The 115,343-nt window shown below is 43.1% G+C and carries 95 protein-coding genes, 2 pseudogenes and 2 riboswitches (1 of these 99 running past the window's edge); of the genes and pseudogenes, 54 read left to right on the top strand and 43 right to left on the bottom strand.

The genetic code is table 11. The annotated features are described in order from the left end of the window. A partial coding sequence (locus N7974_RS01130) for a transposase family protein (RefSeq protein WP_262963876.1) occupies nt 1-317 on the bottom strand: 317 nt, incomplete at its 3' end. A gap of 85 nt (nt 318-402) precedes the next feature. On the opposite strand from N7974_RS01130, the pseudogene N7974_RS01135 reads away from it, so the two are divergent. Further along, nucleotides 403-561 (top strand): annotated as a pseudogene (locus N7974_RS01135) (IS630 family transposase); the annotation flags it as partial. Nucleotides 562-1,530: 969 nt separating this feature from the next. Here N7974_RS01135 and N7974_RS01140 read toward each other — a convergent pair. Both N7974_RS01140 and N7974_RS01145 read right to left on the bottom strand, forming a co-directional pair. Continuing rightward, nucleotides 1,531-5,109, bottom strand: a complete 3,579-nt coding sequence (locus tag N7974_RS01140; protein ID WP_262963877.1) for a DUF4347 domain-containing protein — start codon at nt 5,107-5,109, stop codon at nt 1,531-1,533. Between the two features lie 560 nt (nt 5,110-5,669). After that, nucleotides 5,670-6,170 (bottom strand): hypothetical protein, encoded by a 501-nt coding sequence (locus N7974_RS01145; protein WP_262963878.1) that lies wholly within the window; start codon nt 6,168-6,170, stop codon nt 5,670-5,672. 502 nt (nt 6,171-6,672) lie between these two features. Further along, nucleotides 6,673-6,764: riboswitch (cyclic di-GMP riboswitch) on the top strand. 40 nt (nt 6,765-6,804) lie between these two features. On the opposite strand from N7974_RS01145, the gene N7974_RS01150 reads away from it, so the two are divergent. The 11 genes from N7974_RS01150 to N7974_RS01200 all read left to right on the top strand — a co-directional run bounded on the left by N7974_RS01150 (nt 6,805) and on the right by N7974_RS01200 (nt 30,808). Continuing rightward, entirely contained in the window at nt 6,805-7,596 is a 792-nt protein-coding gene (locus N7974_RS01150; protein ID WP_262963879.1) for a hypothetical protein, read from the top strand. Nucleotides 7,597-7,772: 176 nt separating this feature from the next. Next, on the top strand, nt 7,773-9,419 hold the full coding sequence (locus N7974_RS01155; protein ID WP_262963880.1) for a hypothetical protein: 1,647 nt from the start codon (nt 7,773-7,775) through the stop codon (nt 9,417-9,419). 305 nt (nt 9,420-9,724) lie between these two features. Then, nucleotides 9,725-11,401 carry a ShlB/FhaC/HecB family hemolysin secretion/activation protein gene (locus N7974_RS01160; RefSeq protein WP_262963881.1) on the top strand — a complete coding sequence of 559 codons (1,677 nt, stop codon included), beginning with the start codon at nt 9,725-9,727 and terminating at the stop codon, nt 11,399-11,401. A gap of 183 nt (nt 11,402-11,584) precedes the next feature. After that, a riboswitch (cyclic di-GMP riboswitch) is annotated at nt 11,585-11,663 on the top strand. Between the two features lie 40 nt (nt 11,664-11,703). Continuing rightward, nucleotides 11,704-21,702 (top strand): filamentous haemagglutinin family protein, encoded by a 9,999-nt coding sequence (locus N7974_RS01165; protein ID WP_262963882.1) that lies wholly within the window; start codon nt 11,704-11,706, stop codon nt 21,700-21,702. Nucleotides 21,703-21,941: 239 nt separating this feature from the next. Further along, entirely contained in the window at nt 21,942-23,747 is a 1,806-nt protein-coding gene (locus N7974_RS01170) for a DUF2341 domain-containing protein (protein WP_262963883.1), read from the top strand. A gap of 129 nt (nt 23,748-23,876) precedes the next feature. Beyond that, complete coding sequence (locus N7974_RS01175) at nt 23,877-24,281, top strand: ExbD/TolR family protein (RefSeq protein ID WP_243221366.1); 405 nt, start codon at nt 23,877-23,879, stop codon at nt 24,279-24,281. A 305-nt stretch (nt 24,282-24,586) separates the two neighbouring features. Then, complete coding sequence (locus N7974_RS01180) at nt 24,587-25,255, top strand: TonB C-terminal domain-containing protein (protein ID WP_262963884.1); 669 nt, start codon at nt 24,587-24,589, stop codon at nt 25,253-25,255. Between the two features lie 57 nt (nt 25,256-25,312). Beyond that, nucleotides 25,313-27,049 carry a putative porin gene (locus N7974_RS01185; RefSeq protein ID WP_262963885.1) on the top strand — a complete coding sequence of 579 codons (1,737 nt, stop codon included), beginning with the start codon at nt 25,313-25,315 and terminating at the stop codon, nt 27,047-27,049. Nucleotides 27,050-27,061: 12 nt separating this feature from the next. Continuing rightward, a complete protein-coding gene (locus N7974_RS01190) occupies nt 27,062-27,733 on the top strand; it encodes a hypothetical protein (RefSeq protein ID WP_262963886.1) in 672 nt (223 codons plus the stop codon). A 289-nt stretch (nt 27,734-28,022) separates the two neighbouring features. After that, nucleotides 28,023-30,434, top strand: a complete 2,412-nt coding sequence (locus N7974_RS01195) for a tetratricopeptide repeat protein (RefSeq protein WP_262963887.1) — start codon at nt 28,023-28,025, stop codon at nt 30,432-30,434. 194 nt (nt 30,435-30,628) lie between these two features. Further along, a complete protein-coding gene (locus N7974_RS01200) occupies nt 30,629-30,808 on the top strand; it encodes a hypothetical protein (RefSeq protein ID WP_262963888.1) in 180 nt (59 codons plus the stop codon). A gap of 63 nt (nt 30,809-30,871) precedes the next feature. Here the strand turns inward: N7974_RS01200 and N7974_RS01205 are convergent, their stop codons facing one another. The 5 genes from N7974_RS01205 to N7974_RS01225 are packed head-to-tail and all read right to left on the bottom strand — an operon-like array spanning nt 30,872 to nt 36,350. Further along, nucleotides 30,872-31,891, bottom strand: a complete 1,020-nt coding sequence (locus N7974_RS01205) for a M10 family metallopeptidase domain-containing protein (protein WP_262963889.1) — start codon at nt 31,889-31,891, stop codon at nt 30,872-30,874. 38 nt (nt 31,892-31,929) lie between these two features. After that, nucleotides 31,930-32,712 (bottom strand): CpsD/CapB family tyrosine-protein kinase, encoded by a 783-nt coding sequence (locus tag N7974_RS01210; protein ID WP_262963890.1) that lies wholly within the window; start codon nt 32,710-32,712, stop codon nt 31,930-31,932. A 21-nt stretch (nt 32,713-32,733) separates the two neighbouring features. Then, nucleotides 32,734-34,476: a lipopolysaccharide biosynthesis protein gene (locus tag N7974_RS01215; protein ID WP_262963891.1), complete on the bottom strand. Its 1,743-nt coding sequence runs from the start codon at nt 34,474-34,476 to the stop codon at nt 32,734-32,736. A gap of 1 nt (nt 34,477) precedes the next feature. After that, nucleotides 34,478-35,731 carry a porin family protein gene (locus N7974_RS01220; protein ID WP_262963892.1) on the bottom strand — a complete coding sequence of 418 codons (1,254 nt, stop codon included), beginning with the start codon at nt 35,729-35,731 and terminating at the stop codon, nt 34,478-34,480. Between the two features lie 31 nt (nt 35,732-35,762). Then, nucleotides 35,763-36,350 carry a polysaccharide biosynthesis/export family protein gene (locus tag N7974_RS01225; protein WP_262963893.1) on the bottom strand — a complete coding sequence of 196 codons (588 nt, stop codon included), beginning with the start codon at nt 36,348-36,350 and terminating at the stop codon, nt 35,763-35,765. A 537-nt stretch (nt 36,351-36,887) separates the two neighbouring features. Between N7974_RS01225 and xrtD the strand changes: the two genes are divergently transcribed. The 3 genes from xrtD (at nt 36,888) to fcl (ending at nt 40,711) form a co-directional block, all read left to right on the top strand. Further along, the gene (xrtD, locus tag N7974_RS01230) at nt 36,888-38,465 is read left to right on the top strand and encodes a VPLPA-CTERM-specific exosortase XrtD (protein ID WP_262963894.1); all 1,578 of its coding nucleotides are present in this window, start codon (nt 36,888-36,890) and stop codon (nt 38,463-38,465) included. A gap of 145 nt (nt 38,466-38,610) precedes the next feature. Next, a complete protein-coding gene (gene gmd / locus N7974_RS01235) occupies nt 38,611-39,732 on the top strand; it encodes a GDP-mannose 4,6-dehydratase (RefSeq protein ID WP_262963895.1) in 1,122 nt (373 codons plus the stop codon). A 4-nt stretch (nt 39,733-39,736) separates the two neighbouring features. Further along, the gene (gene fcl / locus N7974_RS01240; RefSeq protein ID WP_262963896.1) at nt 39,737-40,711 is read left to right on the top strand and encodes a GDP-L-fucose synthase; all 975 of its coding nucleotides are present in this window, start codon (nt 39,737-39,739) and stop codon (nt 40,709-40,711) included. Nucleotides 40,712-40,834: 123 nt separating this feature from the next. Here fcl and N7974_RS01245 read toward each other — a convergent pair whose 3' ends face one another. From N7974_RS01245 to N7974_RS01265, 5 genes and pseudogenes are all read right to left on the bottom strand, one after another. Further along, the gene (locus N7974_RS01245; RefSeq protein ID WP_262963897.1) at nt 40,835-41,116 is read right to left on the bottom strand and encodes a GIY-YIG nuclease family protein; all 282 of its coding nucleotides are present in this window, start codon (nt 41,114-41,116) and stop codon (nt 40,835-40,837) included. A gap of 39 nt (nt 41,117-41,155) precedes the next feature. After that, nucleotides 41,156-41,734 (bottom strand): peptide deformylase, encoded by a 579-nt coding sequence (def, locus tag N7974_RS01250; RefSeq protein ID WP_394813009.1) that lies wholly within the window; start codon nt 41,732-41,734, stop codon nt 41,156-41,158. Next, nucleotides 41,734-43,827, bottom strand: coding sequence for a polyphosphate kinase 1 (gene ppk1, locus N7974_RS01255; protein ID WP_262964045.1), 2,094 nt, complete (start codon nt 43,825-43,827; stop codon nt 41,734-41,736). The genes def and ppk1 overlap by 1 nt, the downstream gene beginning before the upstream one ends. An 81-nt stretch (nt 43,828-43,908) precedes the next feature. Further along, nucleotides 43,909-44,502: pseudogene (locus tag N7974_RS01260) on the bottom strand (class I SAM-dependent methyltransferase); the annotation flags it as partial. Continuing rightward, nucleotides 44,499-45,404, bottom strand: coding sequence for a 1-aminocyclopropane-1-carboxylate deaminase/D-cysteine desulfhydrase (locus tag N7974_RS01265; RefSeq protein ID WP_262963898.1), 906 nt, complete (start codon nt 45,402-45,404; stop codon nt 44,499-44,501). The gene N7974_RS01265 and the pseudogene N7974_RS01260, both read right to left, overlap by 4 nt. 2 nt (nt 45,405-45,406) lie before the next feature. Between N7974_RS01265 and N7974_RS01270 the strand changes: the two genes are divergently transcribed. Beyond that, nucleotides 45,407-46,072: an SOS response-associated peptidase gene (locus N7974_RS01270; RefSeq protein WP_262963899.1), complete on the top strand. Its 666-nt coding sequence runs from the start codon at nt 45,407-45,409 to the stop codon at nt 46,070-46,072. A 164-nt stretch (nt 46,073-46,236) separates the two neighbouring features. On the opposite strand, the gene N7974_RS01275 is transcribed toward N7974_RS01270, so the two are convergent. The 3 genes from N7974_RS01275 to folP form a co-directional block, all read right to left on the bottom strand. Continuing rightward, nucleotides 46,237-46,512 (bottom strand): type II toxin-antitoxin system RelE/ParE family toxin, encoded by a 276-nt coding sequence (locus N7974_RS01275; RefSeq protein WP_262963900.1) that lies wholly within the window; start codon nt 46,510-46,512, stop codon nt 46,237-46,239. Continuing rightward, nucleotides 46,512-46,766: a type II toxin-antitoxin system Phd/YefM family antitoxin gene (locus tag N7974_RS01280; RefSeq protein WP_262963901.1), complete on the bottom strand. Its 255-nt coding sequence runs from the start codon at nt 46,764-46,766 to the stop codon at nt 46,512-46,514. Before N7974_RS01280 ends, N7974_RS01275 begins: the two co-directional genes overlap by 1 nt. A gap of 151 nt (nt 46,767-46,917) precedes the next feature. Then, entirely contained in the window at nt 46,918-47,739 is an 822-nt protein-coding gene (folP, locus tag N7974_RS01285; protein ID WP_262963902.1) for a dihydropteroate synthase, read from the bottom strand. A gap of 73 nt (nt 47,740-47,812) precedes the next feature. Here folP and N7974_RS01290 point away from each other — a divergent pair, with 73 nt between their 5' ends. The 7 genes from N7974_RS01290 to N7974_RS01320 all read left to right on the top strand — a co-directional run bounded on the left by N7974_RS01290 (nt 47,813) and on the right by N7974_RS01320 (nt 56,374). Further along, entirely contained in the window at nt 47,813-48,367 is a 555-nt protein-coding gene (locus N7974_RS01290; RefSeq protein WP_262963903.1) for a flavoprotein, read from the top strand. Beyond that, nucleotides 48,367-49,755 (top strand): DUF6513 domain-containing protein, encoded by a 1,389-nt coding sequence (locus tag N7974_RS01295; RefSeq protein WP_262963904.1) that lies wholly within the window; start codon nt 48,367-48,369, stop codon nt 49,753-49,755. Before N7974_RS01290 ends, N7974_RS01295 begins: the two co-directional genes overlap by 1 nt. After that, entirely contained in the window at nt 49,755-50,318 is a 564-nt protein-coding gene (locus tag N7974_RS01300) for a DUF447 domain-containing protein (RefSeq protein WP_262963905.1), read from the top strand. The genes N7974_RS01295 and N7974_RS01300 overlap by 1 nt, the downstream gene beginning before the upstream one ends. Beyond that, a complete protein-coding gene (locus N7974_RS01305) occupies nt 50,315-51,004 on the top strand; it encodes a (5-formylfuran-3-yl)methyl phosphate synthase (RefSeq protein ID WP_262963906.1) in 690 nt (229 codons plus the stop codon). The genes N7974_RS01300 and N7974_RS01305 overlap by 4 nt, the downstream gene beginning before the upstream one ends. Nucleotides 51,005-51,116: 112 nt before the next feature. After that, nucleotides 51,117-52,334: a flavodoxin-dependent (E)-4-hydroxy-3-methylbut-2-enyl-diphosphate synthase gene (gene ispG / locus N7974_RS01310; RefSeq protein WP_243221396.1), complete on the top strand. Its 1,218-nt coding sequence runs from the start codon at nt 51,117-51,119 to the stop codon at nt 52,332-52,334. A gap of 920 nt (nt 52,335-53,254) precedes the next feature. Then, nucleotides 53,255-55,825 carry a chemotaxis protein CheW gene (locus tag N7974_RS01315; protein WP_262963907.1) on the top strand — a complete coding sequence of 857 codons (2,571 nt, stop codon included), beginning with the start codon at nt 53,255-53,257 and terminating at the stop codon, nt 55,823-55,825. A 216-nt stretch (nt 55,826-56,041) separates the two neighbouring features. Continuing rightward, nucleotides 56,042-56,374 (top strand): DUF2956 domain-containing protein, encoded by a 333-nt coding sequence (locus tag N7974_RS01320; protein WP_262963908.1) that lies wholly within the window; start codon nt 56,042-56,044, stop codon nt 56,372-56,374. A 284-nt stretch (nt 56,375-56,658) separates the two neighbouring features. Here the strand turns inward: N7974_RS01320 and N7974_RS01325 are convergent, their stop codons facing one another. After that, nucleotides 56,659-57,537 (bottom strand): phosphate/phosphite/phosphonate ABC transporter substrate-binding protein, encoded by an 879-nt coding sequence (locus N7974_RS01325; protein ID WP_262963909.1) that lies wholly within the window; start codon nt 57,535-57,537, stop codon nt 56,659-56,661. After that, nucleotides 57,528-59,816 (bottom strand): putative bifunctional diguanylate cyclase/phosphodiesterase, encoded by a 2,289-nt coding sequence (locus N7974_RS01330; RefSeq protein WP_262963910.1) that lies wholly within the window; start codon nt 59,814-59,816, stop codon nt 57,528-57,530. The genes N7974_RS01325 and N7974_RS01330 overlap by 10 nt, the downstream gene beginning before the upstream one ends. 864 nt (nt 59,817-60,680) lie before the next feature. Here N7974_RS01330 and scpA point away from each other — a divergent pair. From scpA to scpB, 3 genes are read left to right on the top strand one after another with little or no spacing between them, the layout of a single operon-like run. Continuing rightward, entirely contained in the window at nt 60,681-62,819 is a 2,139-nt protein-coding gene (gene scpA / locus N7974_RS01335) for a methylmalonyl-CoA mutase (protein WP_262963911.1), read from the top strand. Continuing rightward, nucleotides 62,816-63,823 carry a methylmalonyl Co-A mutase-associated GTPase MeaB gene (gene meaB, locus N7974_RS01340; RefSeq protein ID WP_262963912.1) on the top strand — a complete coding sequence of 336 codons (1,008 nt, stop codon included), beginning with the start codon at nt 62,816-62,818 and terminating at the stop codon, nt 63,821-63,823. The genes scpA and meaB overlap by 4 nt, the downstream gene beginning before the upstream one ends. Next, entirely contained in the window at nt 63,820-64,614 is a 795-nt protein-coding gene (gene scpB / locus N7974_RS01345) for a methylmalonyl-CoA decarboxylase (RefSeq protein WP_262963913.1), read from the top strand. Before meaB ends, scpB begins: the two co-directional genes overlap by 4 nt. Nucleotides 64,615-64,710: 96 nt before the next feature. Here scpB and N7974_RS01350 read toward each other — a convergent pair whose 3' ends face one another. After that, nucleotides 64,711-64,878 carry a hypothetical protein gene (locus tag N7974_RS01350; RefSeq protein ID WP_262963914.1) on the bottom strand — a complete coding sequence of 56 codons (168 nt, stop codon included), beginning with the start codon at nt 64,876-64,878 and terminating at the stop codon, nt 64,711-64,713. On the opposite strand from N7974_RS01350, the gene N7974_RS01355 reads away from it, so the two are divergent. Continuing rightward, the gene (locus N7974_RS01355) at nt 64,860-66,335 is read left to right on the top strand and encodes a succinate CoA transferase (protein ID WP_262963915.1); all 1,476 of its coding nucleotides are present in this window, start codon (nt 64,860-64,862) and stop codon (nt 66,333-66,335) included. The two genes, N7974_RS01350 and N7974_RS01355, sit on opposite strands and share 19 nt — an antisense overlap. 50 nt (nt 66,336-66,385) lie before the next feature. Here N7974_RS01355 and N7974_RS01360 read toward each other — a convergent pair whose 3' ends face one another. Then, nucleotides 66,386-67,561, bottom strand: a complete 1,176-nt coding sequence (locus N7974_RS01360; protein ID WP_262963916.1) for an NnrS family protein — start codon at nt 67,559-67,561, stop codon at nt 66,386-66,388. Then, nucleotides 67,558-68,361, bottom strand: a complete 804-nt coding sequence (locus N7974_RS01365; protein WP_262963917.1) for a ferritin-like domain-containing protein — start codon at nt 68,359-68,361, stop codon at nt 67,558-67,560. The genes N7974_RS01360 and N7974_RS01365 overlap by 4 nt, the downstream gene beginning before the upstream one ends. A gap of 20 nt (nt 68,362-68,381) precedes the next feature. Here N7974_RS01365 and N7974_RS01370 point away from each other — a divergent pair, with 20 nt between their 5' ends. The 3 genes from N7974_RS01370 to N7974_RS01380 are packed head-to-tail and all read left to right on the top strand — an operon-like array spanning nt 68,382 to nt 70,233. Continuing rightward, complete coding sequence (locus N7974_RS01370) at nt 68,382-68,768, top strand: VanZ family protein (RefSeq protein WP_262963918.1); 387 nt, start codon at nt 68,382-68,384, stop codon at nt 68,766-68,768. Between the two features lie 9 nt (nt 68,769-68,777). Then, nucleotides 68,778-69,377: a GNAT family N-acetyltransferase gene (locus N7974_RS01375; protein WP_262963919.1), complete on the top strand. Its 600-nt coding sequence runs from the start codon at nt 68,778-68,780 to the stop codon at nt 69,375-69,377. After that, nucleotides 69,367-70,233 (top strand): carbon-nitrogen hydrolase family protein, encoded by an 867-nt coding sequence (locus tag N7974_RS01380; protein ID WP_262963920.1) that lies wholly within the window; start codon nt 69,367-69,369, stop codon nt 70,231-70,233. Before N7974_RS01375 ends, N7974_RS01380 begins: the two co-directional genes overlap by 11 nt. Here the strand turns inward: N7974_RS01380 and rpoS are convergent. From rpoS to N7974_RS01395, 3 genes are all read right to left on the bottom strand, one after another. Beyond that, the gene (rpoS, locus tag N7974_RS01385; RefSeq protein WP_262963921.1) at nt 70,226-71,212 is read right to left on the bottom strand and encodes an RNA polymerase sigma factor RpoS; all 987 of its coding nucleotides are present in this window, start codon (nt 71,210-71,212) and stop codon (nt 70,226-70,228) included. The genes N7974_RS01380 and rpoS overlap by 8 nt on opposite strands. A gap of 277 nt (nt 71,213-71,489) precedes the next feature. Further along, nucleotides 71,490-72,194: a peptidoglycan DD-metalloendopeptidase family protein gene (locus tag N7974_RS01390; protein ID WP_262963922.1), complete on the bottom strand. Its 705-nt coding sequence runs from the start codon at nt 72,192-72,194 to the stop codon at nt 71,490-71,492. 99 nt (nt 72,195-72,293) lie between these two features. Further along, nucleotides 72,294-72,791, bottom strand: a complete 498-nt coding sequence (locus N7974_RS01395) for a DnaJ domain-containing protein (protein ID WP_262963923.1) — start codon at nt 72,789-72,791, stop codon at nt 72,294-72,296. A gap of 84 nt (nt 72,792-72,875) precedes the next feature. On the opposite strand from N7974_RS01395, the gene mobB reads away from it, so the two are divergent. The 5 genes from mobB to N7974_RS01420 all read left to right on the top strand — a co-directional run bounded on the left by mobB (nt 72,876) and on the right by N7974_RS01420 (nt 78,356). Beyond that, a complete protein-coding gene (gene mobB / locus N7974_RS01400) occupies nt 72,876-73,400 on the top strand; it encodes a molybdopterin-guanine dinucleotide biosynthesis protein B (RefSeq protein ID WP_262963924.1) in 525 nt (174 codons plus the stop codon). Continuing rightward, nucleotides 73,397-74,647 carry a molybdopterin molybdotransferase MoeA gene (gene moeA, locus N7974_RS01405; RefSeq protein WP_262963925.1) on the top strand — a complete coding sequence of 417 codons (1,251 nt, stop codon included), beginning with the start codon at nt 73,397-73,399 and terminating at the stop codon, nt 74,645-74,647. The genes mobB and moeA overlap by 4 nt, the downstream gene beginning before the upstream one ends. Before the next feature lie 349 nt (nt 74,648-74,996). Continuing rightward, entirely contained in the window at nt 74,997-76,007 is a 1,011-nt protein-coding gene (locus N7974_RS01410; protein WP_262963926.1) for an isocitrate/isopropylmalate dehydrogenase family protein, read from the top strand. 326 nt (nt 76,008-76,333) lie between these two features. Then, the gene (locus N7974_RS01415; protein WP_262963927.1) at nt 76,334-77,548 is read left to right on the top strand and encodes an argininosuccinate synthase; all 1,215 of its coding nucleotides are present in this window, start codon (nt 76,334-76,336) and stop codon (nt 77,546-77,548) included. Nucleotides 77,549-77,777: 229 nt separating this feature from the next. Beyond that, nucleotides 77,778-78,356, top strand: a complete 579-nt coding sequence (locus tag N7974_RS01420) for a hypothetical protein (protein ID WP_262963928.1) — start codon at nt 77,778-77,780, stop codon at nt 78,354-78,356. Nucleotides 78,357-78,458: 102 nt separating this feature from the next. Here N7974_RS01420 and N7974_RS01425 read toward each other — a convergent pair whose 3' ends face one another. The 7 genes from N7974_RS01425 to N7974_RS01455 form a co-directional block, all read right to left on the bottom strand. After that, nucleotides 78,459-78,797 (bottom strand): c-type cytochrome, encoded by a 339-nt coding sequence (locus N7974_RS01425; protein ID WP_262963929.1) that lies wholly within the window; start codon nt 78,795-78,797, stop codon nt 78,459-78,461. A gap of 285 nt (nt 78,798-79,082) precedes the next feature. After that, nucleotides 79,083-80,312, bottom strand: a complete 1,230-nt coding sequence (locus N7974_RS01430) for a beta-ketoacyl-ACP synthase (RefSeq protein WP_262963930.1) — start codon at nt 80,310-80,312, stop codon at nt 79,083-79,085. Next, nucleotides 80,306-81,031, bottom strand: coding sequence for a 3-oxoacyl-ACP reductase FabG (gene fabG / locus N7974_RS01435; RefSeq protein WP_262963931.1), 726 nt, complete (start codon nt 81,029-81,031; stop codon nt 80,306-80,308). The genes N7974_RS01430 and fabG overlap by 7 nt, the downstream gene beginning before the upstream one ends. Next, entirely contained in the window at nt 81,028-81,471 is a 444-nt protein-coding gene (locus N7974_RS01440) for a hotdog family protein (protein WP_262963932.1), read from the bottom strand. The genes fabG and N7974_RS01440 overlap by 4 nt, the downstream gene beginning before the upstream one ends. Before the next feature lie 197 nt (nt 81,472-81,668). Further along, nucleotides 81,669-82,841: a beta-ketoacyl-[acyl-carrier-protein] synthase family protein gene (locus N7974_RS01445; RefSeq protein WP_262963933.1), complete on the bottom strand. Its 1,173-nt coding sequence runs from the start codon at nt 82,839-82,841 to the stop codon at nt 81,669-81,671. Beyond that, complete coding sequence (locus tag N7974_RS01450; protein ID WP_262963934.1) at nt 82,822-83,547, bottom strand: DUF3261 domain-containing protein; 726 nt, start codon at nt 83,545-83,547, stop codon at nt 82,822-82,824. Before N7974_RS01450 ends, N7974_RS01445 begins: the two co-directional genes overlap by 20 nt. Further along, on the bottom strand, nt 83,532-84,749 hold the full coding sequence (locus N7974_RS01455) for an NAD(P)/FAD-dependent oxidoreductase (protein ID WP_262963935.1): 1,218 nt from the start codon (nt 84,747-84,749) through the stop codon (nt 83,532-83,534). Before N7974_RS01455 ends, N7974_RS01450 begins: the two co-directional genes overlap by 16 nt. A 336-nt stretch (nt 84,750-85,085) precedes the next feature. On the opposite strand from N7974_RS01455, the gene N7974_RS01460 reads away from it, so the two are divergent. The 14 genes from N7974_RS01460 (at nt 85,086) to N7974_RS01525 (ending at nt 97,328) form a co-directional block, all read left to right on the top strand. Continuing rightward, nucleotides 85,086-85,307 (top strand): hypothetical protein, encoded by a 222-nt coding sequence (locus tag N7974_RS01460; protein WP_262963936.1) that lies wholly within the window; start codon nt 85,086-85,088, stop codon nt 85,305-85,307. A gap of 135 nt (nt 85,308-85,442) precedes the next feature. Continuing rightward, a complete protein-coding gene (locus N7974_RS01465; RefSeq protein WP_262963937.1) occupies nt 85,443-86,147 on the top strand; it encodes a beta-ketoacyl synthase chain length factor in 705 nt (234 codons plus the stop codon). After that, the gene (locus tag N7974_RS01470; protein ID WP_262963938.1) at nt 86,132-86,926 is read left to right on the top strand and encodes a lysophospholipid acyltransferase family protein; all 795 of its coding nucleotides are present in this window, start codon (nt 86,132-86,134) and stop codon (nt 86,924-86,926) included. Before N7974_RS01465 ends, N7974_RS01470 begins: the two co-directional genes overlap by 16 nt. Further along, nucleotides 86,916-87,164, top strand: a complete 249-nt coding sequence (locus N7974_RS01475; RefSeq protein ID WP_371744883.1) for a phosphopantetheine-binding protein — start codon at nt 86,916-86,918, stop codon at nt 87,162-87,164. Before N7974_RS01470 ends, N7974_RS01475 begins: the two co-directional genes overlap by 11 nt. A gap of 7 nt (nt 87,165-87,171) precedes the next feature. Then, entirely contained in the window at nt 87,172-87,420 is a 249-nt protein-coding gene (locus tag N7974_RS01480; RefSeq protein ID WP_262963939.1) for an acyl carrier protein, read from the top strand. A gap of 86 nt (nt 87,421-87,506) precedes the next feature. Beyond that, nucleotides 87,507-88,019, top strand: coding sequence for a COG4648 family protein (locus tag N7974_RS01485; RefSeq protein WP_262963940.1), 513 nt, complete (start codon nt 87,507-87,509; stop codon nt 88,017-88,019). Continuing rightward, on the top strand, nt 88,009-89,751 hold the full coding sequence (locus tag N7974_RS01490) for an AMP-binding protein (RefSeq protein WP_262963941.1): 1,743 nt from the start codon (nt 88,009-88,011) through the stop codon (nt 89,749-89,751). The genes N7974_RS01485 and N7974_RS01490 overlap by 11 nt, the downstream gene beginning before the upstream one ends. Then, nucleotides 89,748-90,482, top strand: coding sequence for a glycosyltransferase family 2 protein (locus tag N7974_RS01495; protein ID WP_262963942.1), 735 nt, complete (start codon nt 89,748-89,750; stop codon nt 90,480-90,482). The genes N7974_RS01490 and N7974_RS01495 overlap by 4 nt, the downstream gene beginning before the upstream one ends. Further along, nucleotides 90,479-91,414, top strand: a complete 936-nt coding sequence (locus N7974_RS01500; RefSeq protein WP_243221453.1) for an LpxL/LpxP family acyltransferase — start codon at nt 90,479-90,481, stop codon at nt 91,412-91,414. The genes N7974_RS01495 and N7974_RS01500 overlap by 4 nt, the downstream gene beginning before the upstream one ends. Beyond that, nucleotides 91,404-92,939: an HAL/PAL/TAL family ammonia-lyase gene (locus N7974_RS01505; RefSeq protein WP_243221454.1), complete on the top strand. Its 1,536-nt coding sequence runs from the start codon at nt 91,404-91,406 to the stop codon at nt 92,937-92,939. Before N7974_RS01500 ends, N7974_RS01505 begins: the two co-directional genes overlap by 11 nt. Beyond that, nucleotides 92,932-93,354 (top strand): acyl-CoA thioesterase, encoded by a 423-nt coding sequence (locus N7974_RS01510; RefSeq protein ID WP_243221456.1) that lies wholly within the window; start codon nt 92,932-92,934, stop codon nt 93,352-93,354. The genes N7974_RS01505 and N7974_RS01510 overlap by 8 nt, the downstream gene beginning before the upstream one ends. A 228-nt stretch (nt 93,355-93,582) precedes the next feature. After that, complete coding sequence (locus tag N7974_RS01515; RefSeq protein WP_262963943.1) at nt 93,583-94,104, top strand: outer membrane lipoprotein carrier protein LolA; 522 nt, start codon at nt 93,583-93,585, stop codon at nt 94,102-94,104. Continuing rightward, nucleotides 94,085-96,466 (top strand): MMPL family transporter, encoded by a 2,382-nt coding sequence (locus N7974_RS01520; protein WP_262963944.1) that lies wholly within the window; start codon nt 94,085-94,087, stop codon nt 96,464-96,466. Before N7974_RS01515 ends, N7974_RS01520 begins: the two co-directional genes overlap by 20 nt. A 91-nt stretch (nt 96,467-96,557) precedes the next feature. Continuing rightward, the gene (locus tag N7974_RS01525) at nt 96,558-97,328 is read left to right on the top strand and encodes a polysaccharide deacetylase family protein (RefSeq protein WP_262963945.1); all 771 of its coding nucleotides are present in this window, start codon (nt 96,558-96,560) and stop codon (nt 97,326-97,328) included. Nucleotides 97,329-97,478: 150 nt separating this feature from the next. On the opposite strand, the gene cysG is transcribed toward N7974_RS01525, so the two are convergent. Then, nucleotides 97,479-98,873, bottom strand: coding sequence for a siroheme synthase CysG (cysG, locus tag N7974_RS01530; RefSeq protein ID WP_262964046.1), 1,395 nt, complete (start codon nt 98,871-98,873; stop codon nt 97,479-97,481). A 75-nt stretch (nt 98,874-98,948) separates the two neighbouring features. On the opposite strand from cysG, the gene N7974_RS01535 reads away from it, so the two are divergent. The 4 genes from N7974_RS01535 to N7974_RS01550 all read left to right on the top strand — a co-directional run bounded on the left by N7974_RS01535 (nt 98,949) and on the right by N7974_RS01550 (nt 101,975). After that, nucleotides 98,949-99,179 (top strand): sulfurtransferase TusA family protein, encoded by a 231-nt coding sequence (locus N7974_RS01535; protein WP_262963946.1) that lies wholly within the window; start codon nt 98,949-98,951, stop codon nt 99,177-99,179. A gap of 72 nt (nt 99,180-99,251) precedes the next feature. Then, nucleotides 99,252-100,910, top strand: coding sequence for a glutamine--tRNA ligase/YqeY domain fusion protein (locus N7974_RS01540; RefSeq protein WP_262963947.1), 1,659 nt, complete (start codon nt 99,252-99,254; stop codon nt 100,908-100,910). Between the two features lie 165 nt (nt 100,911-101,075). Beyond that, the gene (locus N7974_RS01545; protein WP_243221467.1) at nt 101,076-101,306 is read left to right on the top strand and encodes a hypothetical protein; all 231 of its coding nucleotides are present in this window, start codon (nt 101,076-101,078) and stop codon (nt 101,304-101,306) included. Between the two features lie 258 nt (nt 101,307-101,564). Next, entirely contained in the window at nt 101,565-101,975 is a 411-nt protein-coding gene (locus N7974_RS01550) for a ketosteroid isomerase-related protein (RefSeq protein WP_243221468.1), read from the top strand. A gap of 108 nt (nt 101,976-102,083) precedes the next feature. On the opposite strand, the gene msrA is transcribed toward N7974_RS01550, so the two are convergent. From msrA to N7974_RS01575, 4 genes are all read right to left on the bottom strand, one after another. Next, nucleotides 102,084-103,181 (bottom strand): peptide-methionine (S)-S-oxide reductase MsrA, encoded by a 1,098-nt coding sequence (gene msrA / locus N7974_RS20715; RefSeq protein ID WP_394813012.1) that lies wholly within the window; start codon nt 103,179-103,181, stop codon nt 102,084-102,086. Nucleotides 103,182-103,346: 165 nt separating this feature from the next. Next, a complete protein-coding gene (locus tag N7974_RS01565; RefSeq protein WP_262963948.1) occupies nt 103,347-104,048 on the bottom strand; it encodes a DUF2231 domain-containing protein in 702 nt (233 codons plus the stop codon). Nucleotides 104,049-104,194: 146 nt separating this feature from the next. Then, complete coding sequence (gene truA / locus N7974_RS01570) at nt 104,195-105,013, bottom strand: tRNA pseudouridine(38-40) synthase TruA (RefSeq protein WP_262963949.1); 819 nt, start codon at nt 105,011-105,013, stop codon at nt 104,195-104,197. Beyond that, nucleotides 105,006-105,512, bottom strand: coding sequence for a L,D-transpeptidase (locus tag N7974_RS01575; RefSeq protein WP_262963950.1), 507 nt, complete (start codon nt 105,510-105,512; stop codon nt 105,006-105,008). Before N7974_RS01575 ends, truA begins: the two co-directional genes overlap by 8 nt. Before the next feature lie 258 nt (nt 105,513-105,770). Here N7974_RS01575 and N7974_RS01580 point away from each other — a divergent pair, with 258 nt between their 5' ends. Beyond that, the gene (locus tag N7974_RS01580) at nt 105,771-105,983 is read left to right on the top strand and encodes a helix-turn-helix domain-containing transcriptional regulator (RefSeq protein ID WP_262963951.1); all 213 of its coding nucleotides are present in this window, start codon (nt 105,771-105,773) and stop codon (nt 105,981-105,983) included. Nucleotides 105,984-106,149: 166 nt separating this feature from the next. Here the strand turns inward: N7974_RS01580 and rlmD are convergent, their stop codons facing one another. The 7 genes from rlmD to N7974_RS01615 form a co-directional block, all read right to left on the bottom strand. After that, the gene (gene rlmD / locus N7974_RS01585) at nt 106,150-107,484 is read right to left on the bottom strand and encodes a 23S rRNA (uracil(1939)-C(5))-methyltransferase RlmD (protein WP_262963952.1); all 1,335 of its coding nucleotides are present in this window, start codon (nt 107,482-107,484) and stop codon (nt 106,150-106,152) included. A gap of 2 nt (nt 107,485-107,486) precedes the next feature. Beyond that, complete coding sequence (locus N7974_RS01590) at nt 107,487-108,074, bottom strand: YdbL family protein (protein ID WP_262963953.1); 588 nt, start codon at nt 108,072-108,074, stop codon at nt 107,487-107,489. Between the two features lie 13 nt (nt 108,075-108,087). Continuing rightward, nucleotides 108,088-110,127: a C4-dicarboxylate ABC transporter gene (locus N7974_RS01595; RefSeq protein WP_262963954.1), complete on the bottom strand. Its 2,040-nt coding sequence runs from the start codon at nt 110,125-110,127 to the stop codon at nt 108,088-108,090. 197 nt (nt 110,128-110,324) lie between these two features. Next, nucleotides 110,325-111,215 carry a cysteine synthase CysM gene (cysM, locus tag N7974_RS01600; protein ID WP_243221485.1) on the bottom strand — a complete coding sequence of 297 codons (891 nt, stop codon included), beginning with the start codon at nt 111,213-111,215 and terminating at the stop codon, nt 110,325-110,327. Between the two features lie 324 nt (nt 111,216-111,539). Further along, complete coding sequence (locus tag N7974_RS01605; protein WP_262963955.1) at nt 111,540-113,282, bottom strand: DUF2235 domain-containing protein; 1,743 nt, start codon at nt 113,280-113,282, stop codon at nt 111,540-111,542. Nucleotides 113,283-113,386: 104 nt separating this feature from the next. After that, complete coding sequence (locus N7974_RS01610; protein WP_262963956.1) at nt 113,387-114,187, bottom strand: lipase family protein; 801 nt, start codon at nt 114,185-114,187, stop codon at nt 113,387-113,389. 48 nt (nt 114,188-114,235) lie between these two features. Then, nucleotides 114,236-115,343, bottom strand: partial view of a patatin-like phospholipase family protein gene (locus N7974_RS01615; protein WP_262963957.1) — the 3' portion only. Its footprint extends 317 nt past the window's final position; the window shows 1,108 of its 1,425 coding nt (coding positions 318-1,425); the start codon falls outside the window, past its right edge; it ends in the stop codon at nt 114,236-114,238.

Genomic DNA, 115,343 nt, shown 5'->3' on the forward strand with positions numbered 1-115,343 from the left:
AGTTTTTCGATTTTGATCAATAGTCTTACAGTGCGAGTATAGATTTTATGGCAATACGATTCGCTGATGTCGAAGACCGCAGCCAGATTTATCAACGTCGGATAGTGACGAAGATAATAGAGTGTCAATAATAAGCGGTCTTCCAAAGCCATCTTGGAGTCTTTTCGTCCCCGTCTAGTCAGTGGATTAAGGACTTTTTGTTCGTCCAGGTAAGTCGCCAGCTTACCGTGAAGATGCAGAAAATCTTCTGGTGACAGGCCGACAGTCCTTAAAAATTCTTCAGGCTTGTGTCTTGGTAATTGAGCATAAGGAGTCATGGCTATCCGTGTTTTCAGAGGTAGATCACTATTTTAACCTTATAAAGGCCAAATTCTATGTCGATTATTTAGGAAAGATGTCTAATGTATGGATCGCCGCATTCCAGATCAAGAAATGTTAAAAACAGAAATTTTAGCGTGGCAAGAAAAAAGAAATACTATTGCTCGGCCTATGGAATGGCGGTTTACCACGGAGGATGCACGGATAAAACTGAAGAAACTTTATCCGACATTATCAGATTGACTGAGTACTAGGTTTGTATTCCGGCCTTTAGGCAACTCGCAATAATAGTCTCCACACGCTTCGTACACAGTGTTGCAGGAATCATTAAGTCGGTGGTGCTCCCAGAGTTAGGTAATGATTGGGTGGTATTTATTGCGAGTTACTTTACTAACGTTTCGGTCCGGGTTATAAACCCGGACCGGCAACGGCAGAGTCCACGAAAAATACGAAAGGCACGAAAAAAAGCAGATTTATTTGTTAACATCTTAATATACAAATATTGACGGGATTTATAACCCAGTTAAGTAACTCGCAATAAATAAGCCTCTCAATTTATAGTTTCCACATACTTAACTTAATGGCAGTGACCGTACCTGACACCATGATAATTTGGAGTACAAACCTAGGTTTGTATTCCGGCGTTTAGGCAACTCGTAATAATAGTCTCCACACGCTTCGTACGCAGTGTTGCAGGAATCATTAAGTCGGTGGTGCTTCCAGAGTCAGGCAATGATTGGGTGGTATTTATTACGAGTTACCTTACTAACGTTTTAAAAAATATTGAAGCCTTTAAATGTTTCGGTCAGGGTTGCAAGCCCAGACCGGTATAGGGGCTGATATCTGTACCTTTAAACAATGAAATCTACAAGTCTTGAAATTATTTATCCGGGAATCTATGGATACAGTGAGGTTATCGAAAAATATCTGCAATATTTGTTAGCAGGATGCTTTTGAGTATAGTCGGTGGGGAGATTTTAGTGGTTGGCCTGTCGAGCTACAGTTAATCTCGACGTTACGCTTGAAGATGATTATGGGGTTAAAAGCGTAACAGGGTTATAACCCCATTACGCTTTTATTACTGCTTGTTGTTAATTTACGACCTATAGTGTGACGGGGTTTGTAACCCGGTTACTCACGTTTTAAAGCTATTTAAACCTTTCGGTCAGGGTTACAAACCCAGACCGGCATCGAAGTTAATCAGTTAACTAATTAACTGATAGACAAAAACCCATGAACGCCCAGGTCATCAGTGGTTTGCCCAACAATAAAATGCGTATTGGTACCGTTGATAATTTGGGTATTTAAATCTGCCAAAGAAGAAGCACCAAATTGAGCCAAGGTATGTCCGGTCAGTGTCAAAGAGTTTAACGCGGAATTAGTCGCGCCACTGACAGAGCCATCTGGTAGCAAGTTCTGGATATGTAAAGTCAAGCCGGTATAATCGGTTGCGCCGCCAGTGTTAAAGTCGGTAAACCCGGCATTAATCGTGCTGACGCCTTTAACCCAACCCCAAATCGTGGCTTTATCCTGACCTTGAGTAAAATCAGTCAGCGTTGACCATGTCACTCCTGTTGCCCTGCCATCCATAAAGAAAGTATTGATACCATCGCCACCACTCAAAAAGCTGGAGCCGGTTGAACCATCAAGAACATCATTACCGGCACCACCATTGGCTGCTTTATTACCTGTGCCGGCCAGCTTGATAAAATCATTGCTGGTACTGCCGATAATGACCGCATCAGCTGACTTATCAATTATCTGATATTTCAAATCCAAATTTTGTCCGGAATTTTGTACATACGCCTCAGGTTTAATATATTCATTGGTGCCATTACCAAATGATTTGAACAAGTCTGCAACCGGTTCAGCGGTCAATTGAACGGGTGTAATATCCAACGTCGCTGTAGCTGCCACCGTACCTGCAGTCGGACTGACACTATCGGTAATGGTGTAGTTAAAACTCACCGATGTAGCATCATTTAATAACGGCGTATAGCTCCAGGTACCATTGGCATTGTCGACCAAAGTACCGTTACTGGACGCAAGGCTCAGGCCGGTAGCGGTAAGGGTATTAGCATCCAAATCAACGGCATTGCCTAACAACTCGGCTTGGGTAATTACGCGGGCTTGGCTGTGCTCGAGAATTGATGCCAACGTGACGACAGAAGTCGTCGGCGCATCATTAACATTAACGACGGCAGTGGTTGTAGTGCTGGTTACGCTTTCAGGTGTACCCAACAGGTCAGTATAGCTGGCTGTTACAGTGATGGTTTTATCGACTTGCGCTTGAGTTAACGTTAATGTTGAAGCTGTTGCACCGCTAATTGCCGTGCCGTTAGCCAACCATTGGTAACTGATAGTACCCAGACCATCAATATCCACCAAGGTACTGACCGCTGTCAGTATTTCGTTTTGCGAGGCCGTACCTGTAATGGTCACTGCGCCTGTAGGTGCAGTATTAATGTGGGCGACTGCAACGATGGCAATGGTTGGAGAGCTGGGTACGCTTTCAGCTTTACCCAATCCATCGGTATAACTGGCTGTTACGGTAATGACTTTACCTACTTGCGCTTGACCTAAAGTCAGCGTTGCTGCTGTTGCATCGGTAATGAGTGTCTGATCAGCGTACCATTGGTAAGCAATCGTACCCATTCCATCTAAATCCCCCAAGGTACTGATCGCTGTCAGTATTTCGTTTTGTGTAGCCGTACCGGAGATAGTCACTGTGCCGGTATGTGGATTATTAAATTGTCCTACGCTAGAAGTAGCAGAACTGGTCATACTTTCCGTAGTACCCAGCAGGTCAGTATAACTTGCCTTTACGGTAATGGCTTTACCCACTTCTGTTTGACCTAAAGTCAGTGTTGAACTTATTGCGCCGCTAATGGCTGTGCCATTGGCCAACCATTGATAGGTGATAGTTGTTGAATCCAAACCATCGATATCCACCAAGGTATTGACTGCGGTCAATATTTGGTTTTGCTCAGCCGTGCCGGAGATAGTGACAGTGCCGGTAGGTGCGTCATTGACATTGACTATGTTGCCGGTTGCAGAACTGGTTACGCTTTCAGCGGTATTTTTCTGATCGGTATAACCGGCTGTTACCGTGATGGTTTTACCGACTTCTGCTTGACCCAGCGTCAGCGTTGAAGCTGTTGCGCCGCTAATGGTCGTACCATTTGCCAACCATTGGTAACTGATAGTGCCCAGACCATCGACATCCGCCAGTGTATTGGTTGCCGTCAGTATTTCATTTTGCGTAGCCGTGCCGGTAATGGTTACTGAGCCGGTAGGTAGAGTATTAACATGTGCTACTGCAGTTATGGCAGTGGTTGCAGAACTGGTTACGCTTTCAGCGGTATTTTTCTGATCGATATAACTAGCTTTTACGGTAATGCCTTTGCCTACTTCTGCCTGACTTAGCGTCAGCGTGCCGGCTGTTGCGTTGGTAATGGCTGTGCCATCCGCAAACCATTGGTAAGTAATGGTACCCAAGCCATCGATATCCGCCACGTTATTGCCGGCCGTCAATATTTCGCCTTGAGTAGCCGTACCGGTAATGGTCACTGCGCCGGTAGGTAAATTATTCTCCGTCGTTACCGTTGCTTTACTGTATGTTAACAAACCAGTAGTCGCATCCAAACTCCATGTTTGGACTGCCTGGGTCACGATTTGAGTAGAACCACCGCTGTAATAGTAAAAGTTGCCTGCCGTACCATAGTTGATGCTGGCACCTGCGTCAGTTTTACCACCATTCAAACTAGCAAATGTATTTCTTAGGTCATGCTGTCCGGTATCAGGAGTATCCGAATCTAAAATGATGGCACTCAGATTTAAAGCTGTATTAACAACAGCATCGGGATTGTCAATTTGAGTTGCCGTATTAACAGAGGCTATATGGTTTGCTGAGGTAGTAACAGCAGCGGCAGCAACGGTTATAGTTGCAAATTTTTCCGGGCTTATCGCAGGGCCGGTTGCCAGTAATCTACCTCCGTTACCTGAAACAAGCACACCAAAAACGGTAGTCGCCGTATTTAAATTGGCAGCAAAAGTTGACCATTTTCCATCAGTAGAATTCGCTGTCAGATCAGTCAGGTTATAGCTCATTGAAAAAGCATCGTTGCTTAAATTAGCAACCAAATCACCCATGGTCAGACCCAAGTCCAATACAAAGGTTGATGCACTGGTGGTGTCATACACTGACAAATAAGCTTCTGATAATAAATTATCTTTTACTTTTATAGACAGAGTGTCCGCATAACTATTGACTGCCTCAGTATTTAATGCCAATCCTGATTCAATAGTTCCGGTAGAAGCTTCTAATTGCCAATCCCCGCCTAAAGCCGCTGAGCCGGTCAGGTCAGTTGAAGCGGCTACATCGGCGTTGGTTAATACCGCTAACTGGTTGATAAAATCCACGCCATTTTGATTAGCGGCAACATCACAACCGTACAGTAAAATATCACCGGTGTCGGTCAGGTTGCTACCCATACTGGCCAGTTGTTCGCTGTATAAGCTTAAATTGTCTTGCGAGATGGTGCTTGAACCCAGCAACAAAGTGCCTGCACTGCCGTGAGACATGATTTGAATGCTTTGTAGCGGCACAAAATCTGCTGTACTTGCCGCCAAAGTGGTCAGGTAATCGCTGATTTGTGTCAGACCATCAGAACCTGAATCCAGAATTAATACCGCGCTGCCTGCAGTGGCAGCACTGGCTAAACCTTGCCAATCACTAACCTGACTGTCGATGACTAAAAGGTTGGTGATTGGTGTGATTGTTTGGCTCATGATAGATGTCTCTTATTTTTGAGGGGAGGGAAGGAAAAAAATTAAGAACGGTTAATAGCGAGGGCATTAGTTATTATAGATATTGCGTTTGATAGCACTAAAAACATTTCTTGATAAGAGGGTACGTCATCAATATGACAGGTATGTTAAATAGAAGAGCTAATTGTTTTTTTGGAGAAACTTCGTTACTAGTCGCAGCAAACTATTCTCGCTTTTATGATGTTACATCAATGCGACTTACCGGAATGTGGAAGCCGGTCAAAAAATCATGACAGCTGCTGCGACTGTGGGTTGTAGGAACGAGGTTCTCGTTGCGATTAACGGCTAATGGTTCAAATCGCGACCAAGGCATCGCTCCTACGAAGCTCAAAGGTGAAACCATTCTGCTTTTACAAAAAGATTTAGGGCTGTTTTTTAAAGTCGCAGGGGGGGGGTATTAGTTCTTTGCAGACGAGAGTGTCTGATTGGTTGGTAGCTCTTTTATTTATACTGATTAAGTGGCTGGGCAGGTTAATAAGGTTTTTTTCGTGCTTTTCGTGGACTAAATTTTCTCGCTATAGCTACGCTTCAACTTCGGCCGTATCAAGATCTTCCTCGATAAATGTAGGCAGGCTATATTTCTCTATAAAATAACTTTTAAGCCAGATATTAATGTCTAGCTGTTTAAAAGCCAGTGCGGCATCTATTTGCAATAAACGTTGGCGTACCAAATGCTGTGGAAGCAGAATTAATTCTATGTCAGCCATGGACACAAATTTATCAGGATGCGCGTTGCCATTGTTGATGATCTTAAAAAGTTGTTGTTTTTTTAAGCCCAAGTTCTGGTTTAGCTCTTCCCTGAACTCAATAAATAAGGGGAGTAAATCACTGCCCGTGCAATCCATGTCATGTAACTGGTACATACGGTTTAAAAGATTACTAACAGCGAAGCGATAAAGTTCTGCTTCTCTTACAAAAAGACGAGACGCCATGGTTTGGATCGCATTCCGATCATGATTGTTTAAGCGCATTGAAACAATTTGTTTTTTATCGCCTTCTGTAAATCCTGGTGATGATGACATAGTTCAACTGCTGGTATTAAAGTTCAGAAATTCCATTAAAGTCTGATTATGCTTAAATATAGTTGATTAATGTGACAGCTTTATAACAAAGCATACATTTAATCAATAAGTCACCTTTTACCTTGCTAATTGTGTTGACATGGCCGGGTTTTTACGAAACCCAATTAGGCAATCGTAGCGCAAAGGTCATGTTTTATCATTTTCCAAATAAGTGTATTGCCAGATTAATATAGCGTAATGAAGCTGTCATACAAGTGTATTACATTGTCAGCAACTGTCACTGTTTTGTAATCCAAAAGACTAAGCCGATATGGGATACTAGCGCCACGTTGAGGGCATCTTGAGCAGATGCCGGTTAAGCAGGGAATGCACTGACCATACTGAACAGAAGCAGCAGTAGCGCTTCATTCTTGTTTCAGTAATCAACGGTAAAGAAATAGAATCATGGTAGCGGGAGCTTAACTGCTTGGCAATAAAGCAGTGAATATATTGGTAAAAAAGACAGTGTAAAAGCTAAACTCGTTGCGAAGCGGGGACGGAAAGCTACAGGTCTTGAAAGATTATGGTTATTTTCAAGATGGCTGGGCCGCCACATTATGCGAATTTTAATTTTAAACATAATTGGTATTAACAAATGAAAAAATTTAACAAAACTTTACTCGTTGCGGCGCTGATGGTTGCTGCCGGTTCTGCTAATGCAAGTATTAAAACAACTAGCAATACTTTATCAGAAGCTTATTTGTCAGTTTATGACACCACCAGTGCATCAACCTTTGTCTTGGACTTGGGTCTGACCATGGGTGATTTGGTAACTAATTTAAGCAATACTGCTTTTTTCAAGAGCTATGACCTTGCAGCTTTGACAGCAACTTCTACTGGCGGCAAATGGTCAACTTATGTGGCTGGTTTAAATACAGCGACTACTGTTTTTGGTGTGCTTACTTCAGGTAACGGAGGCAGATTACTGGCAACCGGTCCTGCGATCAGCCCCGCAAAATTTGCAACTATAACCGTTGCTGCAGCTGCTGTCACTACTACAAAAAATCATATAGAGACCGTTAATACGGCTACTCTTGCTGACAATGCTGGCGCAGTTGTTAATACGGCTTTAAATCTGAGTGCCATCATTTTAGATGCGGATACTGCCAATACCGGGCAGCATGATCAGAACAATTCATTTGCCAGTCTTACTGGTGGTAAATCTGACGCGGGTGCCAGCATTAACTATGGCACTGAAGGTAACTTCTATTATTACGCCGGTGCTGCCATTCCAGTTGAGGCAGTTCAAACCTGGAAGTTGGATGCAGCTAAAGGTACATTGACTTATGCTGTTGCCGCTGTGCCATTGCCTGCTGCAGTTTGGATGTTTGGCGCCGGTTTGCTGGGTATGATGCGTTTAAATCGTCGTAAATCAATGGCTGTATAAGTCATTTAGGTTGGGTTGCTAATAACGCAGACCAATAAACCAAAGTACAGATGTCGGGTTGAGGCTAACGCTTACCCCGACATCTTTATTTATTGTCAATTCTGTTGACTAAAAAAGTACCTGTTACTGTCAGTCGTCTCTAAAAGACGGCTTCTTTTTAATAAAGCGAGATAAACATGAAAAAATTAGTATTGAGCGCAGCTATACTGGCAGCGTTATCAGCAACCGCTGCCCAGGCAACGATTGTCATTGGTAGCAATGGCGTCCCCGTCATTAATCCCGCTGACACCAATATTTTGTATTTGTCAGGTGCCTCTGCGGCAGAAAAATTTATTGAAGGCGTTATGACTAATTCTGCAGTACCTGCTGCTGACAGAATTTGTGATACATCCAAAAAGGTTTATAAATTCCAGGATACTGCTACTACTTCGCAATATGCTTATTTGTGCGAAAGAGCAACTACCAATGCTTCTGTGCCTACCAATAAGGCCAATATTTTAATTTACAAACGCAGTGCCGGCGGTTCAGCCTTTGGTGTGAGTCCACTTATTGCCGAAGCTAACGGTGATGCAGCATCTGCCACTATCGCGTTCTTAAAAATTGACACGTCTTGTACTGTAGCTACTGCGGCTGTTGCTGGCACAACATTAGGTAAGATTAGCTGTGCATATAATGCAGCAGATGCTGCTACTTATACCACTCATATTCCTGATTTTGGTATCTCTGACGTCGATCCTGGCCAGTTTACTGGTAGTAATGCGCCGTTGAATCCGGCTACCGGTGCGCCTTATGTCAGTGTTACTTCAGCTGATGTCGCCAAATTAACAATAAAAAGTGCTTCTACATTGGTTTTTGGCGTACCCGTTACCAAAAATTTGTATTTTGCCTTGCAAGCCGCTCAAAAATCTCTGGGCACAGTACCTTCCAGTTGTGTGGTAGGTGATGAAACTGAAGCTTGTATGCCTAGCTTAAGTTCTGCACAAATCGCTACTATTCATGCGGGTACGATAGTTGACTGGAATCAACTGAAAGTAGGTACCGTTGGTTTGTTTGATTGGGCGACAACTAATGCATCCGCTTATTTACCGACTGCGTCTTATTTGCATACATGCCGTCGCGAGAATGGTTCAGGTACACAAGCGCAATCGAATATTAAATTTCTAGGCGATCCTTGTACTTCTGCCAGTCTTACAGCCGGATCTGACGCGGTTGCTCAGGGTTTTGGTGAAGGCGATGGCTTGGCCATGGTACACGAGAACAACAGTTCAGGTGTGGTTGATGAGTGTTTAAATGAATTGCAAGACGGTACCAATACAGTAGGTACTGCTTTTGATAATTCTTACGGTGTGCGTTGGGCAGTAGGAATCCAGTCAATGGAGAAAAAAACCGCTACTACTTCTAAATACCGCTTTGTTAAAGTTGATAGTGTGGCGCCTACCTTGGCCAATGTAGTTAACGGTAAATACCGTGATTGGGCAGAAAATACTTTTCAATATGGTACTGCCCATGTTTTTTCCAGCAACTCTGCTGAAAACACGGCTCTGAAAGCTTTGACTGATGCAATTATTAAATCTTCTGGCGCACCCGAAGTAATGGCTAAATTGAACACCGGTTTTGCTCATACCTTTATACCTGTAGCAGCCAATCAAGGTGCTTATATGGCAGTACCGAGCAACTATGCTATAGAAGCAAATGGTGCTTTCTTGAGCAGCAGACCGGTTAATCCTTACAGTCATGCAACACCTGCTTTATCGGTTAATAACTGCCGCGTACCTTCTGTTTACAGTAACGGTACAGCGCCTTCAGGTGATACTGGTTTGTAATAAACATTTAACCGGGGCAATCCCGGTTTGAGTCAAGGATGACTTACCCTTTAAAAAACCAGCCGTTTAAGGACGGCTGGTTTTTTTTTGCTTGTAAATTGGTCATGCATGTCATGAGTGCCGAATGCTAAGCTCATGCTTGATATTTCACTACTAGCAGTTCCGGCTTAGTCGCCTTAATTTCGGTTAATTCCCAAGTGCCTAATGTAGCTTTTAACTTACACTCAGCCATCCTGTCATAAAACCTTAACTTTACTTTTATATAATAAAAAATAGAGATGCTTTCATTGGGAAGGCGCAGATTAGTGTTAACCAATATACGCATGCAACAAAATCGTAATAAACGTAGCCGCGCTTTAGTCTGTTTGGCCTGGAGTGGTTTTGCCCTGGCTCAAGCTCAAGCCGGGCTTGATGCCTACGCACAAGAAGCGCCGCAAGTAACAGCAACTGACGTTGAGCAACAAAATGTTCCCAAGCCGCCTGCTGCCAGTTTTGATTTGCTGGAATTGCGAGTGAAGGGTAATACCCTGCTTGACAAGAAACAACTGGAACGCACGATCTATCCCTTTCTGGGCCTCAAAAAAAGCATAGACAACGTTGATTTGGCACGCTCTGCTTTAGAGGAGTTTTATAGAGCCAAAGGCTATCAAACTGTTATGGTGGATATTCCCGAGCAAGACGTAACAAACGGTATCGTTTATTTAAATGTCGTGGAAGGCAAGGTATCGCGCTTGCGGGTAACAGAGTCCCGCTATTTCTCGCTGGGCAAAATTAAGGCCGGAGTGCCGGAGCTGGCAGAAGGTAAGGTGCCTAACTTCCCCGTGATGCAGAAACAATTGACAGAGTTGGGAGGGGAAAGCGCCGACCGGAAAGTTCAGCCAATTTTGCGTGCCGGTGAAACCCCCGGAACACTGGAAGTTGATTTAAAAGTAAAAGATGAGTTGCCGTTACACGGCAGGGTCGAGCTTAATGGTCGAAATACTTACGGTACGTCGCGATTACGCCTGGTGTCGTCATTGCATTATGACAATCTCTGGCAGAAAATGCACAGTGCGTCGTTGATGTATCAGGTGTCACCCGAGATCAGTCAGGAAGTCAGCGTGTGGGCCGGTACCTATGCCATGCCGGTGTTTAATACCGATATGCGGTTGGCGCTATATGGTGTTAATTCTTCGTCAACTTCAAATGTTGCCAGTGTTGGGGGTACAACAATCATCGGTACCGGTAGTATTTATGGTGCAAGGTTGGTAAAGCCGTTACCGGCGCTGGACAATTATTTTCACAGCGCAACGCTGGGTGCCGATTACAAGGATTTTAAGGAAAATTTAACCTTAAACAGCCCCGGTGGTTATAAAACACCCATTAGTTATCTACCGTTTCTTGCTCAATATAGCGGTAGTTTTCGGAGTAAAGAATCGTTAACCAGTTTTGATTTAGGGATGCATTTTTCGGTGCGTGGTTTGGGTAACGATCAGGCCGAGTTTGAAAACAAGCGTTATCTGGCCAAAGCCAATTATATGTATGCAACCGGTGATGTTAAGTTTCTTTATAACTTGCCATTGGGTATGGAAGTAAGCAGTCATGTTTCTGGTCAGGTAGCCGATTCCCCCCTCATTAGTAATGAACAATTTTCGTTGGGCGGCGCGACGAGTGTACGTGGTTATTATGAAACAATGGCATTGGCTGATGACGGTGTATTTGGTTCGCTTGAGCTACATTCGCCACATTTAGGCTTGGAGAGTTGGGATTATCTCAATAAATTGAAATTGCTGGCGTTTGTTGATGTAGGACAAGGTTGGATACAGAACCCGTTGCCGGGTAATCTTAGTGGCAATACGCTGGCTGGTGCCGGTTTCGGTATGCATTTTCAGATGTGGAAATACTTGAACGGTATGTTGGATGTCGGCTTTCCGTTTATTTCGCTGGGACCGGTGAGCAAAGGTGATCCACGTTTGGATTTTAATATCGCCACCGAATTTTAAAATTACAGACGATATTTGCATTTTTCATAGAATTCCTGAAGTAGTTGACACTTTTTTACGACAAAAAATGCGAATAATCTTTGTAGGTTGGGTTAGGAACCAGCCTAACTCGACATAGATATTCCGTACCGCAGGCGTTTTACAGTACCAAGTGCCGGTATGATTATCCGGCAATAAGTTTTTTAGTGTCAAACCTAAACCCGTTGTGAAGCGGGGGCAGAAAGTTGCGGATCTTGCCTGGCAAGATGGCCGGGCTATCACTTACTAAAGTATGTTAATTATTTTTGTTAAAGGTTACAACCATGTCTCACAAAACGCAGCTGATCTCATCTAAACCGGTAGAAAATCTATTCAGATTAAAGCCGCTGGTTGCGTATATGCGGGTGGTGATTGCCGGTGGCTTGTTCGCCGGTGTGGTTGTGCCAACTCATGCCGAGTTACCGGTTCCTGTTGCGGCTGGCGGTTTTGTCAGTTCCGGTAGTGCCACCAATACGATTATCGGTGATACTCTGCGTATTGATCAGCAGAGCGATAAAGCCATTCTAAACTGGCAAAGTTTTAATGTTGGTAAAGAAAATACTGTTCAGTTTGTTCAGCCAGGTAGTTCATCAATTGCTTTAAATCGTATTAATCAAGCTGATCCCAGTCAAATTTTTGGTCAGATAATTGCCAACGGCCAGGTCTATCTATATAACCAAAATGGGTTTGTGTTCGGTAAGGATTCGGTAGTCAACACCAATAGTCTATTGGCCAGTACCTTAAATATTACTGATGAGGCATTTAATCAGGGTCTTACCCGCGTATTCGATGACAATAACGGTGCGGCTGCTTTGGCCATTGAGCCAATGAAATCGGGTGCCACAATGGACCCCAAAACCGCCAGGATTTTAATCGAAGCCGGAGCTAAAATCCATACCGATAAATCAGGCCGAATCATCATCGTTGCTCCAACGATTGAGAATAAAGGTTCGTTGTCAAGTGATAATCAAGGGCAAATTATTCTGGCGGCCAGTCAGGATAAGGTCTATTTGCAGGCTGCCAGCCCGACAAGTCCTTTTGCGGGATTGGTCGTTGAAGTGGATACCGGTGGCACAGTGACCAACGCCGGTGATATCCTGGCGAAACAGGGTAATATTACCATGGCCGGTTTTGCCGTTAACCAGCAAGGCCGGGTGAGCGCGACTACCTCGGTGAGTGTTAATGGCTCTATTCGGCTGCTGGCGCAGGAGCAGCACGGAAAATTGGGTGAACAATTGGTTGCGACCAGTACCACGCGAGCTACAGCGATGGATGACGGCCTTGGCACCAAGGCAAAAGTGACTTTTTCCCCAGGCAGTGTAACGCAGGTAATTGCTGATGCTGATGGAGGCACCGCTATTGACGAGCAGCTTCAGCCAGAGTCGTATATGCAGGTATCTGCAAACACAGTGCACTTAAAATCGGGATCATCAATTAAGGTTACTGGTGGAAAAGTAGATATAACTGCCACTGATAATTTGGCTAATGCTACGCTTGGGCAAAGCGGTCAAATCCATGTTGAAAACGGTGCCCGTATAGATGTTTCCGGAACAAAAGGCGTGGTAGCTCGGATGGAGCGTAATGTCGCTCAGATTTCGGTGCAAAGTTTTGAATTACGCGATGCACCGTTACAACGAACCGGTGTCTTAAAAGGTGAAACCATCAACGTTGATCTTCGCAAGCCCACAAGCATTGTCGATATTAGCGGAGCATTAGCCCGAATAACTCGTGGTATTGACGAACGATTGGGTGTCGGTGGTCAAATTAATTTTACTGCCAGCGGCGATGTTATCATTAATGACGGTGCTAATGTTGATATTTCCGGCGGTTCAGTCATCTATCAGGATGGCTACATTAATACCACCAAGTTAATGAACGATTTTGGTCGTATTGTTGATATTAGTGCCGCTGATCCGAATCAGCATTACCAAGCTATTTTTGGCGTAGTGACGGAAAACCACCTGAAATGGGGAGTCACTACTGTCTATAATATTCTTGACCAATTTGGGCCTGGTGTATTTCAGAATGGCTATGTAGAAGGTAAGGATGCCGGCAACTTTACTATAAAAGCACCACTGGTAGCTTGGAATGGTAATTTGGTTGCAGGTAGCGTTACCGATATTTATCAGCGTGATATTTCAACTGCGCCTTTTGGCGGGCAATTTTCTGTCGATACGGCCGTTTTTAATTCCTTACAGAATATTCGCTTTCAAACCGAAGGCAACAGTTTACAAATTGCACTTGATAGCGCTTTTCCTAAAGACGGTGATAAAAAGCCTGTTGATATGATTATAGCCGCAGACTTGTTTAGCCATTCCGGTGTTCAAGAGGTTTCCGTTAAAACCCTGGGTAATGTTACTCTTGCTGAGGGTGTCAATATTGCCATGCAACCGACGGGTAGTTTAAGTGTTGAAGCCGGTAATATTAATATAGATGGCAGTTTTAAAGCCGCTAGCGGCACTATTAATTTAAAGGCTGCTACTAATTCAGTATCAACAATTGCCGGTTTTTTAGAAATTGGTAAGCAGGCAGTACTTGATGTGTCCGGCTTGTGGGTTAATGATTTCCAAAAAGGCTTGTCCGCATCGCCTACTGATCTTCTGGCGATTGCTGGCGGTACGGTTAAACTTCAAGCTGATGAGCATTTGCTGGTTAACGCGGGTTCTGCGATACACGCCGATGGCGGTGCCTGGCAGCCGTTAAGCAGAAAACTGCAAGCAGGTAAGGGTGGTGATATCACGCTTGCTGCTGTCGGAACCAATGCGATACCTTCAACTTTGACGCTGGCAGGTAATTTGTCGGCTTATGGTTTAGAGCAGAATGGTAGTTTAACTCTCGCAAGTGGACGAATTATTGTCGGTAAACTTAATGCTGCTGAAGTAGAGGCTAATGCGATTGATCAGGCTTTAGTGCTTGGAGTATCAAATGACAATTTTGACTTTTCTCAACAATTGGCTTTTAGCAAGATAGATTTGTTGGCTAATTTTGCTGATTTGACGGTTAAATCCGGTGTGCATCTTGATTTAAAAGCAAAAAATCTTGAAATTGAACCCGGGTTTCTGGCAAAAATAACGGGTAGTTCGTTGCGTGATTTTACAAAAATTGTCGAGTTACCGGAGCATTTACGAAATCCTCTACAATTAACTTTGGACGGAAATACGGGAGTTACCGTTGAAGCAGGTAGTCATGTAATGCTCGATAAAGGCTCTGTAATGACGATACAGAGTTCAATCGGCAGCATTTTTGTTGATGGTCAGCTACAAGCCGATGCCGGCCAAATTAAATTGGCCATACTTCCTTTGGCAGGTCTGGAATATGATGCCAAGCAGACTATTTGGCTGGGTGAACATGCCAAGATTCTGGCGCAGGGTGCTACACGTATGAATATCCCTGATATTTTAGGTCGCCGTACAGGTGAAGTGCTAAACGGCGGCGAAATTAGTTTTGATGCGCAGCGTGGTGCTGTGGTTCTGACGGAAGGTTCACTGCTTGACGTATCGGGAACGAGTGGTCAGCTGGATATATTACAATCAACAAAGAATGTTGGCGTTAACTATGCTGAACAAATAATTGCTTCCGATGCCGGCAAGATACAGCTGACTGCTGCCGAAGGTATTGTACTGGATGGAACCCTGCGAGGTATTGGCGGTTCTTCAACGACACATGGTGGGGGACTTGAGATAACTCTGGATCGTTCAAAACGTAATCCTCCGGATGTTCCAAAAATCCCGTTCCCCGACGATGCATTAATCATTAACGTCAATCAGTTTAGAAATCGTTCATTAGGTAAAGACCTTGGCTTTGGTGATGATTTTTCAGGCGTTTTAAATGGACAGGCAACGCTGAGCGCAGATAAAGTTATGGCGGGTGGTTTTGCTGATCTGCGTTTGAGTACCAAGGATGAAGTTGTGTTTGTAGGGGATGTCAATTTAACCACCACTGAGCGGATAAATATTGATGCCAGAATTATTAGTGCGGCAGGTGTCGATGGTGCGGATGCAGGGAAAGTTGTTCTTAAAACGGATTTACTGACAATTGGCTCCTCTTTGAATCGGTCGATAGCTGATTCCGCAGCTGTTGGCAAAGGCCTGTTGACTGCCAGCGCACAATGGATTCAATTAAGTGGCGCTACCCAGTGGAATGGTTTTAGTCGTATTGCTTTAAACAGCGAGCATGATTTACGCACTATCGGTTTGCGTAACGATGATAACCAGCGAGATTTTGTTGGTGCGCTGGTAACAGCGGCTGATTTACATTTACAAGCCAGTCAAATATATCCTTCGACCCTGACTGACTTTACCTTCGTGGTAAAAAACAATCCAGACGGAAAAATCAGTATTACCGGACGTAATACTGATGTGTCGCCCTTATCGGCGGGTGGTAAATTGACTTTTGAAGCAGCCGTTATCAATCAGCAGGGGGTTTTAAAAGCGCCGTTGGGTACAATTACTCTTAAAGCCGATAAGAGTTTGACGCTCGACGAAGGCAGTTTGACTTCGGTATCTGCCAAGAATCAAATAATTCCATTTGGGGTAACTCAAGGCGGTCTGGATTGGCTTTATCCATTGGACAGTTTGCGTAATCTGGTATTTGATAGTGCTCCGGAAAAGCGCTTGGTATTGTCGGCACCAGCAATGACCCTTGCCAAGGGCAGTGTGGTCGATGTGACTGGTGGTGGTGATTTGTCTGCCTACGAATTTCTACCCGGAGCGGGTGGCTCATATGATTATTTACAATCGGGCAGCGCATCTAATCAAGGTGGCTTTGCCATTTTGCCGGCATTAGGTTCTCAGTTGGCACCCTATGATCATTATGAAAGTCAAGGCTTTTCTTACGCTCCCGGCAGTACCGTGTATCTGAGCGGCAGTTCTGTTTTGCCTGCCGGGGAATATGCGATTTTACCAGCTCATTATGCATTGATGCCGGGGGCATTTTTGATAACGCCGCAGGCTAATTCGCAAGATATAGCGATTAATCAATATACGATTGATGGACGTACTATTGTCCCTGGCTATCAAAAGCTGGCAGGATCAAGCGTTGTTGATGCACGCAGTAACGGCTATCGGATTGAAAGTGGTGCCGATGTCCGCATAAGGTCAAAATACGATGCCGTTACTGCCAATCAATTTTATCAGGATCGTGCAACGAAAAATTCGACCGATGTTCCTTTGTTACCAATCGATAGTGGTCAAATAACCTTGATAGCTCAAACCAGGCTGATCATGGATGGGCAATTTATGGTTGATGCCGTGTCGGGTGGTCGAGGCGCAAGAATGGACATCGCCGCCAATAAAATTAACGTGGTTAACCAGTTGAGTGCAGCACCAGTGGCTGGCACGCTTGAAATTCTGGCAGATAATTTGAGTGGGTTAAAAATCGATAGCCTGCTGTTGGGTGGGTCTCGTAGCCGTAATGCGAGTTCTAATGCAACTGATGTTAACGTAACAGCAGAGGAAGTAATTTTTTCTGCTAATAGTAAATTATTTGTTTCTGACTTAATTGTCGCTGCTGCCCATAAAATTGAAGTGCAGAATGGTGCGGAGTTAACGGCAAACGGCAAAATCAATAGTGGTGACAGCATACTGAATGTGAGTGGTGACGGTGCGTTGCTGCGGCTTTCTGGCGATAAGCAAGTCATATTAAACAGAACCAACACGCCTGGTGATAACGGTAAATTGATAGTTGCCGCAGGGTCGAAACTGACGGCTTCCGAGTCCATGCTGCTGGATGCCAGTCAATCGACTTCACTGGAAGGCGATGTTTTTATGAACGGTGGTTCTTTAAACCTAAGTGCTAACGCCATTAACATGGGTGAAGTAGCTGGCTTGACCCTTAATGCTTTAAATTTAACCGATCAGAAATTATTAAATCTATCTGTCGATGAATTAATTTTAAACAGTCGAGGCACTGTTGGCTTTTATGGTAATGTCGGGCAAGTTGATGCACCTATAAAATTCGATCGACTGGTTATTAATGCCGCCGGGTTTTCGGGTTTTGGTAGTAGTGATCAGGCGGTTAGGTTGGAAGCTAATGACCTGGTATTGGCAAATCCGTTAGGTGCCATTGCAACGACTACAGGTACCGGATTAGGCAGTCTTGATTTATTAGCCACTAATTTTACTCAGGGAGCAGGAACCTTTGCAGTTAAAGGCTTTAATGCCGTTAATATCAATGTAAATAACAAATTTATCGTCGATGGTAAAAGTGCTCTGAATGTTGCTGCAGATTTAAATTTAAACGCAGGTTACCTGACTGCAACCGGGGGTTCCAGTTTTAAACTGGATGCCAGTGGTCATGCTCTAAATATCAATGGCAATGAGGGTGCAATTAGTGCAGTGTCACCTGGCTTTGGCGGGGCAATGGAGTTTGTTGCTGATACTATTGCTTTTGATGCAAATACTCTGTTAGCTTCCGGCAGGCTAAATCTGCAAGCCTTAATTGGTGATGTCTTTGTCGGTTCGGCTGCAAATATTGATCTGGCAGGCCGGGCGGTAACTTTTGCCGATATAGCAGATTACACGCCAGGTGGTACTTTTACAGCAATTGCCGATAAGGGTGCAATAACGCTAGCTTCAGGGTCAAAATTGGACATCAGTACGGGCGGTGGTTCGGCGGCGGGTGGTAATCTGGTTCTTAAAGCTCCCAAGCAGGCCGTAACCTTGGCCGGGCAAATCAAGGCCACCGCCAGTAGCGCTGAAATTGATGTGTCTGCTTTTAGCGGTTCATCCAATTTTGATAGTTTGATGGCTGTTCTTAATAATGCCGGTATAGACAATACAATTTATTTCCGTAGCCGCGATGCCAATATAGTCCAGGCAGCAAATAACATAATTAACGCTAATAATGTCACGTTGGTTGCTGACAAAGGTGCTGTCAATATTTTCGGGCAGCTTCATGCTGACGGTGTTGATCAAGGTGGCAAGATTAATATTTATGCGGGTGATAAAGTTACTTTGGAAGCTGGGGGGCAATTAACAGCAATCGGTGCCAAGGGTGGTAAAGTCTTATTATCTTCGGTAGATGATGATAGTGATGGTATCAGTGGTATTGCATTAAAAGACGGTTCCATGATTGACGTCAGCGGTACTGAGGCGGGCGGGGATGTGACTTTACGCGCTTTGCGTACAGCTACCGGAATTAATGTTGAACCGGTTTCTGCAGGCGTGGTTAAGGGTGCCGCCAGATTTTATGCAGAGGGTGTTAAAAAATATACCAATGCTGATTTGGGTAATGATAGTCAGATTAACACGGCAGATATTACCAAGATAAAAACCCAAACTGCTAATTACATGACTTCAACGACTATGACTAATGTCGCTAATCTGGCACCAGGAATGCGCTTAACTGCCGGGGTTGAAGTTGATTACAACGGCAATTTAACCTTAAAAGATAATTGGGATTTGGTCACATGGCGTTATGGTGATATTGCTGACAGTAATGTTTGGAATGATTTGCCGGGCAGATTGGTTATTAAGACCAGTGGTGATTTTAAAGTCGATAAGTCACTAACTGATGGTTTTAAAACGGAGAGTTTTGGTGGTGTAAACATCATTGATAAGCTGCAGGGCGGTGAATCCTGGTCTTATAATCTGGTTGCAGGTGCGGATGTTAAAAGCGCTGATATTAATGCGGCGGCTCAAACAGGTAATTTAGTGATTGCTTCCAATACGGTTATTCGTACCGGTAGTGGCGACATGCAATTGACAGCGGGGGGTGATATTAATTTTACCGATGGTTCTTCTTCAGTTTATAACGCCGGACATCCTACCGAGACATCGCCTTATGGCAGTTTAAAAGATCGTTTCGTCGCGCTGACTTTTTATAGCGAATATCCGGTGGAAGGAGGCGACCTGGCAATAGTCGCCGGAGGCAATATTAATGGCGCAGCTACCACCACTAACGATTTTAATGATTGGTTATTTCGGATAGGTAGTTGGGCGGCGACTGACGATCACTCAGGACAAAGACCTACTGCATGGGGTATTGCACTGGGATATTCGCCTGCTTTTAGTTCGTTAAATCCTGCCAGATCAAGTCAACCTTTCTTTAAGCAAAATGTCGGCTCATTTGGCGGTGGTGCTGTCATGGTATCTGCCGGCGGTAATATCAGTAATCTTGATGTGATGATGCCAACTACGGGCAAGCAGACGGGTGAAGCAGATAACAGTACTACAAACAGTTTTGATTTTTTAACCAATCAAGTCGAAGTTAATGGCGGTGGTGCCATGCAAATTAGTGCCGGAGGTGATATTGCCGGAGGTACTTATTATTTAGGAAAAGGTAACGGCACGATGACAGCCGGTGGGCAAGTTACCGGCGGAAGCGTCTTTACCAAGGGTCCTGAGTTTTTGATTGGCGATACGAAGTTTTCTGTCAATGCGGGTAGTGGTGCCAGTATAACCGGGGTATCGGATCCAATGATTGAGCATAAAGCTGATGTCAATTTTTTCAGTTACAGTGCCGCTAGTGCAATTAATATAGGATCATTATCCGGTGACATTATATTAAGCTCTGATGGAAGTATTTTCCCCAGAAGCAACACCAACAGTAACCAACAAACATTGGCGCGAATTTATCCGGCATCGCTTCATTCCACTGCCTTTGGCGGTAGTATTGAATTAACAGATGAGATTATCCTGTTTCCAGGTGCAAACGCTGAGTTGAGTTTGCTTGCCGAACAAAACATTACCGCCGATTTAGGTATCAGGTTGGGGATGTCGGATGGAGATCGTACATTATTGCCTTATCCGGAATCACCATTGTCGCGTAATAATATGTCGGCAGTCATTGGCAGGATTGATCCTTTTGGCGGTGATTCCAAGCTGTTGCACGCGGCCGTGCCCATTCATAGCGGTGATAATCAGCCTGTGCGCTTGGTTACCAGGCAGGGTGATATAGAAAATATAGGCTTTAATCTCGCGAAAAAAGCTTTAATTAAATCTGGTCATGATATTGTCAATTTATCGCTCGCAATCCAACATGTAAATGAGGGTGATGTCACGTTATTGGAAGCTACACGCGATCTTCTTGATACCAGTGACCGTGATCCTGCGACAGGTGGCTTGTTAGGTAATTCTGCAAAGATCGAAGTCGGCGGTCCCGGCGAAGTGCTGGTTAAAACAGGGCGTAATATTGACTTGGGTGCCTCCGGTGGTATTTCTACCTTGGGTAATGTTGTAAACACCGTCTTGCCAGGTCAGGGTGCCAATTTAACTATCCTTGCCGGTGCTAACGGAGAGCTTGATTATTCTGGTTTCATTGCTACTTATTTACAGGGCAATGACAAATATACGCCTGCACTTACGCAGGTTACGTTACTGATAACCGATTTTATGCGTAGCAGGATGAATGATTCTGCACTCAGCGACTCTGATGCACTTGAGGCTTTTGCAGAGCTTAATAGCAGTGATTTTATGGCTATTCAAACACAAATCAACGCTATTATTTTGCCGGTATTTTTCAATGAAATTAAGGAGTCAGGTACTGCTTCGGCAGGTACCGGCTTATTGGGCAATAAACCTGGATTTGCTGTTATTGACAAGCTGTTTCCTGGCAGTGCATGGAAAGGCGACGTAAATATGTTTTTCAGCAAGATAAATACTATCGATAACGGTAATATCAATCTGGTAGTACCTGGCGGGATGGTGAATGCCGGTCTGGCAGTTTCATTTACGGGAGCAAAACCAGCATCTGAACTGGGTATAGTTGCACAACGAGAGGGTAATATTAATGCGATGGTACATAATGACTTTACGGTCAACACATCGCGGGTATTTGCTCTGGATGGTGGGGATATAATGATTTGGTCATCTGCCGGCAATATTGATGCTGGTCGGGGTGCCAAGTCAGCGATTGCAGCCCCGCCTCCGATAGTTAGTTTCGATCAAAATGGCAATATGAAAATTACATTCCCACCTATTGTCTCAGGTAGTGGTATTCGAACAGCTGCCAGTTCCATTGGCGTTGAGCCGGGTGATGTTTATTTATTTGCACCTACCGGTGTGGTCGATGCCGGTGAAGCCGGTATTGGTGGAAAGAATGTGTTTATTGCGGCAACTGCTGTTTTAGGAGCTAATAATATTCAGGTTAGCGGCGTCGGTACGGGTGTGCCAGTGGCTTCTACCGGTAGTATTGCTGCCGGGATGACTGGAACCAGTAATATGACAGCTAGTGTCAGCCAAGTAGCACAAGCGGTAACCGGAATGGATGACGGTGGCGCGGAAACCAACAAAAATGCAGCATTGGGCATGTTTAGTGTTGAGGTACTGGGTTTTGGTGACTAAGGTTTTAGCCAGGGAAATCAAAATGGGCAAATTAAAAACCATGCAGGTTTTCTGGTTACGTCGATAGTTATTAAGTAGTTGTCAATATTATATTCAACCCTCTCAATCCGGTTTTAACATGGTTAAAGCCGGATTTTTTTTGCCTCCGATATCAGCTCCGTCGCTTTGTAAGCCATCGTCATAATAATGTCATGAAGCTCTGCGATAATTACACTATTAATATACAACTGAGAAAGTAAATGAAACGGTGTGGTTTTTTATTGGTAATTCTTATGCTAATCCCGTCAATAGCATCAGCCTGGTGGAATGCAGATTGGGGATATAAGAAAAAAATAACGTTGGATGTACAAAAGTTGAAACAGGATGGCGTCACTCTGCCTGCTTCTGCGTTTGCTTTAGTCCGTTTACATACCGGAAATTTTTCTTTTTTTGCCGATCTTGCCGAGAAAGGTAAGGATATACGCATACTGGCAGCTGACGAAGAAACGCCCCTTAAGTTTTATATTGAAAAAATTGATCCCGTTAATGAAATGGCCTTGATTTGGGTGAAGTTGCCCGCTGATGCTGCTACTGCTGCCGAGCCGGTTATCTGGATTTATTATGGTAATCCTAAAGCCGTTGATGCGCAGGATGCTGCCGGCACTCACGATGTTAATCAAGTGCTTAGCTATCAATTTGGTGCAATGGGTGCAAAAGATTTAACAGCCTACGCCAATAATGCCAGCGAAATGACTTCAACCATTGGCGAAAATGGTCTGATTGCTGATGCTGCGGTATTTAACGGTAGCCAGATTATCCGTGTTCCGGCAACCCCATCGTTACAAATGTCACCCACTGCTGGTTGGACCGTTTCTAGCTGGGTAAAAATTGATCAGGCGCAAACCAACAGCGTTATTTTTCAACGATCCGGTGCGAGTGGCAATGTCACTTTATCGATTATGGGGGAAACAGTTTTTGTCGAAGTTGAGGAAGGTTCCAAACAGGAATTTAAAGCACCAACACCACTAACAGTCGGCGCATGGCATCATTTGGCATTAACCGCAACGACAGATACTTTGACGCTGTATGTTGATGGTTTGTCGGCAGGGTCTTTAGGCGTGGCGACTCGTGATTTAACCAGTAACATGACCATAGGAGCAGATTCTTTTAATGCTCGTGGGTTAACCGGTTTACTTGACCAGTTTGTGGTTTATAAAGTGGCGCTTGATGCCAATGCCGTTAAGTTTGATGCCGAAATGCAGGGGCCAACCGTTACCTTGCTGACTTACGGTGAAGACAGTACGCCGGATAGTGAAGAAGGTGGCGAGTCCCTTATTATGGGTTCGTTAAAAAATGTGACCATGGATGGTTGGATTATTATCGGTATTTTGGGCGTTATGTTTGTGGTCAGTTGGATAGTCATGATCGTTAAAGCCATTGTTTTTAGCCGTGTTCAAGGCGAAAACAAAAAATTCGAAAAAGCCTATAGCAAATTAGGCGAGCAAGATATTGCCAAGTTGAATAGTGAAGATGATGAAGACGATCTTGAGCTTGAAGAATCGCCATTGTTATTGTCGTTTACCAAGACCCATGGTGCTTTTACCGGATCGACCATTTATCGCATCTACCATGTTGGTGTTGAGGAAATGAATCATCGTCTTAAAAAAGCCGAAGGAGCAGGCAACGGACAGGTGCTATCACCACAAGCCATGAATGCGGTAAGAGCAACAATGGATGCCAAGCTAACCAGAGAGTTGCAAAAACTTAATTCACAAATGGTTTTGTTAACAATTGCTATTAGTGGTGGGCCATTTTTGGGATTGTTGGGTACTGTTATCGGGGTAATGATTACTTTTGCTGCGATTGCGGTTAGCGGTGAAGTCAACGTTAACGCTATTGCACCCGGTATTGCCGGAGCATTAACGGCAACCGTAGCGGGTTTGATCGTAGCGATTCCGTGTCTGTTTGGATATAACTATTTGGGTGGTCAAGTCAAGGAAATAACGGCTGATATGCACGTATTTGTTGATGAGTTTGTTGCAAAATTAAGTGAGCAGCATACCTGATTTAATTCATTTACTGGCTGTAGGGCGTGCCATGCGCGCCTTGTAGCAGAGCTCCCAAGGCGTGCATGGCACGCCCTACGAGAATGTACTTATCTATAATACAAACATTCTGCCAGAGAAATTTGAACTATGAAATTGCAAGAAGAAAATGCGGCGTATGACGAAATTAACGTTACACCGATGCTTGATTTGGCTTATGTACTGTTGATTGTATTTATTCTGATGACGACGGCAGCCGTTCAGGGCGTGCAGGTTAATTTACCTAAAGCCAGTAATACGCCCAGTTTATCCAAGCCACAAACCAAGGCGATTACCATCACTGCGGATGGCACCATCTTTCTTGATACTTTACCGGTAACCATGGAACAGTTAGAAACTACTTTACAGCAATATAAAGCGGTTAATCCTGCCTTGCCTGTTGTTGTTAAGGGTGATGCCACGGTTCAGTACCAAAATGTTATCAACATTCTTGCCATGTTGGGCAAACTGGAGATTACCCAGGTAGGATTAGTAACCCAAAATCTGGTTAAGTAGGCTTGCTCTTTATTGTAAAAAGCCAAAAATCTTTTATTCACCACGAAGAACAGAAGTAAAAACTTAATAAGTGATTATTCACCACGAAGGCACGAAGAGCACGAAGAAACACATTAAACGTGAATCAGGTGATGCAAGCCTTTGAAGCCTGAGTTCTTAACGTTCAATAGGTAAAATGTGGGTGATAATAAATTTCCCTCAATAGTATTTTATTTGCCATGAGAACACAAAAAACTTCGTGTTCTTCGTGTCTTCGTGGTGAAAAGTTATAACCATTTTGTGAATCAAATTATTTTTATTGTTTTATGAGTAAATACAAACGTTTCAGGACTTATGGGCCTAAAGTTATCGGTGGATTGATACTGCTTGTCGCAATCGTCTATGTGGTTAAAATTATTGGTGGTTTTCTTAGTGAAAAGCCGGTAAAGCATGAGAAAAAAATTCAGCCTATTACTTTATTTAAGCCGCCACCTCCACCGCCTCCACCGCCACCACCACCAAAAGTCGAACAGCCACCTGAACCCGAAATTCAGGAAAAAATTGATGAACCGGAGCCGGATCCTGAACCTTTACCAGATGTGCCTGATGAAAAACCGGCTGCTGATACCGGTTTGGATGCAGAAGGAACCGCAGGTTCTGATGCCTTTGGCATGGTTGGTCGTAAAGGTGGAAAAGGTTTGCTGGGTGGCGGCGGTGGGAGTCCTTTTGCCTGGTATGCCGGAACCATTAAAGACAGCTTGATTGATATTTTGTCAGACAATGACGATTTACGAAGAAAGAACTATTCAGCCGTTGTCAAAATTTGGCTGGGTCCCGATGGATCGGTTACCCGTTACGAATTGTCACGTGGCAGTAATGACCCTGACATAGATAAGTTGTTAAATAAATTGCTGGCAAAATTTAAGAAAGCGAAAGAAGCGCCGCCAGCAGGAATGGAACAGCCCGTTAAACTAAAAATTTCATCACGACTTTAGGTTTTAAACCTGACTTGAAATACCACAAATTTAATCTTACAAATTCAGGAAACACCTATGGACAAGAAGAAACCGCTACTGGCTTTAGCATTGCTATGTGCAGCCGGGTTGACACAAGCGGGTGAAAAGGAAGAATTGCTGAAGTTACGCAATACGACTACTAATCTTATTAAACAATTGGTCAAACAAGGCATATTAACCGATAAAACGGCTAATGAAATGATCAAGCAGGCAGAAGTTGATGCTGATCAGCAGGTTGCCGAGGCTAAATCAGCGGCGCCCAAGGAAGTTGCACCTAAGGAGCTCGTGCCATCTGATGAAGTTCGAGTATCGTATGTGCCTGACTTTGTAAAAGACGAAATTCGCCAGCAGGTGCGTACTGAGTTACGTGAAGAAGTGGTCAGTGATGTCATGCAAAAAGCGAAAAAAGAACAATGGGGCATGCCTAATGCCTTGCCGGAATGGATAAAACGTTTCAAGTTATCGGGTGATATACGGTTACGCTCCCAAAATGATTTCATGGCGAGTGATAATATACCGAACAGTTATTTTAATGCACAAGCTATTAATGAGGCTGGTGGCTTCACAGCAGCGGGTGTAAATGCTTTTGATAATACAACGGTTGATCGGCATCTTTTTCGTGAACGCGTGCGCTTGGGTATAGATGTAAAAGTTGCCGAAGGCTTAACCGCTGGTGTACGTCTGGCGACCGGAAATATGTTTGATCCGGTATCAACCAATCAAACCTTGGGTAATACCGGCAACCGTTATGAATTTGCTTTGGATCGCGCTTTTCTTAAATACGATGCGGTGGACAGTGAGCAGTTTAATTGGCTGACAGTTTCTGGAGGACGCATAAAAAATCCTTGGTATACTGGAGGCAGTGAATTTACAGGTGGTAGTGAATTAGTATGGGATACCGATCTGTCTTTTGAAGGTTTTGCAGGTACGATCAGGCATCAATTGGGAACATCAAATGCAATGGATCTGAGTACTGACAAAGGGCCTACGTTATTTGCGACAGCGGGTGCATTTCCTTTACAAGAATTCCAATTAAGTTCTGAGGACAAATGGCTATTCGGTGGTCAGATGGGCGTGGATTGGGGTTTTGCGAATCAGGACAGTGTTAAGTTTGGTGTTGCTTACTACGATTATGTCAATACACAGGCAATTCCGAATACAACAGCCACTGGCACCTGTGACACTAATAGTGTTAATAATGATGCGTCCGTACCTCAGTTTATGCAAGGCGGTAATAGCTTGGCAACCATTTGTCGGGAAGGTACATCACAAGCGCCTGGTGCCCAACCTGGTCAGATAGGATTGGCATCAGATTATAATATTCTCAATATTAATGGTTCATACGATTTAGCCGAATTTGCGCCATATCACATTAGAATCAGTGGTGATTATGCAAAAAATTTAGGCTTTAATTCAAATAGTATTCAAAGTCGATATGGTAATGCTTGGGGCTCAGTCGGAGGCGATAATTCCAACTCACAGACTAATGCCTGGCAGACGAGAGTTGATATTGGTTGGCCTAGAGTCGATAAAAGAGGTCATTGGAATGTCTTTTCATTTTATAAATATGTAGGGCGTGACGCAGTATTAGATGCATTTACCGATTCTGATTTTCATCTTGGTGGCACCAACGCTAAAGGTTGGGTTGTCGGGGGAAACTACGGTTTGATGAGTGGCGTGTGGCTGACTGGCAGATGGTTAAGCGCGGATATAATTACCGGTCCGTCATATGGTATCGATGTACTGCAACTTGATATTAATACACGTTTTTAATTGGATGTCGTCATGAGCAGAATTATCAAACCACTGATGGTGTCCATCTTTTTTGCTGGCAGTTTACTGTCGGCAACAATACAGGCGGCGCCTCGGGCAGTTGATGCCAATAATGGTGTTGTCCTTAAGTTGCAAGCATTGGTTAAAGATATAACCACTGAGCGTGATTTGCTTAAAACAGAAAAAGACAAGCTTGCCATCGATATAGAAAAGTTGAAGAAAGATAATGCGGCTTCTGTTTCAGAAAGTGATCGCTTAAGCAGTGAGGTTTCTGCTCAAAAAAGTAGTAACGACGCTGTTCGTGGCACACTGGAACAAACGCATGCTAAATTGCTGGAAGTGATTGAAAAATACAATGTATTAAATCAGGTTAAAAATGAGCTGAGTGCTACGCATGTTAATTTGCAAAACAGCCATAAGCAAACTGAAGCCGAACTGCAAAGCTGTGAAGGCAAAAACATAAAATTATTTGAAGCGGGAAAAGAAGTCTTAAATAGTTATGAAGACATAGGGGTGATTGACACTTTATTTAAGTCTGAACCTGTATTGCAATTCAAAAGTGTTGAAATGCAAACCATTGCTCAGGAATACGAAGACAAGCTGAGAAAGCAAAAATATCAACATAAAGAGCTAATGACGCCAAATGTTATAACACCAGTAACTAAAGAAACTAAACAGCCTTAAGTTTACTGTTATACTTCCTGCAGAAAAAATACAGGAAATTAATGGTGTTTGGGTTCGTGATAGCGAAACCCGGCATTATCCCCGAGAGTTGTTGGGTTTCGCTATTTCTTTGCATCTACTCTATACTTTGCTCTATCTCCTGCATAATCAATGTCTCTATCGATTATGCAGGGTTTGCAGGAGCAAATTCTGCCCATGCAGTCTTATGCAACCTATGATGCTTTTTTGTGTCTTTCGTGGACTGTACGTCATATCAGTCATCAAAATAAACTTAATCAGGATTTAATCAATGTTACCAATAGTACCCGGTTCGAAAAAATTGCTCATTGTGGCTATGGTTGGCCTGCTGGCAGCTTGTGGCGGTGCTGAGGAAAGAAAAGCCAAGTACATGGATGAAGGCAAGCAATTATTCACTGCAGGTGATTATCAAAAAGCCCAGCTTTCTTTTAAAAACGTATTGCAAATTGATCCTAAAGACGTTGAAGCCCGCTATCAAATGGCTGAAGCGCTGAGTAAGTTGGGCGAAATACAAAATGCAGTCGGCCAGTATATGGCGGTAATTGGCGAAGATCCAAAGCATCTAATGTCCCGATTAAGAATGGGACAGATTTTTCTGATGGTTAATAAGCCTGAAGATGCGGAAAAAATGGCTAAAGAAGTTCAGGTTATTGATCCGGAAAATATCGAAGGTAAAGTATTGATGGCGGGTGTTTATATCCTTAAAAATAATACTGATGCTGCAATGGTTGAGATTGATGCTGCACTAAAAAAACAACCGGATGATGTACAGGCAAATTTGTTATTGGCTTCACTTAATATTAGAACGGGAAAAATTGATCAGGCTATTGAGATTCTGAAAAAAAGTAGCGATAAAAACCCCACCAATCCAGCGCCGATGCTAATGCTGGCAAAGGTCTATACAGAAACAAAAGCTTTGGATAAGGCACAGCAAACGCTTGAGGCGATTATTAAAATACAGCCAAAGCAATTGGAGCATCGAAAACGTCTGGCTTTATTTTTATTGGCGGACAATCAATTGGATAAATCAGAAGCAATATTGCGAACTGCGGTTCAAGAATTACCTGATGATGTCGCTGCCAAGTCGATGTTGATCGAGTTTTTAGTTGCCAAACGAACACCGGAAATAGCTATTGCCGAATTACTGCCGATGATTGCACAAAATCCGGACAAATATGATTTGCGATTTATGTTGGCTGATTTGGAATTGGCGCAAAAGAATAATGATAAAGCCGAGCAAACGTTAAAAGAGATTGCCGATCTTGATAAGTTGGGGCCACAATCAATTAAAGCGCGAAACAAGTTAGCTGCTATTTATGTGGCAACCAAGCGAGTTGATGAAGCCAAGGCACTGGTTAAGCAAATTATTGAAGAAAATCCACGTGATTTGGAAGCACTATCGTTACGCGGCAAGTTTGCTTTGGCTGAGCGTAAAATACCTGAAGCGATTGGAGATTTTCGTGCTGTTTTGGTTGATCAACCACAAAACGTTGCAATACTAAAGTTATTAACTACTGCACATTTAATGAATAAAGATCTTGTGTTGGCACGTGAAAACATGGAGAAAATTATTGAAATTGCCCCTAAAGATGAAACTGCCAGGCTTGATTTGGCAAATTTATTACAACAGACAGGCGATACTGATAGAGCATTGCAACAAGTTAATGCACTATTAGAAGAAAATCCTAAAAGTAAAGTGGGTCTGGAAGCGGCATTTAAAATATATTTGACGCAAAAAAAGTGGGATAAGGCACAAGAAGCCGCAAGTCATGTTCAGGAAGCCTTTCCTGAAGAAGGCATGGGTTATTTTCTGTCAGGCTTGGCATTTCAGGCAGAAGGAAAAATTGATAAAAGTATACCTGCCTTTGAAAGTGCACTGGCTAAGCAGTCTGAAGCAATTGAACCATTGACGCAATTAATTAAAAGTTATCTTGCGCTTAAGCAGACAGATAAGGCTTTGGTTAAATTGACGTCAATTACCAAGCAACAACCCAAAAACTTTATTGCATATAATTTAATGGGTGGTGTTTATTTAAGCGATAAAAAGTATAGTGACGCCACAGATGCATTTAAAAAAGCATCCACCATTAAACCTGAATGGCCAATCCCGTATCGTATGATGGCGATGACTTATGGCATTCAGGGTAACAAAGCTGAAGCGATAAAAATCTATCAAGAAGGTATCGTCAACACCAAAAGCTCAATGGAGTTAGTGAACGATTTGGCTACAATTTATAATAAATCCGGAGAACACGATAAAGCGATCGCTGTGTTTGATGAGGCTTATAAACTACATCCAGAATCAACGGAAGCGCTTAATAATCTTGCCAGTTATCTGTCTGATTATGCCAAAGACAGTACAGAGCTGGAGCGTGCTGCCAAGTTGGCAGAACCGCTTGCTAAAGTTGATAACCCTAATACACTTGATACGGTTGCCTGGATTGCTTATAAGCAAGGTAACTATGCCAAGGCACAGGAACTATTGTTAAAAGTAATAGCGCTGGATGCAGGCTCTGCAATCAGTAATTATCATTTAGGTATGACTTATTACAAGCAAAATGATACTGCTAAAGCGCGTGAGTTTTTACAAAAATCTATCGAGAGTAAAGTTGAGTTTACCGGCTTGGATGTGGCAAAAGAGACTATCAAGCTGATTGACAGTGCAAGCCCAGTCACAAAATAAGTGTTAATTTGGTGTATTGTTTTGTAGTAGTTACCAATGCAGGAATAGCTTGACTATGCTTTACAAGCTATTGAAATCATAAAAATGCCGGTCGGAGTTGTAAACTCCGACCGGCATTTTTTTTTGCCAGATTAGCAATGAATTTTAACTGGGAAACTGTCCAAGAATAGGACGCGTAGCGAAGAGAAGCTATTGTGAGTAAGATTTTTTACACCCTCTTGCCGGATAAAGCAAACGGCGTACCCCAGTTGGAGTTTGGTAAGGAATTTAAAGTCACCGGGTTACCGCACATACTTGCGGCCTCGATTTTACAAGAGGTTATTCAAGTGGCTAATTTCTCTTTGATAATGGATGGCATCCTTGCCATACCTTGACGGGGTTATTCCATTAAAATTATCGGTGCTTGGTGCAACGATTGAAAGTATTAAAGAGCGCTATTAATGGGTATTTAACAATGAACGTCTTGCAAATCTGGTCCACGCAAGCAAACCACCGGCAAATAACCAGATAGCTGGAGGTAACGGTACTGCAGTTACTTCATAGCCTATTAAATCCATTGCCCGTAAATCATATTTGGATATGCCGGCAATTTGGCTATAAGCTATTGCAGGATCCATAATACCCCATAGGTTGCTGCCAGTTTCTTTCCAGTGACTGGCCTGATAGCTGTCGCCTGTGAAAGCTCCGGTAGAAAAGGGCGCCTGTGTACTCAGATCATCAAAATAACTCGCTACAGTAGGTCTCAAATCTCGCGACATGGTTGAAAAGTCGGCAGTGGTCGTCGGATTGGCACTAGTGCCAAAACGGAATAAATCCAATAAATAAGGCGTGACAGCGCCCGATTGGTTGTTTGCCAGCATGTAATCAATATCATCGACAACGGATATAAAACCTAAAATATGGCCGATTTCATGGGCGGCAACAGTTTCAAAATCCATGGTTCCAGAAGTTATGCCATTGCTGGCATCGTAATCAAAGGCAAAGCCGCTGTTAAAGTTAATGGTGCCATCGTTAATGCCGAACTGATTATCTAAGTCCATTTCGCCGAGTGCTTTAAAGTTCGCTTTGGTTGCAGCCAGATAACCGGTTTTAGTGATGCCTGTTGGCAAAAAAGCACTGAACTGACTAGCCGTCGGTAAATAACTTACGATTCCATTATCGGCTTCGTTGGCAGCATCGGACACCAGCAAATCTCTAAGAGGGGTATAACTAGTCCAAAGGTCAATTGAGCTTGCACCAGCAATCACTCTCGCATTGTTAAGGTTTGTCATGTTAACGGTAATATTGATCGTTACCGGATCAAATAACTTCGATGACCAACTGCTGGCGGCCAGATTTAGTGCGGTAGTTGCATCGCTACTCATTCCCGTGGTAATAAAATTAAAATTAAGGGCCTGAGCCGATGGCGCTACGGCCAAGCAACACAGTGAAATAGTTGCTGTTGTTATAAATTTCATTGTGTTCCTTTGTGATTTCAGCTTGCGATTAAACGAAACTAGTTGTCCTGGTATTTGATTTTGTTATTGCTGGCTTTGTTAAGTATCGTACCTAAAACATTAATGTCTTTAAGTAACGTTGCAGCACGTTTAAGTTCATCTGTTTTAGTCTGGCCTTCATCAACGATCAACAGCACACAATCTACATAAGGAGAAAAGCCAAGCGTATCGGCTTGTGACAATAGGGGTGGCAGGTCAAAAATAACAATCCTTGAGGGGTAACGGTTCTTTAGTTCACTCACTAAACGAATCATCTTTGGCGAACGAAGCATTTCTGTAGCATTAATCATTTCTTTGCCAGCCGGCAAAATTACCAGACGATCCATATCAGGATTAATCAATATTTCCTTAAGTGGCGTGTCCCGTAACAAATAATCACTAAGTCCTGCTTCCGGTTTAAGGCCAAACAGCTTGCAAATACTGGGATTATGTAAATTGGCATCAACCAATAACACACTTCGATCTAATTCCATGGAGATACTGATGGCCAAATTAGCTGCCGTCAGGCTATTGCCGGCATTATTACCAGAACTGGTGATGGCTAAAGTAGTCCAGTTATTGGCATCCATTGTTTGTAGGCAACGGGTTCGCAGCATTTTATAAGACTCAAGCCATGGGCCTGGTTTAAATCCACTTATAATACGGTTTTCTTGTAAATGTTTTTTTGTAGAGGCCTGAATCCTGGTTTGCGAGTATAAAAACTGCTCGCTATCTTCTGGCAATGCCTTGGATTTGTTTGCCGGCGGGTTGGTTTTTTCTATTATCGTTTCAATTGAATTCATAAATTATCTTCTGTTTGTAATTTAATTAGCACCGATAACACGTAATAGTTTGAACCAAAATACGTCTAACGGCATGACAATAAAATGGAAGGCTATCGTGGCCAACGTAATGGTAATTAAAGTACTGATCACCATGATGACGCGCCGTTTTGCAATGGTTTCGCTTTCTTCCCTGCTTTCAAGATAAGGAATACTTGCTAATGGCAGAACTCCTAAAATAGACGCAATGGTTTTTTCATTGTTGATAGTTGAACCCATCATCTCAACCAGGAAAACACAACCAAATCCGCTGGCAATCGCAAAAATAAAGCCCAGAAAAAGAATCGCCATCCGGTTAGGGCTTATTGGATCAAGTGCTTCTTGAGGTGGATCAATTAGCGTAAAGCGCTCGCCTTTGCGTTGTACTTCAAGCTGTTGGGATATTTGTGCTTCCATTTCTCTGGCGCTTACTTCACGATAACGAAGGTTGGTGTTGTCGAGTTCTTGAATAAGATCGGTATATTCTTTTTCGACCAGCGGTGCCTGACGTAAACTGGTACGCAGGTTTTCCATTTTCTGGTTAAGTTCTTTACGGGTAAAGGCCAGTGATCCCATATCAGCATTTATGGATTGCAGTTGTGCATTTAGCGTGATGTAAGCGGGATTATCGGGCATTATCGAAGTATCGGTCTCTGCGGTTTCGTGGGCAGTAACCATTGCTTTTTGTAAGGTAGTAATCTGTTTTTGCAGTTTTAAGACATCCGGGTGTTTGCCGGAATATTGTTTTAACAGTAACGCGAGCTCGGCTTTTTTGTTGGTCAGCTCGGCATTCAATTTGTTAATATTGGTATTGCCGCCGATCTCAATTTTTAATGAATCAATTTCGCGTTTGGTTTTAATGACATCAGGGTGGTTATCAGAATAACGCGCCAGTAAGGAGGGGTACTCTGCTTCCAAAACTTTAAGTCGGTCTCTCATATCAAATACACGGTTACCGGTAGCATTGGTCGCCAAGGCATGAGGATCAATTTGTGCCAGTTGTCCTTCAAGATAAAACTGGCGTTCATGCAATGAGCGCTCCTGACTATCAATATTTAACAACTGGCTGCCAAGCGATGTTAGTTCCTGTTGATTAAGCTGACTAATTTGCGGTAACTGGTTAAGATTTTTTTCTTTAAAAGTGGCAAATTGGCTTTGTATTTCCTGGATTTTATCTTTTAAACGATGTGACTCTTCATTTAAAAAAAGCGTTGCATTCTCGGCAGACTCAGTCCGCGATTTAATGTTTTCTTTTAGAAATAAAGACGTCAATTCATTGGCTACTTTTTGGGCAATCGCAGGATTATTGTCATCAAATGATAGTGTAAATGCGATAGTTGCTTTTGCGGCAGAGCCGCCACTGCCAATTACATCGGCACTGATGGTTTCAACCTTAAGGTTTTTTCGCATTGCCTCAAGAACTTTCTCCTCCGATGTTGATTGCAGATTTTTAGCATACATATCAAACTTCTTGATGATTTCTATCAGATTACTACGGGTCATTATGCGCTGACTGATAACCTGAATGCGCTGGTCGGCAAACGAAGTGACAGTAGAACGAACCAGATCGGAAGGGATTTCTTGCTCTTCAATCAAAATGGTAGCTATTGACCGGTATACTGAGGGCAGGGCAACTGCCAGAACAACACTTAATATAGAAACCACCACAAACGGAATCAATAAATACTTGCTGCGTCGTTTGACTATATTTAAATAATCTTTGATATCGATCGCTTGATTTTCCACGCTATTTCACCTGATTGTTGGTTTGGGGTTGGTAATTAAGTTGCAGTTGAACACTATTGTCCTGGCTGATTTGAGAGTTAGTTTTTAGTTCTTGTTGGCGATAGGTATACGATAATCCTACATTGACTTCGGGTGTCCATTTCCAGTTAATAGTCGGGCTAATAGTGGCAAAGATTCTCTCATTATTAAGTTGGCTGTTAAGTTGTGCTGGGGGTTTGTAGATTGAATAGCTGGCAGACAGCCCGGAAGACCAACGCTCGTAAATATTATAAGAAGTGTTGGCCGATAACTGGGATTGGGTTTGCATACCTTGAGAGGTCGGTGTTTGATTTTGTGAGCCTACCAGTGAAATAGAGCCTCTTTCAAAGGCTTTTTGAATGGACGCACGGTAGACTCCGCCGAAGCCGGTAGTGCTGGTGTTAGCCGTTCCGTAACGCTGGTTGTCAAAGAATTGACCAGTGAGAGGATCTTGGTAAACAGAAAATCCGAACATGTTTATTGGGATGAGTTGAGCAACAGGGAATTCTGACTCTGACAGTGAATAATTAATACCGACTGAAATATAAGTAGAGAGTGTTTCACTAAAGCTATGTTGCCAGCCTGTCTGGGCAATATTATTAAAAGTAGTTATCGCTCCCGTCGAAATTTTATAGCGAGAACTGGAAACAGTGGCATTCAGTTTGTCGTTTTCGGTGTAGTTATGGTTGAAAGTTCCTGACGCTTGTTGATAGTCATAACTGTTAAGAAAAATATTACGGGTTTGTTCGTAAGTCGATTTACTGTAAGAATAGTCAAGATCTACCGAGCTGAGTTCGGTTAAAGAATAAGAAGCCGTTGGCGCTATACTTAGGTTTTTTACCATGACTTGCGTTGGAGAAAAGCCCTGTACAGTAGTTTCACTGTTTAATGAAGACTGATTATTATAATGACCGTTAAGGCCCCACTGTAAACGCTCACCGGTGTGCTGGTAATCAGCGCTAAACAGTTGCTCACTGATGTTAAGTGCTGACTGATTCGTATAAAAAATTTGATTCCAGGTAAAATTTGATTTTAATGCATCGTTTTCACGGTTTATGCCAACGTTTATTCCCGGTGATAGCTTACTGATCCAGTTGCCCTGTTGAGGATTTGGTCGTAATAAGAGGTTGCTGGCATAGCGCTCACTGGTACTAAAGATCGGTTTGAAAAAATAATCGTTAGCTTGGCAATTGAACGGGATGCACAATATGGCTGGTACTAAAAAGCCTTTTTTCATCTTGATGGTCTCAAGCGATTAGCAGGCTAAATTAAGGTACAGTAACCGTGTCACCAGCTTCCAGGAGTATATTTTGTTCAAGATGTTCGCCATCAAGTACATCTTTATAATCAAAAGGAAATACTTTTACGTCATTGCCTACGCGGCGAAGCACATGAATGGAATTGTCGTCGGCAAAAACGGTTAAGCCACCCGCCAAACTTAAGGCTTGCATGACATCAATACGCCTGTTGGCAGGATATTGTCCTGGTTTGTTAACTTTACCGATTACAAAAATAGTATGGCCGTTATTTTGCAGCAGTTTAACAGTGACCACAGGATCAGCAATATAATCAGCCAGTTTGAGAGCAATGGCCTCTTCAAGAGCCGACATGGGCTTGCCGGCAGCCATAACAGTACCTGCGAGCGGAAAAGTAATGTTGCCGTCAGGAGCGACCAAAGTTTGCTCTTTTTGCATACTTTCTTCTTTCCACACCGAAATTTCAATAAAGTCGCCGGGGGATAGTAGATAATTGACAACACCGGCCGGCTTTTCAATGACTGGAGTCGTCGGTTTTGGGTCAGCGAAAGCAACAGTGAATACCAGAAAAAATGAAATAAATGTTAATAAGTGTTTCAAAGGGAGATCCATTTTATAAAATATTTTGTGCCAGCCAAGGATGCTGGAGCTGTCAATCAAGTTTAAATCATTGTAATCATGAAATATAACAGAAACAAGACAAGTTCGATAGATAAAGTAATAAATCATAAGTTGCACTATTATATAGTAGCTTATAATTTAACGAATTAGTTTAAGTGACTGTAATGATTTTAATTTTTCAATGAAATATTTTTTATGGTATTTAGTTTAAATGGGAATTTTACTTGTCATCAGGGCTTAATAATTTGCAGTTATAATCATGTAAACCTATGTTAATATTTTTATTAAACAGTGGGTGCGCTATACTCCCTAATAGTTTGTTTTTGGAAACGTGCTATTTATGTTGGCATATGTAGCTTATAAGTTTTATTAATCGTTAATATGCAGTAAGGCGATTTCTATTTCTTTCAAGTAGTGGTTAAAAAAACTATTTATCAATCACTATATATGAATTTTTTACTTTACTTAATTCTTGTTACATAAAAAATGCAATCTCATTCTCAGGACGATTTACTCATGCCGTTGAAAAAACCAACAACTATCTTGGCCATCTGGACTTTTTTACTGTTATTACTAGGGTTTACGTTTAAAAGCAGTCTGGAGATGATGGTTAGTACCTGGATAAACGTAGAGGAATATGGTCATGGTTTTTTTATACCTGCGATCAGTATTTATTTTTTATGGATTCGGCGACATGAGTTAAAGTTTGTTGAGCAATTTAAAGACGTATGGCCAGGATTTGTCATTGTTATCATTGGCTTGATACTGGGTTTTTTAGGGGGGCTGGCAACCTTAAAAACCGTTGAACAATATGCTTTTATTGTTACGTTAACCGGTCTGTTTACTATTGCATTTGGTTTGCAAGGCTTGCGTGTAGGTGCAATACCCTTGTTGTTTTTGCTGTTCATGGTGCCATTTCCGTCATTTATTCTCAATAACTTGTCAGCTAAATTACAATTGATTTCATCATGGTTAGGTGTTGAGTTTATTCGCGCCTGCGACATCATGGTGTATCTTGAAGGTAATGTTATTGATCTGGGTGTTTATAAATTACAGGTAGTAGAAGCTTGCAGTGGCCTCCGTTATTTATTTCCTCTGGCCAGTCTATCTTTCTTATGCGCCTACTTGTTTAAAGGCCCTTTTTGGCAAAAAGCCCTGATTTTTCTTTCTTCAGCACCGCTGACCATTTTTATGAACAGTTTCCGCATTGGTGTTATCGGTGTTATGGTCGATAACTGGGGAACAGAAATGGCAGAAGGCTTTTTACATGATTTTGAAGGCTGGGTTGTCTTTTTGTTGTGTATGGCGTTATTATTTGTTGAAATGTGGTTGTTTTCCAGACTTAGTGGGAAAAAAGTGGCCTTTAACGAACTGGTGTTAATTCCCAATGAATGGTCAGGCAATGCAAAACAACTCAATTTGGAAGTTAAATTTAATAAATCGATATTTCTGTTGTTAGCTTTGCTGATTGGTAGTGCCATTGGCTCCGGTTTTATACAGGAGCGGGAAGATATTATTCCTGCCCGTAAAGCCTTTCTTAACTTTCCATTGCAGATAGACAAATGGGAGGGACGTAATGACTACCTTAGCCAAAAGTATTTGGACGAGTTAAGATTGACTGATTACGCTATTATTAATTATGTGCAGCCGGAATCAGCCAGTACGATTAATTTTTACAGTGCCTATTACGAGGCGCAACGAAGAGGTGTTGCCGTTCATTCTCCCAAAGGTTGTATGCCTGGCGATGGTTGGCAAATTACCCAGTTTGGGCAGCTTAACTTTCCGGATATAATTATTGACGGTAATGAACTTGAGTTAAATCGTGCTGTTATTCAAAAAGGTGAAAGCAAACAGTTGGTTTACTATTGGTTTCAGCAACGGGGGCGGACGATAACTAATGAATACTTGGTAAAATGGTATTTGTTCTATGATGCCTTAACTATGAACCGTACTGACGGCGCTTTAATAAGACTGGTTACTAGTGTTGGACAAACCGAAGACTTGGAAAAAGCTGATCAACGCTTGCAAGCTTTTATTAAAGAATTGGCACCAAAATTACCGGCTTATATACCCGGAAAACTGGCAGTTAAATAAACCGATTTTTAATTCATCATGAAGACATGAAGAAAAATATTTAGTCTTCGTGGTGATAATGTTTTAAAGTTTTTTCGATTTACCTTTTATTATAGAAAAATTACGTTTTTATCCATCAATAAATTTAAGTTAACAAGGAACGATAGTGAGTAAAAAAGTTGCATTAATAACCGGTGTTACCGGACAAGATGGTTCATACCTCGCTGAACTTTTACTGGAAAAAGGTTATGAAGTCCATGGTATTAAACGGCGTTCATCGCTTTTTAATACGCAACGGGTTGATCATATATACCAAGATCCTCACATCACAGACCCCAAGTTTTATCTACATTACGGTGATTTAACAGATAGTTCTAACTTAACCCGTATTTTAAGTGAAACCCAGCCGGATGAAGTCTATAATCTGGGTGCCATGAGCCATGTTGCGGTATCCTTTGAATCACCTGAATATACTGCTGATGTCGATGGTATTGGCACGTTGCGTCTGCTTGAGGCTATCCGGTTTTTAAAGCTGGAAAAGAAAACCCGTTTTTATCAGGCGTCAACCTCAGAGCTTTACGGACTGGTACAGGAAACACCGCAAAAAGAAACTACCCCGTTTTACCCGCGCTCGCCTTATGCCGTTGCCAAGCTTTATGCTTACTGGATTACGGTCAATTACCGTGAAGCCTATAACATGTTTGCCTGTAACGGCATTTTGTTTAACCACGAATCTCCGCGTCGGGGTGAAACCTTTGTAACCCGTAAAATAACGCGTGGCCTTAGTAATATTGCCATGGGTCTGGAGCACTGTTTATTCATGGGTAACATGGATTCACTAAGGGATTGGGGGCATGCGAAGGATTTTGTACGCATGCAATGGATGATGATGCAACAAGAACAACCCGAAGATTTTGTTATCGCTACCGGCGTACAGTATTCCGTCAGGCAGTTTATTGAAATGTCCGCCGGCGAACTCGGAATCACCATTCGCTGGGAAGGCACTGGCGTTGATGAAAAAGGCTTTGTTGATACACTGGAAGGCAATAAAGCACCGGGTTTAAAAATAGGCCAAACCATTGTCGCCATTGATCCGCGTTATTTTAGACCGGCTGAAGTAGAAACCTTATTGGGTGACCCGACCAAAGCCAAAGAAAAGCTGGGCTGGGTACCGCAAATTACCTTACAGGAAATGATCAGTGAAATGGTGGCTTGTGATCTTGATGAAGCCAGAAAACATGCGCTGCTAAAAGAGCAAGGTTATAACATCGCCGTTAGCCGGGAATAAGCACATGACTGATAAACAACAAAAAATCTATGTGGCAGGACATCGTGGCATGGTAGGGTCTGCTATTGTCAAACAGTTAAACGACGCAGGCTTTAACAACATTGTTGTCCGTACTCATGCCCAACTGGATTTAACCGACCAAGCTGGCGTACGTGATTTTATGCAGCAAGAGCAACCCAAGCAAATTATTATGGCAGCGGCCAAAGTAGGGGGTATTCACGCCAATAATGCTTATCCGGCTGAATTTATTTACCAGAACCTGATGGTGGAAGCTAATGTCATCCATCAAGCTTGGGCGGCTGGTTGCCAGAAATTATTGTTTTTAGGTAGTTCCTGTATTTATCCAAAGCTTGCACCCCAACCCATGCAAGAAAGCGCTTTGTTGACCGGCGGGTTGGAAGCGACCAATGAGCCTTATGCTATCGCTAAAATTGCCGGCATCAAGCTTTGTGAGTCTTATAATCGTCAGTACGGAACCGATTATCGCTCAGTCATGCCGACTAATCTCTATGGAGAGAATGACAACTTTCATTTGGAAAACAGTCATGTTATTCCTGCCATGATCAGAAAGTTTCATGATGCCAAAACCAGCCAGTCTCCTACCGTTACCTTGTGGGGGACTGGCACTGCCAGGCGTGAATTTTTGCATGTCGATGATATGGCCGCCGCGTGTTTGCATGTGTTGGGTTTAAGTAAAGAACATTATCAAGCCCATACTGAACCAATGCTGTCACACTTTAATGTTGGTGCCGGTGAGGATGTTACCATCCGTGAATTGGCTGAAACCATTCAGCAGGTCGTAGGGTTTAACGGTGATATTATCTGGGATAGTAGTAAGCCTGACGGTACTCCCAGAAAGCTCATGGATATCAGTAAAATCAAGTCATTGGATTGGCAACCACAAATAACACTTAGCGACGGCCTGGCCAGCACTTATCGCTGGTTTGTGGAACACCACAGTGAGATTAAAGCACAATAAAAGCCGAGAATTAATCCTTCAACTAATTTAACGAGAGGGCTGATCTAAGGGCAAATGAGCTGATATAGCGGCAGGTTTTAGGTTTAATGCTACGTTAGCCTTCGCCTGCAAAGCTATTCTGCGCTAACAGCCTTTAGAGCAAACCTCTTTAATTTTATTGGCATCGGAGGTGATGATTTGTGATTTTTCTACCCTACTTAATTTTTTTAGGTCGATTTCACGTTTTGATGCGGAACTGCGATTATGCCCGGGTTCCAGGTAAACCAGCTGTTTGGGTTGACGGCCGCGAAAATACTTTGCTCCCTGTCCGCTTGCATGTTGGATGTAGCGTCTGGAAACATCGATAGTGATGCCGGTGTATAGGCTGTTGTCGCTACAGAGGATGATATAGACAGACCAGTTCATAAAAGGGCTACCAACTTAAGCCGGGACAGATAATAACTTTTAATCCCTTGAAGGGATGGTATCTGCAAGATCTTCCTGCTTTAAATTGGTAACACTGAAAAGTTTACAATATTCGCTTTCGGCAACAATGTCCCTGTTATCTTCAACCCTGTCCAGATAAACCTTGCCTTCCAGATGATCAAATTCATGCTGAAAGACTCGTGCAACAAAGCCTTCCAGTTCTGTTTCTACTAAATCGCCTTGTTCATTGGTATAAGTAATCAGTATATCTTTATATCTTGGCACTAAAGCACGGATGCCTGGAATACTTAAACAACCTTCCCAGTCTTTTTCCCGGATATCCGATAACGTTTTAAAAGCCGGATTAATCATTATCGTCGGTTCCATCAGTGGAGCGTTAGGGTAGCGTGACGAAGGTCGTGAGGCAATAATGATAATGCGTTTTGATATGCTAATCTGAGGCGCTGCAATACCGACACCTTGAGTTGTTGCCAGGGTGTCTTGCAGGGTTTTAATAAGTTGCCGTATTTCAGCGCCTTGACTATCGTTAACCGCTTGGGCTTGCAGGCGTAAAACCGGGGCACCTAATTGCGCAATTTCGCTGATAGTCATCGTCATTATGATGCCTGCAACTCGTTTAAAATCATTAATTGGGCTTGTACGGGTTCTTCATTGCTCACGTTTAATAATTGTAGATAACTGCCATCAGGCTGTAACAGCCAGGCTTGCGTATTATCTTGTAAATACAAATCCAGGTTATGTAATATACGTCTATAGAGACGTTTACTTTCAATCGGGAAGCATATTTCCACGCGCCGAAACATATTGCGGTTCATTAAATCTGCGCTGGAGGCGTAAACTTCCTGATTACCATCATTAGAAAATGCATAAATCCGCGCATGTTCCAAAAAGCGTCCAATAATGGCACGAACTTCTATATTGTCAGAGACGCCAGGAATCCCCGGTCTTAGGCAGCAAATACCCCGAACAATTAATTTAACTTCAACGCCAGCCTGGGATGCCCGGTAAAGTGCTTGAATGGATTGTTCTTCAACGATGGCATTAATTTGAATGATGATTTTTGCCGGTTTGCCGTTTTTGGCATGGGTAATTTCCCGCTCGATTTTTTCAAGTATCCCGGTATGCAAGGTAAAGGGCGATTGCAGTAATTTATTTAATTTGGTTACTTTGCCTAAGCTGGTCAGTTGTGCAAAGACTCGCCTGACATCTTCACCCAATTCCTTATTACAGGAAAACAAGCCATAGTCGGTGTAAATTTGTGCGGTTTTAGGGTGGTAGTTACCCGTGCCCAAATGCACATAATTTCTCAGTATTTTGCCTTCCCGTCGTAATACCAGGCACATTTTGGCATGCGTTTTATAACCCACAACCCCATAGACGACATGCACTGCCGCTTCCTGTAATTTGGAAGCTAAATCAATATTGGCTTTTTCATCAAATCTCGCCCTTAATTCAATAACAACAGTGACTTCCTTACCCGCTCGTGCGGCTCTTATTAACGCAGCAACAATCGGTGAGTCAGCGCCGGTACGGTAGAGCGTTTGTTTAATGGCCAGTACTTCTGGCGATGCGGCTGCCTGGCGTAAAAAATCAACGACAGGTGAGAAAGATTCAAACGGTTGATGCAATAAAATATCATGGCGTTTAATGGCGGCAAAAATATCTTTATTTCTGGCCAGTTGCTGCGGAACGCTGGGTTTAAAAGGCGTAAACTTAAGGTCTGGCCGATCAACGAGATTATTGATTTCCTGGATTCTATTCAAATTAACGGGGCCATCGACTAAAAATAACCGATCCCTGCTTAATTCAAAGCGCTCCAGTAAAAAATTCACGGTATCATCGGGGCATGCAGCATCTATTTCCAGACGCACTTCATCGCCATAATTACGCATGGCCAGCTCGCCTTCAACGGCCAGTAATAAATCGTCAATGGCATCGTCATCGACAAAAAAATCACTGTTTCGGGTGACCCTAAATTGATAACAACCTTTAACAACCATGCCGTTAAATAATTCACTAACAAAGGCATGAATAATTGATGATAAAAATACAAAATCAGCCGGACCGCTTTGCGTCTCTTCGATAGGCAATTGAATAACGCGTGGCAATGCTCTGGGAGCTTGTAAAATAGCTCTGCCGCTATTTCTGCCAAAGGCGTCTTTTCCGGTTAAGGAGATAATAAAATTTAAACTTTTGTTGAGTATGCGCGGGAAAGGGTGCGCAGAATCCAGACCAACCGGCGTTAATATAGGCAATAACTCATCGTTAAAATAATTGGCCAACCATTTATGTTGTGCTTCTGTCCAATCATTACGGCGAACAAAACGAATATTTTCAGCATTGAGTGAGGGGATTAAAATTTCATTAAGAACTTGATATTGCTCTTCTACCAATTTATGCGCATAAATAGAAATTTGTTCCAACTGTTCATTAGCGGTTAAACCATCCGGGCCAATAGCTTTTGGATCAATAGCGACCATTTCCATGACACTGGCAACTCGAACCTCAAAAAACTCATCCAGATTTGAGCAGGAAATACACAGGTAGTTAAGTCGCTCAAGCAACGGTACCGCTTCATTTTTTGCTTGCGCCAAAACCCGTTTGTTAAATTCCAGTAAGCTTAAGTCCCGATTGATATAAAGTTCCGGATTTTCAAGATTGATTGTTTCAATGATTTCGTTTGTATGCATTTTCTTCTGTGAATTTTCGGGTATGATGCCGGTAATAAAAACATGTCGGTCACTGATTTGCATGATATGTAAATTCAGATCTGCTTGTGCCAATTGTGCAGTAATTTCCTCTAAGCTAAAAGCCGCCAGCAAAGAATGATAAAAATCTCGTTGCAGAATTTCGGGTTCATTGGCAGCATAGTTAGCCATCATTATTTGCGCATCTTCAATACAGGCGGGGCGCAATAAATCCATAATAATGACACGAGTACCTGGTCTGGAATATTTTTTTATGGTCTCCCAAAGTACCTGTGGATCGGATAAATGGTGCAAGAGACTATTGCTGAAAATTATTTCATAATCAGATTGCGGTAATGTGACGTCAGGTAATAAACCTTCAATAAAGCTTATGCGTTCTGACAGATCAGTTGGTAATGCTGCTTTCGCATAATTTAGCATGGGCTTTGAACCGTCAACCGCATGTATCTTGCTGAAAGGAAATGCCTTGGCAAAGCGGCAACTGATATCGCCGGGGCCGCACCCCAGGTCTAATGCTGTACCGAAAAACTCAGGATCATTAATAAACTGTTTTAGTTGTTGTATAAAGTCATTATGCGGTATTTCAAAGTCAGCTTCGGCGTAAGCTTTTACTTGGCTTTCATCTTCCATTAACTCGGGTTCCAACAATCGATTCATACTGGGTATCCTCTTTTTCCTTGCAAGCCACCGGTATGAACAGCAATAAGTCGTTGACCCGGTTTAAAAAACTGCTTGGTGATTAAATCGTAAAGTGCATACATCATTTTTCCGGTATAAACAGGTTCAAGGGAAATATTGGTTTTACATTCGAAATCGGTAATAAATGTCATAAGTTCAGGTTTCGTTGTCGCAAAACCACCAAAGTGATAATCCAGGTTAATCTGCCAGTTAGTAAAAGCACATGGCAATAAATTCTTAACATCAGTCTGTAAAAATCCGGCATTTTTTAATGCCGCAAAACCCAAGACGGATACTGACTTAGGAGCTGCTTCAATAATACCCGCTAATGTAGTGCCTGTTCCACAGGGTACGCAAAGCGTGTCGTAAAGGATATCTATTTCGTTAACCAGTTCTTCGACACCTTTTAACGCTAAGGCTTGAGCCCCGCCTTCCGGCAGCCAGTATTGCCGGGGTTTTAAGCCAGGTAAATCATGGCAGCCTTTATATTGTCGCAAAAGCCTGTAATCGGAACGGGATACAAACGTGAGTTCCATACCCCAGTTTTGCAGATCTATTAAAGTTGGCGTTAATGTTGCCGGTTGCTCGCCCCGAATAAACCCCTGCGTTTTCAACCCCAGAAGTTTACCTGTATAAGCCAGTGCATGTAAATGATTGGAATAAGCACCGCCCATACTGATGAGTGTATCAGCACCTGAAGACAATGCCTGATCAAGGCTGTATTTAAGTTTACGCCATTTATTTCCGGAAATAACGGGATGCAATAAGTCGTCGCGTTTTATCCATAATTCAATGTGGTATCGATCCAGCAGAGGGTCATCAATTTTTGTTAAAATCGATGGCTTGAAGGTTTTTTCCAACTTACTCAGTTCAGGGTGCATTTATGTGTGGACGTTTTAACTTGATCGCAACAAAGCCGCAAATTATGGAACATTTTAGTTTACAGCGCTTACCTGATTATCAACCGGACTACAATATTCCACCAGGACAAAAAATAATTGCTGTGGTAAGGCTGGAAGATGGTAGCAACAAAGCCGTAAATTTGCACTGGGGTTTGATACCATCATGGAGCAAAGACCGTAAAATCTCCAGTCATTTGATCAATGCCAGAGTGGAAACATTAACTGAAAAGCCGTCATTTAGAAAGGCTTATCAACAGCGACGTTGCCTGATTCCTGCAACCGGATTTTTTGAATGGCAAATTACTGAGGCTGGTAAACAACCCTTCCATATTCATCAGCCGGAGTATGCTTTGTTGGCTTTTGCCGGGCTTTGGGAGCATTGGGAGTGCCAGCAGGAAACGGTTTATTCCTGCACTATTATTACCACGGCTGCCAACGCTAAAATAGCGCCTGTTCATGACCGTATGCCGGTTATTATCACGCCTGATTTTTATAATCGTTGGCTGGATAAAAAAACCACAACGATTAAAATGGCGGATTTTTTAACAGCCGATGCTTACCGCACCATACAAATTACGCCGATCAGTGCCCGGGTCAATAATCCGTTACATAATGATATTGAGTGTTTAGCCGAGGTTGGTCGGTAAAGCCTGATTGGTACAAAGCGATTTGTCCACGAAAAACACGAAAAAACTTATAGGGATTCTCGGCATTTTTTATGGAAGATACAAAAGTAGTTAACACTTTTTTTACAAAAAATGATGGGCTTAATTTTGATGTATTCAACGTTTATAAACAGTTCTTCTTGAAATTAGTAAACTGCGTCATGGTTGCCAACAGTCACAGGGATGATTTGCTCATCCTGAATCAGCAGTTCCAGGGTGATGCGATAGGACAAGTTTATGGAAACCGAATGTAATCCCTCCAACTTGCCGTGCAAAGAGTGCAAACGCAACGACCGGTGAGAAGGATTGGCTTCTAACAATTGTAGGGTTTTTAAATATTGTTGACGTAGTTCGGAATGTCTTTTAAGAAACTTTGATGCCTGTCGATTGTAACGCTCGGTGAAAACCAGCGTGTAAGCCATCAAAGTGTATCCAGTCGCGCCAGATGGTCTTGGGCTGATTCCTGCACAAATCTACCTGCGGCCAGATCAGCACGCGTTTCAGTTAATGCCGCCTCCAACTCACATTCACGCAAGTAATGGTAATGCGCAATATCCATCACGACAAACCGGTCTTTTCCACGCACCGAGACAATTGCTTCCAGGGACTCGCTCAGCGCGGCTTCTATTGCGGAGATGCCTTTGGTTTTTAAATCGTTAGCGCTAATATGTGACATAAGATACTCGTTAAAAATAACTACAATAAATGCGTTTAATAGTGCGCTTAATCGTACTGTTAATCAAGTGCCAATGGCCGATTTGGACCTTTAATTTAACCCACTGCAGGCGATTCAGGTCTTACTGCTGCAGGTAGTCCTGGTTTGCAAGCTATCGACTTTGCCTGATCGCCCAAGCGACATCAGCCGCTTGGCGGTTTTCTTTAACGTCGTGTACCCGAAATAGCTGCACGCCTGCCATAACGCCTAAAGCGGTAGTCACGGCGGTTGCGGTAACCAGTTCCGAAGGTTCTGTTACTGCGCAGATTGTGCCCATAAAGCGCTTGCGACTGGTACCTAACAGCACTGGAAAGCCTAATGCCACCAGTGTATCCAGATGCGCCAGTAAATCCAGGTTATCCTGTTTACGTTTACCAAAACCGATGCCCGGATCAATGGCTATCTTGGCTTTTTTAACGCCTGCTTTTAATGCGGCATCAACTCGTTGTTCCAGAGCCTCAATCACTTCCTGAACGACATTCTGATAATAAGGGCTGTCCTGCATGGTTTTGGGTGTACCTTGGCTGTGCATTAAAATAATGGGTACGCCGGTTTGTGCGGCCAATGCCAATATGGCCGGATCATTTTGGCCTGCGGAAACATCATTGATGATATTGACTCCGGCCCCCAGAGCCGCTTTGGCCACTATACTGGAGGTGGTATCAATACTGATTGAAATGGCGCTTTTTAGTTGTTGCCTGATGGCGGTTATAACCGGAATAACCCGGTGTATTTGTTCTTCCGGTGTTACTGAATCCGAGCCGGGGCGCGTTGATTCACCGCCTATATCAATAATATCGACGCCTTCAGTCAGCATGTGTTCGACCTGCTTTAGCGCGTCATTAAGCCCTGAGTATTTACCGCCATCAGAAAAGCTGTCTGGTGTAACATTTAAAATACCCATAATCAGCGGTTTATTGAGTTGACTGAACATGTCCGGGCTCCTGTGAGAAGTGAAGTGTAGAATCGGGTATAATGGCTCAAATCTTTCGACTCTTAATGGTGTCATGAATAAACCACGACTGGCTTGGGCCATTACCGGCTCCGGTCATTATATAGAAGAATGCCTCAATTTCCTGCTTACCCTTGATAATGTTGATTTATATCTTAGTCAGGCGGCGGAGGAGGTGATAAAAATGTACGGTTTTAATCTTAACGAAATCCGTGAAAAAATGCCTGTATACCGCGATAAAACAGCATCGTCACCGCCCGTTGGGCATTTTTACAAGGGTTATTACCATACCTTTGTGATGGCTCCGGCGACTTCAAATACGGTGGCCAAGTGTGTGCTGGGGATTGCCGATTCTCTGGTGACCAATTTATATTCCCAAGCGGGTAAATGCCGTGTACCGAGTATTGTGTATCCGTGCGATATTGCACCGGAAATGGAAACTACGGCGCCAGGGGGTAAAAAAGTAATGGTTTATCCACGTAAAATCGATTTGGAAGGTACCGATAAGTTAAGTACTTTTGAATATACCAGCATAGTTAAAAGTGTTGATGAATTGATCCTTACCGTTAAACAGCGCCTGGCTTTTATTGCCAAAGCGGGAGACGTTTAATGAGCGAACACATCCTTTTTCTTACTGGTAAACTGGCGGAAAAACAGCTGCGTAATATCTTGGAAAAAATGCAGCCGGAATTTACCTACACTGTGCATCAATTGGGGCTTAAAGTCGCGGCATTAATGACGGCAGATATGATCGGGCGCAGGTTGACAGACACTTTTGGCGCTGACCAGATTATTGTGCCCGGACGTTGCCGGGGTAACTTGGAAGCCTTGTCAACAACCTTGGGTTTACCGATAGAGCGTGGACCGGAAGAACTTAAAGACTTACCGCAATATTTTGGCAAAGCCGCACAAAAGCACGATTTAAGTCGTTACAGCGTCAAAATATTTGCTGAAATTGTCGATGCACCCAACGTGAGTGTTGACGAGGTAGTTAAACGCGCCCATTACTATAAAAAAAATGGCGCTGACGTTATTGATATTGGTTGTTTACCCAGTACTGACTTTCCGCATATGGAAGACATCATTCAGGCCTTGAAACAGGAAGGCTTTACCGTCAGTATCGATTCCTTGGAGGCCAGTGATTTACTCAGAGGTGCCAAAGCGGGAGCTGATTATATGCTCAGTTTGCATGAAAGCACGTTGTGGATTGCTGATGAAGTGGCGGCGACGCCAATTATCATTCCCGAAAAACATGAAGACCTAGCTTCACTGGATAGAGCCATTAAGGTAATGCAGGCAAAGAATCGGGCCTTTATCGTTGATCCGATTTTAGATCCGCTGCATTTTGGCTTCACGCAATCCATTGTGCGTTATCACGATGTCAGAAAAAAATATCCCGATATAGAAATAATGATGGGGGTGGGTAATATTACCGAATTGACCCACGCCGATACGACGGGTATGAATACTTTGTTGCTGGGTATTTGTTCTGAACTTGATATTAATAATATTTTGGCGACAGAAGTCAGCAAGCATGCTTGCCGGGCTATTAAAGAAGCGGATCTGGCGCGGCGTATATTGTTTGCGGCCAAAGAAAACGATGCCTTGCCCAAACATATTGACCCCGGCTTAATGGCTTTGCATGAAATTTCGCCTTTTCCTTATTCGATGGAAGAAATCAGGGAGCTTGCCGGACAAATTAGAGATCCCAGTTTTCGCATTCAAACCAGCGCTGAAGGTTTGCATATTTTTAATCGTGATGGTTTGCATAGTGCGACCGATCCGTTTGATTTATTTCCCAAGCTGCACGTTGACAGTGACGGCGGCCATGCTTTTTATTTAGGTGTTGAACTGGCTCGTGCTGAAATTGCCTGGCAATTGGGTAAACGGTTTACGCAGGATCAAGCGCTTAACTGGGGTTGTGCCACTGACCAAGCAGAACAAACTGTTGATTTGCACAGCTTTAAACCTGCCGGAACTACTTTACAAAAATCCTGATGATTCAAGAAACTATAGTTACCACCCTGAATAATTCAGGCTTGTCGCACATTGCACCGATGGGCATACATGTCAACGGCGATGAAATTATTGTCCTCCCTTTTCGCCCTTCTACAACTCTCGATAATCTGCTGGAAAGCAAAACTGCCGTGCTTAATTACTGCGATGATGTGCGTATTTTTGCCGGTTGTTTAACAGGGCGGAGGGACTGGCCATTGATGGCCGCAGAAAAAATTAATGGACGGGTACTGCAATGTGCCTTGGCGCATACCGAGATTGAACTGGTGCGCGTTGAAGATGATTCCGTTCGGCCAAAATTATTTTGTAAAGCCGTGCATATCGTTAATCATGCGCCTTTTATGGGTTTTAACCGTGCCCAGTATTCAGTATTGGAAGCGGCTATTTTAATCAGCCGGTTATCGTGGTTGCCGATAGAAAAAATAGACGCTGAAATAGACTATCTGCGTATCGGTTTTGAAAAAACAGCAGGAGACAGAGAAGTGGAAGCATGGGGGTGGTTGATGGATGTTATCGAAAAATTTAAAGCGGAGATTAAGCTATGACCGGTATGCTGGCCAGTGTAAATAGTCTGGCAGAAGCCTTGCTGGTGTTGAGTGCGGAGGTTGATATTATTGATCTTAAACAACCTGCTTTGGGCGCATTAGGTGCTTTGGACGTTACTGATGTTCAACTGATTGTTGCCGGAATTGCCGGTCGTTGCCCGGTGAGTGCAACCATTGGTGATTTGCCCATGCAGCCGGATTCCGTTTTTAATGCCGTAAAGGCGATGGCTGAAACGGGTGTCGATTATATAAAAATCGGCTTTTTTCCGGGCGATGACTGGACGGGAACCGTTAATAAATTGTCTGAATTAACCGGGCAAAACCATGCTTTGATTGCTGTGTTATTTGCCGACACACAACCTGATCTTGCCATTATCGGATTATTGAAAGAGGCAGGTTTTACCGGCGTTATGCTTGATACCATGGACAAAAAGAAAGGCTCATTAACTACGCTGATGACAAAAGCTGAGCTTGGGCAATTTGTTACGAAAGCCAAAACCTTGCAATTACTTTGTGGACTGGCCGGCTCACTGCGGCTGTCTGATATACCCGAGCTCATGCTTTATAACGCGGATTATCTCGGTTTTAGAGGTGCGTTATGTCAGGGACATGACCGGGTTGGCGAGTTAAATAAACCGGCTGTTTTTCAGGTAAAACAGTGCATAAAAACTACCGGTATTGAGTGAAGCTGTTACTTTAGAGGTGATTTGTTTAAGCGCCAGACAATTTAACTCTGCTCATTAACCGGTATGACGTATAATTTATTTATAACTATAACTTTTTTAAAAGATCTGGACTATGTCAATTAGCCTTAGAAAAATTACCCATCAAGTTTTAGTCGGCGACATTAAAGTCGGCGGCGGTGCGCCTATCGTTGTTCAATCAATGACTAATACCGACACGGTTAATGTGTCAGCAACCGTTAATCAAATTATAGAACTGTCTACCGCAGGTTCTGAAATGGTTCGTATCACGGTCAATTCAGAGGAAGCGGCAAAAGCCGTTGCCGAGATTCGCAACACCTTAACGCAAAAAGGTTACTCTGTTCCTATCGTTGGTGATTTCCATTTTAATGGTCATAAATTACTGGAAAAGTATCCTGATTGTGCAGAAGCTCTCGATAAATATCGCATCAATCCCGGTAATGTAGGTCGTGGCAAAAGTCGTGATCCACAATTTCAGCAAATGATTGAATTTGCTTGCCAATATAACAAACCCGTTCGTATTGGTGTTAATGGCGGTAGTTTGGATCAGTCGGTATTAACCCGATTACTCGATGATAACCGGCTCCAAAAACACCCTGAATCCTTACCCGCCATAATCCGTAAAGCAATCGTTTTATCGGCGCTTGAAAGTGCCGCCAAGGCAGAAGAAATCGGTTTGGGAAAAGATAAAATTATTCTTTCCTGCAAGATTAGTAACGTACAGGAACTGATTAATATTTATCAGGATTTATCCAGTCGTTGTGATTATGCCTTGCATCTGGGTCTTACCGAAGCGGGTATGGGCTCCAAGGGCATCGTATCGTCAGCGGCCGCCTTATCGGTATTAATGCAGCAGGGCATCGGTGATACCATTCGTATTTCGCTAACACCCGAGCCCGGCGCCTCCAGAACCCAGGAAGTGATTGTTGGCCAGGAAATTCTTCAGACCATGGGTTTTCGATCCTTCACGCCGATGGTTATTTCTTGCCCCGGTTGCGGTCGCACCACCAGTGATTATTTCCAAAAACTGGCGATGGATATTCAAACCTATTTGCGCGATCAAATGCCGATATGGCGCACGCAATATCCTGGTGTTGAAACGATGGAAGTTGCCGTTATGGGTTGTGTTGTTAATGGTCCGGGTGAAAGTAAAAGCGCCAATATCGGTATCAGTTTGCCGGGTACCGGCGAAACACCGGTAGCGCCTGTTTATGAAGATGGTGAAAAAACAGTCACGCTTAAAGGCGATAGAATTGCTGAAGAATTTCAGGAAATAGTTCAACGCTATATAGAATCGCATTACGCCGCATAATTTGGTAGTTTGCGCTGGGAAGCTGATAAATATCGGTTAGAGGCTGTGAAAGTATTCGTTTTTTGTACAAAATAAAAAAATTCACCACGAAGGACACGAAGTTTTTAACATTTACTTCGTGGCTTTGTGATAATAATGTTTTTAATCTGTTTTTTGATAATACTTTCACAGTCTCGTTAGCTTCTGCATACATGCAGTCTTAATGTAAACCATGGCGCTGTTCTCGTTTCCAGACTGCAGCTTTGAAACGAGTGTAACCAATGTCTCCCCGTCTTGGTTGACAGCTTTTTATCTTGTTCATAATTTCACGCAAGACACCCTCCAGCCAGATGCCACAAAGCGTTGTCCTTCCGGCAGTCAAGTTACTGTTTTATAAGTAAATAGTTTGATTTATTCTTATTTGGTGCAAAATAGGTATTGCACTGCACTTTATTAGGGCGAGGTATTAATTGGTATTAAAGCCAGTGGTTACTATTAATAGATACCACCCTGTAAAATCCCCGCAATAAATTGTATTTATTCATTTATTTTAAATATAAATACATATATAAAATTTTGGCATAACTTATGCTTTAATTCCATCATAGGGCTAAAGTTGAAGTTACCGTTCCTTGCTGAAAGTTGATAATCAGAAAAAAGTGTTAACCAACTCATTGTATTGTTACAGATATTCAAGGTTGATATGCTTTTTTGTACTGCTGGCTGTGCTGATTTTTCAATTATTGTCGATCTACCAAGCTCTTTAAGCCAAGTTTTACGTTACATTATTTCTTAAAACCCTTCTTCATTACTCCATTATAAAAATTTTCAAATTACTGCATGATAATTGCCATCACGGCTTGAAAATTATTTATCGAAACATCTACAGGATCTCGTCAATGCCTCATTTTATTTTTAACATTTTAACAAGGATTAATTAGATGCAATCTGAAAATGAGCGCTTTGAAACTTTCTCCCCTTATATACGCAGCATTGCGCAGTGCAAGGAAATTCTCCGGGACTTGAATGGTACTTGGGGGCTGATTTCATCGATTGCGGAAATTAGTTGCCCTAAAGAAGCTGCTTCCATACTGCCTGCGATGGAGGCAACAAAAAACGGCTTTCGTGATCTTGAAAGTAAATTAACCGGTCAACTGGTTTCGGAAGAGATTAAAAAAACCTGTCTTGAACTTGAGTCCAAAGCACAAGTATCGATAGATATTTTGGTTCGTAACCTTTATGAACGGACTGCGGATATTGGCTTTCTGGCGACTAATGCCGATATATGTAATTTTGTAAATACTACGGTACAAGGCGAAAGAGCAAACTTGTCGATGATTAATCAATTACTCGACGAATACGGCTCAAAATATACCGTATACGATGACATTATTATTCTGGACACCGACAGTCGTATACTCGCCAGACTTGATCGTAACACGGCAATAGTTAATCAAAATATTTCCGACCCGATTATTCGTGAGACCTTACACTCAATCGAAGATTATGTTGAATCCTTTGGCAAAACCGAACTCCGGCCTGATATAGACCGGGCTCTTATATATTCAAAAAGAATAGTCGATCCGGCTGATGATTCGGTGATTGGCGTTTTGTGTTTGTCATTCCGTTTTGATAACGAGATGGAAGGCATCTTTCGCAGCTTGCAAAAGAGAGGCGACAAAGCTGCCATGCTGCTTTTAAATGCCAATTCTGTCGTGATTGCGACGAGTGACCCTGACCATGTGCCGATTGGCCGAGTCATTGAAGCGGTTCCAGAAGGTGATGACTATGGCGTGACTCACTTTGCCGGGCGTGAATATTTATCGGTAACGCATAGAGGTCGACCCTATCAAGGTTATGCCGGCCAAGAATGGTATGGACATGCGATGATTCCATTACAGTCGGCATTTACTCCTTCTGCTGCTGACAAGGAAGTTAATGCCGAAATTATTCGCCATGGAGATTCCCTGTACCCCAAGCAGTCTGGCGTTATTGCTGGTGCTGCCAAAGATATTAATTTGTTTTTGCATCGGGTAATTTGGAACGGTCAAGTTATGGCGACTAACGAGCATGGTAATATCATCTCGCTCAAAGCCATTTTAAGACAAATACGCTCGATGGGCGCGCGTACGGCTCAAGCACTTGCCGATTCCAGTAGTAAGTTACATACCACGATGATTACCTCGGAACTTCGTAATGCCGAATCTATTGCACGGCTTATGATTGATATAATGGATCGCAATCTGTATGAGCGCAGCAATGATTGTCGCTGGTGGGCATTGACTTCAGAAATTCGGCGTATTATGTCGTCAGGCGATCTACGTTCTGATGATAAGGCAAAAATTACCGATATTCTTTCTTATATCAATAAGCTGTACACGGTCTACACGCGCCTTGTTATCTATGATATGAAAGGGACGGTCATTGCTGAATCCAATTTGCATAATGATCCGGTGGTTGCCGTCGGGCGACAGGTAGATGCAGGTTATGCGCAGGAGAGTTTTTCCTTGCGCTCACCGCAAGAATACAAGGTTTCCAGTTTTGAAGATTCCTGGCTGTATGAAGGGAATTCTACCTATATTTACAATGCCGCTATCCGACATATTGATGATATGGATAAAGTTGTTGGTGGTATCGGTCTTGTTTTTGATTCAACGCCCGAATTTAAACACATGCTTGATGATTGCTTGCCTGATGAACCCGGCGTTTTTGGGTTATTTGTGGAGCGCCCCAGCGGTCGTATTATTGCCTCAACCGGAGACCCCAGCTTTAATAATGGTCAAGTTTTTAGTGTCGATCCTGAGCTTTTAGAGCTGAAAGAAGGCAAAGGGAAATCCAAAATACTACTGTATAACAAAAAATATTATGCTGTTGGCTGTTACTCATCGGGTGGCTATCGTGAATTTAAAACAACCGGCGATTATCATAATGATGTCGTCGCTTTCGTGTTTATTCCTATCGGTGAACAGATCGAAGAGACAGAAGCCAATCAACGTGAAATCATCGTTTATCCGCCGGAGCCAGTTACCGGTAAAGTTATCGATTTGGCAACATTCTATATTGGTTCTGAAATCTATGCCTTTTTTGCCGCTGATGTCCTGGAAGCGATAGATGTTTCGCTGATCAAAACTCTGCCCGGTACAAAGTCTTATATTATCGGCAGCGTTATGTATTGCGATAATAGCTCCGAGGGGATCAACGAAAAAATGCCGCTGCTAGTCATTGACGGCAGAATTTTGACCAATATGCCCATTGAACAGGATCGGCAAGAAAAAACAACGGGTGCCGTTATCATAATTCGTACCCAAAATGGCCAAATTGGTTTATTGGTTGATGAGTTGGATGCCATTGCTACTTTTGAAGAAACAGCAATCCAGCCAGTTAACGGCCTGCTTGGTGAAGACGGTGGCTATATAAAATCATTAGCTAATATCCCGGACAGCAACGGCTCCAGCAAGATACTGATTATATTGGATCAGAACATGATTCTTGATGCTGCCCGTAAACGATAACTACATTTTTTTACCGGCCTGTTATTTACCAATAATGAGTCTGCTTATCTGCTTAAAAATGCATAATTCATGTGTTCTTTTATTAAGCAAAAAATGATAATGAGATTATGAAAACGGGGCTTATTAGTAACAGAATGCCGGCAGATCTGATTATCTACATCCGTGACCATGCCGGACGCAGTATAATTAAAAAAGCCTTCATTATTAAAAGCCGTCATGACTAAACATAATTATCAAAAACCATCGCAGCAAACTCAAGAGGAAGCGTTGAAAATAGCCAAGGGAATTCAACGCCCGGTTCAAACCAAAGAACAGACCAAGCTGGTTGCTCAAGGTGTTCAAAAAGGCATTGATCTCTACAAAAAACAGCAAAAAGAAAAAGCCAGAGACTTGAGCAGAAAACTCAATAAAATATCACGTCAAAAGGAATCATCAATTGAGTCGGATATTCATGAAATACAAGAAAACGTAGTTTATAAGCAGCATTGGCTACCTTGGTTGCTACTGTTTTTGACATGGCTGGGCATAGGTATTTACTTTCTCATTTGAATTCAAGATTGATGAACATTCGCTTATCGAAATTTGAAAAACAGGTCTGCACAATCAGTCAATATTGAAATGGCTGAAAGTGTCTCTATTCAGCCCGTAGTCTCGGTTACAACTGAAATATGCAGGAGGTACTTAACGATAGTGGAAGCTAGAATCTCGTCAGGAAAAGTGATGGCGAGTAATGCAGGAGCGATAGTGTAAGCTGATATCTGCCTGTTTGATGTGTTGGATTATGACTATCGCCTAACCAAACTTGGGGTCTATTGAGAAGGGGGGGGGGAGAATTAGCGGAGAGTCGACATATCCAAAATAATTTTGTAATCCTTATCATTAACCGGGACAAATCTTTCAGCTTTCAACTTACTCAGTAAAGGTGCGATTTCCTCCCCACTATTAAAATATACCGATCGAATTTGTTCTTTAAGTTTGCTACATAGCTTGTTGCGGTATACCGTTGGTTCATTAGGGATGGGTGCGGATTTCCATAGTACTCTAAAATCATTGCGGTTGAACATACCTTGAGTAATGCTTTCATCCAGAAGGGCGCTGGATACAAAAGCGGCTTGGGTATGTCCATTTAGAACACTTTGAGCAGATCGGTCATGTGATCCGGAATACACAATGCCGCCAAAAAAGTCTTCCAATGGCATGCCGGTATTCCTGGAAAAAAGCACTCGTGGAATTAAAGCGCCTGAAGCGCTAGCAGGATCAACAAGGCTAACCTTTTTTTTTGCCAACGAATTGATGTCTTTGTATGGGCTGTTGGCTTTGACGATAAGCAGTGAATGGTAATTTACGCCTTCTTCATTAAAGGTACCCTGAGGGCGGGCATAAGTGGCAAATACTTCAATTGATGAATCCCGATGCTTGGCCTGCGCGTAGGCTGCCGGACCCATTTCGGCAAAATCAATCTGTTCCGATAGCAGTCCTTCAATTGCTGTGTCGTATGAGGTGGGTAGTATGATTTCAATTTTCCGACCAATTTTTTTCTCCATAAAATTTAGTAAAGATCGATAATGTTGCGCTTGTTCGATTGTGTTTGTCTTGGTCATAAAAGAAAAATGCAATGGATTAGGGTTACTACATTTTTCCGCCTGCGCCACTGGTATATGAAAAACAAACACCAGAACCAGGGTAAGGATTAAAAAGTGCTTCACGGGCATAGTTTCTCCTTGATTAATAATTGCCTTATTGCATTGTCAGGGACAGGGCGACTGAAAAAATAACCCTGTACTTCGTCACAGCCCGATGCTCTCAAATAGACCAACTGTTCGCTGGTTTCGACACCCTCAGCAACGACCCGCATCCCCAAGTTATGAGCTAACGCAATGGTAGACGTCACAATCACCGCATCGTCGTGACTATTGCGAATGTTTGAGATAAAGCTTCGATCAATCTTGATAGTATGGATGGGCAAATTTTTTATATAGCCCAAACTGGAGAAACCGGTACCGAAATCATCAAGGGCGATATGTATTCCAGAATCTGCTATATGATTAAGGATGGTTTTAGCCGTCTCAATGTTTTCTACCAGGCTACTTTCCGTCAATTCTATCTGTAGATACTTTGATTCAAGACCATATTGGTCCAAGCATTGAGTAAGGTATTTAGCGAGTGTATCGCTTTTAAGCTGTTGCCCGGAAACATTGATTGCCACTGGTACGATTGGTATCCCTGCAGATTTCCATGCGGAAATTTGACGGCAACTGGCTTCTATCACCCAGTTTCCCAGTTCGATGATATGCCCGGTATTTTCTGCCAAAGGGATAAAAGTATTCGGAAATATTAGTCCGTGCTCAGGATGCTGCCAACGCACCAAGGCTTCAAGCCCAACAATTTGATATGAAGAAAGGTCAATTTTCGGCTGAAAATGTAATACAAATTCGCCATTTTTTATTGCCGTAGAAAAATGTTGATCTAAAGTGAACTCAAGAATATTTTCAGTATTAAGGCTGGCATCAAAGAATGTATAGGAGCGGTTTTTGGAGTGTTTGGATTGGTACATGGCCAAATCTGCATTTTTCATAAGAGCAATCATATCATTACCATCACGTGGAAAAATGGCGATGCCAACACTGGGATAAATTTGTAAATCATGACTCGCCAAGTCAATGCAGGGTTGGCTTACCGTTTCAACTATTTTTTTAGCTACACCAGTGATATCACTTTCATTTTGTAGTCCGGTTAGCAAGATTACAAACTCATCCCCGCCAAAGCGCGCAATCACATCAGTCTTGCGTAGCGTTAATTGAAGCCGGGTAGCAACGGTTTGCAAAAGTAAATCACCTACGTGATGGCCCAAGCTATCGTTGATTGCCTTGAACCGATCCAGATCAATAAATAATACGGCATAATGCAAGCGGTTACGTTTTGCATTAATTAGATATCTGCTGGCTAATTCTGTGAATTTGTTTCGGGTATAAAGGCCGGTCAAGTAATCAGTTTCTGCCAGATCGAAAGCTTTTTGCTTCTCATCATGGAGTTTCAAGATAAGTTCGTTTTTATCAATTTCTGATGCAACCAATGCCATGAAGGCTCGCTGTTTTCGCTGGATAGCAAACGCAATTAATATCATGGAGATGATAACCACCATCGTTAAAAAAAATACCAGCAGTAGCGCTTCTCTTTTTTTCTCTCTGAAACTCTTCAACATCTCATTGATTTCCTGACTTACAATAATAGAGAAGGGATGCCGGTCTGAATGCTGGTAAGTGATTATGCGAGAAACTTGATCTTGAAAAAGTGGCTTAAAATGAACGAAAGGGTTTGTCGAGTTGGCGGTGGTAATGTTTGATGTTATCAATGCACTCCCACCAAATTCAAGCCCGGCTATACTGGCACGGGCAATTTCCTGGCCATCATCTCTCACAATATTGATGATCTCAGTCATACTCATTGCCAAGTTTTGATTAAGGCGTAAAAGATAACCAAGGTCTAGGACCAAAAGAAGTACACCAGTATTTTCTTCGCGGCTATCCTTGACGAGATAAAGCAGGGGGATTTGCCACGCATCAGAAAGTGTTTTTGGTATGGGTCCAAAAACCATTCCAGACTTAACATTCTGTATGTCAATTGCCAGCCTTTGCTGAATGACATTATTTAATGTCGCATCAGGTAGTGACGGAGCGGAAGAGAAGATCTTTTGACCATGCCGATCATAAATTTCAATTCGGTTGAAGGCTTGATCAGTGCCAAGCATGGCAGTTATTCGGGTTTGGGTAAGGGTGTTTTGCTGATTTTCCAGTAATTGAGAGCTAAAGGCGCTGAAGAGTTTTCCTCGATCAAGCAACTGGTTGAGATTTTCAGAAACAGTTGCTGACAGGTTATGCTGGAAAGATTTTGTGTTTTCAATTACTAATCGTTCTTGGTTTTCAATGCTTTGTAATATGTATAACCAAATTGCCAGAAGCATTAGTAATGACAGGCTTGCCGCTCCGAGCATTAAACGCCTCCAACTATTGTGAGGGCCAAATAAAAATAGTTTGCCAAATACTCCTGAAATTGATCTGAACATTTGCAACCTTGTTTTTGCAAAGCTTTCATAATACAGCATGGATATTACAAAATTATGAATTTTAGCAATGACAGGCTCCAACATTCTGTAAAGTCTTTCAAGGGCTTGTGAAAAAGATTGACAGTTTGTCACGATTAGGTAGTGTTTAAGTCTGATGGTTACTGTGATGTGACTTTAAGTAATAGCTTTAGATACCAACCAGATATTCACTGGAAATTATGACTATATCTTCCTTGTAGACTGCTGCCGGTAACAAGGTCCAGTTTGGATTCACAATTCGTAGCCTGGCTTTATAGTAGCTTTATACTATGTTAATAGAATTATAGGTAGTTACATGGAACATTACAGAAACTTATAATCTTGATTACTAGTCACAAACAGACCTGTCTGCTATCCACATCATCAAGAGAATTATATTATAAATCAAATGATTGACTATATTGTCAAATCGACAATGACGGGTAATCATGAATAGTAAATAGCTGTTCGTAACATCGTTGAATACCAACAAAAATCCTGCGCTACTTGGGTATATTTATGCTTGGGTATCATCTAAAATTAAGGTTCACCATAATGCCCAGCTATCCACATTATTAGCTATAGTGGATAAAGAAACTTTTTCTTTATCCACTATATAAATATGGTATCTTTCTTCCTGAGTTAGAGGGTTGAGTGTTTTTTATTGGAAAGCGTTCTGGTTTTTTGTTTTGGTTGACGAAAATCATGGCTTCTAACCTTTTTAAGCGGTGGTGCATTTATTAGATAAATTGACGATACTTACGGAGTGATAAAATGGATGAGAAATTGGATCAGTGGAAAGAATTAGCTAACTCTGAAGTAAAAAGAATGGGTAAGACTGTCGATGATTTGGTTTCCAAGACCTTGGAAGGTATTGATATCAAGGCACTTTATACCTCTGAAGATATTAAAAATTTAGAAACCATTGATTCCCTGCCGGGTATTTCTCCCTTTGTCCGTGGCCCGAAAGCTACCATGTATACCGCCAGACCTTGGACAATCAGGCAGTATGCCGGTTTTTCCACTGCCAAAGAATCCAATGCTTTTTATCGCAAGAACTTGGCTGCAGGCCAAAAAGGTCTTTCTGTAGCGTTTGATTTGGCAACTCATCGTGGCTACGATTCCGATAATCCCCGTGTAGAAGGCGATGTTGGTAAGGCTGGCGTAGCAGTTGATAGCGTTGAAGATATGAAAGTGTTGTTTGATCAGATTCCTCTTGATCAGATGTCGGTTTCCATGACCATGAACGGGGCCGTTATCCCGGTTTTAGCCTTTTATATTGTTGCTGCAGAAGAACAAGGTGTGGCACAAGCATTATTAACCGGTACGATTCAGAACGATATCTTGAAGGAATATCTGTGCCGTAATACTTATATTTATCCGCCGACGCCCTCGATGCGGATTATTTCCGACATAATTGAATATTGTTCAAACAATATGCCCCGTTATAACACGATTAGTATCAGTGGCTACCACATGGGTGAAGCGGGTGCGAACTGTGTTCAGCAAGTGGCATTTACTATTGCCGATGGTATTGAATATATAAAGGCTGCCATCAAGGCCGGTCTGAAAATTGATGATTTTGCGCCGCGTCTCTCGTTCTTTTTTGGCATAGGCATGAATTTGTTTATGAACGTGGCCATGCTGCGTGCAGCCCGTTTCCTATGGAGTGATGCAGTCGAACAGTTTGGTGGCAATGAGCAATCCAAGGCCCTGCGTACTCACAGCCAAACCTCTGGTTGGAGTTTAACCGAGCAAGATCCCTATAACAATATTATCAGAACGACCATTGAAGCCTTATCGGCAACGCTGGGTGGAACGCAATCCTTGCATACCAATGCCTTTGATGAAGCGCTGGGTTTGCCAACCGAGTTCTCTGCCCGCATTGCCCGTAATACCCAGATTATTCTGCAAGAAGAGTCCGAGATTTGTAACACCGTTGACCCATTGGCCGGCTCTTACTATGTTGAAGCGCTGACGGATACCATCGTTCAGGAAGCCCGCAAGATTATGGCCCAAATCGATACTGCAGGCGGTATGGCCAGAGCCATTGAGCTGGGGATTCCCAAGCATATGATTGAAGAGGCGGCAGCAGAAACGCAATCGCTGATTGATCAAGGCAAACGTGTCATTGTGGGCGTCAATAAGTACAAGTTGCAAAAAGAAGAAGCCGTTAATGTTATGGAAATTGATAATCAAGCAGTTCGCGAAGAGCAAATTGCCAACTTGCAGCAGATTAAGCTCGCCCGTAACAGTGCCGATGTTAAAGAGACTTTGGCGAAAATTCGTGTTGTTGCCAAAGAGGGTGGTAATTTGCTGGCAGCAGCTATCGACGCGGCTCGTGTTCGCGCTACTCTGGGTGAAATTTCTGATGCGATGGAAACTGTTTTTGGTCGTTACTTGGTGCCTAGTGAGTGTGTAACGGGTGTCATTTCCAGAGAGTATCATAACAGTGAAAAAGGAGCCTGTGAGTTTGACGAGGTTAAGCAGTTGGTTGATGATTACGCTAACAACGAGGGTCGGCGTCCACGGATTTTGATTGCCAAGATGGGGCAAGATGGACATGATCGTGGTGCAAAAGTGATAGCCAGTGCGTACTCTGATTTTGGCTTTGATGTTGATTTGAGTCCGATGTTTTCGACACCGGAAGAAATTGCCAAACTGGCGGTAGAAAATGATGTGCATTTTGTGGGCGCGTCTTCTCTGGCTGCCGGACACAAGACGCTGGTACCTGAGTTGATTAAACAATTGCAGGCGTTTGGCCGTGGCGATATTAAAGTGATTGTCGGTGGGGTGATTCCGCCACAGGATTACGATTATTTGCTGGAGCGTGGTGTAGCCAAAATTTATGGTCCGGGAACGCAGATGATCAAGTGTGTCCGTGAAGCGATGGAGCTTTTGAACCAAGAATGATTAATGCGATGAGTGCCGATGAAATCGTCGCAGAAATTTTAAATGGCAATAGAGCCATTCTTGCCCGGGCCATGACCATCATTGAGAGTACGCACCCCAAGCACTATAAACTGGCGGGCGAGATTATCGATAAAGTAATGCCGTTGGTGGGCAAAGCCAGGCGAATCGGTATTACCGGTGTTCCGGGTGCCGGCAAAAGCACGCTGTTGGAAGTGTTGGGTATGTATTTGATTAATAGTGGTTTAAAAGTAGCTATTATTGCGATTGATCCCAGCAGCAGTATTAGTGGCGGTAGTATTCTTGCCGATAAAACCAGAATGACGACTTTGCTTAGAGAGTATAACGCCTTTATCCGTCCTGTTCCCTCCGGCGGGCATTTGGGCGGGACCAGCCGAAGAACCAGAGAGCTGACTTTTCTTTTGGATGCGGCGGGCTTTGATGTTGTATTTATTGAAACGGTGGGTGTGGGTCAGTCTGAAATTGAGGTGGCTAACGTGGTCGACTTTTTCTGTCTGGTGCAAATTGCCGGGGCAGGCGATGAGCTTCAAGGTATTAAAAAAGGGGTCATGGAAGTCGCGGATTTAATTATTGTCAACAAGTGCGATGGCGATAATAAAGCGATGGCTGAAATTGCCCGGAGTATGTTTAAAAATGCGTTGCAGATAGTAAAGCCTAAATATAGTCAATGGCAGGCACAGGCATTAACCTGTAGCGCAAGAGATAATGCGGGAATAAAAAATATTTGGGATGTCGTGGACAGATTTTATGCCACTATGGAGCCTAATGGAGTCGTAGCGTCAATACGGAAAAGCCAAAATATACGCTGGATGAAACAGCAAATTGAGGAAAATGTAATCAATATGATTTATAGCACTCAGGATATTAAAGAGCTATATAGTAAAGCTAAAGCCCGTGTGGAGAGTAATCAGCTTTCTCCACGAAACGCCGTAGAGACTGTTAGTCAATACATTGTCGAAAAATTAACTTATGACGTTTTGAAATGAATCACTATGAATTTGTAAAGGTTGAACTCAAAGACAGGGTCGCTATTATCGAGTTTAATTATATAAAGAAATTGAATGCGTTGAGCGAATGTTTTATTCAAGATATTTTAAAAGCATTGGCAGACTTAAATGTTCCGGAGGTTCGTTGTGTTATTCTGCGAGCGCCCAAGGGCAGCAAAGTATTCTCCTCTGGTCATGATATCAGTGAGTTGCCAAAAGCCAAGCGCGATCCATTGCCGCTAAGCTATCAAGATCCTTTGCGCATTCTCACACGCACCATTCAGCGCTATCCGAAACCGGTTATTTCCATGATTGAAGGCAGTGTCTGGGGCGGCGCTTTTGAATTGATCATGAGTACCGATATTGTTATTTCCAGCGATAAATCCACTTTTGCCATGACGCCGGTAAACTTGGGTGTTCCTTATAATGTTGTGGGTATTCATAATTTAATTCGCGATGCGGGTTTACATGTAATGAAAGAAGTTATTTTTACCGCGACTCCGATTACTGCTGAACAGGCGTTAAAGATTGGTATATTGAACCATAGTGTTCCGGATGATGAGTTGGAAGCTAAAACTCTTGCCATTGCCAGGTTGATCTGTGAAAAAGCACCGCTTGCCATCGAAGTAATCAAAGAAGAAATGCGTGTCCTGTGTGAGGCAAATGCCATTAATCCGGATGAGTTTGAGCGGATTCAAGGGCTTAGACGCTACGTTTATGACAGTCTTGATTATAGCGAAGGATTGACTGCTTTTTTTGAGAAGAGAAAACCCAATTTCATTGGAAAATAAGGTCTTAGGTAACTCGCCACAAATACCCCTGCAATAATTACCACCGATTATAAACAGATTTAATCGGTGAATTTGTGGGGAATCAATGTCACTAAGTTAAACCGTTCGCTCAGCCAACGGAGTTCGACCAATGGCGCTCAGTGGACGGAGCTCAACCAACGGTTTATCTTCCCAAGAGGCGCTTAACTTAACGACATTCGGTGGCGGACTATTTGTTGCGCTTTCCTTACCAGTAACAGGATCAAATGATGACCCAATATTCACTATTAACCCCGGAAGAAGCAGCCAGCATTATCAACAATAATGACATGGTTGCCTTTAGCGGGTTTACTGCCGCCGGATCTCCAAAAGTGTTGCCATTAGCCTTGGCTCAGCGAGCCAGATCTTTACATGAAAAAGGCGAAGACTTTGCCATACGTTTGATTACCGGGGCTTCTGTGAGTGCTCAAGCTGATGACGAATTGGCGGCTGCAAAATGCATTAAATGGCGTGCCCCTTATCAGTCGGCATCAGGTATGCGTAAAGCCATTAACAATAATGAAGTTGAATTTGTTGATATGCACCTTGGTGAGGTTGCGCAAATGTTACGTGCCGGATTTTTTGGTGAGATAGACGTGGCAGTGATTGAAGCGGTTGATGTCACCAGCGATGGCCGTGTTTTTCTGACGTCGGGCATTGGCAATTCGCCCACTTTTTTGGAGCATGCAAAAAAAATAATTATTGAAAGAAACAGTTATTTTTCCTCACGAATTACCGAGTTTGCCGATAACGTCACATTGCCCGGTCCGCCCAAACGTCCGGTTATTCCACTTTATGGCACGATGGATAAAATAGGCAAGCCCTATGTGCAGGTTGATGCCTCTAAAATAGTGGGTATTGTCGAAACCAATCAGCCAGATCAGATTGAAGCATTTACAAAAAATGATGAGACCTCTGTACAGATAGCGCACAATGTCGAAAAATTTTTACTCAATGAGCTTAACTTGCGGCGCATCCCCGAAGCCTTTTTGCCGATTCAAAGTGGGGTCGGTAATATCAATAACGCCGTGATGAATACCTTGGGTAAAAACCCCGATATTCCAAAATTCACCCTATTTTCCGAAGTCCTGCAAGACTCGGTTGTTGATTTGCTTTTGAGTGGCAAGGTTATTGGAGCCAGTGCGTCCAGTTTGACGATTACGCCCGATAAACTGCAAACTATTTTTGATAATATGGACTTTTTTAGCGATAAAATTGTTCTCAGGCCGCAGGAAATTTCAAATAACCCTGAGTTGATCAGGCGTCTTGGTGTAATCGCTTTGAATGTGGGTCTGGAATTTGATATTTATGGTCATGCCAATTCTTCGCACGCGTTAGGTTCTGATTTAATGAACGGTATCGGTGGTAGTGGAGATTTTGAGCGTAATGCTTATCTGTCCATTTTTATGGCCCCTTCGATAGCCAAGGGCGGCAGAATATCATCGATTGTGCCTATGTGTGCCCATGTTGATCATAGTGAGCATAGTGTCAAGGTGATTATTACCGAGCAAGGTATTGCTGATTTGAGAGGCCTGTCGCCCTGCCAGCGGGCTAAAGTCATTATCGAAAATTGTGCGCACCCGATGTATAAGGATGCGCTGTATCGGTATTTATCTACTTGTAAGCCTGGTCACATACCGCATGATTTACATCATGCGTTTGATATGCATATCAAGTTTCTGGAAACCGGCAGTATGTTGTAATGTCCGCTTCGGCTCCGCTCAGCGAACAGTTTAGGTCAATAGTATTGGGCTTAACCTTCTTGCCCATCACTTCGTGCGCTGGTTAAAATGGGTGCATAGACAAACATAAACAAAGAAAAAGCCGCCAGCCAGGATAGCGTTGAGCCATAAATAATCAGGTTGTACCAGTTGGGTAATGCGAGCGGTAACAACACCCTGAGCAAGGCGGCGACATTAATTAATACAAATCCGACAGCCATGGCATTTGATACTCTGAGAGCACGGCCGGTATGGCCTAACGATACTCTGGCCATCATTCCCAACGTTAATACACCGATGCCGCCAAGAGTAAACGCATGCAGGGCCAACGAGGGTAATACCCAGGAATAGGCAGACAGTGCGGTTAATATAAAGCCCAGTATAATCCAGGCATAACCGGTATAAAGTATCCATAACAATGGTACATACCAGATACGTTGGACATACCAGCCAGCGAGTCTTGCACTATTGACTGCCACAGCGAAAATGGCTGTTAGTGCTAAAAACATGCCTGAAACCGCTGATAGCTGCAAAGCAAAAACAGCGAGGGCAGAGCCAATGGATAAAGCATCCAGTAACGGATTTTTTATGATCAGCGTGCCATGTAAACCGCGTTCGGTAAAAAACGGAAATACCCTGCCGGCAATGACCAGAATCATGATGATGATAATGGCAACGACCAGTTGAATGCCGATCCATGCAGTGTTTTGGCATAATCCCAGCATTTGGGCATGTATCAAAGCATTACCCAAAGTTAATAGCAATAACAGGCCGATAAAAACCAGGCTTTTGAAATGTCTGGACTGAATAATGGGTTTGCTGATTTGATAAGCCAGAACGGGCAGAAAAGCAAAATCAATCAAGGCAATAAAAGCATCCGGCAATAAACCGGCATAAAAGGGCAATATCCGGCCATACAGCCATAGCAAAGCCAAGCCCGCTAATTTATCGCCCGTTAACGTGGGTTTGCCTGTCCAGTTTTTAACGGCGGTTAATAAAAATCCGGCAATAACGGCAACGGAATAACCCAGCAGCATTTCATGGGCATGCCAATAACTGCTGGAAAAATAATTTTCAGCGCTTAAGGTGCCTTTAAAAATAGCATTCCAAAGCACGATTAAAATAAGTGCCGATGATCCGGCCAAGGCAAAGAAAACTCTAAATCCCAAGCCTAGAAGAGGGGTGTCAAAAATTTTATGTGTATTCATAGGGTTGTATTTTCCAGCCAATCCAGCTCAGCATTTGAGAAGCCTGCAATTATACGCATTTCTCTGTTAAAAGGGCCTTTTGGCTTGCCGCCCTTATAATATTGTTTTATTAACTGACGATATTTAGCTTCAGGTTCAAGTCCTTGTTGCTCGCAAACCCATTTAAACCAGTATGATCCACGTTCTACATGACCTACCTCATCGGTTAAAATACGGTTTAATAGGGCGACGCTGGCATTATCACCCAAGTGCGTAAATTTGGTGATGACAGCAGGCGTGACATCCAGTCCACGCGCTTCCATACACCGTGGCACCATCGCTAATCTGGCCAGTAAATCATCAGCGGTATCCGTGGCATGATCCCACAAGCCGTTATGGGCGGGTAAATCGCCATAATTAATCTGCATGGCTTGCAAATGCTTGCTGAGTAATTCAAAATGCTGTGCTTCTTCATCAGCAACACGGAGCCAATCCTGATAAAATTGATCGGGCAGGCCGCGAAAACGATAAAGCATATCCCAGGCCAGATAAATTGCTATAAATTCAACATGAGTAATGGCGTGAAAGAAGGCTGCAATACCTTCGGTACTGCCGAACTTTCGTTTGGGCATATCGCGTGGCGGCAATAATATCGGTCGGTCAGGAAACGTTATCTGTTCAATCGGCAATGCCGGTTGTTCAGATAAAAGGCTTAATTGACCGTTTTCCAGAGTTTGCCAAGCCTGATGGGTCAATGCCAGTTTTTCGTCTATAGTGGTTTGAAGTAAACACGCTTCGGCAAATTTAAATATATTTTTCATTATTGATAGATTACGGATGCATGATTAAAATTCTGGATTTCGCGTTATTGTTATTTTATTGCCTGTTTATTTACTGGCTTTCTGATCAATCCTCTCTTAAAAGTCCTTTTGATTTTGGTTTTGACTATCAAGATAAGCTTTATCACGCGGGTGCCTATTTTATTATGGGATTGTTGGCATGGCGCAGTTTTAATCATTTGATTGATTCACCTATTATACGGGCTTTATTGAGTATTGCCTTTTGCAGTTTATATGGCTTATCAGATGAATGGCATCAATCATTTGTTGTTGGACGTGAGTCGGATAGCGCTGACTGGATTGCCGATACCAGTGGCGCAATATTGGCGACATTATTACTGTATAAGCTTACGAAAATGGCTAAAATATATTCTTTACCCCTACCTTGATAGAACCCCATGGCCAAAGATATTCGCATTGAAAGATACAGCGGCGCAGCGCTGCATCGTTATATTTCCGAACTTGCGCGCTTAAGAATTGAAGTGTTTCGTGATTTTCCTTACTTGTATGACGGGGATTATGATTATGAAAAAAAATATCTGCAACTCTATATTGATATACCTGAAAGCGTTGTTGTCTTGGCATTTGATGGCGATAAAGTGGTAGGTGCTTCGACCGCCATCCCCATGCAATATGAAACCGACCCGATTAAAAAGCCTTTTCTTGAGCAGGGTTACCCGCTTGATGAAGTGTTTTATTGTAGTGAGTCGGTGTTAAATAAAAACTATCGTGGCTTGGGTTTGGGGGTGCGGTTTTTTGAGGAGAGAGAAGCACATGCCAAAGATCTGGGTGGTTTTAAAACGCTTACTTTTTGTTGCGTAGAAAGGCCTGTCGATCATCCGTGCCGTCCGGAAAATTATGTTCCATTGGATATGTTTTGGAACAAACGTGGCTATGTTAAACACCCGGAACTTAATACCACTTATCTCTGGAAGGATTTGGATGACACGCAAGAAACTGCTAAACCGATGATTTTTTGGCTTAAAGATGAACGTTAAAATTGCAGCGGCTCAGTACAATATCAGTTTTTTGGAAGATTGGGAGGCTTATCAACAAAAAATTGAACGCTGGGTTGTCGAAGCGAGGACGCAAGAGGCAAAGATTTTAGTATTCCCTGAATATTTCAGTATGGAGCTGGCATCATTATTCGGCCAAAAAGTTTATTCATCATTAAGTCAGCAGTTAGAGGCCATGCAGTCATTGCATGATAATTTTATGACGTTGTTTAGCCAGTTAGCGCAACAATATCAGTGCATTATTCAGGCCGGTACCTTTCCGGTGCGTATCGATGCTGAAATTTATAGGAACCGCGCTTATTTATTTATGCCTGACGGTCAGTTTGATTATCAGGATAAATTAATGATGACTCGTTTTGAAAATGAACAATGGTTAATTAAAGGCGGCAAGGAATTAAAGTGTTTTGATAGCCCATACGGGAAAATTGCCATTAATATTTGTTATGATAGTGAGTTTCCACTGCTGGCAAGAGCTCAGGCCGAAGCGGGATGTGTGTTGATTTTAGTACCCAGTTGTACCGATACACGGGCAGGTTACCATCGCGTTAAAATAGCTTGTCAGGCAAGGGCGCTGGAAAATCAGTGTTATGTTGTTCAAGCCTCTCTGGTAGGCGATGCGTTATGGTCCGAAGCTGTTGACGTTAATGTCGGGGCAGCGGCTATTTACACACCGGTAGACAAGGGCTTTCCGGATGATGGCGTGTTGTTGGTTGGTACCTTTAACGCAGTCCAATGGGTGATTGGCGAGATCTCACCCAATGACTGCGAAATGGTACGAAACCATGGTCAGGTTTTTAATTATAAGGATTGGCCGTTGCAAGCCTCCTTTGTTAATTAAAAACGGACTCAAAAGAAAAACCGTTGGTTTGTAAAATTTCTTTTAATTTCTTCAAGCCTTCAATTTGAATTTGCCGAACGCGCTCTCTGGTGACATCCAACTCTTGAGCTACCTGCTCAAGTGTCGCTTCTTCATAACCGCAAATACCGTAGCGTCTGCAAACTACTTCACGTTGCTTTTCAGGTAGTTCAAGCACACATTGGGTAATATTTTTTTTCATGCAGTCTTTCTGTATTTGCTCGTCATGTGCCAAAACATAAGTATCTGAAATGGAGTCAATTAAAGGATTTTCAATATTCTGGGCTCCCGGTACATCAACTGAAATCACCCGATCATTAAGTTTGAGCATCTTTTCAACTTTGTCCAGCGGTTTATTCATATAATCAGCAATGTCCTGGGCGCTGGGTTCATGCTCAAGAGTTTGTACCAAATGGCGCTGGGCCTTAAGGTAAGTATTCATTTCTTTGACAATATGAATAGGTAAACGAATGGTTCGAGTCTGATCCATAATAGCCCTTTCAATAGTTTGTCTTATCCACCATGTTGCATAAGTTGAAAATCTAAAACCTTTTTCAGGGTCGAATTTTTCAACTGCGCGGATTAATCCCAAATTACCTTCCTCAATCAAATCTAATAAAGGCAAGCCTTTATTCAGGTAACGGTAGGAAATTTTTACGACCAGGCGCAGGTTACTTTCAATCATAATCTTACGGGCAACCTGATCTCCTTGCAGGGCTCGGGTGCCATAGATTTTTTCCTGGTCGGCTGTCAATAGCTTGGATTGACTAAGTTCATTCAAATAGGTTCGGGTTGCATCAAATTCACTGTTATTACTGGTTTTAGCCGATAGTGTTCCTTGCTTTTTAGGTATAACGTCTGCTATGTCGTCATCATCAAGATCTTCGTCGTCAAAAGACAAATCGCCATGGTACAAAATAGCTGTTTGATCGTGTGCTTGGTCTAATGCTTCATTCATCATATTAACTTCCTGGTTGATTAGCTTAGGAAATGCGCATTAAGTATCATGATCACTTTAAAACCGATGTGTTTCATCCTGAGAGTAGCCTAAGGATGACATTATCGAAGCATAAATTAGCCGATATTTTAGAGCGTATGGTCTTATTGCTTCATTTAACACATCAATTGCGTTGATGATGATTTTTCCATGGATTACCCGGCATCACAATAGGTACAACTACTTAGGTATTATTACTTAAGTAATTATACTTATTGACGTGGTGTTAATAGCATGAGTGTTATTTTCGAGGTAAGAGGCTTAGCGGGTCTACAGGTTTGCCGTTTTTTCTTATTTCAAAATGCAAAGATGAGTGCTTGATTCCGGCCTTACCCACCTCTGCAATAATTTGTCCCTTCTGTATATATTGTCCTTCCTTGACCAAGAGCTGGCTATTATTGGCATAAGCGCTTAAATAAACAGCATTGTGTTTGATAATCAGTAATTGACCGAAGCCAATCAGGCCTTGCCCGCCATACACAACGGTTCCGGCTTCAGTCGCTTTTACCGGTTGTTGCTGCTTGCCTGCTATATCAATGCCTTTATTATGAGAGGGAGAAAAACTTTTTAAAACCTTGCCTTTAATGGGCCAGCCAAAGCTTAGCGTGGCATTTTTTTTATCGTTGATTGAGGTAATTGTTTTTTTTTGTGAAGCTTTCTTTTTTTTTACAGTGTCGAGTTTAGCGGGCTGTTTTTTAGTGGAAATGCTCTTTTTGGTATTTTTTAATCCTGCCGATAGAGTTGCTGGATGTGCTTTTTTGTTCCAGAGGGTCGGTTGTTGAAAGTTATGGCGGGAACCTGAATCGCTAGAATTAGTGGGCCATTGATAGGCCGTTGACTGGTGTTTTTTTATAGCATTGGTAGTAATAAAGTGACTTTTATTTAAAGGCTGATTGCCGGGTAAAAAAACTTGTCTATCTTCGAAAGATTCATTGTTATTAGTCATTACCGGGGCGTAATAACCTTCTGTTGTACAGGCAGTTAATACAGCAAATACTATCAGGATGACAATAAAATGGAGTTTTGAATAGCAGAAATACATGGATTATTTTTTTTTCAATAAAATCTTTTTGGCTAAATTTATTTTCGCAGCCAAATAATCGGAGCCGCCACGGTCAGGATGTATTTTTTGCATTAACTTACGGTGAGCGAGAATGATGTCTTGCTCCGATGCGCCGGGTTTTAAGCCCAAGACTTCATAAGCCTCTTCAATAGACATTTTTCCTTTCGCACTGGCATCACCCTGCTGTTGTGATGAGTTTTGTTTTGAGCCGGAAAATTCTTGCCATAACCGTTGCAATTGGGGTGCATAGTGCAGTAATGCCGGCATCAATCTGAACAGATAAGCAACAGCCAAACCCAGCAACGCAAATAGCCAATTTAAGCGTCCGGTTGCCGTTAAATAAAGTAATGCCACACCAATGATACCCAACAATGAAATTCTGGCATATTTTGCCAGTACGGAGGGTGAAGCTTTTAGAAATGCACGCAAGCCAAAAAAGGCAATGATCACCAGTAACAGAATTAAATAAATTCGAATCAATTTTTTCTCCAGGATTAATGATCCTTTCTCAATAATACCTTAGAATAAGGCATTCCACGATAACAGTCTGATGAATTGAATGCCATGCAAAATGCTCATGTCCCCATATTAGGTTTTGCTGCTTTTAGCGGCACGGGTAAAACGACGTTACTGACACAAATAATCCCGATTTTAAAACAGCATGGCTTGCGTATCGGTTTAATTAAACACAGTCATCATAGCTTTCAAATAGATCAGCCAGGAAAAGACAGCTTCCGCTTACGAGAAGCAGGGGCTTCACCTGTTATGCTGGTATCAACGCATCGTCGTGCAATGATTACTGAAATTACCCCGGAACAAGAACCCCGCTTGGATGACCAGTTAAAATTATTTGATCAATCTGCACTGGATCTGATTCTTGTCGAAGGTTTTAAAGCCGAGCAATTTCCTAAAATTGAATTGCATCGACCTTCTCTTAACAAGTCGTTGCTTTACCCTAATGATCCAAACATTATTGCTATTGCTTCTGATGAGGTACTGGAAATACCGGACACTCTGACCCGGTTGGACATCAATCGGCCTGAAATGATAGCCGATTTTATTTTACAGCAATTTATGGGGCATTTATGATTGACTTATGCAGTCAGGAGCCAAAACCTCTACTCTCCGTTGATGCGGCCTTGGCAAGAATTAAAGCGGCTTTGCAGTCTGTGGAAGGATCAGAAAATGTTTTTTTAAAAAATGCCTTGGGGCGGGTGCTATCAGAATCCGTTTGTTCACCGATCAATATTCCTCATGACAGAAATTCCGCCATGGATGGATATGCTTTTTCCAGTCAGGATGCTCACCATGAACAACCTTTTACCCTGACTTTAGCCGGAACATCATGGGCAGGTCGTCCTTTTAAGGGACCTTTACCGGCAGGACACTGTATCCGGATTTTTACCGGTGCAGTATTGCCTGATGAAGCCGACTCAGTGGTGATGCAAGAACAGGTTTTTGTTAAAGGACAAGTGATACATTTTTTAGCGAAGGCACGTTTGCGACAAAATATCAGAGAGATCGGCGAAGATATCGAGCAGGGTAGTTTATTGTGTGCCGCTCCCAAAAAGTTGAATGCGATTGATCTTGGATTATTGGCTTCAGCGGGTATTGATCAATTGGTCGTGAAGCGGCCTGTCAAGATAGCCTTTTTTTCTACCGGAGATGAGTTAACGGCATTAGGCCTGCCATTGGCATCGGGACAAATATACGACAGCAACCGTTATACGTTAAGTGGGTTATTAACCGATGCCAGTTACTGTGTCACGGATATGGGAGTGATTGCTGACAATAAACAGTTACTGGAAGAGCGTTTTATTGACGCTGCAAAAAACCATGATGTGGTTATTACTACTGGAGGTGCATCGGTAGGTGAGGCTGATTATGTGAAAGAAATACTTGAACGTTGTGGCGAAGTGAATTTTTGGAAAATCGCCATAAAGCCGGGCAAACCTTTGGCTTTCGGAAAAATAGGTGGCTGTCATTTTTTTGGGCTACCCGGTAATCCTGTGGCGGTTATTGTCACTTTTCAACACTTGGTAGTGCCGGCGCTCAAACAGTTATCCGGTGTGTCTGTTTCAAAACCTTGGCAATTAACAGCAACGTGTACGTCAAAACTAAAAAAGGCTCCCGGACGACAGGAATACCAGCGGGGAATATTAAGCCAAGATCAATACGGTGAATTTTTTGTGGCATCATCGGGAAAGCAGGGTTCAAATATACTTAGTTCGATGAGTCAAGCCAACTGTTACATGGTTTTACCCACTGAATGCAAGGGCGTTGAAATAGGTGACAAAGTAAAAGTTGAGCTGATACGGGATGCTGAAATTATTTAGCTGATAAATTGATGGTTATAGGATTGCCATCAGTCGTTTATGTTAGAGTCAACGTGTTAGAATATTTTTGTGATTCGATTGGCCTTAATACGGTATTAAGGCTTTTGAGATCATTCCTTACTTGGGTGATTTCCTGCGAAAAATAGATTTCAACGTGAGGGTCTTTTTATTCATTTCCTGCGTTGTTAAAATAGTTATGTAGCCTGTTACGCAGCTTTTTTGCAGTCTGGTTGTGAACAAAAATCCTGCATCACCGGGGTATATTTATTTTTGGAGGTCACCTTAAGTTTTATATAGACAATCACTTTAGCCGTTTGGCAAAAGTATTAATTAAACTGTGGAGATAATTATGCATAATGTCACGTTGATAAAGGGTGATGGTATCGGACCTTCGATTATAGATGAGGCCGTAAAAATTATTGATGCGTCAGGCGTAAAAATTCACTGGGAAGAAGCGTATGCCGGAATGGCTGCTTTTGAAAAATTTGGCACGCCGCTACCTGATGAAACCCTGGCATCGTTTGACAGAACCCGCTTGGCCTTTAAAGGGCCGTTGACGACTGTTGTGGGAACGGGGTTTAGAAGTATTAATGTGGCTTTGCGGCAGAAATACGAACTGTATGCGAATGTCCGTCCGGCTAAAAGTTGGCCGGGCATAAAAACGCGTTATGAAGATGTAGATATTGTCATTGTCAGGGAAAATACCGAAGGCCTGTATTGCGGACTTGAGCATTATCTTACTCCTAAAAAAGATATCGCTGAAAGTCTGGCCGTAGTCACCCGAGTGGCTTCAGAGCGGATTATCGATTATGCTTTTAAATATGCACGGGATAATAATCGACAAAAAGTCACCGTTTGTCATAAGGCCAATATTTTAAAATATACCCAAGGCTTGTTTCTGGATATTGCCAGAGAAACGGCGGCGCGTTATCCCGATATTCAGTTCGACGAAAAAATCGTTGATGCCGCTTGTATGCACATGGTTATGAATCCGCAGCAGTTTGATGTTGTTGTGACGACTAATATGTTTGGTGATATTTTATCGGATTTGACGGCCGGTCTGGTCGGTGGACTGGGCTTGATTCCGGGTGCCAACATTGGTGCTGACGCGGCACTATTTGAAGCAGTGCATGGAAGCGCGCCGGATATAACCGGAAAAAATCTGGCCAATCCGATTGCCGTTATTATGGCAGGCGTGATGATGTTGAATCATCTGGGCGAAACCCAGGCTGCAGCACGCATTAAAAATGCGGTTGAAAAAGTGGTTAATGAAGGCAAGTTTGTTACCCAAGACCTTAATCCGCAATCAAAATGTGGAACGACCGAAATGGGTAATGCCATTTTGGACGCCATGCGATAATCACCATAAGTATAAATCGTAATGTATAGATTCTTGGGGTCGTCATCGTCTTGACGATCCCAAGAATCGATTGTTTTTGCCTTGAAAGTCTATTGTGTGAAAAATATTTAGCCGTGCGGCGTAAATTAGATCATTCTTTGAGAGGCTTCGCCACAGGGTTTATTCGCTTAAAAAGGCAACAAGATTTGCTCGATTTATTTTTTTTGCAAGTCCCGGATTGACTATCAAGTACAAAAATTTTCCGGGTTACGTTATCCATCGCTACTGCCGATGGCTTGTTTTCAGGTATAATTTGAAACATTTTTAACTTGGAACACGAAGGCGTTATGTCAAAAATCAACAAAGTTGTACTGGCTTATTCTGGAGGTTTGGATACTTCCGTTATTCTTAAGTGGTTACAGGATGTTTATGCCTGTGAGGTTGTCACTTTTACGGCAGATTTAGGGCAGGGCGAAGAAGTTGAACCAGCACGCGCAAAAGCCAAGGCTGCCGGTATAAAAGATATTTTTATTGAAGATTTACGCGAAGAATTTGCACGTGATTATGTTTTCCCCATGTTCCGTGCCAATACCATTTATGAAGGCGAATACTTGCTGGGTACGGCAATTGCACGGCCTTTAATTGCCAAACGCTTGATTGAAATCGCCAATGAAACGGGTGCTACTGCCATTTCTCATGGCGCGACCGGTAAAGGCAACGATCAGGTGCGTTTTGAGTTGGGTGCTTATGCCTTGCGTCCTGATATACAAGTTATTGCGCCGTGGCGTGAATGGGATTTAAACTCCAGACAAAGTCTGCTGGCTTATGCTGAAAAACATGGCATTTCTGTAGAGCAGAAAAAAGGCAAAACCTCGCCTTATTCAATGGATGCCAATTTACTACATATCTCTTATGAAGGTCGTATTCTGGAAAATCCCTGGACAGAACCCGAAGAAGATATGTGGCGCTGGACAGTTTCACCGGAAGCTGCACCTGATACAGCAACCTATATTGAACTAACTTACCAACAAGGCGATATTGTTGCCATTGATGATGTGGCTTGTTCACCGGCGACGGTTCTGGAAAAATTAAACAAAATTGCAGGTGACAATGGTATCGGTCGCCTGGATATTGTTGAAAATCGCTATGTGGGCATGAAGTCACGCGGCTGTTATGAGACACCTGCCGGTACGGTCATGTTAAAAGCTCATCGTGCGATTGAGTCATTAACTTTGGACAGGGAAGTAGCGCATTTAAAAGATGAGTTAATGCCACGTTACGCATCATTAATCTATAACGGTTATTGGTGGAGTCCTGAGCGCCTTATGTTACAAACCATGATTAATGCGTCGCAAGAAACCGTGAATGGTAAAGTCAGACTTAAACTATATAAAGGTAATGTCGTGGTGGTTGGCAGAGCTTCTGATACCGACAGTTTATTTGATGAAAGTATTGCCACTTTTGAAGATGATGGTGGAGCTTATAATCAAAAAGATGCCGAGGGTTTTATCAAATTAAATGCGCTAAGAATGCGTATAGCAGCCGCTAAACGCTTGCGTTAATTTGATCTACAGAAAAAAGCAATTTTAGGCTATCCATTTAAAACGGGACGAATTTACAGGTACCATCCCTTGAAGGGATGTTATCTGTCCCGGCTTAAGCTGGTCGTGCCAATTTATGTAGTCATATTTCAGGTAGCCGGAATGGTTGTTTTATTGCCATTGAGGCTATAAAAATAATAATAATCCAGCCGGGATATTGGTTGTTACCTGGTTTGAGAGGAAGTAAATAATGAGCAAGTTACACGAGACGAAATCAGATATTGTGGTTCTGCAAAGAATACCTTCTCATCAAGGCTTGATGAATGTGAATCGATGGTTAATGGCAATGGTTTTTTTCTTGATGACCGTTATTGTTATCACCGGTTTTTTCTTCCTTCCTGCCAATGACCTTACCCGTTTTAAAAAGGCTGAAGTGACTGTTACTGAAATGAATCCTGTGTTATCTGCTGAAGTTAATACCTTGAAAGGGCAGTTTGTTGGCTTGGTTAGTGGTTCAATTGAAAGTAAATTAAGAGCATTGGAACAAAGTATTCAACTTGGCTCGGTTGCCAGTTCCTTGGGTACGATTGAAGACTTAAAGAATGATATTAAAGTCCTGCGCTCTTACTCAGAGCCTGTTAAAAAACTGAAAGCGACAACTATTCCTAATGAGCAATTAATGCAGGAAATGTCCGAGTTAAAGCGTCTTGTTTATCTGACCATTGCTTCTTGTGGGCTGATGCTGGCGGCAGTTGGTGGTATCTGGTTTAAAAATCGTTATCGCCTGCCTTATAAAGCAACTATCAAACATTATTTAGGTAAAAAGTAATGCCGGGAAATCCTCTTTGGTAGCCCTGAAATTATATTCGCCCATAAAAAAGCCGCCCCAATCATCGACCGGGGCGGCTTTTTTGTATTGCTTTACTGTATATTACTTACTGCTGATATAAGCATATAAGGCATCAACAGCTTGATCTTCGCCGTATCCTGCTTTTACAACAGCTTTGTTTTTCATGATTTCTTCGATAGCTTTTGGCATGCCGCCTTTGCCTTCTTTCAGAACTTTTTCAAATGACGCTCTGTCCAAAGTACCCGCTTTAATGTTGGCGCTTAACTGTGGGTTTGAAGCGATATCGTGGCAAGTACCGCAACCACGGCCAAAAGCACGGTCATAAATTTTTTGACCAATTTCAAGTTGTTCGTCAGCCAATGCTGATCCACTTAAAGCGATTAAAACGATACCTGCTAATGTACCTAATGATTTTTTCATAGTGACCTCTGATGGTGTGGAAACCAAGAGATCAGCTGATCTCTTGGTCAGGAAATTATTATATTTGATTAAAATTTAATCTAACTAAGCATAGGGAATTTAACCGAATAATTCAATCTTTTATTTCCTTGAAACGGTATTTTCGATCTTTCTTAAAGAATAATATGTGTATCTTATGAATAATTTTTGGCATTTCAAAATACTAATCAGTAGATTTTATAATTTGTCTTTTTTTAAAATAGTTTTTTGTTATTGCTATTCAATTCAATCAGGCCGACATAGGTATTAGTCATTGCCCCGTTTAAAAATTAACGACGTATTTATACCGCCAAAAGCAAAATTATTACTCATAACATACTTGCAATTTAACAGCCGAATCTTGTCCTTAATATAATCCAATGGTGCACAAGCAGGATCTATGTTTTCAAGATTGGCAGTGGCATGAAACCAGCCTTCATTCATCATGTTGATTGCAACCCATGCTTCCAGTGCTCCGCATGCTCCCAGCGTATGACCGGTAAAGCTTTTTAGCGAACTGATGGGGGTATTGGCACCAAATACGGCTGCCGTAGCATGACTTTCTGCAACATCGCCATGCACGGTCGCTGTGCCGTGAGCACTGATATAGCCGATAGCTGATGCATCCAGCTGAGCGTCCTGCAAAGCCAGGCTTATTACGGTTTCCATGCTGTGTTGGTCCGGCTGGGTTACATGCAGGCCGTCTGAATTGGTTCCGAAACCGATTAGTTCGGCATGAATATGAGCGCCACGGGCCAGCGCATGTTCGCGTTCTTCAAGAATCAGCGTTCCTGCACCTTCGCCTATGACCAAGCCATCGCGATCACGGTCAAACGGTCTTGGACTTTTTTCCGGTGTATCGTTACGAATACTGGTGGCAAACAGGGTATCGAATACGGCAGCTTCAGCGGCAGAAAGTTCTTCGGCACCACCAGCCACCATTAATTTCTGGTAGCCATGTTTAATGGCTTCGTAGGCATAACCTATACCTTGGCTGCTTGAAGTACAGGCACTGGATGTGGTGTAAATCCTACCGTTAATACCGAAAAAAAGACCGATATTAACGGGTGTTGTATGGGCCATCATCCTTATATAGGACGTTGCATTAAGGCCGTTGACCGTGTGGTTGAGCAGCATGTTGCCAAATTCCGCCAAGGCCTCAAAGCTGCCTGCACAACTGCCATAGGCTATGCCCGTTTGCCCGTTATTAAGGCAAGGATCATTTAACAAACCGGCATCGATCAGCGCCAGTTCTGTCGCATAAGTCGCCATTAGCGCGATACGGCCCATGCTCCGGATTTTTTTTCTGGAATAATGTGCCGGCTTGATAAAATCAACAGGTGCACCTAAACGGGTATTAAGGCCGATATAGTTTTCCCATTCCGGCATAAATTGAATGCCGTTAGACTGTATTTTCAGTTGTGCTGCAACTTGTTGCCAGTCGTTGCCGATTGGTGAAAGGCCGGCCATTCCGGTCACGACCACACGCTTTAACATAAACCACCATTGACTGATATTACTTGTCGGGTGATGTAACCGGCATCTTCTGACATTAAAAAAGCGACTGCGGCGGCAACTTCTTTAGGATTACCAATTCTGCGTGCCGGTATCATTTTTTTGATTTCATCCAGTGGCAGTTCATTAATCATGTCCGTTGCAATTAATCCCGGCGCTACACAGTTGACGGTAATTTCGCGTTTCGCCAGTTCCAGAGCCAGTGCTTTGGTGGCGCCAATAATACCTGCTTTTGCTGCGCTGTAATTAACCTGGCCACGGTTACCAATAATACCGGAAACTGACGACAAGGTGACGATACGCCCAGGCTGCCGCCTTCTGATCATCGGCATAATGACCGGCTGCAATACGTTATAGAAACTGTCAAGGTTGGTGTGTATCACACTGTCCCATTCTTCTCCGGTCAGTGCCGGAAAGGCATTGTCGGCGGTAATGCCGGCATTGCAGACCACGCCATAATAAGCTCCGTAAATGTCAATATCCTGATTGATTTGTTCGGCGCATTGGCTACGGTTGGCAATATCGAATGGTAATAATCTTGCTGATTGTCCTAGCTGTTCAATTTCGGCGATCACATTTTCTGCTTGTGCTTGTTGGCTACGGTAATGGATCACCAAATCAAAGCCCTGTTTGGCCAGATATAACGCAATAGCTTTACCTATACCTCGACTGGAACCGGTGACTAAAATTGTTTTTTTCATGATCCGGTTTTTTGCCTGGTTTCTATGAGAGGTTGATAAACATTGAGGTTTGCACTGATTTCAATGCCGATTCCATGGATTTTACAATCAAAAACCCCGAGTTTTTCGTCTTGTATAATACTCTTTATCTGTATTGTCAACGTAGAGCCAACGTTAACACTGTCGACATTGCTGGTATAAAGACGTGTGCCAAGTAAAAACCCCAGTTTTATTGGTTCTCCTGACTGTTTCGACTTGATGCCTCCATAAGCGGCTACTGCTTGTGCCATATATTCGATACCTACCCATGCCGGTACCGTTTTATGGTTACCGAACAGGCCGTCATCACGAACAACCAACTCGGCCGATAGCGTGTATTCATCATAGTCAATAATTCGATCCAACAATACCATGGAGCCGCTATGCGGGATAAGTTCCGCAATATCAGTACAATCTATCAAGCTAAAGCTCCTCAGGATTTGATTAATTTCTCTACTTATATGGGCATTTTATAACTATACAGTAACCCGGTTACGATTAGGTATCTTCCAATAAGTTATTGTTTGGGTATATTAGTAACTTCCTATGTAGATGATCTGCCAAGTATAACAAATACTTGGCGTACAGTAGTTTTTGGTATTCAAAAACCAGTAAAGTCTTATGTTCTTGCGATGATAATAGACAAATTGTTGCCGCCAAACGCGAAGGAATTGCTTTGGCAGACATTAATACTACGCTCCAGCTTATCGCCTTTTTTAACCAGATTTAGCGGTGCCAAGCCCTTATCAGACTCATCATCGTTAATATTGGGAATTAATGCCCCCTGTTCATTTTCAGCCAGTAGCATCCAACAAAAACCCAACTCCAAAGCGGCGGCCGCCCCCAAGGTATGACCGGTCATGCCTTTACTGGAACTGGCTGCAACTTTGGAACCGAATATTGCATTGGCGGCTTTGCTTTCCATCCTGTCGTTTAACACGGTAGCCGTACCATGTAAATTAAGGTAATCGACCTCATTTGGCTGCTTTCCGGCATCGTTCAAGGCCTTCTTGATAGCGGTAATGACAGCCGTGCCGGTCGGGTCGGGTGCGGAAAAATGATAGGCGTCGCTACTGGCTCCTATACCCAGTAATGCTACCGGCCCTGGTTCTTTGCTCAGGACAAAAAGACTTGCCGCTTCGCCGATATTAATGCCGTTGCGATGTTTGCCAAACGGTTTGCAGTAGCCTGTGCTGAGAGATTCAAGCGCGGCAAAGCCGTTAATAGTCAGATTACATAAGCTATCGGCGCCACCGACAATGACAGCGTCGCATAAATCAAGATTAATCAGGCGACGAGCCGAAGCAAAAGCCTTGCCGCTGGATGAACAGGCTGTGGAAATGGTGTAAGCGGGGCCGGTCAAGCCCAAATAGGCGCCAAGGAAATCGGCACCTGCACCCATTTGTTGTTGTTTATAATGGAAATTGTCCGGTAATGATGCGTGTTCAGCCAGATAAGCTAATGCCAGTTCAGTGCTTCTGACGCCGGATGTGCTTGTGCCCAGTACAATACCGATGCGGTTGGAACCAAATTTAGCTGTCACCTTGTCTACGGTCGCTCTGATCTGGTTTAACGCCGCCAGTAACAACTGGTTATTCCTGCACTGATAAATAGAGTATTGGGGATCTATTTCAGGCAGTTCATCTGTGCACTGTCCGACGATGGTTGCAGGTCCGAAGGCATCTGTTGCGATTAAGCCGGAACGATCGCCGGCCAACAAGCGTTTTAAGACTTCGGGCCTGGAATTTCCGGCCGCGCATAACAAGCCTAAATCATTCAGGTAAAGACTCATAATTAACCGTTTTAATGTGCAAATAGTAGTTGTAGTGATGGTTGGTTACCTTCACTTCTTTAGCCCATAGGCTGTGAGGCTGTAAATAATCAACGTCAACGCGTAGTTCATTGTGGTAATACAAGCGCCGATGTTGGCTATCAGCTTCCAGGCGCCAATAGCGAGGCAATATTTTTTGTAATTCGGCCTGTGGCCAGTAAACCAGTTGCAGATCTTTGATGATAAGTTCGGGGGAAAAACTATCCGGCAATAGCGGGCTTTTATTCAGCGTTAACGATTTGCCGTCATAGTTTAAATTGAACAGGCTGAGGCCTTCGTTACTTAATCCCGCTATCGCAACGTGTTTACTATCAAGCTCCAGTACGCAAATTAGTGTTTCCTGCCGACCTGGCCAGGATGCCGTTATTTGTTGCATAACACGCCTGGCAGGGCTTATAGGTGATGCCATGGGTATTGATTTAGCTGATTCAGACTCTTCTGGATGGGTTAATAATGCACAACTGCTTAGGCAGGCCAGGATTATTAAAGCTATTGGCAGTTGTTTAAAAATGTCACGAATCCAATCAAACTTTATTCGAAATAAAGGCGGTGTGAAAATGCGAAAAAACCAAGTGACTATAAAGCCCATGAATTTTTTGAGTTCTTGCGTAATGCCTTTATGGATAGTGGTAGTCGTTTTTAAACGGCTTTTTAATTCGCGCGGCATAACTCGACCAGTGTATCCAGTCTGGAACGGGCGTTTTTTACATAAGGATTAGCGTCATCCCAAGCATAGCCTGCGAGTATTGAACAAATCATCGTTTTGATTTTTGGTTGCTGTTTTTGGTGAAAAATCACATCCTGAAAACGCCCGTCGTACCAGGCATCGACAAACACCCGAAAAGTATCAACACCGCGTTGCAACGGGATGGCATAGTCGGTGTTCCAGTCCACGGCTTCCTGTTTAAATTGTCTATCCAGAACAGCCGCCGCCAGACTTGCTGATTTCATTGCAATCGTTACACCGGATGAAAATACCGGATCCAGAAATTCACCGGCATTGCCAAGCAGGGCGTAGCCTTTACCATACAAACTTTTTACATTAGCTGCATAGCCGGTAATAGTATTGATCTTTTCATCAAATACGGCATTTTTTAGTAATGCACGCAAGCTTTCATCCTGGTTGATGATGTCTTGCAGGGCAGTATCGTTACAATCCCATGACTGATAAAAATCAGCTTGTGCGACAACACCAACACTGCTGCGGCCATTGCTGAATGGAATTAACCATAGCCAAACATCTTTATGCGCGGGATGAACGGTAATCCGTATCTTGTTTCTGTCAAACTGCGCATCATCAATACGATCTTCAATATGCCCAAACAAGGCTTTTCTGACCGGAAAACCGGATGGCGATTCCAGATCCAGCAAACGCGGCAATATACGTCCGAAACCACTGGCATCGAGGACAAAATCAGTCTCATAGGTTGTTACCTCACCAGATAAATCACGTACGTCAAGTTTTGGTTTGTCGCCTGAAAAATCAACGGCAGTTACCTCTGTCTGCCAGCGTATATCAACGCCCATTCGAACGGCTTCATTGGCAAGTATTTCATCAAATCGGCCACGTTGAACCTGGAATGTAGTGCCAATACCAGCGGTAAATTTGTCTTCAAAATTAAACTCCGTGTGCTGGTCTTTGTAAGCAAAGAATGCACCATTTTTAAACTGAAAACCGGCATTAACAACGGCATCCATCATACCAGCCTGCTGGATGAATTCCATGCATTGCGGCAGCAGGCTTTCGCCTATGCTGAAGCGTGGAAATTGCTGACGCTCGAGAATGGTGACCTGATGGCCGCTGTTATGTAATAATGCTCCGGCGATACTGCCCGAAGGCCCTGCGCCGATGATAATAACTTTACACATTTGACTGGTTCCGTTTATTGTTGTGGCCTGCTTAAGAGCATACTAAAAACAGGGCCAAGTAGGTTGGCAATGAATAGTCATTGTGATTGCTTTAAAATTCTGGCGTTATGATCCATGAAATTATTTTGTGGGATTTTACAGGCTTATCGTTGATGAATGTTATGGTATTTAGTTGAGTTTTTAATTATGTGCCTTACAGGTGTGTGCCAAGGTATATTTTTGTGGGTCTTGTTGCAGGCTTTTTTTCTGTTCCCTGTGAGTTGTTGGTCATTGTTCATATTCCGTTAACGCTGAATAAGTTACAACGTCAACGTTTATAGAAAGTTTGAGGATGACATGGTCAACGTAGTTATAAAATTTTTTACAGGCCTGACGATGTTATGCCTGCTGGTCGCTTGCGCTGAATTTAAAGAAGCGGGTCGGTCAATCGGCCAGACAACAAAAAATGTAACAACAGACATTGGTCATGGCTCGCGTAATACTTTTCAAGCTATCGGCAGGGGTACAAAAAGAGTCGTCAACTCGGTTACTGAAGAACAGGAACACCCCAGTGAATAGTTTAAAGCCAATTATATTTAATCGCTTGTCTGGCTTGCAGAGTTAACTAATTATTTCAGACTTCCGGCAAGTACCAGCGATGTTACTTGTTAAATGAAAATACCAACACTGTAATGTAATGTGATGTAATGAGTGATGATGTCTGATTTTATCTTGTGTCAATGGAGCGCATGGGCTCCGGGCTTTAGTGCCAGAGATGACAGGTTGATGGAACTTGGCAACTCTGTCGTACCAGAGTGCGTACCTAAAATGCTACGGCGCCGATTAACGCCATTGGCCAGAGCTGTTTTTAATGTCGCTGATCAATGCATCAATGGAGAAAAAACATTCCCCGTCGTGTTTAGCTCTGCACATGGTGAAATATGTAAATCATTAACCATGCTTCAAACGATTCAGGCAGGTCATGAGCTTTCTCCGACAGCTTTTAGCCTGTCCGTACATAATGCTATCGCCGGCCTGTTTTCTATTGCTTATCGTAACACTCAGGAAATAACCGTTATTGCTCCAGGACAGGAAGGTATTGCCCCCGCTTTTATTGAAGCGCTCGGTATGCTTCATGAAGGTGCTGACGAAGTCTTGATTATTTTATACGATGAGCCCATTGCTGATTTTTATCCCATTTCCCCTTTTAATCTCAACAGCCCTAATCCTTGTGTACTTGCATTAAGAATTGCCTTGGTCGGCGATGGTTTGCCTTTACAGTTTGACCGTTGCACACAATCTCGTGAAGATGGTGAGCATCCTGTACAATTACAACTGTTTTTAAAATTTCTTCTTGCTAAAGAGCGATCATTAAGCTTGGGTAATCAGGAGCATAGCTGGATATGGCACAAAAAATAATCCAAAAATTAAGCTATGGCTGGCGTCTTTTTGCAACAGGTTTTAGCTTTTTTATCTTCGCCATGGGCGGTTTGTTGTTGTGGTTGCTGGTTTTTCCGGTGCTGTCAGTGTTGCCGGGAAATCATTTGCAGAAGGTAAGCAGGGGGCAGTGCGTTGTCCAATACAGTTTTTATATTTTTATTGGTCTCATGCACAGAATCGGGATTATGACTTACGAAATAAATGGCCTGGAAAAACTTAATCGTCCGGGACAACTGATCATGGCTAATCATCCAACGCTGGTCGATATTGTCTTTTTAATCAGTCGTATTAAACAGGCAAACTGCATTGTTAAAGAAAGTCTGTGGCGTAATCCCTTTATGCGCGGGGGGATAGTCAATGCCGGCTATATCAGTAACAGTGATCCTGAGAAAATGATAGCTGATTGTGTCGAGTGGCTACAGTCAGGCGGCACCATGATTATTTTTCCGGAAGGAACACGCTCCGTGCCAGGCAAGCCGTGCCTTTTTCAGCGGGGAGCCGCTGCGATAGCGTTGCAGGCCAATAAAATCGTAACGCCGGTGACACTCTCATGTTACCCGAGTACCTTAACGAAAGCCGAGCCATGGTATCAAATCCCGGAGCGTCGCTTTCATCTGGTGATGCACGTAGGGGATGATATTGCCCTGGATGAATTTCTTTTAATACAACCTAAATCAATTGCTGTACGCCGTTTTAACCAGTACTTGCAGGATTATTTTACGCAACAGAGAGAACGCTATAAAAACTATGGAAAATGAATTAAAGCAATTGATTATCGATGCACTGGATCTTGAAGATATCAGTGTTGCCGATATAGATAGTCATGCACCGCTTTTTAATGAGGGGCTGGGGCTCGATTCAATAGATGCACTGGAGCTGGGGTTGGCTATCCGCAAAAAATACAATGTAAAAATTGAGGCTGAAAAAGAAGATGTCGTAAAGATTTTTTCTTCCGTTTCAACTTTGGCCGATTATATTAAATCAGTGCAGGGTTAACGCGATCATGAATAATCGTGAAGAAATTTTAAGTGCTATTAAAACTATTTTGGTCGAGATGTTTGAAGTCGATGAAAAAGCGATTACGCTGGAAGCACGCTTATACCAAGATCTTGATTTCGATAGTATTGATGCCGTCGATATGATTGTGCGGATTAAGGAAATGACCGGAAAATCGGTTAAACCCGAAGATTTCAAGAGCGCTCGCACTATCTCCGATGTGGTTGAAGCCGTTTACAGTATGCTCCATGATTAGTGACCTTGCAGGGCAAGCAGTCGCTATGGCTGTTGTTTATCATTAGTATGCGCATAATAATAAACAGTGTCATAGGTCTATTGACCATGCTCTATCCATTTGCTGTTTATTTTGGCATGCATTATTTGGAGCCATGGAAAATAGCGAGCGTTTTATTGGTTTTACTCGGTATCAGACTGATTGCCAGTTACGCCATTAAGCATTGGAGTTGTCCGTTGTTAATGATGGGTATGGTTTATTGTAGCTTTGCAATTTGGAGCAATGAGTTGCTCACTTTACGGATTTATCCTGCTATCGCTAATGCGGCGATGTTGTTGCTATTTTCATGGAGCTTACTGTCGCCGCCGAGTTTGGTTGAACGCCTGGCCAGAATTCAGCATCCCTATTTGCCGCCGGAAGGCATTATTTACACGCGGCGGGTTACCCAGATCTGGTGTGTATTTTTTATTGTCAATGGGAGTATTGCCTTGGCAACAGCGCTGTGGAGCAGTTTTGAAGTCTGGAGTTTATATAACGGTTTTATTGCCTACGTGTTAATGGGTATTTTATTCATAGGGGAATATATAGTCAGGATGAAAACCCGTAAACATGTCAAATGAAAATATTGCCTTGTCAGACTGCGTGCTGATAAGAAGGGATTTTACTACTCCAATTGCCTTTCATGCCGGGCGTTATTATCATGCTGATGATTTTTATGCGGCGGTAAAGTATTGGGTCAGGCAACTGCAAGCCCAACCGTTTCAGCGTTATGCTTTATTTACTGAAGATGCTTATCCTTTTGCCGTATTGTTATTCGCGTTGTTTCATGCCGGAAAGCAGGTCTGGATTGCCGGCAATAACCGGCCCGGTACTGCGCAGCAACTTCAGCAATATAATTGTCGGTTAATAGGCGATTGGGATGCAAGTAATCCGTTTGATTATTATTTAACGGCAACAGACGCTTTAGACACTTTGGCTTTGCCATTATCGCCATTAAACCTGGAAGAAACTCAACTGGTGATTTTTACGTCCGGCTCTACCGGGCAACCAAAACCGATAGAAAAGCATTTGATTCAATTCCAGCTTGAAATCACTGCGCTGGAAAAGCAGTGGGGAAAGCTTCTTGGGTCTGCCGAGATTTTGGCAACAGTCAGTCATCAGCATATTTACGGCCTGCTATTTCGTATTTTATGGCCGTTATCGACAGGCCGATGTTTTCACAGTCCGATTTATATTAATCCTGAAACGCTGGTCAATGCTATTCAGACGGGTGCTGCCTGTTGGGTTGCCAGTCCGGCTCATCTAAAACGTCTGGATCAAAACTCACCGTGGATCGGTATCGCCGGATTAAGCGTTATTTTCAGTTCGGGCGGCGCCTTGAACGAAGTGGCCAGGCAGCAGATTAATGCCAATAGCGGACAGCAGGTGATTGAAATTTACGGTAGTTCGGAAACTGGTGGCATCGGTTGGCGACAGTTCGAGATGGCCTGGCAGTTGTTTGACGGGTTACGTTTAAGCTGTTTGGATGACTGCTGGCAATTGTCTTCGCCTTATTTACAAATTATCCCTTTTGCAAAGGGCGAAGAAAACGAGCCTTTTCAATTGGATGACCAGATCAGTTTACAAGACGATGGCCTGTTTATCATGCATGGACGGGCGGATCGCATTGTTAAAATAGAAGAAAAGCGCCTGTCTTTATCTGAAATGGAACGGCGCTTGGCTGAAACGCCTTGGGTGGCTGAGGCATTTACCGTCGCCATAACAAAAAGCAGGGATGTGGTCGGTGCAGCGGTGGTATTGACTGAGGCAGGTAGTAACACTCTAAAAATCGAGGGCAGGAATGCTTTAATCAGGCAACTGCGTGCATCGCTTTATCAATGGTTTGATAGCATTGTTTTACCCAGAAAATGGCTGTTTCTGGACAGTATGCCATTGACGACGCAAGGTAAAATTGACCAGTATCTTCTAAATGCGCTGCTGGATACCGATAACCAAAGATTGCCCCAGGTTCAAGGTGTTTGTATAAAGCTCAATACCGTTAAGCTGACACTTAAAGTTCCTGAAGATTTGATTTATTTCCCCAATCATTTTTCAACTTACCCGATTCTTCCCGGCGTAGTTCAGATTGCGTGGGCAGAATATTTCGGCAAATTGTTTTTTGCCATCGACCAGTCGTTTTTAGCGATGGAAGTCATTAAATTTGTCAAAGCCATTCAGCCCGGCAATACCGTTAAATTAACGCTTAACTGGAATATGTCGCCTGATAAACTGCATTTTCAGTTCCGATCAGAAGATGGTATTTATAGTTCAGGGCGACTTGTTTATGCAGCCAAATGCAGAGAACAGCCATGAAACCCTGTATTATTATTCCTGTTTATAATCATGAACACGCCATTGCTCAGGTTATTGCCAAATTAAAACCCTATGGTATTTCTTGTTTTTTGGTTAATGACGGCAGCTCGGTAGCTTGCGCGGAAGTACTGGAAGACTGCGCCAGACAAGAAGCCAGCTGGCTTACCTTGTTAAACCGGAAGGAAAATGGCGGTAAAGGTGCAGCGGTTATGGAAGGCTTTAACGCGGCACAATGTTTAGGATACACGCATGCCATACAAATTGATGCCGATGGCCAGCATAACACCGATGATATTCCACGTTTTCTTGAAGCCGGCAAGCTAAACCCTGATGCGATGATTTTAGGTCAACCTGTTTTTGATAAATCCGTTCCTAAAAACCGGCTGTATGGGCGGTGCATTACCAACTTTTGGATAGCAATCCATACGTTGTCCCTGGCAATAGCCGACGGGATGTGCGGCTTTCGACTGTATCCGCTGGCCGCCGTAGATAAATTAATCAGCACGACGCAGATTGCACAAGGCATGGCTTACGATATCGATATTATCGTACGCCTGTACTGGCAGGGTGTCGATGTTGTCAATATTCCGACTGCGGTATGCTACCCCTCGGATGGTGTGTCACATTTCAGGTTAGTGCATGATAATGTCATGATTTCAAAAACCCATACCAAATTATTTTTTGGCATGTTGGTACGTATTCCCAAGCTGCTGCTACGATATTGGCGATGAAAAAACCACCGCATTGGGCGCAAATCGAGGAGACCAGCGTTATTTGGGGTATGCGGTTTCTGTTGAGTATTTATCTGTTATTTGGCCGCAGGGTTCTGCAACTATTTTTATACCCGGTTGTAACTTATTACTGGTTGATTAATCGACCGGCCAGACAGGCCAGTCAAGATTATCTCAACAGACTGGCAATTTTTGCGCCGTCATTAAAACTGAGCGGTAGTTTATTATGGAGTTACCGGCACTTTATCAGTTTTGCCAATGCCATTGTTGACAAATTAGCTGCCTGGTCAGGGGCACTGGCAATTAGTGAAGTCGACTATCACGGGCGTGATGAATTATTTACGGCAATTGGTAAAGGGAGGGGGGCGCTATTACTGGGCTCGCATTTGGGTAATCTTGAGGTCTGTCGAGTGATTGCCGATCTGGATAATGCCATTGGTGTTAATGTGTTGGTACATACTAAACACGCCCAAAAATTTAACCAGTTGTTAAATCAGACCAGCGACAACAGCCGGTTAAATCTGATTCAGGTGACTGAAATTACTGCAGCAACCGCAGTGTTGCTAAGCGACAAAATTGATGCCGGTGAATTAGTCATCATCGCCGCTGACAGAACACCTGTTAGCGGCCAACAACGCGTTACCAAAGTTAGCTTTTTGGGTGCTGATGTGCTGTTTCCACAAGGGCCGATTATTCTGGCTGCGTTATTGAAGTGTCCCGTTTATACCGTGTTCTGTCTAAAACAGCAGGGCAGACATGTCATTTATTTTGATTATTTTAGTGACATATTGACGTTTCCCAGAAAAACGCGCGAGCAGGCCATGCAGCAAGTCATTCAGCAGTATGCGAACTGTTTACAAACTTACTGTTTAAAAGAACCACTGCAATGGTTTAATTTTTTCAATTTTTGGCGTGTTACGGATGATGAATAACAAAAATACCGTTGTTTTTAACAGTAATTTCTTAACTATAGAAGATATTTGCGATATAGCAGGGCAACAGGCAACTATTGAACTTAGTACACAAGCCGATTTTATTAAACGCATTGATAAAGGGGCGTTATTTATTGATAGCCTGTTAAAAGAACAAGGCTTTGTCTATGGCGTAACTACCGGCTATGGTGACTCTTGTACCGTATCGATTCCATTACATCTGGTTGAAGAATTACCCCGGCATTTATACACTTTCCACGGCTGTGGTCTGGGTAATCATTTTGATGCCCAGCAAACCCGCGCTATTCTGGCCGTACGTTTAACTAGTTTGGCACGCGGCTTTTCAGGTGTCCGCTATCAATTATTGCAGCAATTGACGACTTTATTAACGCAGGATATTCTGCCGTTGATGCCACAAGAGGGGTCGGTAGGAGCGAGTGGCGATTTAACGCCGTTGTCTTATTTGGCGGCAGTGCTGGCTGGCGAACGCGATGTGCTGTATCAAGGTGAGCAGCAGTCGACGGATACGGTTTTTGCGCGGTTAAACATTCAACCGCTGACTCTTAAGCCCAAGGAAGGCCTGGCCATTATGAACGGTACGGCGGCTATGACCGGCATTGCCTGTCTTGCCTACCAACGCGCCGAATACTTGTCGCAGCTCAGTACCCGTATCACCAGTCTGGCTTCAATAGCGTTAAATGGTAACGCCTACCATTTTGATGAAAAGCTGTTTTCGGTTAAACCCCATCCGGGCCAAAACCGGGTTGCTGAACGTATCCGTGCCGATTTGCAGGTCACCGAAAGTGCGCCGCGTAACGATACCCGCTTACAGGATCGTTACTCGCTACGCTGCGCTCCGCATGTTATTGGCGTCCTGGAAGATTCTTTGCCGTGGCTGCGGCAGTTTATTGAAAACGAACTGAATAGCGCCAATGACAATCCCATTATCGATGCAGAAGCAGAACACGTTTTGCATGGCGGGCATTTTTACGGTGGTCATATTGCCTTTGCGATGGATAGCCTGAAAACAGCGGTCGCCAATCTGGCCGATTTAATGGACAGGCAAATGGCGCAATTAATGGATACCAAATTCAACCACGGCCTGCCTGCCAATTTATCCGGTGCCGATGCCGAACAGGCGATGATTAATCACGGTTTTAAAGCCGTGCAAATTGCCGTGTCAGCCTGGACGGCTGAAGCGCTTAAATTAACCATGCCGGCGAGTGTATTTTCCCGTTCCACTGAATGTCATAATCAGGACAAGGTTAGCATGGGTACGATTGCAGCAAGGGATTGCATACGCATACTGGAGTTAACCGAACAGGTGGCTGCGGCGGTATTGTTCGCGGCGGTACAAGGGGTGGAATTGCGCGGCAACCTTGAGACGTTAAGTCCGGCTGTCCAAAATACCGTTAAGTTTGTACGCCGGTTTAGTCTATTCTTAAGTGTTGATAGGGCATTGGAACAAGAGCTACGCCAGTGTCTGGTGTTAATTCGTGAAAAACGCTGGGATTTATATGATTAAAAGTTTGCATCAAACGTCAGTTGATTTACTTGTCCCTTTTCATGATATTGATATCATGGAAGTGGTATGGCATGGTCATTACGTAAAATATTTTGAAATTGCACGCTGTGCTTTGCTGGAGAAAATACATTACAACTATCCGCAAATGCTTGACTCAGGTTACTCCTGGCCGGTTATTGATTTAAATGTGCGTTATATAAAACCATCGGTGTTCGGGCAAGTCATTACCGTACAGGCCAATATTGTAGAGTGGGAAAATCGCTTGAAAATCAATTACCTGATTACTGATAAGCTGACAGGATCAAGACTCACCAAGGGCTACAGCATTCAAGTCGCGATTGATAGCCAGACCAAAGAAATGTGTTTTGAATCACCCAAGGTTTTATTTGAAAAGTTGGGTGTGTTGGTTTCTTGAATCCATTATATAGAGCCACAACCTGATTAAATGACATAATAAGCGTGTGTCCTAAAGACTGCTTGATTGGTGAGCAGTCCTGTATTACTTAATCACCGAAAGCCTCTTTATACATACAAATGTTGGGGTTCGTAGCTTACGCCAACTTGTTAAAACTAATATATTGTGATTTTTCTAAAAGTCTTACTACTTTTTCTACTTTCATTCAATCAAAGCTACGCCGCCGATGTGCTAGCCGAAATCTCCGCACGTTTGGTAAAAACGCCCATAACCCAAGGCAGTTTTCAACAGGAAAAACGCTTAAAAGTTTTACGCAAACCGTTAATTTCTACAGGCACATTTACTTACCATCAAAGCAAAGGGGTGATCTGGAAAACGCTTACGCCGATTCCGTCTTTATTGTTGGTTAATGAATCGCATCTGTTGACTGGGCAGGGTGAGCAAGCCGTGCCGGCGGCTTTTGGCAAGGTGTTTAAAGCCATGCTGGGCGGGGATTTAAAGCAATTGACCGAGGGTTTTTTAATCACCGGAGAGAATAAAAAGCCCTCCTGGCAATTACAACTCAAACCTAAAGATGAATTTTTGCAGAAAATAATCAGCACTATTTTACTGACCGGCGACACCGAGTTGCGGGCATTGGAAATACAGGAAGTCACTGGTAACCTGACGCGGATTAGTTTTACTCAAGTGACTCATCCTGTAAACATACTTCCTGAACAAGAAGCTGATTTTGAACGTTTATCACCCTAAAGTAACGGCATGGTTTTGGTTGCTGGGTATGCTGTTTATCGGTTTTCTCGGCAGTCAATCGTTGGGCAAAGACTGGCTGGAAACAGGATTTTTGGCATTATTGCCGGTTACCGAACAAAAGCCGGAAATCGCCAGGGCTGTCCGGCAACATAATGAACAACTCAACCGGAAAGTCATCTGGCTGACTGGTGCCGCAACGTCTCAGGATGCCATTGCCCATGCGCGGCAGCTTAAGCAGCAGTTGCAACAGAGCGGTCTGTTTGGCAAGCTGATGCTGGAGTTGCCACAGCAGATGATGGTCAAACAATATCAGCAGTTATTTCCCTACCGTTATCAGTTGCTGGATGTACAAACACGGTTCACGCTGGACAATAACCCTAAAGACTTGCTGGCCCAAAATCTGGAAACGCTTTATAGCCCGATTGGCCAGATGACGGCGGCTGATCTTGAGCATGATCCGTTGCTATTATTCAGTCGTTATTTTAATGCGCAAAATCCGCTCAAACTGACAGTAGAGCAGGGCATTGTTATTTTACATGATGCTGACCGATTTTGGGCCTTACTGCTGACCGATCTTGAAGATCAGCATTTACAGTTGGACAAATTGGAAGTTTTGCTGGCATTGGTGAATAGTTCAACCACACAAACGCAGGCGGCAGGCGGTGACTTAATGGTGACAGGAATGCCGCTGTTTACTGCTCAGGGTTCGGATTCTGCCAGGCAGGAAATTTCCACGGTAGGTTTGGGTTCCAGTGCGGGAATTGTTGTTTTGCTGTTGCTGACTTTTCGAAGTTTACGGCCTTTGTTGTTGTCGTTTCTGGCAATAGGCAGCGGCCTGTTTGCAGCTCTTGTCGTGAGCGTGCTGTTTTTTGGCAAGATACATATTATTACCCTGGTTTTTGGTGCCAGTTTAATCGGCGTTGCTGATGATTATGCCATCCATTTTGTCTGTGACAGTTTCGGAGCCAAAAATTGGTTGCCACGGCAAGGATTACGCTATATTTTTCCGGGGCTGGTCATCGGCTTATTAACTAATTTATTAAGTTATGCAGGCTTGGTGTTCTCACCATTTCCGGGTTTACAGGAAGTGGCTTTATTTTCGGCGGTTGGTTTGTTAGCCGCCTGGCTTACCGTGGTTTTGCTGTTTCCCTTATTACTGACCGGATTTAAACCTGATCATCAGCCGCTTATTTTGGTTTGTGCCAACTACTGGCAACAGCATTGGCCGGTTTGGCTGTTAAAAAAAAGGCGCTGGCTAATACCGGTTTTACTGGTTTTTATTGCGGGTGGACTATGGCAATTGTCGCCGCGCGATGACGTACGGCTGTTGCAATCAGCTCCGGCTGAATTACTAAAAACCGCCGATAAGATTAAGCAATTATTGCCGGTGAGCCAGGAAAATCAGTTTTTTTTGGTATCGGGACACGATATCAATGACTGGCATCAACATGAACAGCAACTGCTTAAGCGTCTTAACCTGTTAACCCAAGAGCATAAGCTAATGGCTTATCAAGGCCTCAGCGATTACTGGCCCGATGAGGATAATCAGGAGACAAATTACCGGTTACTGGACAAAACCCTGTATCAATCCGGCTTGCTGAAGCAGTATATGAATGAGCTGGGATTTAGTGAGCAAGCCATTAACACCGAACTAAAACAGTTTAGTGAGGCAAAAAACAGGTCGATTTCCTTACCTGAATGGTTGGCGACTGCCGATGAAACAAAACAGCAATTATGGTTGGGGTGTGATGTAGACCGGTGTCTAAGCCGGGTTGTCTTAACCGGAATAACCGATTTGCCGGCATTAGCTGCCCTGCAAAGCCTGCAAGGTGTCACCTGGGTTGATCAGGTCGAGCAATTATCTTCCTTGTTTGCGCGTTATCGGGTTAGTGTCAGTTTGCTGTTGATAGCGGCTTACCTGTTGGTTTTTACCGGCTTGGGGTTAAAATTTGGCTGGTACGATGCGTTGAAGATAACCGCCATTCCTGTCGTTGCGGCACTGGTTTCATTAGCCATGATGGGCTGGTTTGATCAATTGTTTAGTTTGTTCAATTTATTTGCGTTGTTGCTGGTGTTGGGAATTGGCGTTGATGATGCTATTTTCTTTTTTATGGCAGACAGTTCAGCCGCATTGTCCAATGAGACCGACCATGACCGGCGTGCCAGTACGTCATTGGCGGTTACTTTATCCGCATTAACAACATTGTTGGCTTTTGGCCTGCTGGCGGTAAGTTCTACCGAGATTGTTCATGCCTTTGGTTTTACCGTCGCGACGGGTATTTTAACTGCACTGGTATTGTCGCCTTTGGTAGGAAATCGAACCCCGGATTCTCGGGAGATAAAGTCGTCAAAGCGGCGATGATAAATATCAGTCTGCGTGACTTTGCAGTCACCATAAGACCTGTTGGCCTGCTCAATAACAAATTATCTTACCCGATTAGTAAACTTAAGCGATGACCTTTAATTCAACCCGTATCTGTTTCATCATCGCCATCAGCATTATTGGCTTGCTCCACCTGTTTTTTGGAGTCAGTTTATGGTGGCTGGTATTGCCATGCCTGGTTTATTCGGCTTTAATCATTTATGGTTCGTCTGTCATTCAGGCGAACTTTTACGCCCCGGTTTATTGTTATGGCGAGTCGTTGGAAAAAGAAATTGTCCTGTCGTTTGACGATGGTCCAAACTCCGAATATACGCCACGGGTGCTATCAATCTTGGCGGAGTACAACGCCAAAGCGACTTTTTTTGTTATCGGAAAAAATATTTCCGGTAACGAAAGCCTTTTGCAACAAATAGATGCTGCCGGACACAGCATATGTAATCACAGTTACACACATTCTTTTTTTGTCGATTTTAAAAGTGTGCAAGGCTTTAAGGATGAACTTAATCAGACCGCAGAGAGTGTTTTCAATGTTATCGGCAAACGCCTGAAATTATTTCGGCCGCCCTACGGTGTCACCACTCCCAGTCTTGCCAAGGCCTCAAAGTTGTTGAATTACAGTATTATCGGCTGGTCGATTCGCTCGTTGGATACCACGTCTGATAGCGCACAAGTTATAACCCAACGCGTACAATCACAAATAAAACCGGGAGCCATCATTTTGTTTCATGATGCATCGGATAAAACCCTTCAGGTATTAAAGCAGACGCTTGATTTTACGAAAGCAAATGGTTATAAAATTGTTGGTATCGAGCAGCTTTTAAAGATTAAAGTCTATGAATAATATACCCCCGTAGGATGTGCTGAACGGCAGTGAAGCGCATCATTCGTGATTGAGTGATGCGCTTCACTGTCGTTCAGCACATCCTACAAAAGCACATCCTGCCAAATTGGTGGTTTATTTTCAAAACAACGCTTAATTCATTGACCATTTTTAGTCTTCATGGCTGCCATGAAACCATTTTAGCTTGTCATGGAGCGTCACTACCGTACCAATAATAATCAAGGTGGGCGGTTTAATATCCAGGCTGGCAATAGTCGCCGGTAAGGTTTCCAAAGTACCGGTAATAACCCGCTGATTAACGGTAGTGCCTTGTTGAATCAGGGCAACAGGTAAATCTTTAGGGCTGCCGTGGGCAATTAACGAGGCGCATATTTTTTCCAGTCCGACCAGACCCATATAGATAACGATGGTTTGATTGGGTGCTGCCAGTTGTGTCCAGTTTAAATTAATCGAATTATCTTTCAGGTGGCCGGTAACGAAAGTACAAGATTGTGCGTGATCTCTGTGCGTTAACGGAATGCCTGCATAAGTGGCGCAACCTGAAGCAGCAGTAATGCCGGGCACGACTTGAAAGCTGATGCCTTGTTCCATTAAGGTTTCAATTTCTTCACCGCCGCGACCAAAAATAAAAGGATCGCCGCCTTTTAACCTGACCACTCGTTTGCCTGCCTTGGCCAGATCTGCAAGCAGGATGTTGATGGATTCCTGAGGCAGGGTGTGTTTATCCCGTTGCTTGCCGACGTAAATTTTTTCTGAATCGCGGCGTGCCAGATCGATGATTTCCGGTGAAACCAGATGGTCATAAACAATAACATCGGCTTGCTGCATCAAGCGTAAGGCCCGAAATGTCAATAAGTCGGGCGCCCCCGGGCCTGCGCCTATCAGATAGACTTCACCTTGGGTAACGGTGCCTGCTTGTTTGATGATGGCTTGTTGTAATTGTTGTTCGGCTTCTTTTTGATTGCCGGCAAAAACCAATTCAGCAACCGAACCCTGAAAGATGTTTTCCCAGAAAATGCGCCGTTGTGCGGGTTCTTTAATGTGTTTTTTAACATCGTCTCTATAGCTTTCTGCAAGCTTTGCCAGTCGTCCATAAGCGGGCGGGATGATGGTTTCAATCTTGGCTCTGAGCAAGCGCGCTAAAACCGGTGCAGCACCGCCAGAGGAAACCGCGGCAATGATGGGTGAGCGATCAATAATGGCCGGAAAAATAAAACTGCATAACTCGGGATTATCAACGACATTAACCAGAATGTTTTGTGTCTCAGCGGCGTTGGCAACCAATTGATTGGTTTCCTTATTATCGGTAGCGGATACCACCAGTCTAAAGCCACACACATCAGCCGCAGCAAAAGGTTTTTGTTGTATTTGTAAACTACACGGCCCTTCAAGGCTTGCTACATGGTGGCTTATTTCATTGGCGATTACCGTTATTCTTGCGCCGGCACGGGCCAATAGTTCGATCTTGCGGGCCGCGATTTCACCCGCTCCGATAACCAGGCAATCCTGGTCTTTAAGTTTTACAAAAACGGGAAAATAATCCATTTCGTTACGATGATTCATAGATTGATTAGGGAATGGTATTATAAGCAGTCTACCGTTTTGTGAGTAACTAAAACAATGATTGAATTTAGTATGGAAGTCGATGCCAGTGGTTTACTGTGTCCGTTACCCTTATTACGTTTAAAAAAAGCGTTAACGGGAATGGCTAGTGACGATGTCGTTAAAATTATCGTAACCGATCCGGCTGCACATCTTGATTTTGGTGTTTATGCCAACCAATCGGGTCATAAAATCATTGACTTGATAAAGCAGGATAATCAGCAGATTTTTTATATCAAAAAGAAATAGTCAGTTTAAAGCTCAAGCTTGTGCTTTGTACCTTTACATTGACTTCAATAACATACAACTTATTAACAGCCCATGACCACAAACGATACTCAACCTTTGGCAAATTTTATTCGTCAGATTATTACCAATGATCTTAAAGACAACAAAAATAATGGCAAGGTAGCCACCCGATTTCCGCCGGAGCCTAATGGTTATCTCCATATTGGTCACGCAAAATCAATTTGTCTGAATTTTGGTATTGCCACCGAATTTAACGGTACTTGTAACCTGCGTTTTGATGATACCAATCCTGAAAAAGAAAACATCGAATACATGGAAGCGATTGAAAGGGATGTGCAATGGCTGGGTTTTGACTGGGCTGAATTGCATCATGCTTCTGATTATTTTGAACAGCTTTATAACTATGCCGTGCAATTGATTGAGCAAGGTCAAGCTTATGTTGACAGTTTATCTGCGGAGCAAATCAGGCTTTATCGCGGCACCTTAACGGAACCTGGCAAAGAAAGTCCTGATCGTAGTCGGTCAATTGCCGATAATCTGGATTTATTTAGCCGTATGCGTGCCGGTGAATTTGCCGATGGCCAGTATGTGCTGCGTGCCAAAATCGACATGGCATCGCCCAACATCAACATGCGTGATCCTGCCATTTATCGAATTCGTCGCGTCCATCATCACCGTACCGGCGATGCCTGGTGCATTTATCCCATGTACGATTATACCCACTGTATTTCTGATGCCATTGAAGGTATTACCCATTCGTTGTGTACTTTGGAATTTGAAGATCATCGTCCACTTTATGATTGGGTACTTGAGCAACTACAAACGCCTGTCCATCCCCAACAAATAGAATTTGCCAGGCTGCAACTGGAATACACCATTGTCAGCAAGCGCAAACTGAATCAATTGGTGACAGAAAAGCATGTACACTGCTGGGATGATCCTCGCATGCCGACTATTGCAGGGCTCCGTAGAGCCGGCTTTACGCCGAAATCAATACGGGATTTTTGCGAACGCATCGGTGTTACCAAGCAAAATTCATGGATAGAAATGGGTGTGCTGGAATATTGTATTCGTGAAGATTTAAACGAAAATGCGCCCAGGGCTATGGCGGTTTTACAGCCGTTACGGGTGGTGATAGACAATTATCCTGAAGACCAAACAGAGCAACTGGAAATAAGCAATCACCCGCAACGCCATGAATTGGGCAAGCGCAATGTGCCTTTTTCCCGAGTGATATTAATTGAGCAGGATGATTTTGCCGAAGTCCCACCACCAAAATTTAAGCGTTTGATTGCCGGTGGTGAAGTTCGTTTACGCGGTTCTTACGTTATAAAATGTAACGAAGTTATCAAAAATGCCGAAGGAATTGTGACTGAACTGCGTTGTACCTATGATACTGACACGCTTGGTAAAAATCCTGAAGGTCGTAAGGTAAAGGGCGTTATTCATTGGGTTTCCGAGCAACATTCACATCCGGCAGAAATTCGATTGTATGATCGTTTGTTTAAAGTGCCTAATCCCGATAGTGAAGAAAACTTTTTGGATGTTATCAATCCTGCTTCACTGGAAGTTCTTGAGGGTTGTCGGGTAGAAGCGAGTCTCGCAGAAACACAGTCAGACGGCCGCTATCAATTTGAACGAATCGGTTATTTTTGCCGGGATGCGGTGGACAGCGTTGACGGTAAACTGGTTTTTAACCGGACAGTATCGCTCCGAGAAGGCGGCTGGTAAAAAGCTTGATTTAAAAAAGAGTAGTCCACGAAAAGCAGGGAAAAATAAACAGGGAAGTGATCCAGAAACAATAGTTGGACAGGTTATGCTCACGCGTAACGGGGTTGCACCGTTATGCGTTGATTAAAAATTGACAGTCATTAAATTAAAATGTATTGTCAAATTATGAGTAAATTAGATGAAGTTAAAGAAATTTTAAATACGTTAAGAGTGGCAATGAGTTTGACATTCGGTATGTTGATAATTGTAGTGGGTGGAATAATCAAACGATTTGATGAGAACCATGTAGATTCTATATTCTGGCTTGGCGCATTTTTTACCGTATTTTTATTAGCAGTTATTTTTTTATTGGTAATCAAGATTTCTCAAAGAACAAAAGAGATCAAGGAGTTATAGTTATGTTAATGGGTTTACTTGCAATTATTGGTATAGCGGTGTTGACGGCTGCATTGTTGTTGTTTGCCGTCTATAAGCTATCGGAAGAATAATCACGTTCGAATGAAAGATGCATAAAAACTCCACGCAGCTCGGAGGTTTGCGACTTTGTCTCATTAAGATAACTATTTATCGTGTCGCTTGGGAAGCCCTTACTTTTTGTTTTCGTGCTTTTCATGGACAATGCAACCCATTACTAATTTATAAACTTGGAAAAACATGAATCAACAAGACAGTATTAACTTGGTAGAACGTTACTATGCAGCCTTTAATGGCGGCGATATGGAGACTTTTTTAAATTTGCTGACGGACGATGTCATTCATGATATTAATCAAGGCAAACGGGAAATTGGCAAAGAAGCTTTTACCCAGTTTATGGCCTGCATGAATTTTAACTATAAAGAACAGCTGGTTGACATGGTTATTATGGCGACAGACGATGGCAAACGCGCCGCTGCTGAATTTGTGGTGTTGGGTGAGTATATTAAAACAGATGAAGGGTTGCCTGCCGCAAACGGACAGAAATATCAGTTACCTGCCGGGGCTTTTTTTGAAATCCGTGATAATAAAGTTGCCCGCATCACCAATTATTATAATCTGCAAGACTGGATTGCTCAGGTTAGTCATTAAGCAATCGTATTAACGACTTCCTATTTAAAACGGGACGAATTTACAGATAACATCCCTTGAAGGGATGGTATCTGTCTTGGCTTTAAGTTGATCGTCTAAAAAACAGACTTACTTTTTCGTTTGAAACTCTGCCATATATTTACCGTAGCCGGCAGCTTCCATTGCTGTTACCGGAATGAAGCGTAATGCCGCCGAGTTAAGGCAATATCTGAGTCCGGTGGGTTTTGGACCATCTTCAAAGACATGGCCCAGATGTGAGTCACCATAACGACTACGAACTTCAGTACGTGGCAAAATCATTAAAAAGTCCTTCTTTTTAGTAACATTGTCAGCGACCAGTGGGCGGGAAAAACTGGGCCAACCGGTACCCGAATCAAACTTGTCTTTGGATGAAAACAGCGGTTCACCGGTGACAACGTCCACATAAATACCGTCCCGTTTTTCATCCCAGTAAGTGTTTTTAAACGGCGGTTCTGTGACTTCTTCTTGAGTCACCTTGTATTGCAGGGGCGTTAACGTTTTGCGTAAAACTTCATCGGCGGGTTTATGGTAAGGCGTGCTGCTTTTTTCCGGGTCGCTTTTTGCAGGTAATTCAGCTCCCCAGGTTTTTTCCAGATATTGGTCCCGACCGGACTTAAAACGGTAGTAATTATAACGAACAGGGTTCTTTTTATAATAATCCTGATGATAGTCTTCAGCCGGATAAAAAGTCTCAAACTTTCTTATTTCAGTAATAACAGGCACGCTATAACGTCCTGAGGCATTTAATAATTGCCGCGACTGTTCGGCTTGTTGTTTTTGTTCTTCAGTGTGATAAAAAATCAACGACCGATACTGTTCGCCGCGGTCAACAAATTGTCCTGCATTGTCGGTTGGATTAATCATCCGCCAGAAGGCATCCAGCAGGGCATTATAACTAATGAGTTTGGGATCATAATAAACCTGAACGCTTTCTACATGCCCGGTAATACCTTTTGAAACATCCTCATAGCTGGGATTGACAACCTGCCCACCACTAAATCCGGAAATAACTTCTTTTACGCCCTGCAACTTTTCAAAATCTGATTCAGTGCACCAAAAGCAGCCACCGGCAAAAGTAGCAACAGATTCATTGATTGGTTTTACTGATGAGACTGTTTTTGCATAACTGTTGGGTGCCAAAAGAGCTGCAATAGTAAGCAATAATGAAAATATACTTGTTTTCATGGGATGTCCTTAAATGAATAATCCAACGACCTATAGATTCTCAGATAAATGATTTCAATATTAACGGATAACATCCCTTAAAGGGATGGTATCCATATGAGTTTGTGCGACGTAAATTGGAAATTTAATTTCTAAAAGACTACATTAAGGTATGTAACTCTTTTATTAATGCGCGTGCTCATGATTATGGTCATGAACATGTTCAGGTTCGGGTTCCGGTTCCGGTTGCAGCTCATCGGCATGATGATCTGCATCGCCGTGATCATGCTCATGACCGACTTCAGTCACGGGAACTGCTTTAACAGCAACACCGTATTGATAAACCATTAAACCGCCCAAGTCAGCGCCCAGTACCATAAGCACACACAGTAACGCTGAAAACAACAAAAACAAGCTGTTAGCCGCGCCCCGAATTAATGTGCCACTTGCCATTCGCCAAACTGATAACAACACCGCCAAAGAAAGCACTGCTATACCAAAATGTTCATGGCGCTCCATAATTTCATGGACATTGCCGCCGTGTACGACAGAATCTGCGGCAATAAAACCGGCAATTACCGTAAATGCAGCGGCGAGGGTACCCATATAAAGAAACCAACTTGCAACATTGCGCCAATGTGCTTTGTTTGCCAGCGTAGCAATGACATCCAAAACAAAAAAAGCCGATAAAAAAGCAAGCGGAAAATGTACCAGCAAGGGGTGAACATTATCCATACCGGCTATTCCCGGTAACATTGAAGAAAAAATAGCTGCGGGTTCTTGAGTGGTCAGATTCTCAACAAAAACCAGCAGGCTTGAAACGCTTTCGGCAATACCGCCACTGTGATCGGCATCACCATGAATCTGAAAAGATAAAAAGTTATTCATCGTTATCGTTATTTTTTATTTAATGGCTAAAAGGATCAATTTACTTGAAATCTGGTTAATTGCAAATAAACAGGATTAACGTCTAGGTAGTTAAGGCATATGACACTTGATAAAAATCATCTACTGTAGGGCCAGCCATGCGCGCCTTAGGTGCTTTCATCATGTCGCTTCGCATCAATCGGTAATTTATCGAAGATGGGGTGTTTGCTGATGCCATAGTGTTCCGGGTAGTAAACGGCACCCAGATACAAACCATCCGGCGGTGCGGTTATGCCGCCCAGCTTGCGACTTTTAACGTCAAGCAATTCTTGCGTCCATGCTACCGGTTGTTTTTCCGAGCCAATCGCCATTAGCACCCCGGCGATATTTCTAACCATGTGATGCAAAAAAGCATTGGCGGAAATATCGATAATAACGTTGTCACCCTGCCGATAGGCGTCAATAAAGTGCATCGCCCGAAAGGGGCTTTTGGATTGACAGCCTTGCGCCCGAAACGATGAAAAATCATGTTTGCCGATTAAGTATTGTGCGGCTTCGTGCATTTTTTCGACATCCAGCGGTGCATGACACCAGGTCACTTGCTCGCGTAATAACGCTGATTTAATAGGCCGATTGAGAATGATGTAGCGATAAAAACGGGCGATGGCGCTGTATCTGGCGTGGAAATCACCTACCGCTTCTTTAACCCAGGTGATTCTGACATCATCCGGCAGATTGCTGTTACCGCCCAGCATCCAGGCATGAAGTTCCCGGTCTATGGTAACGTCAAAATGCACCACTTGCTCAAGCGCATGCACCCCGGAGTCGGTTCTTCCTGCACATTGCACGATAACCGGATGATTGGCAACTCTTGATAATGCCTGTTCAACAACTTGTTGAACACTGCGTTGATTGTTTTGCCTCTGCCAGCCCGAAAAATTGCTGCCATCGTATTCAATCCCTAAAACCAAGCGCGTTTTATTCATGAATATAAACCTTAACCCCTGCAGTCACCCGATTAAACAAATCCAGCATATCGGCATTATTCATACGAATACAACCATGCGACTCAGGCTTGCCGGTTATTAACTCATCAGGACAACCGTGGATATAAATGTAACGCCACGTACTGTCAACTTTACCATAACGGTTTTTGCCCGGTTCCAAGCCGCCTAACCATAAAATACGGGTTAACATCCAGTCGCGCTGCGGATATTGCTTGCCCAGATCGGTAGTATAAATTTCACCGGTGGCACGTCTGCCGATAAATACCGCATTTAATGGCTGACCAGCACCAATTTTAGCCCGGATTGTATGCCAGCCTGTTGGCGTGCATTCACTGCCCATTAATTCGCCGCTGCCATTTTTGGCGGTGGAAACGGGGTAACACCGCACGCTGTTGCCATTCGCATAAATTATCAATTGCTGACTGGCGATATTAATATCCAGATAATCCTGTACCTTAATTGCCTCATTATTTTTCATTGATCACCCAAACTTCATTCCCATCAGAACACATAGACTTAAGCCATGCATCATAAAGCAATATGAGTTAAAAAGTTAGCGGGGTAGGGTGCGTAGTGCGTATATTTGGAGTTTAATATGGGCAAGCTTACCGTTTATATTATACTCGACGTGATTTAGTGGTTTATCTACTGCTGTCAGGCGGCGATAAATCAACTTAAAAAAGTGATATCAAGCATGCTATAGCTATAGCTCTTACCTTACCAAAGGATTAATACGATGACTAATTTTACTTACCTCGATGCAGCTGATTATCTTGACAATGAAGAAACCATTGTGGCCTATCTGACAGAGGCGCTTGAAGATCTCGACCTCGATATATTTATTGTTGACGTGAAGACTGTAGTCCGTGCACTTGGTATGACACAGCTGGCTAAAGATAGAGGTCTAAAGTGGACGGCCTATGTCCAACTCGTAAGGCATAATCCATAGGGCGCAATAGCGTAGCGTATTGCGCCGCATGAATAAATCATAAGGCCATGCGCCCTACGGATATTGATTTTAACTCCGGCGAAAGCAGTTAAGGGTTATGTTAATGAGCGAAAATCATGCGGCGCAATACACTCCGTTATTGCGCCCTACACAATAATAGCTACGTTTATTTTTCAAACAAGGCTATCGATTCAACATGTCCGGTTTGCGGAAACATATCCATCACGCCGGCTTTAACCAGTTTATAACCCAGTTCATTAACCAGGATTCCGGCATCGCGGGCGAGGGTTGACGGGTTGCAGGACACATAAATAATCTGCTCGGGTTGCCATTTTTTAAAATGTTGTAAAACATCGGCGGCTCCTGCTCTGGAAGGATCCATCATGATTTTAGTAAACTTTTGCTTGGCCCACGGCTGATCGTCAAGATCTTTGCTTAAATCGGCGGCATAAAATTCGGCATTGGTAATGCCGTTATGACGGGCATTTTCTTTGGCATGATTAACCAACGGTTGATCGCCTTCTACACCAACAACCTTGCCGGCAAATTTTGCCAGCGGTAAAGTAAAATTACCCAAGCCGCAAAACAAATCCAGTACGGTATCGTCTTTAGTCAGCTTTAAGGTTTCCAACACCCGGTTAATCATTTGCCGGTTAATTTCGTAATTAACCTGGGTAAACATGGCGGGCCTGAATTTAAACTCCAGATCCAGATCGGGCAGGGCATAAGTGGGTATCACTTCCGGTTCGCCATCCAGAGGCACAATGGTATCGGGGCCTTTCGGTTGCAGGCAGAGACTTAAATTATGCTCATGGCCAAAAGCCCGCATCCGTTCCTTATCGGCATCGGTTGGCGGTTCCAGAACCCGAAAAGACAATACGCATTGCTCATCACCAATCGCTACTTCTATCTGTGGAATTTTATCCCTGATAGTTAATTCAGCGATCATTTCTCCCAAGGCTACCATTTTGGTACCGACCATCGGATGCATAACAATACAGTTATCAATTTCGGCTAAATAGGGATGTCGTCTTTCCCTGAAACCAACCAGGGCCCGATTTTTTTTTGCGACGTATTTAACGCCCATACGTGCTTTTCGGCGATAACCCCAATGCGGGCCTTTTAAGGGTTCCCACAGTTCAGGTAAATCAACTTTGCCGATGCGTTTAAATTGCTCTGCCAGTAACTCTTGCTTGATTCTGATTTGTGCTGACGATTCGACATGCTGAAAGCTGCAACCGCCACAGACGCCATAATGTGGACACAAAGCATCAACCCTATCGGCAGCGCGACTTAACAGTTTAACAACTTTACCTTCGGCATAATCCTTACGGCTATCGGTATAGACAAACTCGACTTCTTCTCCCGGCAGAGCCTCATCAATAAATATCACTTTGCCATCAACATGACCAACGCCACGACCGTCATGAGCCAGGGATTCTATGGTGATTTTAATCGGCGTTTCCGAGAAGGTTTTCTTTCTTAATCGTTTCCTAGCCATGCTTATTTCTGCTTCCAAGTTCCAGAGGATTGATACCACCAGCCAGCTTGAGCATTACTCACCCAGCTGGCGGCAAAAGTTGATTTAATTTGTGTAGCCCAATCAGGATGGCCGTTTGCATTGGCAATCGCCTGATACAGGTTTTGCCGATCAGCATTTTCTGCAGCGATCAGTGTATTAAGCTGATTTCTGTCTTTAAGCGGAACGCTCGCAGCATCTCTGACGGCTAAAAAACCGTCGGCCTGAATGCCAATAAGCCCCGCCGCATAAAAATTTTGCAGGGTGGCAAAACGGGTTGCCATGGTTGCCCGTAGTTGCCTGATTTGGGGGCTGTCAATGCTTAAGTCAGCACCGTCTGCCTGTGCCGGAGAAACCACCACATTAATGGCAGAATCCAGCAATTTATAAGCCGCTATTTCCCAATTCGTTAAACCGGCCTTGGGCTTTAGTTCTTGTTTGGGTGGTGTAATACTCTGAATATCCTTGATGATTTCATCGGCTGCTTTTTCAGCCGCAGCGGCAGGAAAGTAAATATTAATGGTGACACAGGCGGTCAATAATAACGCCCCCAATACTGATAGCTTTCTCATAATACTCTCCAAATTATTTTACGATGACTTCATCTGTTGTCGAAATGCGTTTTAATCGTTCCATTAGTACAGTCCAGTCCAGTCGGGGATTATAGCCGATTACATCGAGTCGCGGCAGACCGCCGCCGGTGATAATGGCATAACCCTCAGGGACGGCTTTTACACCCATCATCTGGCATACTCCATCATGCAGATAGCAACCCAGGCCTATTTTGTCATAGCCAAAGGTTTCAAAGATATTTAAAAAACTTCTTGATAGTATATCTGATGCGCCACCACCGCCAATGCTGGCGATATTTTTTACCGCTTTTTGGCTGATTCTATGCCGGGAATCATCATCATCGGGGGTTCCCAGCCACGCGTAAAAACTGACCGGATGCCAGTTTTCCAGAGACAATTGCCGGACAAATCCTGATAACTTACCGGTAATGCCGCCAAAATCAAACTTGCCGGTCAACTGATCCAGATCCAGATTATTAATTTCAAGATCACTATAAAAGCTGGGGAAATCAGTAAATAATCCTGATGAGGCCAGTTTGGTCACTTTAATCTCACCGTCAAAAACATTGATGAGTAATTCCCCATCCAAATTAAGCGTTTTATTGCGGTACTCAACCTTTGGAATATTGCCACTGATCGTGCCGGATAACGGTGTCCAGTTAAATGCTTTCGACCACTGTTCTAAAGAAACATTGGTTAAGCTACCGGCAAAGGAAATTTCCGGCTCATCCTGTTTTTTTGCTTGCCAGTCCAATTGATTAATAGCGATTACGCCACCCAAAAAAGGCAGACGGGGTTTTTTAAGCAAGGTAAAACTGTTGGCACGGGTCAGAAATACAAGATCGGAACGGCCGATAGGTAAGGCATGTAGTTGTAGTTGCTGCCAGGTAAACGTGGATGGTTGCTTAAAGGTATCATTAATCGACCAGTTAATGGTGCCAAAGCCACCCTCAACTTTGAAGCGTTCGGCAGGGTCGTTAACTGCCAATTTATTAACAATGGCTGTCAAGGTGGTTAATGAATCCTGAGCAATGGACATATCGGCGTTTAAGGTACCTGCCAAAGTAATACCCGCTAATGGGGTTTGTTCAAAAAATGGCTTTAAATAAATAGCCGATAACTTTTGCAGATCATCGCTATGTAACGATAACCCGGCTTGCTCAAGTTTAATGCCTTTGCCATAGTCAACGATTGCACGACCGTTTATTGCCAACGTATTTGCCTGTTGATAATTGGCGTAGATTATATTCACTCGGGTTTTGTTGGAACTCCAGTTGCCTTGTGCAGCAAAAATTAGGGGTTGTTGGTTTGCTTCCAGATAAAGCGGTTCAACATATAAAGCGCCACCAGTAAAGCGGGTCTGGCTTTGCCATTGCCACAAGCCCTGATGGTTTTGCGCTTTTAGTTTTGTCTGTAAAGATAATGCTTCAGTAGCAAACTTGCCCTCTTTTGTTTGTACGGTCATGCCGTTTATTTCGCTGGTTAAACTGAAATAATCTATAAGTGAGTGATGACCGGATGCGCTTAACTGTAAATTAACGCGGCCACTTTTTAAGGTAAACGGCACAGGTTTAAATAGTTTTTGCAGTAACTCGGCGTCGACCCCTTTGGCATTAATCCGAATCTTCCATTGGCTGTCTTGCTCTTCAGCGTTAACGGATATGCTGCCACCGGCCAGTTGCAAACGGGTTAATGTTAAGGTGCTGTGTTTGTCTTTGATATGAAAAGAAAAGTTGGCTGTTGGCGATTGCCATTGCTTTGAAATTAATTTTGCGCGGCCTTTTGTACACAATAACTCGTTAGCTTGCCAGCTAAAAGCAGAGCATTGGATATTGACCAGATTCAGATCATCAAACGGTTTTGGCAAACGTAATTGTTTAATTGTTACGGTTAGTTTTTGTGGGTTTTTACTCAGGTCAGTTAAAGCAACATGAATACCCTGTAATTTCCAGCTACCAGCTTCCATGCTACCAATAGTAAAGGAGGTATTATCTAGTGCCGCTGCTGTGGCACTGAATAAGAAAAGAACAACAGCCAGGATGAACCTCAGCATTAGGGTAAGAACCGGTAGCGCTTAAAAAGCCGGGAGTGGGTCGCTGTGATAATCACGACTAAAGCGATGCCGGTCGGGGATTGTAACCCCGACCGAAACGTTTGAAGATTTCAATAGCTTCCAAAACGTGAGTGACGGAGTTGCAAACTCCGTCATGCTTCAGAATATTGATAATTATGCTTGAACCCCAAACAACATTAAGCAGGAAAAATACCTGTCGATAAATACCGGTCACCCCGGTCGCAGATAATCACTACAATGATTGCATTTTCAACTTCTTGAGATAATTTTAATGCAGCTGCAACGGCACCACCCGATGATACGCCCGCAAAAATACCTTCTTCAGCCGCTAAAGCACGGGTATGGTTTTCTGCAGTTTGCTGATCAATATCAATAATCCGGTCAACCCGATCTGCCTGATAAATTTTTGGTAAATAAGCTTTGGGCCAGCGCCGAATGCCGGGAATTTTAGAATCACCTTCCGGCTGTACGCCGATAATTTGAATCGCCGGATTTTGTTCCTTAAGATATTTTGAGGTGCCCATAATGGTACCGGTAGTGCCCATCGAGCTGACAAAATGAGTGACTTTTCCCTGAGTGTCCTGCCAAATTTCAGGGCCGGTACTTTCATAATGAGCCAATGGGTTATCGGGATTGCCAAACTGATCCAAAATCCGGCCTTTGCCTGCCGCTTCCATTGCTCTTGCCAAATCAATGGCCGCTTCCATGCTGCCTGCTGCCGGTGTCAGAATAATTTCAGCACCGTAAGCTTTCATTGAGGCCTTACGCTCGTCGCTCATATTATCAGGCATAATCAAGGTCATTTTATAACCTTTGATAGCGGCAACCATCGCCAGGGCAATGCCGGTATTACCGCTGGTCGCCTCAATCAGACAGTCGCCGGGTTTAATCTCGCCCCTGGCTTCGGCATGTTTGATCATGCTCAGTGCCGGTAGATCTTTGACTGAACCTGCCGGATTATTGCCTTCCAGTTTGGCCAGAATGGTATTGCTGGTATTGCCCGGCAAACGTTGCAGTCTGGCTAAAGGCGCATTGCGGACAAAAGATTCTATGGTGGGAAAAGTCATGGCGGTTTATTTCTGTTTGTAATGAATAGTTTAAATTATCCCATAAAAACGAAAAACCGACATAACTCGAACAACAGTTTGAAATAAAGTAGTGGGTAGTTGGTGACTAATCAAGCCTAAAAAAGTAGATGAATAAGTGATTGGTATAAATTTTTTTAAGTATTTTCTTTACGTAAGTCTTAATGTTACAGTGGTTGATTGTTATTTATACAGCAGGTATACAGCAAAGCCTGCGATAACCTGGCAGGCAGTGTTATTATAAAAAACTAACTGCCAGATTGATTTTTACGCACCGAAAGTTCGGTTCATCGCAGAAAATGATTACTATAAAAGTAAATCACACATTTGCCGACAGACTTTATCTAATTCGTTGATGCAGGATTTACGCCTGTAATATAAACCAATCAGTATTAATGTCATGCCGATTGCTATCCAGGTATTTACCTCCACAACATAAGTAATAAAGTTTTCAAAATAGGCCGGAGTTACATATCGCAAAAAATCTGCTGGCAATTTTAGCGGTCTGTTATTAGCTGCGCTACAAAAATCAGGTGGCGTCTCGGCGACTAAGGTTCCTGCATTTTGCGTATAAGCGAAAAACGGATTGGCAATAAAGGCTTTTATATCGATATTTTTTTCGTTGGCTTGGATGATTTGGATATGATTAATTTCGCAAGCATTTAATTTGGTAACAGATTCGGGCGGCTTAACCCAAAAAATTCCGCAAACAATGATAATAGCCATCGTCAGTTCGACAAAGACTTGATACAGAATTTTTCTTGCCGTGATTATTTTTTTCATCTGGGGTTCCAGCTCTTCCCATTTTGGCTTGTTTTTATTTTCTGGTTTCTGTTGATTTTCCAAGGCATCGACTTGAAATAAGGATGTTGGTTGCTTCGGATTAATATCATCGATTACTTTAAAATGAGATGGAATGCCGTCGGGTGCATAGCCGTCACTTAACTCTTTGATTTTATTATAAGCACTAATGTGAATAGTGATAGGACCTTGCAGTTTGCTGTTTTGGTTTTTTTCATTTTTGCAGAGTTCCATCAGATTGCGAGGACCGTAGCGATAGTAAAGTGCGATGCCATCTCGTGAGTCGTATAGTTTGTCATAGATGTTCGCACCGTCTTTAATTGCCGTGATGAGTTCAGGATGGAATTGAAGTCCATGAATTTCTGCTTTGGACAGCATCCACAGCAAGGCAACATCCGATAATCCGGTTCGGGGATAGCCACCACCGACGTTGGAATGAACGCCGGCAAACCAGACTTGCTCGACATGCCCATTGAAGTGCGTTTCATCCCAAACTAAGGGGTGAAAAGTTTGTCGTTCATCATCAATCGATAGGGCATGATAGGCGTTTTCTATGGAATTATTCAGTTCATAATCATAAAAGTGATGGGCAAAGTAAGGGATTATATTGGCTATTTTTTCAGCAGTCTCATCAAGTACCCAGCCAATCCCTTGCCAAATATAACTAAAATCCTCCGGAAACCCTAACGCTGAAACTGTGTCCCACACGCCAACGAATTTAATTTTAAGATCCCCGCTAGGGGCATGAACGTCATGATTAACTGCATAGGTGTCTTTAAATTTTTGAGCGAGCTGAGGATTTTTCTTGATTTTTCTATAACAATCAAATGCCTCGTTCACTTTATCTTGAAATTTGTCACTGTCAAAAGCGCCATCGGTTTGTACGGATGGATGTTTTTTATTAAGCAAGCCGCAAGCATTAATAAAACCAGCGAAGGCTCGGACAGTGGCAGCGCCCCGGCTAAAACCAAACAAAAAAATGGAATCTCCCGGATCATAACTTCTGGTTAAAAAATGGTAAAGATGCAATACATTGTCACGAAAGCCAAAACCAAAGGCTCCAGATAGCGCCGTCCGGTATCTATTTTTACTGGTATCGCTTTTATCGGTGCCGACCCCCTGGTCATAAAACGTATATTGATCAACGTTAAAAACATTAACAGCCTTGTAAGTCTTATAAACATTGGTATCTTCACCATAACCGCCTTTATTTCCTGTGCCATCTGAACATAACACGATATTTTTCATTTTTATTCTCCCATTAATTACTCATGGATACTTATACGTATATACGATTCGGATTGTATAGGGTGTCATGTTTTTAAATTTAAACCACCCGTGGAGCATAAAATCTAGCTGCTCATATTCTTTTCAATGTTGGCTATGTATTTGTCAATAAAATGGTGTTCGATAAAAGACGGGATCATATCCCGCTTTTGTTCAAAGCTGCCTTTGATTCTTTCCATGAATTTAAACCAAAAACCGACGTCGTCATGTAAAATTCCGGACTTATCAAAAAATCGAATGCTACCGCCTTCTTGATATTGATTGAGCCGATCCGGAACACGCGGTACGATGTCGTTATCGTTGACAAAACAGAAATAGCGGGGTTTGATCGCCTCATCCAGGGATTTTACGAATGTGCGGTTTCCAACCCTTGGTTGTCCGAATACGTATAAGCCGTTGATTGATTTATAGATATTTTTATCGATATCCAGAGTCAGACGTGCCGCCGCCAGTACCGCAAGAGCACCGCCAAGGCTATGGCCGGTAATCCATAAAGGCTGTCCGTATTGTTGGACTCTTTCAAGTATTGTGGTGATTTGGCTCCAAACGGAGTTCAGGGCGTGATCAAAGCCTTTATGAACGAGGCCATACGAGGTGTCCTGAAAGTCAATGCCGGCATTGGTGAGCCAGTCTTTAAATTTTTCGGTGCCGCGAAAAGCGATGACGATAGCACTGCCGTTATGGGCAATAAAAAGTTGGGTGTCGGTACTGGCCTCGTTAATAAATTCAGTGTTAAAGCCTTGTTCGAGGAGTTTGTTGTAAATTTCCTCTTCCGATTGGTATGCCAGTTTGGAGGCGAATGCCAAAGCATAAGCGTTTTTTAGGGAGAATTGGGTGCTGTTAGGTTCAGTGCTTAAATTAATCATGAGTTTTCTCCATTGGTTAACTAACTAAAGGGTCATTCAAAATTCTGCTTACTGCGTTGCCTTTACAAATTTCTTAAACGTCACCGACTCATCCAGTAAACGCTTGGCAACATTTCGTAGTTCATTTATCTGTGACTCGGGCAAAGAAAATGAGGTGGCCATATTGAAAAACTTATTGCGTTCGGCAGCGTTGGACAACAGGTCAAAACCGATGTAAACAAAATCAAGCTGTGGAATTTTTGGGGCCGGGGTGCTTAAAACTGCGGAGGGACAATGTTGTTGCAATTGCTTTTGGCAGGCCAAAAAGGTATTTTTATCTTTTTCTAACTCAGTGAATGTTTTACGCAGGATCTCCGTCGTTTCGAAAGAAAAATTATCCATAGGCACATTGGCAACGATCTTTAAAACGTCAATTACACTTGGGGCAACCGCCGTGGTGTCGTAATTTAAATCGGGTTGATTTTTTGCATCGACAGTGATGATCAGCAACTTTTTAATGACACCGGCACTCATTTTTACAGGAATATTTAACTCTGTGTCGTTGGAAACCAAGGCTTGCAAGAGGCCGCGCAGACCCAGATTATCGGCGATTCCACCGTCCAACAAATGAATAAATGGCCGCTGTTTGCTATCCTGATAGGTTTTAAATAATGTGGCATTTTTATAGCGACTGGGATTGATGAGCAGGTCTTTTTCCGCTGCTGCAATCCAGCCGGGTTGTTGTTGGTTGTAGCCGCAAGAACCGCCGTAATTGTCCAGAGTCATGGGTGGAAAAGCTATCGGAAAATCAGACGAAGCAGCAACGGCGCGTGCCAAAGCAACACCGCCAAGATCCGCACATATCGGGTCAAATTGAGCTTGTTCAAAAGTGAAGCGTGAGCCCAGACTCATATCGGTGGCGTTAACCATTAAATACGGTTTTGTTTTACGCTTAACCAAATCGGAATATTGGGTGCCTTTAAATATTTCCGTGTCGTAGAAATCGGTCGCCATATCGATACGGCTGTAATAAGGTGAAGCCAGACGAAACCAGTTTGTAGGATAAAACAATTGGGTAAACAGTTCGCCCTCAATGTCACGGTAGAGAAAATCCCGTTGAAATCCGGCTTCGTTTTTGTCCTTAAAGATGCCATCGCCGAAAGCCGTATAATACCCG

Source organism: Methylobacter psychrophilus, assembly GCF_025583945.1.
Taxonomy (GTDB): domain Bacteria; phylum Pseudomonadota; class Gammaproteobacteria; order Methylococcales; family Methylomonadaceae; genus Methylobacter_C; species Methylobacter_C psychrophilus.

What these genes read in the sequence shown, in the direction of transcription:
- N7974_RS01460 (WP_262963936.1), top strand. Translation starts at nt 85,086, where the DNA reads ATGGTCAACGTAGTTATAAAATTTTTTACAGGCCTGACGATGTTATGC.
- N7974_RS01300 (WP_262963905.1), top strand. Translation starts at nt 49,755, where the DNA reads ATGATTCAAGAAACTATAGTTACCACCCTGAATAATTCAGGCTTGTCG.
- mobB (WP_262963924.1), top strand. Translation starts at nt 72,876, where the DNA reads ATGCAAAATGCTCATGTCCCCATATTAGGTTTTGCTGCTTTTAGCGGC.
- N7974_RS01205 (WP_262963889.1), bottom strand. Translation starts at nt 31,891, where the DNA reads ATGAAATTTATAACAACAGCAACTATTTCACTGTGTTGCTTGGCCGTA.
- N7974_RS01305 (WP_262963906.1), top strand. Translation starts at nt 50,315, where the DNA reads ATGACCGGTATGCTGGCCAGTGTAAATAGTCTGGCAGAAGCCTTGCTG.
- N7974_RS01155 (WP_262963880.1), top strand. Translation starts at nt 7,773, where the DNA reads ATGAAAAAATTAGTATTGAGCGCAGCTATACTGGCAGCGTTATCAGCA.
- N7974_RS01535 (WP_262963946.1), top strand. Translation starts at nt 98,949, where the DNA reads ATGATTGAATTTAGTATGGAAGTCGATGCCAGTGGTTTACTGTGTCCG.
- N7974_RS01425 (WP_262963929.1), bottom strand. Translation starts at nt 78,797, where the DNA reads ATGAAAAAATCATTAGGTACATTAGCAGGTATCGTTTTAATCGCTTTA.
- N7974_RS01610 (WP_262963956.1), bottom strand. Translation starts at nt 114,187, where the DNA reads ATGATTAATTTAAGCACTGAACCTAACAGCACCCAATTCTCCCTAAAA.
- folP (WP_262963902.1), bottom strand. Translation starts at nt 47,739, where the DNA reads ATGTTCAGTCAACTCAATAAACCGCTGATTATGGGTATTTTAAATGTT.
- N7974_RS01495 (WP_262963942.1), top strand. Translation starts at nt 89,748, where the DNA reads ATGAAACCCTGTATTATTATTCCTGTTTATAATCATGAACACGCCATT.
- N7974_RS01290 (WP_262963903.1), top strand. Translation starts at nt 47,813, where the DNA reads ATGAATAAACCACGACTGGCTTGGGCCATTACCGGCTCCGGTCATTAT.
- fabG (WP_262963931.1), bottom strand. Translation starts at nt 81,031, where the DNA reads ATGAAAAAAACAATTTTAGTCACCGGTTCCAGTCGAGGTATAGGTAAA.
- N7974_RS01490 (WP_262963941.1), top strand. Translation starts at nt 88,009, where the DNA reads ATGTCAAATGAAAATATTGCCTTGTCAGACTGCGTGCTGATAAGAAGG.
- ispG (WP_243221396.1), top strand. Translation starts at nt 51,117, where the DNA reads ATGTCAATTAGCCTTAGAAAAATTACCCATCAAGTTTTAGTCGGCGAC.
- N7974_RS01470 (WP_262963938.1), top strand. Translation starts at nt 86,132, where the DNA reads ATGGCACAAAAAATAATCCAAAAATTAAGCTATGGCTGGCGTCTTTTT.
- def (WP_394813009.1), bottom strand. Translation starts at nt 41,734, where the DNA reads ATGACGATGACTATCAGCGAAATTGCGCAATTAGGTGCCCCGGTTTTA.
- N7974_RS01190 (WP_262963886.1), top strand. Translation starts at nt 27,062, where the DNA reads ATGAGCAGAATTATCAAACCACTGATGGTGTCCATCTTTTTTGCTGGC.
- N7974_RS01325 (WP_262963909.1), bottom strand. Translation starts at nt 57,537, where the DNA reads ATGCCCGTGAAGCACTTTTTAATCCTTACCCTGGTTCTGGTGTTTGTT.
- N7974_RS01140 (WP_262963877.1), bottom strand. Translation starts at nt 5,109, where the DNA reads ATGAGCCAAACAATCACACCAATCACCAACCTTTTAGTCATCGACAGT.
- N7974_RS01485 (WP_262963940.1), top strand. Translation starts at nt 87,507, where the DNA reads ATGCTCTATCCATTTGCTGTTTATTTTGGCATGCATTATTTGGAGCCA.
- N7974_RS01420 (WP_262963928.1), top strand. Translation starts at nt 77,778, where the DNA reads ATGAGCAAGTTACACGAGACGAAATCAGATATTGTGGTTCTGCAAAGA.
- N7974_RS01510 (WP_243221456.1), top strand. Translation starts at nt 92,932, where the DNA reads ATGATTAAAAGTTTGCATCAAACGTCAGTTGATTTACTTGTCCCTTTT.
- N7974_RS01410 (WP_262963926.1), top strand. Translation starts at nt 74,997, where the DNA reads ATGCATAATGTCACGTTGATAAAGGGTGATGGTATCGGACCTTCGATT.
- N7974_RS01145 (WP_262963878.1), bottom strand. Translation starts at nt 6,170, where the DNA reads ATGTCATCATCACCAGGATTTACAGAAGGCGATAAAAAACAAATTGTT.
- N7974_RS01605 (WP_262963955.1), bottom strand. Translation starts at nt 113,282, where the DNA reads ATGAAAAATATCGTGTTATGTTCAGATGGCACAGGAAATAAAGGCGGT.
- N7974_RS01315 (WP_262963907.1), top strand. Translation starts at nt 53,255, where the DNA reads ATGCAATCTGAAAATGAGCGCTTTGAAACTTTCTCCCCTTATATACGC.
- rpoS (WP_262963921.1), bottom strand. Translation starts at nt 71,212, where the DNA reads ATGATGAATGAAGCATTAGACCAAGCACACGATCAAACAGCTATTTTG.
- N7974_RS01150 (WP_262963879.1), top strand. Translation starts at nt 6,805, where the DNA reads ATGAAAAAATTTAACAAAACTTTACTCGTTGCGGCGCTGATGGTTGCT.
- N7974_RS01365 (WP_262963917.1), bottom strand. Translation starts at nt 68,361, where the DNA reads ATGAAAAATATATTTAAATTTGCCGAAGCGTGTTTACTTCAAACCACT.
- N7974_RS01500 (WP_243221453.1), top strand. Translation starts at nt 90,479, where the DNA reads ATGAAAAAACCACCGCATTGGGCGCAAATCGAGGAGACCAGCGTTATT.
- N7974_RS01455 (WP_262963935.1), bottom strand. Translation starts at nt 84,749, where the DNA reads ATGTGTAAAGTTATTATCATCGGCGCAGGGCCTTCGGGCAGTATCGCC.
- N7974_RS01320 (WP_262963908.1), top strand. Translation starts at nt 56,042, where the DNA reads ATGACTAAACATAATTATCAAAAACCATCGCAGCAAACTCAAGAGGAA.
- N7974_RS01220 (WP_262963892.1), bottom strand. Translation starts at nt 35,731, where the DNA reads ATGAAAAAAGGCTTTTTAGTACCAGCCATATTGTGCATCCCGTTCAAT.
- N7974_RS01360 (WP_262963916.1), bottom strand. Translation starts at nt 67,561, where the DNA reads ATGAATACACATAAAATTTTTGACACCCCTCTTCTAGGCTTGGGATTT.
- N7974_RS01175 (WP_243221366.1), top strand. Translation starts at nt 23,877, where the DNA reads ATGAAATTGCAAGAAGAAAATGCGGCGTATGACGAAATTAACGTTACA.
- N7974_RS01525 (WP_262963945.1), top strand. Translation starts at nt 96,558, where the DNA reads ATGACCTTTAATTCAACCCGTATCTGTTTCATCATCGCCATCAGCATT.
- N7974_RS01450 (WP_262963934.1), bottom strand. Translation starts at nt 83,547, where the DNA reads ATGCCGCGCGAATTAAAAAGCCGTTTAAAAACGACTACCACTATCCAT.
- N7974_RS01275 (WP_262963900.1), bottom strand. Translation starts at nt 46,512, where the DNA reads ATGGCTTACACGCTGGTTTTCACCGAGCGTTACAATCGACAGGCATCA.
- xrtD (WP_262963894.1), top strand. Translation starts at nt 36,888, where the DNA reads ATGCCGTTGAAAAAACCAACAACTATCTTGGCCATCTGGACTTTTTTA.
- N7974_RS01270 (WP_262963899.1), top strand. Translation starts at nt 45,407, where the DNA reads ATGTGTGGACGTTTTAACTTGATCGCAACAAAGCCGCAAATTATGGAA.
- N7974_RS01280 (WP_262963901.1), bottom strand. Translation starts at nt 46,766, where the DNA reads ATGTCACATATTAGCGCTAACGATTTAAAAACCAAAGGCATCTCCGCA.
- N7974_RS01245 (WP_262963897.1), bottom strand. Translation starts at nt 41,116, where the DNA reads ATGAACTGGTCTGTCTATATCATCCTCTGTAGCGACAACAGCCTATAC.
- moeA (WP_262963925.1), top strand. Translation starts at nt 73,397, where the DNA reads ATGATTGACTTATGCAGTCAGGAGCCAAAACCTCTACTCTCCGTTGAT.
- N7974_RS01375 (WP_262963919.1), top strand. Translation starts at nt 68,778, where the DNA reads ATGGCCAAAGATATTCGCATTGAAAGATACAGCGGCGCAGCGCTGCAT.
- fcl (WP_262963896.1), top strand. Translation starts at nt 39,737, where the DNA reads ATGACTGATAAACAACAAAAAATCTATGTGGCAGGACATCGTGGCATG.
- N7974_RS01210 (WP_262963890.1), bottom strand. Translation starts at nt 32,712, where the DNA reads ATGAATTCAATTGAAACGATAATAGAAAAAACCAACCCGCCGGCAAAC.
- N7974_RS01355 (WP_262963915.1), top strand. Translation starts at nt 64,860, where the DNA reads ATGATGACCCAATATTCACTATTAACCCCGGAAGAAGCAGCCAGCATT.
- cysG (WP_262964046.1), bottom strand. Translation starts at nt 98,873, where the DNA reads ATGGATTATTTTCCCGTTTTTGTAAAACTTAAAGACCAGGATTGCCTG.
- N7974_RS01180 (WP_262963884.1), top strand. Translation starts at nt 24,587, where the DNA reads ATGAGTAAATACAAACGTTTCAGGACTTATGGGCCTAAAGTTATCGGT.
- N7974_RS01165 (WP_262963882.1), top strand. Translation starts at nt 11,704, where the DNA reads ATGTCTCACAAAACGCAGCTGATCTCATCTAAACCGGTAGAAAATCTA.
- N7974_RS01170 (WP_262963883.1), top strand. Translation starts at nt 21,942, where the DNA reads ATGAAACGGTGTGGTTTTTTATTGGTAATTCTTATGCTAATCCCGTCA.
- N7974_RS01370 (WP_262963918.1), top strand. Translation starts at nt 68,382, where the DNA reads ATGATTAAAATTCTGGATTTCGCGTTATTGTTATTTTATTGCCTGTTT.
- cysM (WP_243221485.1), bottom strand. Translation starts at nt 111,215, where the DNA reads ATGACTTTTCCCACCATAGAATCTTTTGTCCGCAATGCGCCTTTAGCC.
- N7974_RS01550 (WP_243221468.1), top strand. Translation starts at nt 101,565, where the DNA reads ATGAATCAACAAGACAGTATTAACTTGGTAGAACGTTACTATGCAGCC.
- N7974_RS01185 (WP_262963885.1), top strand. Translation starts at nt 25,313, where the DNA reads ATGGACAAGAAGAAACCGCTACTGGCTTTAGCATTGCTATGTGCAGCC.
- N7974_RS01295 (WP_262963904.1), top strand. Translation starts at nt 48,367, where the DNA reads ATGAGCGAACACATCCTTTTTCTTACTGGTAAACTGGCGGAAAAACAG.
- N7974_RS01195 (WP_262963887.1), top strand. Translation starts at nt 28,023, where the DNA reads ATGTTACCAATAGTACCCGGTTCGAAAAAATTGCTCATTGTGGCTATG.
- msrA (WP_394813012.1), bottom strand. Translation starts at nt 103,181, where the DNA reads ATGAAAACAAGTATATTTTCATTATTGCTTACTATTGCAGCTCTTTTG.
- scpA (WP_262963911.1), top strand. Translation starts at nt 60,681, where the DNA reads ATGGATGAGAAATTGGATCAGTGGAAAGAATTAGCTAACTCTGAAGTA.
- N7974_RS01465 (WP_262963937.1), top strand. Translation starts at nt 85,443, where the DNA reads ATGATGTCTGATTTTATCTTGTGTCAATGGAGCGCATGGGCTCCGGGC.
- N7974_RS01480 (WP_262963939.1), top strand. Translation starts at nt 87,172, where the DNA reads ATGAATAATCGTGAAGAAATTTTAAGTGCTATTAAAACTATTTTGGTC.
- N7974_RS01590 (WP_262963953.1), bottom strand. Translation starts at nt 108,074, where the DNA reads ATGAGAAAGCTATCAGTATTGGGGGCGTTATTATTGACCGCCTGTGTC.
- N7974_RS01595 (WP_262963954.1), bottom strand. Translation starts at nt 110,127, where the DNA reads ATGCTGAGGTTCATCCTGGCTGTTGTTCTTTTCTTATTCAGTGCCACA.
- truA (WP_262963949.1), bottom strand. Translation starts at nt 105,013, where the DNA reads ATGAATAAAACGCGCTTGGTTTTAGGGATTGAATACGATGGCAGCAAT.
- N7974_RS01575 (WP_262963950.1), bottom strand. Translation starts at nt 105,512, where the DNA reads ATGAAAAATAATGAGGCAATTAAGGTACAGGATTATCTGGATATTAAT.
- N7974_RS01580 (WP_262963951.1), top strand. Translation starts at nt 105,771, where the DNA reads ATGACTAATTTTACTTACCTCGATGCAGCTGATTATCTTGACAATGAA.
- ppk1 (WP_262964045.1), bottom strand. Translation starts at nt 43,827, where the DNA reads ATGCATACAAACGAAATCATTGAAACAATCAATCTTGAAAATCCGGAA.
- N7974_RS01505 (WP_243221454.1), top strand. Translation starts at nt 91,404, where the DNA reads ATGATGAATAACAAAAATACCGTTGTTTTTAACAGTAATTTCTTAACT.
- N7974_RS01415 (WP_262963927.1), top strand. Translation starts at nt 76,334, where the DNA reads ATGTCAAAAATCAACAAAGTTGTACTGGCTTATTCTGGAGGTTTGGAT.
- N7974_RS01475 (WP_371744883.1), top strand. Translation starts at nt 86,916, where the DNA reads ATGGAAAATGAATTAAAGCAATTGATTATCGATGCACTGGATCTTGAA.
- meaB (WP_262963912.1), top strand. Translation starts at nt 62,816, where the DNA reads ATGATTAATGCGATGAGTGCCGATGAAATCGTCGCAGAAATTTTAAAT.
- N7974_RS01390 (WP_262963922.1), bottom strand. Translation starts at nt 72,194, where the DNA reads ATGACTAATAACAATGAATCTTTCGAAGATAGACAAGTTTTTTTACCC.
- N7974_RS01330 (WP_262963910.1), bottom strand. Translation starts at nt 59,816, where the DNA reads ATGCTCGGAGCGGCAAGCCTGTCATTACTAATGCTTCTGGCAATTTGG.
- N7974_RS01445 (WP_262963933.1), bottom strand. Translation starts at nt 82,841, where the DNA reads ATGAGTCTTTACCTGAATGATTTAGGCTTGTTATGCGCGGCCGGAAAT.
- N7974_RS01265 (WP_262963898.1), bottom strand. Translation starts at nt 45,404, where the DNA reads ATGCACCCTGAACTGAGTAAGTTGGAAAAAACCTTCAAGCCATCGATT.
- scpB (WP_262963913.1), top strand. Translation starts at nt 63,820, where the DNA reads ATGAATCACTATGAATTTGTAAAGGTTGAACTCAAAGACAGGGTCGCT.
- N7974_RS01565 (WP_262963948.1), bottom strand. Translation starts at nt 104,048, where the DNA reads ATGAATAACTTTTTATCTTTTCAGATTCATGGTGATGCCGATCACAGT.
- N7974_RS01545 (WP_243221467.1), top strand. Translation starts at nt 101,076, where the DNA reads ATGAGTAAATTAGATGAAGTTAAAGAAATTTTAAATACGTTAAGAGTG.
- N7974_RS01380 (WP_262963920.1), top strand. Translation starts at nt 69,367, where the DNA reads ATGAACGTTAAAATTGCAGCGGCTCAGTACAATATCAGTTTTTTGGAA.
- N7974_RS01430 (WP_262963930.1), bottom strand. Translation starts at nt 80,312, where the DNA reads ATGTTAAAGCGTGTGGTCGTGACCGGAATGGCCGGCCTTTCACCAATC.
- N7974_RS01540 (WP_262963947.1), top strand. Translation starts at nt 99,252, where the DNA reads ATGACCACAAACGATACTCAACCTTTGGCAAATTTTATTCGTCAGATT.
- rlmD (WP_262963952.1), bottom strand. Translation starts at nt 107,484, where the DNA reads ATGGCTAGGAAACGATTAAGAAAGAAAACCTTCTCGGAAACGCCGATT.